Genomic DNA, 115,343 nt, shown 5'->3' on the forward strand with positions numbered 1-115,343 from the left:
TGGTGTTGCATCATAAGAATAGACAAGGCGTCCTGCATTTGAATCATCATAGTTTTCCTTACCGACAATATCGATAAGCCGAGCCTTTGTTTGAGCAGAAATCATCATTTGATCACATCCTTTACCATTTATTATACAAAAAATCGATACTCTTGAACGAATGTATGGGAAAACAATCTTTTCTCCATCTTTCATGAAAAAAGACCAAACATGGGGCGATTTATAGTTTTTCCATGCCTGAATGAACGGGTCAGATATTGAGATAAACAGACAAAAAAATCTGGTGAACCACACAAGGTAGTTCACCAAATCTTATGTTCTAAGAACTCTGTCTGTTGTTAAGAGAGTTCTGTTTTCCAAGATATTTTAGATTTTGAGAACCATAATTCCCAGAATTCCTTTTTAGATTTTACCTCATATTGATGGATGATAATGTAGTCTCTGATCGCTGGTGTCGCTAAGTAAAATTCGTGATTTGGTGCCTTAAAGTGTTCTCCTGTAATTGTCGCTCTGTTTTTTGTTAACTTAACACGATAACTGTAGTCCGTTTTTGGATAGTAGCTGCCAAATGGATTCTCAACCGAATGGTTTAATGTCCATTCAAGAACATGACGTTTTTTTTGATGAATGACTCGCTTGATACCTGCACCGTTGATTGATTTTTTCTCTTTCACACGACGGCACTTAGAATCATAGCATCTAATGGCTTTCCCCGTTTTTTTAAACAGGGCAATACTTGTTGGTGAGTGGAATTGTGTGTTTACCTGAGCATTAGTGATAAACTTGTTTGCATAAAAATCAAAACCTCTGTTATCGCCTTTAAAGTAATATTGACGTTTATGGGCTGGGTTAGGGTCTTTGACTGATTGGTATGGAATGAATGTTGTATAGTCCCAGCCATACATATTATCTCTAGGCAGCTTTCCTTGGGTAAATAGGTTTTCGTTTTTTATGAACCTATCTAATATTGATTTTTTTGAAGTTAAATAGGATTCATCATTAACTGGTATATCTACAATCGTTGACAATAAGCCTTCGACACTCATCAATTCCGCTTTTTCTTTAGCGGAGAGTTGTGAATTCAACTGTTTGAATGTTTTCTCCATGTCTTTTTGCTTTTCTTTAGCTGGATCAATACGAACATGAATCGAATAGTGAAATTGCTTACCGGGTTTCACGTTCTGATCTGTGAAATTTAAATTGGTTGTTTCCGCTATTTTTTTGTTGTCCTTATATATTTCATAGATTCCATCTTTATCAGGAAGTGGATCCCAGGACAGTTGCACAGAGTCAGCGGCTGCTATCACATCTATATGGCCGTTCTCAATTTTGCTGTTCATGAATATTTCTGGGGAAGATGCTTTATTTAGAGGTGTTGGAGGTTGATGTAAATCATTTGTTATACGAACAGAAACAACTCTTTTTAACTTCTTTTCTTGGTAAATGCCAATTTTATATTTGTCGCCAATTGTAGAGATACGTTTAGTCAGTTGATTGGAGGGCCCTTCATATAACAAAGTCCCATTTCTGAAAAACTTGTATTTATCACCTTTGTCATATACCTTTATTGTAGCTTTACCATTTTTCACTTTAGTTTCAATATTAGCAATCTCTTTTGCATAGCTATTGCCAGTTCCAAATAAACAAAATAACAGCACAACAAACAAGGGGAGAATCATAGTTTTTTTCATTAAAACGCCTCCGTTCCTCAATTAAATTTTTTAAAAAAACTTTAGGTATAAATTAACTATTTTGCATATTTTTTACTTTTTAGATTATATCATACCTAATCATAATGCGAAATACAATTTTCGATATTTTTAAATTAGAGGGGTGTTTGTAATGGTCAATAAACTGCAAACCGCACAGCAAATTGGCGGCATTTCTGCTCACTATAAGCTCGTAATTGAACACCAAGCGAAAGATCATGGCAACGCTTTATTTGTATGGGAGGATATTGAGGTTAAAAGAAAAAGCTCTTCAGTTTGTTGGATGTCATTATGCGAAAAGCTGCAGAAAAATTTGTTTTTTTGGAGAAAAAAATGACAGATCACACCATTCAATATACATATTCACAGACTGTTCTTGGGCTTCCGCTTCCACAAACTGGTTTGTCGTGACAATGATGAGAAGCGGAGTTATAAAATACTTCCATTATTATGGTATGACAGATTCTTACTCAATCCCAAAGCGAATAGTTGACAAACAACAGATGATATCTGATTATCTTCAAGATGTGAAGTTTAGGCTTTGTATTTCAGAGTGTAGCGATCTGTTGCGTCTTGTGTATGAACCGGTTACCAGCCTGCTGATTTGTCAAAGAAAAGGGCGAGAGTAGGTATGAAGGGAGAGGTCTATTTAAATAGCTTTCTGAGCCGGCTTTCTTGATTGGCGTTTTTGTACATTGGGGGCTGTCCTGAAAGTAGTGTGGAGGGGAATTTGCTCGTTTTCCGCGGGCGATCCGTGAGCCTCCTAGGAGCTCGTTCCTTGCTGCTGAGGGGTCTCGCCTAGTTCGTTGTTCCCGCAGCAGTCTCGCAATTCCCTCTTCATGTTGATAAAGGACTTTTTAGACAGCCCTGTATTTTTTGGTTATACAATTTCTTTAGAAGTTAAATTCATTTCATTCTATAATCACGATATCAAAAAAAACGATTTTTACAAACTTCAGCAATCAATTCAATCAATGTCGCAAAGTTACACGTTTATCCAAAAGTCTGTAAATGGAGATGCTCAGTCCACCATCCACATGAGTGGAAATTGTGCTCTTCCTTTAAGTTTGATTGTTTGTGGGTACGCAGCCGTCACAATTGAAGCCGGTAAGGTGATCGCAGTTGCCTGTTTAATTGAAACTTTCGCGGTGTTGTTCACACAGCTTGCCAAAGCTCAGAGATCGGATCTTATATATATCTTAGCATCCCTCCGATTGTAGCAAGTTGCTTTCAAGCATAGCTTTATTATATGAATGGTGTCAAAGGAGAAAAATCCAAAATCCGGTCACGAAAAAAGCGTTTCAATCTGATAACAAGTTATCCAACCGTCTCTTGATAGGTTGTTCGTTTTTTTCTGCCTAAAAGGACAGGGTATTTATTGAAAAATAAAATACAAGGTATCATGAAAACAATGGTAAATGCGCTGTAAAATATAGTCCAACTTAAATTGTATGTCTCTTCAATGTCAATCCCTAGAACAAAATAAACAAAAGCTTTGCTTAAGTGTATTCCTGTAAAATGTAAAACGAGGATTGTTAAAGAATGCTTACCTAAAAACCGTAGCATATTTGAATGCTTTAACTTAAAGCTTAAGTAGATTGTTCCGGCTATTCCGAGAATTGAAGTAAGATAAAAAATATCAATCTCGCCATATTGATTGGCTCTCATATCAATCCTTTCAGAATTAGCCGCCTGTAAAAAGCCGACAGACAAGAAAAACAATGAGCATAATATCATCGTTGGATCTGATTTAAGTTCATGCAAATGTGACTGACATAAGTATCCTAAAGCGTAAAACACTAACGCGGTACAAGCAACTCCAGCGTTCCACGGGAGACTTTCTTCAAGTTTTAAAGTACTCATATAACCGAGCAAGGCACTTCCTATCGTAAACAACAGAACAAATCGACCTTTCGCTAGTTTCATAAACAGAAAGAAGACGACTTCAACTAGAAATAAAACAGTTAAAAACCAAATAGCAGGATTAAAGGTTAGCTGAAAGTGATCCTCGTTAGAAATGAAAATCCCCGTAAATGGCACAAAAGGATCGACATGTTTACTATGACTAAATGGAAAGTACCGTTCAACAAAAAACCAGAACAAATAAGTAATGATTGAAAAACAAATGTAGGGAAACAGCAAGCGCTCTACTTTTTTTTGAAAGAACGTTCTAATGGGTAGATGCAATTGTTTGAACACTAGACCGGATAAAAAGAAGAATAAAGGCATATGAAATGAAAAAACGAATGACTTGACTTCAAGAGTTGTCGGCACATGACCGATGATTACCAAAATCATACCTACACCTTTTGCTACATCAATCCAGTTTAGTCTTTGCTCCATAAAGATCATCACTCCTCGTTTCAGATCATTGGTTTGGAAATGCTGTTTTCACTATATAATAGAAATCCTGTAAACGAGTTTACAGTTCGCTAACGAATCAATGACATATGATAACAGCGTAAATGTCGTTAACAAATATCGACACAGTTAGGAATTAATGAAATGAAGTTGATACGGTTTAAGTTCAAGAAACATTAAAATACCATACTTTAGAACTATTCAATTAAGTGATACCAATTTAATGAGGGACAAGAAAGGTCTTCACTTCGACCGATTTCAGCATATATTTGAACTGGTTCAAATATTTTGCAACTGACAAAAATGTACTTCACCCTTTTAAAACTATTGATTATTACCTCGGTACCTACTGTGTCCTCCCCTTCGAATAGTACTCACTATACGAATTCACCTCATCTTCCCACTCCACACTACTTTTAGGACAACCGTTGTTTTGAAGAAACCTTGATTTGAGAGGAAAAAGACAGAACATGACAGTGTTGAAACAAAAACGAAATATAAATGTAATATAAATTGAAACTTATTGTCGAAAATAGATGTTATAATAACCCATGTGAAAAAGTTCGTAAGATTTAATCATAGGTCGTAAGTTTAGGAGATCAGTTTTTTAACAACTTCATACTTTAGAAAAATTACATAATGAAAAATAAAAAATACATATGGAAAGAGGAGTAAAAAGTGAAAAGAAAAGTTTGTACTCTCGGTTTAGCGTCGGTTATCGGAACAGCTGGTATATTTACCCCTTTTATCAACAACACAGCATCAGCACAAACACAACAGGAGATTCAAAAGAAACGTTCGGATGTTAACTCCAGTATTGAAAGCAAACGAAAAGAAGTGGCAAAGCTTCAAAAGCAACAAGAACAGCTTGAAGAAAAAGCCAAAAAACTCGATGAAAAAGCACTTAACACAAGCAATGAAATCGATGACAAAAAAGCAGAACATAAAAAGGCGAAAAAAGAAGTAGCAAAACTGAAAAAGGAAATTAAAGAAACGGAAAAAAGAATTAAAGATCGTTCAAAAAAAATCAAACAACGTGTGCGCAGCTTGCAGGAAAACGGCGGCTCACAAAGCTACATCGATGTTCTCCTGGGTGCACAAAGCTTCGGAGATTTCATCTCGCGGGCCACAGCCGTTTCAACGATTATGGATGCAGATAAAGACTTGCTCGAAGAACAAGAAAAAGATAAAAACAAGCTTGAAAAAGCAATGACTGATTTGAATAAAAAACTGGATGAAATTCAGACAACATTAGCTGATTTGAAAAAGCTGAAAAAAGATCTTGATCAACAGCTGAAAAATCAGGGCAAACTTTCTAAACAGTTGAAAGAGAAGCAAAATAAAGCGGAATCAGAACTTAATAGTTTGAAAGATCAAGCAGGTTCTTTAACAAAAGAGGAAAAAGCTCTTCAACAAAAGATTAAAGCTGAAAAAGCAAACGATGCAGTAGCTAAGAAGGCACAACAAGAGTCAAAATCAGCGGTTGAGAAACATTCAGGATCTTCTTCTGACGAAAAATCAAGCGGATCTTCTCATAAAGGTTCATCAAGCAGCAAATCAAGTAAAGGTTCATCAAGGAATTACTCTTCAGGTGGTTCAGCTGTAAGCAGTAACAGCGGTGCAATTGAAGGTGCGATCAGTGCAGGATCAAGTCTTGTTGGTAAAACACGCTATGTATTTGGAGGCGGACGGACACAGTCTGATATTAAAAATGGTCGCTTTGACTGTTCATCATTTGTTCGTTGGGCTTATGCATCAGCAGGTGTTCAATTAGGATCTGGTCTCTCTGCTTCAACAAGCACACTTGTCACAAAAGGTCGTGCTGTGAGTCGTGATGAAATGAAACGCGGCGATTTGGTCTTCTTTGACACATACAAAACAAACGGACATGTCGGTATTTATTTAGGAAATGGTCAATTCCTTAATTGTAATACTTCTCATGGTGTATCAATCGATAGCATGAACAGTCAATATTGGGGAAATAAATTTAAAGGTGTTGTTAGACGGGTAGTCGAATAATTGAATGAACCACCGCCGTTCCAAAAGGAAACGGCGGTTTTTTAGTATTGTTACAGTGGTAAGTCACGTTTTTTAAAGATGACAATACCAATTGCAAAAGTGATTAAACCGATGGCTAACAAACTGAAGGACACTGCTGTTATCTCGGCATTGCCTGTGACAATCTCACTCGGTCTGAATAAAGAGAAAAGCGACAGATTTCGCAACCATTCAGTTTTATCACTCAGTTTTCCGATTAAATCTAAACTGAAAAATAAAAATGTGATCGTTCCTGAAAGACCAAGTGCTTTTTTCTCATCATTTGAAATGGCAGAGATGAGAAAAGAAATACCGCTCACTGCAAAGAAGAGTAAAAAACCTGCAAGATTTAACAACAAAAATGCGGAAACATCAAAATCAAATTGATCACCAATCAACCATTGATATCCAGCAAGTCCAGCGAGTGTTGTAAAAGCCATGATTAAAAATAACCCGGTTGTCAGTACACTAGCTTGGGTAAAAGCGACTTTTCCTCTTGTGGTCGGTGTAGCCAAGATATACGCCATCGCTCCTTGATCGACCATTTTTGCCAACAGCTTAGTTGACAGCATAACAGAAAAAATCGAAAGGATCACAATAAAGATTAACCCGTAATATTCTCCTGACATAAATTCTTCTAGACTGCCCAAACCGTTTTCAAACCCAAAAGCCTTCAAAAAACTTTTTGGCATCGCATTGATCATGTTTTCGATATCTTCTGTATTTTTGGCAATGCTCGGATAGATTCCTAAAATTAAAATGATATAGAAAGCAGAGCCGATTGCATAACTCATCATACCTTTAAAATTCGTTTTGATCATTTGTTTGTATAGGGGCAGGTTCATTTTACTGACTCCTTTCTGTCATAGAAGTTCATAAACACTTCTTCAAGGCTTTGCGTTGAAATGTCGATATGGCGAATCTCGTATTTAGCTACTTCTTTAATAAACGGGTCGTGGTTTCCTAAAACAGCAACTTTCACATGGTTGTCTTGATATGAATCAATTTCAAACCCTGATTTCATAAATACCTGAATGTCGGCCCGGTTTTCAAAAGTGATTTCAAACACTTTTCTTTGCATAGTTTGTAGTTCATGAATATCTTTGACGGCAATGATAATACCATCTTTGATTATCGCGGCTCTGTCACAGGTCTTTTCAATTTCCGGAAAACTGTGAGAAGACATTAAAAATGTTGTTCCTTTGTCTTTTTCCTCAAGGACAAGCTCAATAAACATTTGTTGCATCAGTGGATCAAGTCCAGATGTTGGTTCATCAAGAATGATGACTTCTGGAGAATGCATAAAGGCAGCGACAAGTCCGACCTTTTGTTTCATCCCTTTCGACATTTTTCTAATCGGTGTATCGACGTCAAATTGGAGCCGCTCAATCAATTGATCACGTCTGTCTGTGTTTTTCATACCTTGCATATCTGCCATAAAGTCAAGAAATGTTTTTCCGGTCATTCCTTCAATAAAAGCAATTTCCCCAGGGAGATAGCCAACAAAACGCTGGACTTCACCTTGTTTTTTCCATACATCCATACCGCCCACACGAATTTTGCCTTGATCAGGTTTCATAAATCCCATAATGTGCCGAATCGTTGTCGACTTTCCTGCTCCATTAGGTCCTAAAAAACCAAAGACTTCTCCTTTTTGAATAGTGAATGATACATCAAATATCCCTTTTCCATTTGAAAATGTTTTTGTCAAATTTTCGACTGTGAGCATAATAAAACCTCCAGAAATGAAAAATATGAAATATAATCATTTAAATATTACATAATTTATTTTACGTTCATAAGAACTTTTTTGTCAATGAAAATAATGAAATATTTTTATGTTATAATTTCATTAAGAAAAGTTTTTAGAACAGGATGGTAAGATGAACGGATTTGAAAAAAGAGCTTTGTTAATTAAAGAAAAAATTAAAAAGACTGCGTTGAACATGCTAAGTTATTGCGAACCGAAGCAAATTCGAATCATGGACATCGCGAAAAATGCAAATGTATCACAAGTGACGATTTATAATTATTTTGGCAGTAAAGAAGCATTATTAAATGAAGTTTTTAAAGACTATATTGATCAAGCCATTCAAGAATTTGAAGAATATATGACGAAAAATATTTCTGTAAAGGAAAAAATCGAATTAATCATCTTGCAAAAGAAAGAAGCCAACAGTCAGAAGTTCGCTCTGACAGTGGTGAAAGAGTTGATGATAGAGCAACATGAAATGATGGATTATATTAAAAAGCAATATGATGAAAGGGTGATTCCTCTCATGCTTCAACTCATCGAAGAGGGGCATCGCTCAGGAGAAATTTCTCCTAAAATTACCGCACAAGGGTTTCTCGTCTTTATTAACATGATCATTGATTATTCTAAAACATTGGGCGAAGCATTCGAGAAAAACAAGCAATTTGCAGAAGAAATGATGCAGATTTTTTTCTATGGTCTTTGTGGAAGACCATAATTCATACTCTGTACTGCTAAAGAATGCCTGGTATTGTTGTTAACAATGGACAGGTCATAATAAAAGATTCGCTATATAGGAGCTATCCAATCAATTCGTACAATACAATGGTTGACAGGTTCAAAAGATTTATAAAAAAATATGAAACTTTCATTTGAGTGTGTTCGTATATATGGTTAAGTCAATTAAATATTGATACATTAGTCACATATTTAATGAAAACAACTTAGAAATGTTGTATGATGAAGTGAATCACGCTGGCGTGATATGGCATGCTTTATTGAGAAGGTTATCATTCTAAGAAGGAGTGAATGGTTTGGCTATATCTTTAGAAAAAGGTCAACGAATTGATTTAACAAAAGGAAATGCTGGGCTTTCGAAAATTTTGGTTGGTCTCGGATGGGATCCTATATCTTCTGGGAGCGGCGGTTTTTTTGGAAAGCTATTCGGAGGAAGCGCTCCGAATATCGATTGTGATGCATCTGTACTGATGCTGGAAAATGGTAAAGTTACAGATAAGAAGAGTGTGATTTATTTTGGACACTTGAAAAGCAGTTGTGGGAGCATCCGGCATACAGGCGATAATTTAACTGGAGAAGGCAATGGTGATGATGAGCAAATTATTGTCGATCTTGATAAAGTCCCAGCACATATTAATAAACTAGTATTTGTCGTGAATATTTACGGATGTGTGAAGCGTAACCAGCACTTTGGAATGATTGAAAATGCCTTTATCCGAATTGAGAATATGTCCAACCATCAGGAGATGGTGAAATATAATCTAAAAGATGATTATTCTGGACGGACAAGCCTCATAGCTGGAGAAATTTACCGAGACGGTAAAGAGTGGAAGTTTACAGCTGTTGGTGAAGGAACGAATGACACAAGTCTTACGGAAATAGTCAAACGATTCGGTTGAATTTTGAAAGTTTAAAAAGGAGGAATTTAAAGTGGCAATTTCATTAGCGAAAGGGCAAAAAGTTGATTTGACGAAAACAAACCCAGGACTTTCTAAGGTGATTGTCGGGCTTGGCTGGGATGTAAATAAATATGATGGCGGGGCAGATTTCGACCTTGATGCCAGCGTATTTTTACTTGATGCAACAGGTAAGTGTACTTCAGAAAAGGATTTTATTTTTTATAACCAAACACAAGGTGGCAACGGTTCTGTCTTACATACAGGTGATAATCGGACAGGCTTGGGTGACGGTGATGATGAGCAGGTGAAAGTCGACTTGAATAGCGTGCCTGCGACTATTGAAAAGATCTCGTTTGTGATCACAATTCATGATGCAGAATCCCGCAGCCAAAACTTTGGTCAAGTATCAAATGCTTATGTTCGTGTTCTTAACGAAGACTCCAATGAAGAACTGGTTCGCTATGATTTAGCGGAGGACTTCTCAATTGAAACCGCACTGATCACAGGTGAACTCTACCGTCACGGAGCAGAGTGGAAGTTTTCAGCGATCGGTTCAGGTTATCAAGGTGGACTAGCTCGGATTGCTACTGATTTTGGCTTGCAAATCGGTTAATAAATCACTGGACGGCTGCTTTATGTGGCCCTGAAATGATTGGGGAGGTTTGATTAATGACGATTCAATTATCTAAAGGGCAAAGAATTGACTTAACGAAAACAAATCCAGGTTTAATCAAAGGGCTGATCGGATTAGGCTGGGATACAAATAAATACACTGGCGGAGCAGATTTTGACTTGGATGCTTCCGCTTTTCTTGTCGATGGAAACAATAAATGTGTAAATGATGAAGATTTTGTTTTTTACAATAATCTAGAGCATCCGAGTGGGTCTGTTATTCATACAGGCGACAATCGTACAGGTGAAGGGGAAGGCGATGATGAGCAGATCATTGTCGACTTTTCGAAAATTCCTGCTCAAGTTGAGAAAATTGGGATTACTGTCACCATTCATGATGCAGAAAGTCGCAGTCAAAACTTTGGACAAGTATCAAACGCTTTTGTCCGCTTGGTCAATGAATCGACAAATGAAGAGTTGCTGCGTTTTGATTTAGGCGAAGATTTTTCAATTGAAACGGCGGTTGTTGTGTGTGAATTATATCGTCAAGGATCAGATTGGAAATTCAACGCAATTGGGAGCGGGTTTTCTGGAGGATTGGCGTCACTTTGCCGTAATTACGGTCTGCAAGTCTAGTGTTTTGACTGAATCACAAGTGTGATTCAGTCTTGCTTTTCATTAATAGGAGGTAACAAAAAGTGGAATTATTTCATCATATGATGTCAATTTACGCCTCATTCTTTGATTTGGAGATGTGGGCAGAGGTTTTAACAGATCCCGTTTCCTGGGGTCTGATCGGTTCGCTTGTTGTGCTTGAAGGTCTTTTATCAGCGGACAATGCTCTGGTACTGGCTGTAATGGTTAAGCATCTTCCGGAAAAACAGCGTAAAAAGGCGCTGACTTACGGTTTGATTGGGGCCTATTTCTTTAGATTTCTCTTTATCGGGCTCGGTATGATCTTAATTAAATTTTGGTGGATCAAGCTGCTCGGTGCAGCGTATTTGGCATGGCTTGTCATTAAACACTTCTTCATCGGTGAGGGTGATGATGGAGCAAATGAAATAAAAAAAGACAGCTGGATGGTTCGCATTTTCGGTGTGTTCTGGGCAACTGTCATTTCTGTAGAATTAATGGACCTTGCTTTTTCAGTTGATAGTATCCTTGCAGCGTTTGCGGTGTCTGAAAAAGTCTGGGTGCTTTTGATTGGCGGAATGCTTGGTATCCTGATGATGAGGACGGTTGCCAAATTATTCTTGACGCTGATTGATAAGGTGCCTGAACTGGAAGCGACAGCATTTGTGTTAATCGGAATTATCGCGGTTAAGATGGCTGCAAGTGTCTGGGGTTTTGAGTTGCCGCACAGCGTATTTTTTGCCATTTTGCTCATTGCTTTTGCAGCTACATTTGTGATTCACTATTTCAACAAGCAAAAAGCGATCAAAGAACAAACGGCTGCTTCAAAAGAAGATTGAGTTTAAAAATGAAGGGGTGGTGCTGATCTGCTCCATCCCTTTTGAAATAAACAGAGGACAGCCAAAGTTTCCCTATTTAGAAGAAGGTGACCGAATTGCAATACTTTAATTTTTTATCCGACTCTCAAAAAGAAGATATCTTTTTCAAACAACCAGGTGCAATAACAAAGGATTCTCCGAAACACATACTTGAGTATGCATTGGGGGCCACGCTTTACATTCCGGGAAACCGTAAGGATATTGCCGATATGATGATAAAGCAGAAGTATCCTGAACTTTGCTCGGTTGTTTTCTGTCTAGAAGATTCGATTGGAGACTGTGAAGTTCTTCAAGCTGAAAACAATCTTGTTCAGCAAGCTGAAATCATCTACCAAGCCCATCAATTGCGAAACATTAGTGAAGATGATCTGCCACTGATGTTTATTAGGGTTCGGGAGCCTGAGCAAATGTTTGAATTAGGTAATAAATTAGGGCGGGCGCTTCACTTGTTTACCGGATTTGTGTTTCCGAAGTTTTCAACATTTAATGCCGAACGTTATTTGGACACGTTATCTGTATTGTCAAAAGAAGCAGGCATCACTTTATATGGAATGCCAATTTTTGAAACACCTGATTTACTGGCGATGGAAACCAGAACAAAGGCATTACAGGAATTAAAATCAACGCTTGTTTTTTACCAGGATGTCATTTTAAACATTAGAATTGGTGCTACAGATTTATGCGGTCTTTATGGATTAAGAAGAAAACCACAAACATCAATTTATGATATTATGGTAATCGCTGATTTTATGAAAGACATCATCAATTATTTTGGGTTGCAATTCGTGATCTCCGGACCTGTATGGGAATACTTTGATAACTCTGTGATCTCTTTACCGAGTCAAGCCCCATATTGGGAGACGGGAACCGAAGCATTCAACCAGTATACAAATGGGTTGGTTAAGGAAACACTTCTCGACCTTGCAAATGGTATTCATGGTAAGACTGTCATTCATCCGAGCCATTTAAAAACGGTTCAAAGTTTGCATGTCATTTCAATTGAAGACTATTTGGATGCTTTAAGTATTGTTGAAAGTGCTGATGGCACCCGGGGTGTCATGAAAAGTTCTTTTTCTAATAAAATGAATGAAGTCAAGCCGCACTTCAGTTGGGCAAATAAAATATTGTTTAAGTCAGAAATATTTGGGGTGTATCATGAAAACCGGAGCTACATTGACATACTCACAGCAAAAGAAAAACCACTTTCAAATCTTGGATCATATGGAAGTTGACTTATCGATTGATGACAATCCGCTTTCTATACCGCCGAAGAAGCTTTTTGAGATGGCAGCAAGAGTAAATAAAAAGCGGGGATTTTTGTTCGTCAGCAAGGTCCTTGGCAAACACATTCCCGTAAATCCGTTAAAACCGTTACTTGCATCAGGACTTTTAGCCATCGAATATGCCGAAAGAACGAACGGTATAGCAGGTGATGAAAAATCTAAAGTGGTAGCCGGTTTTTTAGCTGAGGATGTTGAAAGCATAGAAAATGCCTATACTCTTCTCAAGAAACAACGCTTCAATCTTCCTAAGCCTCCAATTGTGATCGGTTTTGCAGAAACAGCAACTGCTCTTGGTCATGGGGTGTTTGATATGTTGGAAGGTGCAACATATATTCATACAACAAGAGAATCACCGGAAAATGTGAATCCAGTTTTAACCTTTGAAGAAGAACATTCTCATGCCGTTGATCAGCGCTGTTACACAGATGAAGAGGTACTGACTGAAGATAGACCTATTATTCTTGTAGATGATGAAATCACAACTGGTAAAACAGTGTTGAACATCATTAGAGACATCCAACAAAAATATCCACGGAAAGAATATGCAGTTCTTTCTTTATTAGACTGGCGGTCTCTTGATCATAAAAAAGCTTTTCAGAAAGTGGAAGATGAGCTCGGTGTCACGATTTCGACAACCGCGTTGTTATCGGGAACTGTGACTTTTACAGGGCAAACACTTGACCATACATCATATCATTATGAGCCGGCGGAAACAGTATTGAACAGTTCCATTCGTCAAATCGACCTTAGTGAGTACTTCACAAAACTTTCTAATCAGAAGGAGTTTGTAAAAGAGACAGGCCGTTTTGGGATTGATGATCATGATAAAAAAACGATTGAACTTGCTTGTCAGAAGGCAGGGCGTCATTTGAATTCCTTGCGAAAAGGAAAGCGCATTTTATGTTTAGGGACAGGCGAATTTATGTATCTCCCTATGAAAATTGCGGCTTATATGGGCGGCAATGTTTTCTATCAATCAACGACAAGGAGTCCGATTCACCCGGTTGACAGAGCGCAATACGCTGTCAAGAATGGTTATTCTTTCCCTAATCCGGAAAATCAGAATGTTAAACATTTTATTTATAACCTGCCGGAACAAGGCTATGACGAAGTGTTTTTATTTGTGGAAAAATCCGTTACAGATAAATCTTTGCAGCCATTTTTAAAAATCTGCAGTGATAGAAAAATAGAACAAGTTACAATTGTGACATTTTCTTAGAGGAAGTGATGTTCATGGCTGGAATCGTTGTAAAAATGGGGAGTTACCCTGAATCTGATGTGACCTTTTTATTGAAAGACTTGTCAGGTTTTTCAATAGAAAAGAGTACACAGGAAAGAGAGAACTTGATTCAAAGTGGGACGCATTATTCCGAAATGCTGCCTGTAGAATATAAACCAACTGATGAATATATGAAGCTGTTTTATGCTTCATTGGAAGAGAGTAAACAAAAAGTAGCTGAAGCTGTCGGGATTGTTGCAGAACAAATCGTTCAAAAGCGGGGATTTCATACAGTGCTTTGTAGTTTAGCGCGGGCAGGGACACCGATTGGTGTTCTGATTAAACGTTATATTGAGTTTAAATATAACAAGACACTTCCTCATTACAGTATCTCGATTATTCGTGACAGAGGAATTGACGAAAACGCCATCCGCTATATCATTCAACAGCACCCAGATCATTCCGTTACATTTGTAGACGGGTGGACGGGGAAAGGCGCGATTACGAAGGAATTAACGTGTGCTGTAGACCGTTTTAACGATACATATGGGACAAAGTTGTCTGCTGAGCTGGCAGTACTTGCTGATCCTGGTTATTGTTCTGATTTATTTGGAACGAGAGAAGACTTTCTGATTCCGAGCGCATGTTTAAATTCTACCGTATCAGGTTTGGTCAGCCGAACGGTTTTAAATGAACAATGGATCGGTACAGACGATTTTCATGGTGCGAAGTTTTATAGAGACTTGTTAGCCGAAGATGTCTCAAATCTTTATGTCGATACGATTACTGCTGAATTTAATACCATTGAAAAAAAAGCGACAGAGATAGCGTCCGAATTTCTGGAAAGTAAGGAAGAGCCAGATTGGCGAGGTTTGAGTTCGGTTTCAAATATCCAAAAAGACTTTGACATTGACAACACGCATTTCATTAAGCCTGGAGTTGGCGAAACAACAAGGGTTCTTTTGCGTAGGGTTCCTTGGAAGATCTTAATCCAGCCTGGTTCAGAAGAAAAGCTGAAACATATTTTACTTCTTGCTGAAGACAGAGGTGTTCCGGTTGAGAAGTATACAAATATGTCTTATAGTTGCTGTGGACTGATACGGTCGGTCGGGAGGGACAAATGAAAGCATTCGCGAGTGACTTGGACAGAACGTTGATTTATTCCAAAAAAATGATTGAGGCTTACGGTGCTGATGATGGTTATCAGCTCATTGAAACCCTTGATGGCAAAGAGATTTCCTTCATTTCAGAGAAAACGAAGCAAAATCTCCGTAAGATTCATCAAGAGATGTATTTTATTCCCGTTACGACCCGAACGACAGAGCAATACAATAGAATTACTTTTTTTCAGGAAGAGGTCATTCCTGAATATGCGATTACAACAAATGGCGCTTGTATTTTGAAGAATGGTCAGCCGCTTGCTGACTGGTCAAATTTTATTGAAAAACAGCTTCAATCGTGTATGCCGATCCGAGATATGTTGGCGGAAATTGCAGAGCTTCCTGAATCGCGTTTAGCAGAACGAACACGAACAGCGCATGATTACTTTGTCTATTTAATTTTAAGAGATGAAGGTGTTCGCGAGGTCAGTCATTTTGATCTGCAAGCATGGGCTGCTGACAGAGGATGGCAAGCATCTTTACAAGGAAGGAAGCTCTATTTTATTCCGAAACCACTTCATAAATGGCAAGCAGTTGACTATTTGAAACAGGTGCTTAAACTTGATCAAATTTACACTGCAGGAGATTCATTGTTGGATTATTCTTTAATTACTCATGCAGATAAAGGGATCTCACCGCTGCATGGTGAAGTGCTGAAATATGATCAAAATCTCAATGCGACAACTCACTCAGGCATGAAAGCGGCGGACGATATAACAGATTATATTGTTAACCTCTGTGTTCCTAAAGTTAAAGAAAAATCAAACCATATTTTAGGATGATCAGTCATGGTGAAAGTAATTAATCTTAGCAGCCGGGAAATTCTTAGTTCCCAGCAAGCTTGTGAAGAATGGGGCATTGATTCATCAACGCTTCGCAAACGAGTTCACGATTTTCCTAAAGGAACGATTAGAAAGTTTGGTACAACTTATGCAGTAACTAGAGCAGGCATGTGTGCCGTATTCGGTCGCCGGAATCAGAAAGGGGGGACAAATGAGCGCTATGAGTGATCAATTAAACATTCAAACCATGCAAATTCAAGATGATGAATGGAAACAGATGATCTATAAATCGCTTCCAGAAAGAACCCCTCATGAAGGTGCTGAACGATTGACGATAAGTCGAGTCGTGGGGCGAATTCTCGGAACGCCGCATGATGAAACAGATTACTATATTTATTTGCATGAACTGTATGAGTCAAAGGGTTTTCACATATTAAGTGAAACACTTAACAAAACCATCGATCCGAAGAAATTTCAGGCTATACAGCAAATTCATATGATTAATCAAAAAGAAAAAGGACTGTCCGTTAATCGGTTTGTTGCTTTTCTTGATGGTGAACAACTCATCGCCAGGCATACCAATCCAGCGATGCATCGTCATTTAAGAAAAGCTTTTATGGAAGTGCTTCAAACATTTCAGTCTTTTCATCAAAATGGTTTTCAAGACCCTGACTTTCGCCGGGTTCTCTTAGATCTTGTGAAATGGATGGGAAATCACCTTGAACCATGGCTTTCAGTAACTGATATTGAACAACAAATGCCGCGTGTGATCTGGTATGGGGAAGCGACAAAAAGTCAGCTCTATTTTTTATATTATTTAATACTTGTCGGTTGTGATGTCCTGATTTTTCATCCGGAAGGAAACGATCAATTTCAAGAAATCGATCCAAATCAAAGCTTTACTTTTGTATACAATTATCCGGTAACATCGGCAATAGAGCCTTTTCCTACAGAAAAACCGCAACGCAAATCAACAGTTGCTTATCGCTCAACAAAGGAACTAGACACTGTGCTTCATAATGAAGACTCTCTCATGTTTAAACCATGGCAATTCAGAGAGCACACACCGGTGTCAGTCACACTGAAAACGACTTATGATGAACTGTTTTTAATTGCAAAAGAACGTGCCTTTATTCGACCAAGTTTTCAGGCAACCAAAACAACGGTGGAAATCCCAAATTTATTTGCAATGGTTATGGGGATCTCCTCCAATGAAAAAGAGTACTGGGATCGTTTGCAAACATTGACAGAGTATAAAGAGACTTATACAATACGCCAATTCCCGTTTACTAAGGAAGTCAAATCTAATTACCAATTTCATTACAGTCATGCTCTGGATCAGACAGGTGAGGTTAATCCCAGCCGCTTAATGGAAAGTAATATTTGGTGTTATAAACATTTGCCAGAAGGGGTTCAGTGTAGCATTGCCCAAGCGGTGTCACGAATGTGCAAACACCCAAAACTATTGGCATTAAAAAGCGAAACAGAGGCAGATGTAAAGCTGTATTTGTTTACACATGCTGTCAATATGCCATCAGAACTTTTAAACGTGATTCAAACCTTTGACTATTCCCAAACTGTGCCAAAACTCGTTCTTTATCACACTGAACAAACAGGTGCATTATCGCGCTCTGATGCGGTCGCTTTATTATTATTAAATGAGATTGGAATTGATATTATCATCTATAATCCTCCAGGACATAAGTGTATTGATCATTATATTGATGATCAGCAGTTTGATATACACTGGCTTGATGAGATGTCTTTCAATCAGGAATTTAAAGAGCCTTCCCTTGTCCGAAAGCTCATGAACAAAATTTTTTAATAAAGGGGGCCATCTAAATGGCAAATGAAACGGGTATCATCAATATCAATAAAGAGGAAGAAATCACGGTTGAAAAAGCGGAGGACATTCGTGCCCAACTCCGGCAGGAACCTGAGGTGCAAAATCTCGCTCGCCAGATTGATGTGAAAAACCAAGTGGCACTTTTAGAATTTGGAAAGGAGCCTGCACTTGAAATTTCCAAGTTCTCTGACCGTATTCTTTCCATGATGAGAACGAACAGTGTAACGGATTCTGGGGCGATGTTGACACAGCTTGGGAAAATCATGGATCGTTTTGATAAAAATGATTTTGAAGAACAAAAAGGTCTGTTGTCCAAAATTTTTAAACGCGGACATAATCTCGTTGAGAAAATTTTCAAAAAATATCAAACACTTGGCGGTGAAATTGAAAAAATTAATGTTGAAATCTCAAAGTATAAAGATGAAATGACGAGATCAACAGTCACCCTTGAGGAAATGTATGAAAATAATCTCAACTACTATGTTCAGCTGGAAAAATATATTGTTGCTGGACAAGTCAAAATAGATGAGTTACAGCGGCTTATACCAGAATATGAAGCGAAAGCAGCGAGCGGCAACCAAATGGCACAAATGGAGCTTGATACGCTTAGAAACGGCATTCAGGCATTGGAAGAACGTGTTTATGATTTGGATATGGCAAGAATGGTCGCGATTCAAACCGCACCACAAATTCGCTTGCTTCAACGAGGGAATACAAAACTAATCGGAAAAATCAACTCTGCTTTTATTATTACAATTCCGATTTTCAAAAACGGTATTATTCAAGCTGTTACAGCTAAACGTCAAAAACTTGTTGCTGATTCAATGAGTGAGCTTGATCGCCGTACAAACGAAATGTTAAAACGTAATGCGGAAAACATTTCTAATCAATCTGTTGAGATTGCCAGAATGGCAGGCAGACCAAGCATTGATATTGAAACAATTGAGCAGTCTTGGAACACGATTGTCAAAGGCATGCAGGAGACAAAACAGATTGAAGAAGAAAACAAACGCCTTCGTGAAGAGGGATCAAAACGAATTTTGGAATTACAAGACAATATGAAAAAAATCGCATTGAATGGTTAAACTGTTTGAATAGAAAAATAGTTAGAAAATGCTAAAGGAGATCAATGAACAACATGAGTAGAAATCTGAAGATGACTTTGTGGTCTATCCTGGGTATTATTTTTGGTGTTATCCTAGCTTGTGTGCTGATGATATCACTCTACAAAATAAACTAATTTATGACCAAAGCCGAATCATTGGTCTCATGAGATCGGATCCAATATGGATTCGGTCTTTTTATGTTTTAACTAGCAGGCTGGCCAACTCCTTTGTAGTCATTTGTGTTAAAAACAAAAATGACTCTTATGTTAGACGATGATCAGCTTAAAATGTAAATGTGCGTTCTCAGCAAATGGGGGGGTTATTATGGCTTCTTAACAATTTTTTCGGTTTTAGGTTTAATTTTAGGAGCTATCTTTCTCTCAATTAAAAAAGTCAGTCGTAAGGGAAAAATAATAACTCCTATTTCGTTTGTATTGGCTGTAATCTGTATATCATGAGCAAACAAGTACTAACCAATCAAGATACTTCATCATCTTTAACCAATACCACTTCATTAGATGAAAATAAAGACGAAAAAGAACTAAACTCTGATGACACCATAAACCAAGTTAGTTGGTAAATAACGCAAAAATTAGTATCGAATCGATTAGGTGAGTGTTGGATTGTCAGCACTAAACTAGACAGTTTTCTTAAGGTGTATAAGTTTGTATTCCACTGGACTTAAATGTTGAACCAGTGCACATAGTCGTGTAGTTCCTTTGTTACTTCCTCTAAACTATCAAAAAGCCTGCCTTTGACAAACTCTGTCTTGATGATTTTGAATGTTGCTTCCGCTACGGCATTGGCATAGGGGCATCCTTTTCATACTTAGGGATCGTTGAATCTTGAATGTCTTTAAAGCATCATCAATAATTTATTTTTAAATTCATTTCCACGATCCGTATGAAAGAGCTTGATTGAAGGAAGCTAAGTCCCGATAGACAAGCAATGCATCTTTGTTCGGTCCTGTACTAAAACCGACAATTTCCCCTCAGTAATGGAGTCTACACGACTTATAAACTACACTGATAAATTTTGCTCAATTGTAACTTCTTTTTGTTGCTTCGTTTCCATCCAAATACCCGCCACATAAAAAAACAATAAGCCAAAGCTAACGTGTATAATCGTGAACAAAAAACCTAGTGAAACCGATTCATAGATAACAATTGGAAGCTTTGCAACAGTCCAAACCCCTAAAAAGAATACAACATTTCGTAATAGAGCTCCGTTTTTCATTAAAATCGCTGCAATCGGAAAAGCCACATATAACGGTCCTGCTGCGACACCACCTAGTAATAAAGCGATCATTGGTCCACGAAATCCGGAGCCTTTACCAACATACTTCATCATTGTCTCTTTTGGAACCCACGTATCTAACAAACCTATTAAAATTAAAATAGGTGGTAGAAGTGAAAGCATATCGAGAATACTATTTCCAGTTATCGTTATGGCCTTTAATCCCTTACTATTATTTAAGAAAAATAACCCTAATGTTACAAAAACCATGATAAGAAACAATCGGTATTGTTCAATCCATTTCATATTAATACACCATCCATATAATTACAGTAAATAGAATACACATCACAAGTGCTGCGCCATTTCTCGCATAAGCAAACATAGGACCAAACATTTTACGCTCCATTGGTAATGACACAAGACCCACACTCATTAAAGCAGCCACAAACATGGCCACTTGTGTAAGACCAGCTCCATTGTTTAGCAATGTTTCACCTAATGGAAAGACAACAAAGCTTGGAATAAGGGCGAGAGAACCGATGATCATAGCAATAATGACACCTAAAAAGCCTGATTGTTGACCTAGAAGCTTTGATATGAGCTCTGGAGTTAAAACAGATAGGGAAACACCAACTAAAAGCATAATAAACAAAATCTCTGGTAAAAGCTTTTGAAAGGTGTTCCATGCTTTTTTCAAAGATACATAGGTATTTTCTTTACTCTTCTTAAACGACACAAGCAAGCCAATAAGAGAAATACTATATAAAACAATACCAATGATCACTGTTCATCCTCCATTAATTGTTTATAGTGAATTAAAAACAAATCAAAGTTCCTTTGCCTTTTAACAATATCGTCGTAAAACTCCGACAGCTGCGCTCGACCTAAAGCATTAAGCTTATACCATTTTCTTGGCTGTCCCTCTTCAACTGTCTCCCAATAAGAGCTGATTGCTCCTTCTTTTTCTAATTTGTTTAACATTCGATACAAGATTGCACTATCGATAGTGTTCGCATAAAGTCTTTCTTCACACATTTTGAGAAGTTGTCCTCCATAATTCGGTGATTCCGCTAAAAAAAGGAGTATAAACGCAGCAGTGTGACGTCCTGATTTAAATTTTTTCAATTTTATTCCCCTCTCGCTGTTAATAACAGCATACTGTCATTAACAGTATACAGTTTATATTTAATTTATTCAATTTTTTGTTTGAAATCATATGAAATAGTTTGTGCAACCAGATAAAAAAATTTGTATTTATAAATTACCATTCGCGTATTGCATTTGACCTTTGACTTCCAATTACCTACTTCATTTTTTATATTTAATTTTTAAAATTTTCAGGTTGGCCATTAGTACCGGCGGCTCTCCGATGGGTGTGATCATGGTGTTTTGGGGATTAAGCGGTCTGTTCCAATCTCCAGGAGGACCTGCATCTTATTCAACAATTACAAGATGGACACCTCGAAGTGGAACACTTCCCACAACGTGGGGGGAGCAATTGCTGGAATATTAGCTTTATGGGGGGCGAATGTATTTTTTAATGGACATGTTGCAGGCATGTTTATATTTCCGGCGGTTATCGCTTTAATCATCGGATGCACTGGTTTGTTCTTTGGTAAAGACGATCCCGAAGAATTGGGATGGAATCGCAGTGAAAACCGATTGAACAAGAAAATATTGAATCTGAATCAATGTCTAAGTGGCAAATATTTAAGCAATATGTCTTAAAAAACCCTTGGATCTGGACTTTATGTATCGCAAACGTGTTTGTTTATGTTGTACGTATAGGAATAGACAACTGGGCTCCATTGTACGTTACAGAACATTTGAATTTCAGTACCGAAAGTGCTGCCAATACAATCTTTTATTTTGAAATGGGGGCACTGGTCGCGAGCTTAACATGGGGGTATGTCTCTGACTTATTAAAAGGAAGAAGGGCAATTGTAGCAGCTTTTTGTTTAGTTTTAACTGCAGTAGCTGTACTAGGGTATCGTTACGGAACGAGTGAAATGATGATTAATAGTTCCTTATTTGCCTTAGGAGCTCTCATATTTGGTCCGCAATTACTCATTGTTGCTTTAGCAGAAGAAAAGAAAATCAGACAGCTTCAAACAAAAAAACTGGAGGTGTGAGTTATATAGAGGAAAGACACACAGCATAATTATGCAGTGTGTCTTTCACTTTGCCATTGTTTTTTCCAACCGGCTTGAGCGAGTAACAGCAGTCCAAACGCTAAAAAAGTGATAAAGGAAAAACTAAGAAAACCACTCGTATAATGACCTGTGATTTGCTTTAAGGTTCCAAGAATATTTGGCAAAAAGAACCCGCCAATTCCTCCAGCAGCACCGATAATGCCTGTAACCATTCCAATTTCTTTTTGAAAACGCTGAGGTACAAGTTGGAATATCGCGCCATTCCCCATGCCAAGACAGCCCATTCCGACAAATAAAGCCGCTATGACAATATTAAGAGATGGTAGTGTGCTGACAAGGAGCATACAAAGAGCGACACCGATGAAGAGAAATTGCAGGAGACGGACACCGCCGATTTTATCAGCAATCAATCCACCGACAGGACGAAGGCAACTTCCTGATGCAACGACAAGTGTTACAAACTCACCTGCTCTTATAGGCGGAACAGAATACTGTGAAGCAAAAAAATAATTTAAAAAGTTTGACAGACCGACAAAACCGCCGAAAGTTACACTATAAAGAAGACAAAAATACCAAGTATCTTTTTCTTTAAAGACGCTAAAATACGTTTTAATTGCCTTAGGTTTAGGCTGGTTTGGCGGTTCTTTTGCCATGAAGAAATAGCTGATCAACACAAGTATTAATGGAATAAGTGCTAACCCCATGACACCATTCCAACCTACATGTTCTGCAATCCGTGGTCCAAACAATGTCGCGAGCAATGTACCGCTATTCCCTGCACCGGCGATACCCATAACAAGACCTTGTAAATGAGGAGGATACCAACGGCTTGCCATTGGCAGAGATGCCGAAAAGCTCGCCCCTGCTACCCCTAGTAAAATACCGATATAATAAAGTTCAGAAGTGTAAGATCCAAACTGCCAACCCCAGATAAGGGGAATCATTGTGACCACCATTCCGCCAATAGCCGTCTTCTTTGGTCCGAAACGATCTGTTAAAATCCCTAAAACAATGCGGAAAATGGAACCTGCCAAAGGAGGAATCGCCACAATCAGACCAATCTGTGAAGCTGACAAATGAAAATCTGCTGTTAAATATACACTAAGTGCCCCTAATAAGACCCAAATCATAAAGCTGACATCAAAATATAAAAAAGATGCTAATAAAGAAGGTGCGTGTCCATTCTTCCTTAGTTCTGCTAACTTCAATTGCAACACTCCCATCGTTTTATTCTTAAAACGATCATGACAAAATTCAAGCAGATTGACAGTCAGTTTGTCAGGTTTACTAACGGAGAAAAAAACACCAAATTCATCAGAAGAAACTGATTCTTCTCATCTGACATTGGTTGGAGAGATCAAAAAAATCGGAAAACTACGGCTTTCTAAAATAAAGTCAATTGAACCAATTTGCAATCAAAGAACAAATTATTCTTAGGATGTGATTTAATTTAAATGAAGCGAACATGTAGAAGGGTTTGAAATTTTATGAAAGTACTTTTAAGTTTCATATTTGGAGCTTTAGGCGCAATCATGATGGTGAATGTTAAAGAAAACACTTCTCCTTTTGTGACAACAATCGTTTTGATTGTTGTTGCAATTGTTGTTTTCACACTTGAAGCGATGTGGAAAAGGTATCAAAAAAAGCAAGATCCGAAGTCGAAGTGATTCCTACTCCTGTTTTTGTTTTTATAGAAGTGTATGACATTTACCACTAAACAAACCTAACCAACTGACTGAAACATGTCATGATGTCATGTCTGCCAGCTAAGAAAAATCTGCAACTAGTTCACAAAAACGACAAAATAATGGACTTTTTTTAAAAATATGTTATGATACCAAAAAGAGGTAATTAAACTTGGGGTAAAATAAAAGAAAGCGTTTTCTTTATTTATCAAGGTTTGAAGCCATTTTTGGTGAACGGTGAATAAAAAGGAATAAACAAGGAGAACTTAAGTGAGAACGGAATCTTGACATAAAATAGACAAAACTAAACAGTATATGACCTTGAAAAAGAACGCAAAATACCAGACAATATATTGTGATTGAGTTCACAAACATCTAAGTTCAAACTAACAATTGGTAAAGGATGGATGAAATATGAGAAACCAGAAGGTTAATCGCACAGTATTAATTGGTGCGGGTTTTGTTGGAAGCAGTTACGCGTTTACGCTAATCAATCAAGGGATTACAGACGAACTTGTAATTATTGATTTAAATAAAGATAAAGCTATAGGCGACGTAATGGATTTAAACCATGGGAAAGCATTTGCTCCACACCCAGTAAAAACATTCTTTGGTACATATGAAGATTGTAAAGATGCAGATGTTGTTTGTGTTTGCGCAGGGGCTAACCAAAAACCGGGCGAAACTCGTCTTGACTTAGTAGAAAAAAACCTTAAGATTTTTAAAGGAATCATCGGCGAAGTTATGGCAAGCGGTTTTGATGGTATTTTCTTAGTTGCTACAAACCCAGTAGACATCTTAACTTATGCGACTTGGAAATTCAGTGGACTTCCAAAAGAACGTGTGATCGGAAGCGGTACAACTCTTGATACTGCACGTTTCCGCTACTTGCTTAGTGAGTACTTTGATTCTGCTGCTCATAATGTTCATGGCTACATTATTGGTGAACATGGAGATACAGAATTGCCAGTTTGGAGTCATGCAAACATCGGACAAGTTCCGATCAGCAAGCTTTTGAAAACCAATCCGAATTACAAAGTTGAAGATCTAGACAAATTATTTGATGATGTAAAAAATGCTGCTTACCATATCATTGAGAAAAAAGGCGCAACATACTATGGTGTAGCGATGAGTTTGGCTCGGATTACAAAAGCTATTTACCGCAATGAAAAAGCCATTTTAACTGTAAGTGCTTATCTTGATGGCGAGTTCGGTGAAGAAGATATTTACATCGGTGTTCCGGCATTTGTTGGTCGTAACGGTGTCAGCAAAGTCGTTGAGCTTGAACTGAATGATAAAGAAAAAGAACAGTTCAAACATAGTGCATCAGTATTAAAAGACATTTTAAGACCGCACTTTGGATAAGGTTATAAATAAAGGACATTACGTATTTATAATATGTAATGTCCTTTCTTATTTTAATTCGCCCATAGCCTTTGAACATTTACTAATTCATGTTCTTTGAATTCCATTTTGTAAATGTCAGGTTTAGATGTACGATGTAAAAATTTCAAGTCGTAATTTTTATCAAAATACCCCATTATCAAAGTCATAACAGCTCCGTGAGTACCTATTACTAATCTCTTTCCCCTAAAAGCAGTCATAAGCTCATTTAAAACTTTTATAGCTCTATTTTGGCAATCTGCATTTGATTCTCCACCCTCAAAAGCGTAATTTGGTTCTGAAAATGACTTTTCTAACAGTGGATTCAATTCAGTATCAGATAATCGATTGTGATGAGCGGAAAATACTCGCTCTTTTAAGTCTTCAAATACTAAAACTTTTTGTCCGATGTGTTCAGCTATTTTTTCAACAGTTAAAATCGAACGTATGTATGGGCTTGAAACAACAACATCAATTTCTTCATTTTTTAATATAGATGTTATGCGTTCAGCATCTAAAACACCTTTTTCAGTTAATCCTCTTGTTCTTTCATCACCTTTTTTTGGGGACTCTCCGTGTCTTACCATATAAATGAATGTGCTTGTCAAACTCGCTCCTCCTCAGTAAATTCTTTTTTTAATTTTCGAAATTATAACGCTTGGCGGGTTGATTGTCACGAAAAGTTTCCATGATCCCCGCTCCTCTATCAATTTGTACTATCCTGTTCTGTTGTTGAATACATTGTACAAGTTACGCACAAAGGGGGATGCGGATTTTGTTCCATATTTTTTTTAGTTATGTATTTTTAGGTTTGTCATTAGCCGCTCCCGTCGGTCCGGTAAATGCGGCTCAAATCGACAGAGGAATGAAGGGCGGTTTTTTTCATGCGTGGTTGTTTGGTTTAGGAGCTGTTGCAGCTGATGTTATTTATATGGTACTCATATATTTTGGAGTAGCTCAGTTTATAATGGCACCATTTCTAAAAACATTTTTGTGGTTGTTTGGCTTCTTTGTTTTAACATACACAGGAATTGAAAGTGTATGTAAGGCCAAAAAAATGTCGCTAATGAGAAAGGCGAAAGAGAAAGAAACTTACAGCAAATCTTTCTTTTCTGGACTGTTTATTTCTCTTTCAAACCCTCTTAGTATCATGTTCTGGCTCGGTATTTACGGAAGTATTTTAGCAAAAACGATTGAGTCATATGCTTCATATCAGTTGTTATTATGCAGTTCAGGAATCTTAATTGGGCTTTTTTTGTGGGATTTAGCCATGTCTGTAATTGCAGGGACATTCAGAACGTTTGTAAGTCCTCGAATCATTCAGGTGATCACATGGATTGCTGGTTTTTCATTAATTGTTTTTGGCTGTTATTTCGGTTATCAGGGAATCCAGGAACTGGCTCGATTACTCAATGATTAAGGCTGTTCTTTTCCTGTGTTTGTCCATTTTTTTCTCATCATCAATGTCACAACAGCGATGATCGCCAAGAAGAGAAGGCTAATAAAAAAACCCGGTCTGCTGTTTTTTTCAAATAATGTACCGGAAACGGCAAATAAAATCAGTGTAAGAGCCGTGAAAATTTGTACATTTCCTTTTAATTTTGGTTTAGTGAGTTTTTTACTTGATAACAAAATAAACACCCAATTGTATAGCAGCATAATGCTAGCTGCCGTTGTCATATGTTCATAAAGCTGTTTTGGAAGCAGGATTGACAAAATGATTGAGATGGAAAGAACGAGTACTGTTAACCCTAGTGCAGGCCAGGATACTTTTTTATGTTGTTTTTTTGCTAAACATGCTGGAGCATCACCGTTTTTTGCCATTGTACCCATCAGTGTTGTGACAGCAAATAAAGATGCGGTCAGCGTTGAAAATCCAGCAATAATAAATATTCCGTTAAAAATGTCCATCACAAGGTGGAGATTAAATTGTTTCAATGATGTGATAAATGGACTGTTTTGTTCTGTAAAGGAATCAATTGGTACAAGCAACAATGCAAGCCCGATTGAAATCATGTACAAAACAGCTAAAGTGATGAGCATTAGGCTTCCTGATTTTGGCGATTCTTTCGGATCTTTTAAATGAATGGCCATTAAACCCATGACTTCAATACCACCATAGGCAAAAAATGTATAAATTAAGCCAGTCCACAACCCCATGAATCCAAACGGAAACAGTTCATGCAGTTCGTCTGGAAACTGAACATCAGGTGTTTTTCCATGGAGAACACCTGATATAGCTAAAATAGCAATGATGATAAACATGAAAATAGCCGACGTTTTGAGGACGGCTAGAATGTTTTCTGTTTTTTCAAAGCTAGAGCGCCCGGTGAAAATAATGATCAAGCCAAGGATGGCATAAATAGAGGCAAATACCCAAAGCGGGATCTCTGTAAACCAATGGCGTGTAAAAAGCGAAATGGCTGTTAGTTGACTGCCGATAATGAGCATTTCTGATGCCCAGTAAACCCAGCCATTGCTAAAGCCCGCCCAGTTGCCAAATGCTTCTCTAGCATAGGAACAAAAAGAACCCTCAGCAGGGTGGTCAGCTGTCAGTTTTGCCAATTGCTGAAAAACAAGGTATGTCCCTAAAGCCGCCAATAGAAAAGCTGCTAATACAGAAAAACCGCTCTTCTTAATAGCAATGCTTGACCCAAGAAAAAAACCTGTACCGATTGTGCAGCCGATACCAATTAATGATAGCTGCCACCATTTTAAGTCTCCTTTTTCTGCTTGTTGTTTCATCGCTTCAACTCCTCTAACTTCATTGTTATTTTGTCTGGTTGATGTTTTTTTATGCTCGGTGACATTCGCAAAGATGGGATGACATGAAATATGAATATCACTTGTGCTATAGTTAAAAAAACAGGAAAATCGGGAGGAGTCATCAATGACTTTACAAGAAAAAATAGCAAATGAACTGAATGTACAACCTGTTATTAACCCAAAACAGGAAATTGAAAAACGCATTGACTTTTTAAAAAACTATTTACAAAAAACAGGAGCAAAGGGTTTTGTGTTGGGAATTAGCGGGGGACAAGATTCTTCGCTTGCCGGACGACTTGCCCAAATGGCTGTGGAACAGTTAAGGACTGAAGGTGTGCAAGCTGAATTTACCGCTGTTCGCCTGCCGCATGGTGTTCAGCAAGATGAAGATGATGCACAACTGGCACTGAAATTTATTAAACCAGACCATTCTCTTTCATTTGACATTGCCTCAACAGTAAGCTCTTTTGTTTCTCAATTTCAAACTGTAACTGGAGAAGCGCTTGCCGATTTTCATAAAGGCAATGTAAAAGCCAGAGTACGAATGATTACACAATATGCGATTGGCGGTCAAAAACAGCTATTGGTGATCGGTACTGATCATGCCGCTGAGGCTGTGACAGGCTTTTTTACTAAATATGGTGATGGCGGAGCGGATCTGTTGCCGCTTACAGGACTGACAAAGCGACAAGGACGTCGTTTGCTTGAAGAGTTGGGTGCACCTGCCAGACTTTATACGAAATCCCCAACAGCGGATTTACTTGACGAAAAACCTCAGCAGGCGGATGAAACAGAACTTGGAATAACATATGATGAGATTGATGATTATCTTGAAAGAAAAACAGTTTCTCCTGAAACAGCACAGGTGATTGAAAAACGTTATCTGGTGACAGAGCATAAACGTCAATTACCAGCTTCAAGCTTTGATGACTGGTGGAAGTAGGAGCTTTCTCATAAGTCTTTTACAACATGGACCAGGGGGAATTGCGAGACTCCTGCGGAAAACGAGCAAATTCCCCATTTTATTCATCCACACTGCTTTCAGAACACCCTCTATTTTTCATACAATCCATTAGTGAGGTGAATTGGTTACAGTGAGAGAAAAGAATATTGTACTCATCGGATTTATGGGGGTTGGGAAAACGACAATCGGTCAATTAGTCGCCCATAAGGTAAATCGAGCTTTTATTGATATTGACCAAGAAATTGAAAAAGATTTGCAAATGACGATTCCTGAAATCTTTACACAAAAAGGGGAAGCATGTTTTCGAAAAATAGAAAAAGATTATATCTTTAAAACGTGTGAACAGACAACAGGTAAAATTATTTCCCTTGGCGGAGGTGCTTTCCAGCAGGAAGAGATCAGAAAAAAATGTCTGGAAAACTGTATAGTCCTCTTCCTAGACTTGTCATGGGAACATTGGAAAAAGCGAATCGACCTTCTCATTGAAACTCGCCCGGTTTTACAACATCGCTCACTAGCAGAAATAAAACAGCTTTATAACGACAGAAAAACGATATATGCTTCCCATCACTTCAAGGTTAATACAGATCACCAAAACCCTGAAGCTGTTGTAGATCAAATTGTGGAAAAGCTTAACCTTTAAACAAACGTTTATTTAAAAAGGTCACAGGTTTCCGCTGAACAAAGTATACTAATAGAAATAGAGAACTGGCGGTGCAACGATCATGCAAAAACGTATCTTAAAAGAGCTAGAACTTATTGAAGCAACATATAACGTTAAAATCCTCTATGCAGTTGAGTCAGGGAGCAGAGCTTGGGGCTTCCCATCACAAGACAGTGATTATGATGTTCGCTTTATTTATGTTCATCAAAAAGACTGGTACCTTTCGATTGATTCAAAGCGAGATGTCATTGAGCTGCCCATTAATGATTTGCTGGATATTAGCGGTTGGGAATTGACAAAAGCTTTAAGGCTCTTCCGTAAATCTAATCCGCCGCTGCTTGAATGGCTTTCTTCAGGAATGGTCTATGATCAGGCATATTCATTAGTGGAAAAAATGAAAAACCTTCAGTTGCAGGCTTTTTCACCAGCTTCTTGTATGTACCATTATTTGAACATGGCAAAAGGCAATTTTAACAGCTACCTTCAAAAAGAAGAGGTCAAGATTAAAAAATACTTTTATGTTCTCCGGCCGATTTTAGCATGTCTGTGGATTGAGTCTCGACATACAGTGCCACCGATTGAATTTCAAGTACTGCTTCATGAACTTCTCGATGAGGGTGAGCTCAAAACAGAAATTCTAAACCTGCTTGAACGGAAAATAAACGGAGATGAATTTCATCTAGAACCGCAAAATCCTGTGCTTCACGAATTTATCGAGAATGAACTCAACCGACTTTTAACAGTAGCAAAGACATTTAAAAGAAATCAAGACAATTTGACACCTGAACTTGACCGATTATTTAGAGAAACGCTAGACGAAGTATGGGCATAAAATGGAATTCCCCTTAAGATTTTTTCTTAAAGGGGTTTTGCCAGTTCTAAAGCGGGGAAATGGTATAGTAAAAGAAAGCGATTCCAATCAAACGGGGGTTTTTATCAAAGTTTTTTCCTAATTCTATTGTCGTAGTTGTTTCTTTATTTAGGTAAAAAGTTTTTATTTTGTACATGTAAATCATTGTGGGAAAAACACAAAAAAAGCTTGTTTTTTTGTTTTTTCTAAATATTGTGAATTGGTGCCTCACTCTTATAGAATGAAAATATAAGACATATTTCATGAGATGGCGGGGTGTGATAATGGAAGCGATCACAAGAGACTTTTTTTTATTCTTATCTAAGAGCAACATCCTGAATCGTCTGGCCCAAAATTGGGGAAGTCAGATTGCTACCGGGAAAATTATCGGCGGGAAAAATTTCGAAGCTTCAATCCCCACGATTAGAAAGCTCAATGAACAAGGGCTGACGGTTACCGTTGATCATTTGGGTGAGTTTGTCGACAGCCGGGAAGTTGCGAGGGAACGGACTCAAGAATGTATAAGGGCTATTCAATGGATTGCTCAGGAAAAGCTTCATTCACATGTTTCCTTAAAAATGACTTCGCTAGGTCTTGATATCGATCTTGACCTCGTTAGGGATAACATGAGCAGTATTTTGGAGTGTGCGGAACAACATGAAGTCATGGTGACAATTGATATGGAAGATGAAGCGCGCTGTCAAAAAACACTAGACCTGTTTAAAGAGTTCAAACAGCGTTACCACTATGTCAGCACAGTTTTACAGGCCTATTTATACCGAACCGAGCAAGATTTGGAGGAATTGAACCAGTATGATCCGTTTCTCCGCCTTGTGAAGGGAGCTTACAAAGAATCGTCGAAAGTGGCGTTTCCTGAGAAGGATGATGTGGATGAGAATTATAAAAAGCTCATTAAGAAACAATTATTGAGCGGCCATTACACAGCCATCGCCACTCATGATGATAAGATGATTGATTTCACAAAAAAATTGGCGGAGGAGCACCAGATCGGCAAGGACCGCTTCGAGTTTCAAATGCTTTATGGGATGCGCAATAAGACTCAGCTTGAATTGGTTAAACAAGGCTATAACATGCGTGTTTATCTTCCGTACGGAAATGACTGGTATGGATACTTCATGAGAAGGCTTGCTGAACGGCCTGCCAATATTGCGTTTGCATTTAAGGGTATGTTGAAGAAATAATACGAGGAAAAGGGGAAATGAATCGTGACAACACCTTACAAACATGAACCATTTACAAATTTTGAAGTAGAAGAGAATCGAGCGGCGTTTCAAAAAGCAATGGACACAGTCAACAAATGGATGGGGCAATCCTATCCTCTTGTAATCAATGGAGAAAAAATTGAAACTGACAACAAGATCGTATCGGTTAACCCTGCAAACAAAGAAGAAATTGTCGGCACAGTATCCAAAGCAGATCAAGATCATGCAGAAAAAGCCATTCAGGCGGCAGCAACGGCATTTGAAACATGGAGATATTCCGATCCTGAAGAAAGAGCATCAGTTCTATTCCGTGCCGCTCAAAAGGTACGCCGGATGAAGCATGAGTTTTCTGCACTTTTAGTGAAAGAAGCAGGTAAACCGTGGAATGAAGCTGATGCCGATACAGCTGAAGCGATTGATTTTATGGAATATTATGCACGGCAAATGCTTGACCTTGCAAAAGGAAAGCCTGTCAACAGCCGTGAGGGAGAACGGAACCAATATATTTATACACCGACTGGTGTAACTGTTGTGATCCCGCCTTGGAACTTCCTTTTTGCGATAATGGCGGGTACAACGGTGGCACCGATTGTGACAGGTAATACAGTTGTTCTGAAACCAGCTAGCGCAACCCCTGTTATTGCTGCTAGATTTGTAGAAATACTTGAACAATCAGGGCTTCCAAAAGGGGTTGTCAACTTTGTTCCGGGAAGCGGTGCTGAAGTTGGGGATTATCTTGTTGACCATCCAAAAACAAGCATCATTACCTTTACTGGCTCAAGAGAAGTGGGAACGCGTATTTTTGAGCGAGCTGCCAAAGTTCAGCCTGGTCAGACACATCTTAAACAAGTCATTGCAGAAATGGGCGGAAAAGATACGGTTGTCGTTGATGAAGATGGAGATATTGAATTAGCAGCACAATCGATCGTCCAATCAGCCTTTGGTTTTGCAGGTCAAAAATGTTCAGCTGGCTCGCGGGCTGTTGTGCATGAGAAGATTTATGATCAAGTGTTGAAACGTGTGATTGAATTGACAGAGGCTAAAAAGGTTGGCGTACCTGACAGTGCTGATGTTTATATGGGACCGGTTATTGATCAGGCTTCATTTGATAAGATCATGGACTATATTGAAATTGGAAAAGAGGAAGGCCGCTTAGTGAGTGGGGGAAATGGTGTTGATTCAAAAGGCTATTTCATTGAGCCGACAATCTTTGCCGATTTAGATCCCAATGCTAGACTTATGCAGGAAGAAATTTTCGGACCAGTTGTTGGATTTACAAAAGTGAGCAACTTTGATGAAGCATTAAAAGTTGCTAACAACACAGAATATGGTTTGACAGGTGCGGTGATTACAAACAATCGCGACCATATAAAGCGGGCGAAACAGGAGTTCCATGTAGGAAATCTTTACTTTAACCGTAACTGTACCGGCGCAATTGTCGGCTACCATCCGTTTGGCGGTTTCAAAATGTCTGGAACAGACTCCAAAGCGGGCGGTCCAGACTACCTAGCTCTTCACATGCAGGCGAAGACGATCAGTGAAATGTTTTAGAGGATTCATTCCGCAGCTTCTTAGTGACGTTGTTAAAAAAAGACTAACATTCAGTATTTAAAAAAACGCTCAATCATCACTCTAACATTCTCGCATTTTCTCGTTGTTGAAGATAGCAAATTTTGAGTTTAGCCCCTGTCTTTTAGACAGGGGTCATCTGAATTTTCGGAAATTTCTCTATTGGTCTATACAATAATGAAAAGGAGAAGTATGATTAAGTTAAAAATGGGTAGGAGAAAAGATATGGAAGAGCTATTTGAACAAGTTGTTTCTCTTTCAGATATTCACAAAATCATTGATTTTATTAGTGATGAGTTGAAAAAACCGGTGATACTGGAAAGTGCAGATTTTTTCTTACTGGCATATAACTCTTATTATATCAACCAATTTGATGCAGCAAATCAACAAACTATTTTCTCGAAAAAATGCCCGCTGCCAATTTTTGAAAAATTTGTTGAGGAAGGTATCATTGATCAATTAAAAACGATTCCGACTCCATTTCGGGTCAAACAGATTGAAGAGATTGCCTTAAACCAACGTGTCGTTGTCAGTGCTAAGCATAAAGATGAGATCATGGGCTATATTTGGGTACAGGAGATTGAAAACAGTCTTTCAGAAGAAGAACTGAACTTTCTCTACAAGGCTTCTTTTCACGTTGGAAAGGTCATTTTCAAAAAGAAACGGCTGAAACAAGAGAAAGAAGAAGAGGCTGAAGAACTGTACAAAAGAGCGATCAATGATCAATTTCAATCAGAGCAAGAGCTGAAGGCAGCAGCGGAAAAAGCCAATGTTGTTTTACCTGCTGTGTTCACCGTAATGGTCCTCCAAGTGGTTAATGGTGCGGATGAAGTACTTGATGATTTAAAGGAAACGATCAGATCCTATTTAAACTTAAAGGATAATATCAGTCATGTCTTGGAGGATCATTCAAACATAGCCATTATTGTGGGAAGCATCTCGCGCAAACGCTCTGCACAGAGAGCTGCGTCAGATCTGATTAACCGGCTTTTGACACATTTACGTTCGCAAATATTGCCCTTAATCCTAATTGGAGTAGGCAATGAATACAGCAGTTTACTCTCACTTGGCAAGAGTTATAGAGAGGCTTTAGAAGTCACAAAAGCGGCAGAAATGACCGGAAGCCAAGAACACATTCCATTCGAATATCAAAAACTAGGTGTATTTAAATACCTTGACCAAATCGCTGCTAAAAATGATCAACTTCATTACACAAACCCTGATCTTTTGCTGCTCAAAGAAAAAGACAAAGAAAGTCAGACAGAGTTTTTAAGAACGCTTGAAATTTATCTTGCGAATAACTGCAAAATAAAACCATCTGCAGAAAAATTATTCATTCATCAAAATACTTTAAATTATCGTATTAAACAAATATTAGACATGACATCAATCGATTTGAATAATTTTAATACGAGATGCCAATTATTCATCGATCTGATGCTGATGAAAAAAACTGGCTATAAAACTTAAGATGGAACGTATTTATTGATTGTGAATGATGGTGAAAACGGCTAATATTCTATAAAACAACAATCATTTGATCGTATTGATAAGGGAAAACAAACGGCTAAGAGCCGTATAAATACAGGGTCCTTAGCCGTCTAAAACAGGTAGAAATGTTTATTATCTCCGGTATACATATGGGTCTTTCGGTTCTTTCATAGTCGACCATTCTTGGACTATTAAAACCGGAATGACAGATTGAAATGGTTGATAATATTCCGATGACAAAGTTCCTTTGACACGAAGCCACTGATCATCTTTTATGTTGACATCCTCAGGGAATTCGACAAGCATACCATAAACGCCTGAATCGGCAATACAATGGATAATACCGAAGCGGAGGACAAAAAGTTCCCGCTTATGAATCGCTTCACCTTTGAAAGCAAATCCGTTAAATTCGATTGTTTTGCCAAGGAACTCCCCTGGATAATTATAAATGGTTTCCATACCTTTTAGATAATCATGTTCATCTAACGATATTTGTTTTTTTTCTTTATATTTTGCCAACGCTTTTTCCATCAGCTCATCATAGCCTTCTTGTCCGTAGTAAATGCTTGTATCAGGGCGCAAATACTGGGTTTGGGCATAGTGTTCAGGCTGTTCTATCCCTTTAAAAGAAAAACCTTTTGATTTAACGATATTGGAATCAAGTGTGGCAACAGGGAGGAAAATCCCAGTGCATAACGGGAATAGGAAAACTAAATAGATGAAGATTTTTTTAACAAACGGCTTATTTTCTTCATGATCATGTCCACATCCGCATTCATCCCCACAATCAGTATGACTCGTTCCTTTAATGTAGCGATAAAATTGTACAGCTGTCAGCAGTGCAAGTAGAAAAATTGCAATATATGAAAGATAAGCATATTTCATATTAATATATTTTGTTAAATTGCCAGATGCATGAAGATGAAAAAAGAAAAATGTGAAAGACATTAATATAAATGTGCGAAACATGGTCTCACCCCTTTACCAAAAGTGATCCGACTAGAACAATAACCGCAATATAGGTAATCAAAAGCAACACAAAGCGTTTTTTAAAGATACCGATCATCATCAGCAAATTTTTAATATCAACCATTGCCCCGAAAACAAGGAAAGCAATTAGAGATCCGAGTGAAAATGTACTGCTGAACGAGGATGCGATAAAAGCATCAACTTCTGAACAAAGAGACAATACAAATGATAAGCCCATCATCACAAGTGATGAAGATACATCATTTTGACCGATTGAGAGTAGAGTAGATGTTTTAATATATGTTTGCATTGCTGCTGCCACAAAAGCACCAATAATAAGGTATTTTCCCACTGAGAAAAACTCATCAACCGCATGGTGAAGTGTTTCAGTCAGTTTTTTAAGAAACGACGGTTTCGTATGATTGTGGGAGTGATGATGATGCGAATGAGCTTCAATCAGCTGGTTTCCTTTAAATTGGAAAGAGATGATCAGACCTACAATAATCGAAACAGCCATCGCCAATCCACCACGGTAAAAAACGACATCCCATTTATTTCCGAAGGCGATAAATGTAGAAAATAATACAATTGGATTAACAATTGGAGCTGTTAGCATAAAGGCTATCGCTGCATGCAGCGGAACCCCTTTTAACAAAAGACGGCGGGTGATCGGAACAATACCGCATTCACAGGCCGGGAATAGCATACCAGCAAACGTTCCTGATAGTACTGCGAGAAATCGATTTTTCGGAATGATTTTTGCCATCATTTCTTCAGTCACAAACATTTGAATCAAACCTGATATGAAAACACCGATTAATACAAAAGGAATTGCTTCTATTAATATACTAATGAAAATTGAATTAAGCTGCAGAAATGATTGTGAAACCACAAAAAAACCCTCCGCAATGACATTTTTTAGTTCTAGCCTAACATTATACCACAAACTCGTTAAGCCGGTATGGTATCATAAAAACACTTAAATCATTAAAGGGGATGAAGGAGATGCAGCAACCCTATGATTTACCATTAGATCAACTATATACATACCAACCTGAACGAACAGCAACCGAAGATTTTGAAGATTTTTGGAAGGAGTCATTGGCAGAACTAACCAAAGTCAAAGCAGAGCCTGAGCTTAAACGATTTGATTATCCGGCTGACGGTATTCAAGTTTATTGGCTCACATACAAAAGCAGCGGCGGGGCGCTCATTAAAGGCTGGTATGCCGTTCCTAATCAGAAAGGCCCACATCCAGCCATTGTAAAATATCACGGCTATAATGCCAGCTATGACGGAGATATTCACGATATTGTCAATTGGGCTTTGCATGGCTATGCGACTTTCGGGATGCTTGTTCGTGGGCAAAACAGCAGTGAGGACACAAGCGGAGCCCCTGGTGGACATGTGCCGGGCTGGATGACAAAAGGAATTCTTGCACCGAAAACATATTATTACAAAGGTGTTTACCTTGATGCGGTAAGAGCAGTTGAAGTGGTCAGCGATTTTCCTGAAGTTGATGAAACACGTATCGGAGTGATTGGTGCAAGTCAAGGCGGCGGACTGGCCATTGCTGTTTCCGCATTGTCAAAGATCCCGAAAGTCACAGTTTCTGAATTTCCGTATTTAAGTAACTTCCAGAGAGCGATCGATATCGCGTTAGAACACCCTTATCTTGAAATTAACTCGTTTTTTAGAAAGAATAGCCATCCTGACATTGAAAAGACCGCTATGAATACCTTATCTTACTTTGATATGATGAACCTTGCAGGATCAGTAAAAACATCTGTTTTAATGTCAATCGGCCTTGTTGATACAATCACACCGCCGTCCACCGTCTTTGCGGCATACAATCATTTAAAGACGAACAAAGATATAAAAGTATACCGTTATTTTGGACACGAATATATTCCGGCTTTTCAAACAGAGAAATTAGCATTTTTAAAAAAACATTTAAAATAAATCATAACGAACACCTGGTGTGTATACTGCCGGGTGTTTTTTATATCTTGATTAAAGAATATATCGTACGATAAGATATAAGAGAGGGGGATTAAAATGAATTTAGACAAGTTAAGTGAATCAATGAATCAAAACTGGACAGATATATACTTTAACTTACACGAAAGACATGATGATCACTTAACACATCATGCTGTTCGATTGCTGCAATATCTTGAAAAAAATCAATCCGCCACCATTGGCACTTTAGCTCGTTTTTCCAATGTATCCCATAATACGGCATCAGAACATGTGAAACGATTGCTTCAAAAAAAGCTTGTACAAAAACAGAGGGATAGCCAAGATGAGCGAAAGGTTTATGTTACATTAACAGCTGAAGGTGTAGACATAGTAAAACAGCACACCCGGCTTGACCCGAAAAAACTGCAAAAGGTATTGCAACAATTAAATGAAGATCAACTTAAATTGTTAGAGGATGCATTTTCTATGTTAAGCCAGGCGGCAAAGTCATGTTTTTAATCGTTAAAATCATCGTTTCTGCCGTTTTGATTGGCATAGTTACCGAGATTGCTAGAAAATATCCAGAGGCTGGAGGTATCATTGCGGCGCTCCCGCTTGTCAGTCTATTAAGTTTATTTTGGTTAAGTGTCCAAGGGACCGCTCCAAAATATTTAAGTCAATTTGCGGTTGGTGTGTTGTGGGGTTTCCCGGCAACTGCAGTTCTTCTTGTCATCGTCGTTTTTAGTTTAAAAGCATCATTTTCTTTAATGTTATCTTTTATCTTTGGAGTCTGTGGATGGGGTGGATGTTTACTGTTGCAAAAAGCCGTATTCCGTATGATTTTTGGCGGTTAAGGTACAAATGGAGGATCTGGAACAGGTCCATATGTGCCTTTCACATGAATGTTTTGACATTCTCCTTCTGTATTTTCAAAATAGAGCCGATATGTGCGTTGCATAACTGGAGTAACGTCTTCAGCCGTACGATTTGGCATATTGCCGACGAACTCTTTTATACTTAGACTCATATATCTGCCAGAAAGATGCATCATTTGTATTTTAATTTTCGTTTTACAATTTTCAGCATTAAAAATTGTAAACCTATACCCTAATCTCCAGTGATCATATGATGGTGGATTAAAGTCAGTTTGGGGAATATCTTGGATGTGGGTCCCAGTAAAAGTCACATCTAATTTTTTTGGATACTTTACTATTTCAGCTTCGGTGTGATTCCCAAAACTAAACAGACTGCTAACCAGCATAAAAACAACTATTAACAAAAAACGTTTCAATAAACATCCCTCCTTTTTCCATATTATAACATGAATTTGTTTGCTGAGGTGATACATATGTTTTTAAAAAAGCTAACGATGCTTCAAGAAAAAGTGCCTTCTTATTCGGAATATCCGTTTTCAATTCCGGCGATTCATCATTTGAAAGAATTGACTTTCCAAAAAGAGGTGACTTTTTTTGTTGGAGAGAACGGCACTGGAAAATCAACCCTGCTTGAAGCTATTGCCGATAAGTGTGAATTCAATACGGCAGGCGGGGGAAGACAGAATACATATGAAGTGGATCAATCTGAATCTGTTTTAGGAGACTATATCAGACTTTCTTGGCTCCCTAAAGTCACCACTGGTTTTTTCCTGCGGGCTGAATCGTTTTATCATTTTGCATCACATATTGATGAAGTAGAGAAAGAGTTTATCAATTATGGTGGACGTTCCCTACATCAGCAATCACATGGAGAATCGTTTTTGTCGCTTTTTAAGTATCGATTCTCAGGAAAAGGAATCTATTTACTTGACGAACCTGAAGCTGCTTTATCCCCGACAAGACAATTGACTTTCTTAAAAATTATTCATGATCTAACCAAGACGAAGAAAGCTCAGTTCATCATCGCTTCTCACTCTCCGATTTTACTTGGATATCCTGATGCTGATATTTTCAGTTTTGACGGTGACCATATTGCCAAAGTAAACTATGTGGACACCGAACATTACCAGTTAACAAAATATTTTCTTCAGAACCGTGAAAAATTGTTGGCTGAATTGTTTAAATAGTGTAAGGAAGGAGCTGTCTAAAAAGTCCTTTATCAAGATGAATCAGGGGGGAATGGCGAGACTCCTGCGGGGTCTCGCCTGGCTCGCCCGCGGAAAGCGAGCAAATTCCCAATTTTCTACTTTCAGGACAGTCCCTTCTGTTGTTGTGTTTTCGTCGCTCCAATGATTCCGATCATAATCATTATGGTACCGATCAGATGAAACCATTCTAACCTTTCCCCTAAAGCGAAAACCCCTGCTAGAATCGTTACTAATGTTGCTAGATGATTGAACATGCTCATTTTTGCAGCTTCAATTTTTGATAGAGCATAATTAGATAAAAAGGCAGTTGCAAACGATGAAAATGCCCCTAAATAAAGAACTGTCAACATAAAGATTGGCTTTGTAAAGGGAATAAAGAATTCGCTGAGTGATCCATTTGAGATATGACTGAAAACAGCGATTCCGTTGAAAAAAACAAAGCCTACCGCTAAAATCACATATGTTAGTTCCAGTGAAGTGAATGTCCGGCTCAGTTTTCTTACCAGTATGCTATAACCCGCTGAAGAAAGAGCTGACAGCAGGATGAGCAAGATACCGATTAAATTGCTCATTTGTACATTGGTACTTTTCATCAAGAAAATATAAGTCACTCCTGCCGCTGATAAAACAGTGAAGAACAACTGCCGTTTGCTGAAACGCTCTTTTAAAAAATAGTGAGCCAACAGCATCGTTAAAATGGGAATGGCAGCTTGAATGATCCCTGCTTCAGAAGAAGAAGTATAGACAAGCCCAAAGACTTGAAAAGCAAAAAACATGACCGGGTAACATAAAGCGACCGGCAGCATGACGAAAACGTCTTTCAAACGAATTTTAATCTTAAGCGTACCAAATAGAACTGCAAGACAAAACGCAATTGTAAAGCGATGAGCAAGTATATCAAGCGGTTCAGCAACTGTAAGGGCTAGTTTGATAAATAAAAATGAAAAACCAATCATTAAAGCGTACAACAACGCTGCAACATAAGCAGATTTGTACATCATCAACCATCTCCGTCATGTATGCATGCAATACTTGATATTTGCCGGCTCATGTCATCATATCTTGAAGAACAGTTTGCTACAATATAAAAAAAGCCAATCTGTACCGGTACAGATTGAAGATCAAAGGAGATCACATGCAAAAATACGTTGAGTTGATGAATCAATTACAAAGTCTGATTGAGAGCCGTTTTTATAAAGAAGGAGACAAGCTTCCATCCATTCGCATCCTTGCTGAGCAGCACAGTTTGAGCAAGAGCACGGTGATTCGAGCCTTAAACGAACTTGAGAAACAGCACATGATCTATTCCGTTCCTAAAAGCGGCTATTATGTTGTGAAAACAACTCATCTATCAGACTCTCAAAAGCGTGTTATTGATTTTGCCGCCTCCAGCCCTGATCCTGACGTATTCCCATATCTGGATTTTCAACATTGCATCAATAAAGCGATTGATATTTATAAAAATGATTTGTTTATTTATGGAACCCCAAAAGGGCTGCCGTCTTTGATTGAAGTTATTCAAAAAGAGCTTGTGAATTCTCAAGTATTTACAAGATCGTCCAATATATTTATTACATCCGGTGTCCAACAGGGATTAGCTTTGCTCGCTTCACTGCCGTTTCCTAATCACAAACAGAAAATACTGATTGAACAGCCTAGTTACCACTTGTTTATTCAATATTTGGAAGTTCATCAACTTCCAGTGATCGGAATTGAACGGACAGCAAATGGAATAGATTTTGCTCATTTAGAACATCTTTTTCAAACAGAAGATATCAAATTTTTTTATACGATGCCGAGATTCCACAATCCGCTCGGAAGCTCCTATACAGAGAAAGAAAAAAAGCGGATTGTTGATCTTGCAGAAAAGTATGATGTTTTTATTATAGAGGATGATTATTTAGGAGATTTAGAAGAAAATCGGAAAGCAGATCCGTTATTTTCCTATGATACTTCAGAACATGTTATTTATTTAAAGAGTTTTTCGAAGATGATTTTTCCAGGACTGCGTGTCGGTGTTGCTGTACTACCTGATTCATTAACTGAGATGTTTAATCAATTTAAACGATTAATTGATATTGACAGTTCTATGCTGTCACAAGCTGCTTTAGAAATCTATTTGAAAAGCGGAATGTTTGAAAGACACAAGCAAAAAATCCGCTTTTCATATGGCGAAAGGTCATGCCAGCTTTACACATCTTTGCAGGAGGTCTCTAGATCACTTGAAGACCTCATCTGTTTTAACCCTGGCGATCAGCTGTGTGTCCATACACATCTTGAACTCAATCGAAAACTGTCGGTTTCCCGTATCATCAGGAACATGAAAAAACACAATGTTTTGCTTGAAACTGTTGATATGCATTATTTGTCTTTTTTCAAAAAAAGAAATCTGTTAAAAATCAACACATCTAATGTCAAGAAAGAAGATATTCACCATGGAATGAACCTGCTCAAGCGCGTCATTGAATCAGCCTATTATTAAAGTTCATCATACCGTTTTTTGATTACCTCATCAGGCAGATCATCAGCTGCTGAACAAGCTGCCATTTTATAATCTGGATCAAGTTCAAAAGTTTTGAGATAACATGGCAGATATGTCTGGGGTGCTTTCACGAAGACACGGCATTGTCCATCAAGTTTGACAGAAAATGAATCAAGCGGTAATGCCAAACCTTTCCCAGCTTGTTTGACAAAGCTTTCTTTGATTGTCCATAAATGATAGAAATAGGAGAGCCGCTCTGTTTCCTTTTTTGCCATTAAATCACGGTATTCTGCCGGGGAAAAGAATCGTTCTGCGATATCGAAGTTAATCGGTTTGATTTTTTCGACATCGACTCCTACCGCTGATCTGCCAGCTCCGCAAATGACCCAGCTGCCTGAATGAGAAATATTAAAATGGAAATCAGGCAAACCTTTGGCAAAAGGTTTGCCATGCGGTCCTGCCGTAAATGAAATAGCTTCATTTGGCAGTTGATATGTTTCTTTGATGATATTTCTGACAAGGACTTCACCGATCAATGTCCGATTAGCATCTTCAGGATACCTGTAGCGTTTTACTTTATGTCGTTTCTCTTCAGAAACGATAGCCATCATCCGCTCGAATTGGTCGGGACCTGGGAGTTGATCCAGATAAACAGCGTAAATTTTCATCATATGTGACCTCTTATCTGATTATTTTTCTTGTTTTATTCTAGCAAATGGGCGCTTGGAAGGGTAGTTAATGCATAAACGATCACTTCTTTTTAATCAGCTGATTCATCAGGAAAGATGTTTTTCAAATGTATGGTCAGACCTTTTAATATATGAACTAAAACAGAGTCTTCCCGACTATAAACATTATTTAATTCCAGTATGCCATTTTCTAAAAGATACACTTCAACTGATTGATTGGCTGGATCTACAATCCAATATTCCTTTACTCCAGATCGTTGATAAGCTAGCCGTTTATCCAGCCGGTCGATTTTTGCTGTTGCAGGAGAAATGATTTCAATGACTAAATCTGGAGCACCGATCACTTTATTTTTTTTAATCTTACTTAATTCGCAAACAATAATCAGATCAGGAATGACCCAATTACGTACCTGTTCATCTTTCCAACTTGTTTGAACATCTTCAAACAAGTAAACATCTATTGGCGCTGCAAATACATGACATTTTTTATCACGGAGATAGCTCCCAAACTCAATCGATAGCTGCATAGAAACAGCTTGATGTTCAGGTAAAGGCGAAGGAGCCATGCTGATGATTTTTCCATCTAACACTTCACATCGTTCTCCTTCTGCCCATGTAGCATACTCCTTATAGGTCATCAGCTCTTGACGCTCTTCGGGAGTTGCCATTTTATGCACCCTTTCTACATTCTTTTGTTATCTTTAGTATACTTCACGAGTTTTGCAAATACAGTAGTCCACTTTATTTATTCATTGAACCTCTTCATTTTGATAACATCTGAGAACAACGCAGGTAAAACGGAGAATAAACAGCCTATACCTGCCAAAATAACAGCAAATCGAACTTCAATAAGAGATGCAAGGATTCCTCCTAAAATGGCACCAACAGGTACTAAACCTCGACCAAACACTTTTGAAACGGATTGAACACGACCTAATAAATGATGAGGTGTAATCGCTTGGCGTAAACTAACGAGATTTACATTGTAGATCGGGACCCCCAAGCTTAAAATAAACTGACCAAACAGTAGTAAATAGATTTTATATGGAAGATCTGGTACACTGCCAATCACCAAAAAAGCGATCGAAAATAACCCGAGAGAACTGATGATGACACATCCAACTCCTAGCTTTTCCGCCAGCTTTCTACTGATGAAAGCACCGACGATAAAACCTGCATTTCCTAGACCTAAAACAATACCAATATCGCTTGCCGAGAGATGTAATGACCTTGTCATATAAATAACTGAAATAGACTGATAAAGCCCAATAAATAACACACTGAAACTATAGCTGATTAATATCGGCCGCAAAATCTGATGTTTCCATGTGTAGACAATACCTTCTCCAATGTCTTTCCAAATGCTTTGTTTTTTTGAGAGGTCTCGATCTTTCAAACGATTGTCTGGTAAAAAAAGTGTGAATATAAAAGAAATAAGGAAGCTTACGGCATCTAACAAAATGGCGATAGGAGCTGTCAACAATTGAATCAAATACCCGCCTAGTCCAGGTCCGGCAACTTGTGCAGCTCCATTGGTAACTTCTAATTTCGCATTTCCTTTTAATAAAGATTGAGAGGAGATGATTTCTGGTAAATAAGATGAGTAGGAAATATGTTGAAAAATAGAACAGCATCCACTTAGAAAAGCAACCGCTAAAATAATGTTTATTGATAAAAATCCAGTTATAAAGCTAAGAGGAATCATCAATAAGAGACATGCGCTAGTCAATTGACAAAATAGCATGACTCGTTTTTTATTCCATCTATCTACTAGTGCTCCAGCATGAAAACCGAGGAGAAGGTTGGGCAGAAAAGAAAGAAAGCTAATCAAACTGACAACAAAGTTGGTTGTGTTTAACTGATTGATAGCGATTAAAGGTAAAGCAATAATGGTCATTTGCCTTCCGAAAGCTTCGATCGTCTGACTTGACCATAATAAATAAAAATAAGGGTTCAACGAATGTTCTTGTTTGACAATAGGTTGTTGTGGTTCACTTTTCGCCTTAATAATAGATTTCCTCCTCATTGCGGTATTAACTCAATAAACGGAAGTGGACTAGAGTAGATTCTAGTTAACAATATTTGTTTGAATCATACATAATCTTCAAATTCAAGTCAACTTTTTTTAATTGATAGGGGCGATTTCCCTTAGGAATATGAAACAAATATATGAAAAATCGACTAAATACCTAAAATAATGGATTCTATTAAACGATATTTCAAAGGGAGACATTTTTTCATACATAAAAAAGACAAGTCAGGAGAGAGAAAATCATGCAGCAACAAAACACCTCAGATGTACAGAAGTGGTTTCCAAGTGAAGATGGAAATGAAGCGAAAAGAAGTGAATTGATGGATTTGATCGGCCAGCTTATTAAAGGTGTGGATGAGTTGAAAAATCCGGATCAGGTTAATCTTAAAGGACAGAAGAACCGGGAAGGGTTTTTTTATGAAAAATTGATTTCAGAAAGCGAGATTCCGTCCACGGGTATGCCAATGAAGAATGTCAATGATGAACTGCTCAAACTTTTACATGACCATCCCTATCACTCAAAATATTTTTTGACAAATATCCTTCCAATGGCTAGTATTCCGGGAATCTTAGGCATGATTGCTGCTTTTATGGTCAATGGTAATAACTTGTGGGATGTCTACGGTCCTGCTGGAGCTGAGGCTGAAGTCAAGGTAACTGCAATGATGTCAAAATTAGCTGGGTATGATGCAGAAAAAAGCGGAGGTTATACAACATGGGGTGGTCAGGGCGCTGTCTATAGTGGACTGCGGATTGCCATTGCCAAGATGGCACCTTCATCTCTTCAAGAAGGGGTTCCCGGGAATTTCTATGCTTTTTGTTCTGAAGCGGCGCATTACAGTTTGTATAAGTCGATGGAAGCGGCTGGACTTGGAAGTCATCATCTGATCAAAGTGAAAACACAGCTTGATCATTCCATGGATACAGAGGATTTAAGAAGAAAATTAAAAGAGGTTTGTGAAACAGGGGGAATTCCAGTTTACATTGTGGCAACGACAGGAACAACAGATGCGATCGGAATTGATGATGTCCATGCCGTGCGACTAGCTGCTGAGGAAACGGCGCGCGAGTTTGGACTACCTGTTCCTCATATTCATGCGGATTCCGCTTTAGGTGGTTTTTTGGCCTTTTTTAATGATTATGATCTGAAAGAAAATGCACAATCATTTAGTCCGGGTGTTGTCGGGATGATCAGCGGGATCAAAGAAAACATGAGACATTTGCATTTGGCAGATTCACTATGTTTTGACTTTCAAAAACTTGGTCAGACCCCTTATGTGACAAGTCTGTTTCTTGTAAAAGATGCCAATGATTTGAAACGGGTTGATCTTGATCCTGATGAGACACCTTATGTTGGGCATCGCGGTTATGGAGACTATCATACAGGCTATACGTTAGAATGTTCCCGCATGGCTAGTTCTATCAGTATGTACAGTGCGTTAATGGCATTTGGTCGTGAAGGTTACCAAAAGCTTTTCGGACAGTTTCTTGAAGTGAACTTTCATTTTCGTAAGCAGCTCAAGGAACGAATTCCACAGGCGGAGATTATGAATCCGGACAATTATGGAATGTCAACACTGTTTCGTATATATCCTCAAGGAGCACCGCGGTTTGCAGAGGAGATCTCAGGGACATGCAGCAGTGAGGATTTGAAGAGAAACAATCGCTTAAATGAAAAGTTATTCGAAAAACTGGGAGAGCAAAGAGACAAAATCTTTTTTGGTGACACGAAAAAGCATCTGTTGGTTGGAACCCGTGATGGAATTGAGGTTCCGTTATGTGTGAGCAAGTTTTTTGTCATTTCTCCTTATACAATGCCTGAACATGTTCCACATATTATCGATTATTTAAAAGAGCAAATTGATCATGTTTGCCAGCAATACGAAACATTCATGACGAATGAGAAGGGAATATAGAAGATGAGTAGATTGAAAAGTTTAACAGAACATATTTCTGTAAAGATCATGATTGGCGTTGCATTGGTGTTAATCATTACGATTGCAAGCTTCTCGGCCGTTTTTCATATTGTCAGTCATGATTTGTCAAATCAATTAAAAGAACAATTTAAAAATCGTCTACATACTGACATTAATCTTGCCGAAAATGAACTGAAACGGGTAGAGGGAAATAAACTGGAGATCCCCTCCGCTGACAGTCCTCTTTATCAGGAAACAAAAAAAGCTGTCAACGAAATTAAAAAGAAAAACCATCTGGAAAACCTTTATATTCTCTCCAATAAAGGAGGAAAAGAACAAATTCTCATTTTATCTGATACACCTGATGATTTCGGTACAGAGTATGCCTTTTCACCTGAAATGAAGGATGCTTTAGCAAAAAATGAAGTAACTGTCAGTGATATTTATGAGGATGAATACGGAATTCATCAGTCGATTTTTTTGCCGCTAACTGATGAGTCGGGAAAACAGACCGGTATTTTAGGAATTGATCTCGATGCTTCTGTCATTACCGAAACAGCGCAAAAAACAACTTGGTATACAATTGGAATCGCAGGATTTGTGATGATCATTGGAATGATGATCGCTTATATCCTCGGTGCTTATATTGCTAAACCGATTCGTAAATTAATGAAAGCTGCCGAAAAAATTGCAGATGGCGATATGACTGCAGAAATTTCCGTCAAAAGCCATGATGAAGTTGGTAAGTTGGGTGAAGCCTTTGTCAGGATGAGTGACAACTTAAAGCAGCTGATTAGACATATTTCTACCTCTTCTCAAGAGGTCTCAAAAACGAGTCAGCGTTTGAAGCATGTTTCGTTTGAATCAAGTGAGAGTGCGGCACAAGTGGCAGAATCGATGAACAGTATGAGTGAGGGAATTAATGAAGTGGTTTCATCTGTTACAGATTGCCAATCGTCAACGACTGAGATTGATAAACAAATTTCTCATGTCAGTGAAGAAGTAAACGAAATGAAGCATGTTGCTGAAGGTGTCAGCAATGATTCGAAGACAGGACAGGAACTTGTTGAAGAAACGTTACGGCAAACACATACGATTAAAAATGTGATGGAAGAGTCTCAACAAGCAGCTCAGGAAATGCACAATCATACAGAGGAAATCGAAAAAGTAATTGGCATGATCTCTTCAATCGCTGAACAGACAAATTTACTGGCACTCAACGCTTCGATTGAAGCGGCACGGGTTGGAGAGGAAGGTAAAGGTTTTGCGGTTGTTGCTGGCGAGGTCAGAAAACTCTCTGAACGTTCAGCAGAAGCTGCTTTAACAGTGTCACAGCTTGTAGAAGGTACACAGGAGAGCAGCCGTCTTGTGATGGAAAGAATTAATGCTGGAAATGAAGCAGTTGATAAAGGACAAGTATTAATCAATGGAACATATGAGAATTTTTCAGGAATTTTCCGCGGGATTTCTCAATTTGTCGAAAGAACAGATCAATTGCTCGAATCGCTCCTAAAAGTACAAGGATCTTATCAAAACATTGCGTCTGCAATTGAGCAGATTTCTGCTGTAACACAAGAACAGGCAGCAGGATCAGAAGAAGTGGCTGCCGCAGCTGAGGAACAAAGTGCTGGCATGCAGGAAATTGCCTCTGCCATTAGGCAGCTATCTGATTTATCAGAAGATTTAAATCAAGCAGCATCCAGCTTTAGGTTGTCCGAATAGAAAATGAAACAGCCTGATCATGACTGGTCAGGCTGTTTGCTTTACAATGGATTCAATATTCGCTTCAAAAATTGTTTTGTTCGCTCTTCTTTTGGGGCAGAAAGAATTTGTTCAGGCGGCCCCTGTTCTACGATGACACCGCCATCGATAAAGACGACTTCATCAGCGACATCTTGAGCAAATTTCACTTCATGGGTGACAACGACCATTGTCCAACCCTCTGTCGCAAGGTCTTTCATTACTTTCAGCACTTCACCGACTAACTCAGGATCAAGAGCTGAAGTCGGTTCATCAAACAGCAGCAATTCAGGTTTGATGGCAAGAGCACGAGCGATACCGACGCGCTGCTGTTGTCCCCCTGAAAGCTGGAATGGACAGAGATCCATTTTGTCTGCCAGACCAACTTTTTGGAGCAGTTGGATGGCTTCTTTTTTGACATCCTCTTTTTTGCGTTTTTGCACCTTTACAGGACCTTCCATGACATTTTCTAAAACCGTCCGGTGAGGAAATAGGTGATAGGCTTGAAAGACCATCCCCGATTTTCTTCTCAGTTGAACGAGATCAACTGGTCTATTTTTTTGAGAAAAATCGATCGTTAAATCATGGAATGATAGGACACCGCGGTTAGGTGTTTCAAGTGCGTTTAGACAGCGGAGCAGTGTTGTTTTTCCAGAACCAGAAGGTCCTAAGATGGCCATCACCTTTCCTTTTTGAATCTGCAAATCGATTTGTTTTAAAACTTCGTTTTCTCCAAAAGATTTCTTAAGCCCTGTGATCGTAAGCACTGTTCTCCCTCCTTATTTGGCCACATACCGGTCTAAGCGCCGTTCAATCAGTTGCTGGACAATTGAAAGTACAAAACAAATGATCCAATAGATGAATGCTGCTTCTATATAAATGAATAAAATTTGATCAAGGTTACTCGCCCCAATTTCTTGGGCTTTCCGAAATAATTCAGCGACCAATATTTGCGATGCGAGGGACGTGTCTTTGATTAAGCTAATAAATGTATTTGATAATGGCGGAATCGAGACACGTACAGCCTGTGGTAAGATCACTCGTAAAAGCGCCATTTTCGGAGTCATTCCAATCGAGTAAGCCGCTTCCCATTGGCCTTTTGGAACGGACAAAATAGAAGCGCGAATAATCTCTGATGCATAGGCACCGACATTTAATGAAAATGCAATGATAGCACTAGGAAAAGGATCAATTGTTACTTGAAACGCTGGAAATAAATAAAAGATAATAAATAGCTGAACAAACAATGGCGTTCCCCTGATGGCGGAGACATAAATGCCAAAAACGGTTTTTAAGATTCGTGATTTAGACATTCTCGATAGCGCTGTCATGAGGGCAAGCAACATCCCAAATATGAAAGAAATAATGGCAAGGGGAATCGAATAATAGATTCCCCTTAAAAAGATCGGCCAAAATGATTCTCTTACTAAATCCCACGGAATATCATTGAGAAACATCTTCACCAAACCATTTCTTTGCTATTTTTGAAAGTGTGCCATCCTTTTTCATATCTTTCAGCGCTGCATTCACTTTGTCAACTAGTTGACCGCTTCCTTTGCGGAAGGCGAAATGTGTTGTTTGTGGTTTTCCTGTTTCAAAAGCAATTTTTAGATTTTTATTTCCTGAAGACTTCAAATAGTTTAAGACAGCGAGTTTATCATTATAAGTTAGATCAACACGACCTTGTTGGATAAGCTGAAACGATTGTGCCATTCCTTCAACACCCTCGATGTTCGCTCCAGCTTTTTTGGCAAGATCGGTGTAGTTGCTTGTTAATGATTGTGCCGCTGTTTTTCCTTTCACATTGTCAGCAGATTTCAAATTGTTGTTGTCCGCTTTTGTTACAACAACAGCTTGAGACGTTGTATATGGATCAGAGAAATCGAATTTTTTTTCACGGTCTGTTTTGCCTACTTGATTGGCAATCACATCAAAACGCTTAGAATTAAGACCAGCAAACATGCTGTCCCACTGCGTTTCTTTAAAATCAACTTTCAGGTTGAGGCGTTTGCCGACTTCTTTCATGACTTCGACATCATAGCCGGTTAATTGATTGTTTTTTTTGTCATGGAATGTAAAAGGTTCATATGTTCCTTCTGTTCCGACAGTTAATACACCTTTTTCTTTGATTGATGACCAAAGGTTTTTGTCTTTATTTTTGTTCGCTGCATTGTCACCTGTGGCACCGCAAGCAGCTGTTACAGTGATCAGTAGTGTCATTAGTACAGCAAATATGGCTTTTTTCAATTTTATTCCCCACTTTTCTGATTGGATTTAATTTATTTTACTGAAGGACCTTTTAAAAGTAAAGCAGAAAGTATTATTATTATAGGTCAAGAAGTCTGATTTTAGTGATTAGCGGGTCGCCATTTTTTTAAACGGTACTGAAGACTTTGTCTGCTGATCCCAAGTTGTTTTGCTGCTTGTGAAATATTGTCATTGCATGTTTTCATGACTTTTTCTATATAGTATTTTTCAGCATATTTAATTTGTTCTTTTAAAGGTAGAACGGAATCTGTTGATTGATACGGTTTTTCGTTTGTCATCGTTTTGTTCCGATATTGTAATGGAAGATGGGTAGATTCGATTGTTGTTTCAACTGACATCAAGTTCATTGCGCCTTCAATTAAGTGTTCAAGCTCCCTAATGTTTCCTGGCCAATCGTAAGCCAGCAGAAATTCATGGACTTCATCTTCCAATCCTTTTACTTCCATTTGAAAGAGTGCATTGTATTTTTCAATGAAATGCTGGGCTAGTTCTAAAATATCCTCTTTTCGATCTTTTAAAGGTGGTATGAAAAGCGTGACAACGCTCAGCCGATAATACAAGTCTTTGCGAAGATGTTGACCACTTATTGCATCAATCGGATCTTCATTTATTGTTGCGATAATTCTTACATCGATTGGTATATCTTTTGAACCGCCAATTCTTCTCACTGTTTTCTCTTGAATCACACGGAGAAGCTTCGCTTGTAAATTCAGATCCAAAGAATTGATTTCATCTAAGAGGAGTGTCCCGCCACTCGCTTGTTCAAACAGTCCTTGGCGATCAACAGCTCCTGTAAAAGCACCTTTCGTTGTTCCGAATAAAAGACCTTCAATCAGATTTTCCGGTAGTGCGGCACAATTTTGTGATATAAATGGTCCTGTTGAGCGCTGACTGCCGTTATGTATACTTTGTGCAAAAACCTCTTTTCCAGTTCCAGTATCTCCCGAGATGAGAACTGATGAGGAGGTTCGAGTTGCCCGCATCGCATGTTCACAAACCTCTCTGATCACTGGACTATTGCCAATCAAGCTATCGAACGTATACTTTGTATTTTCGGTTTTATTCATATTTTCTCTAATGAGTCGTTCAAGTTTAGTGACATCTTTAGCCATCTCGACAGCACCTTTAATATTCCCATTTTTTGTAATAGGAAAGGTGTGATTGACTGTCGTTATTTCTTGACCTTTGTTATTAAAGTATGTCTGCTTGACGTTTTTGCTTGTTTTACCATAGCGTAGTGCTTCAACAAGTGTACTATCTTGCTGATTTGCAAATGTAAAAACGTCGAGCAGGTTTTTACCAAGGACGTCTTCGCCATCCATTTCTTCAATTTGCATCATTTTTTTGTTATAGAGGACAGAAGTGCCGTTTTCATCAACAACATGTAAACCAATATCAATTTCATCCATAATGGTTTGAAAGATCAATGGCAGCCATTCATAATCCATTTCCAAGTGAACATCCCCTTTTGCATAGCAGGTGCAAAATTTTTATGCATATAGCATATCAAAAGTGCAAAAAAAATTACATAGAACAATGAAAGAATGTTGATTTTCCAAGATTCATTTTTGGCACGAAACTTGCAACTAAAAAGATTGCATGTTGTCCGAAAACAATAAGGGGGAATGAGTATGACAGTATTATCGAAATCAGCAGAAATTATCAATCAAACAGCACACTATGGTGCCAATAATTATCATCCTTTGCCAATTGTCATTTCTGAAGCAGAAGGAGCATGGGTGAAAGACCCTGAAGGAAATAAATATATGGATATGCTCAGCGCGTATTCCGCTGTCAACCAAGGACACAGACATCCAAAAATTATTCAGGCACTGAAAGACCAGGCTGATAAAATTACGTTAACCTCAAGAGCATTTCATAATGACCAGCTAGGTCCTTTTTATGAAAAGGTTGCAAGGTTAACTGGAAAAGACATGGTACTGCCGATGAACACTGGAGCTGAAGCGGTTGAATCAGCAATTAAAGCAGCACGGCGTTGGGCTTATGATGTCAAAGGTGTTCATGACAATCAGGCAGAAATCATCGCTTGCGAAGGAAACTTTCATGGCCGGACAATGCTGGCGGTATCCCTGTCTTCTGAAAAAGAGTATAAACGCGGATTCGGGCCAATGCTTCCGGGTATCAAGCTAATTCCATATGGTGATGTAGAAGCCTTGAAAAAAGCGATCACACCTAATACCGCAGCATTTTTATTTGAACCGATTCAAGGTGAAGCAGGAATTGTGATTCCACCGGAAGGCTTTTTAAAACAGGCACTTGAGGTTTGTCGAGAAAACAATGTCTTGTTCATTGCTGACGAAATTCAGTCCGGGTTGGCTCGTACAGGCAAGATGTTTGCCTGTGATTGGGAAGATGTTGTACCTGATATGTACATCTTAGGAAAAGCACTTGGCGGCGGTGTGTTCCCAATCTCATGTATTGCGGCGAACCGTGATGTCCTAGGCGTTTTTAATCCAGGATCTCATGGCTCAACCTTTGGTGGGAACCCACTCGCATGCGCCGTTTCGATTGCTGCACTCGACGTATTAGAAGATGAACATCTTGTCGAACGGTCTTTAGAACTTGGGGCATATTTTAAGGAGAAACTATCACTCATTGATAACCCTAAAATCAAAGAAGTGCGCGGAAAAGGTTTGTTCATTGGTGTAGAGCTGACAGAACCTGCACGCCCTTATTGCGAGCGTCTAAAAGAAGAAGGGCTGTTATGTAAAGAAACGCACGAAAATGTGATTCGCTTTGCGCCTCCTCTAGTCATTTCAAAAGAGGATCTTGATTGGGCGATTGAAAGAATATCGCGCGTGTTAGCGAAGTAAAAAAATATGGCTGTCCGAAAAAGCAAAATTGATTTAAAGATACTGATGTATGTTTAGTATGAAAAGGCTGTCTGAAAGTCAAAATCGACTTATTGGACAGCCTTTTGTCATAAGTAAAAAGCGTTACGATCATCCATATTTGGTAGGCGGTGAACTTTTCTTGAGTAAAATGGCTGTCTGTCTCTATTCAATCTAATCATAGGATAGTAACCAAAACAGCATTAATTTTAAACTTTAAAAATATAATGCAAAATATCAGATACAATAAGAATAATAAAAACACTTAAAATTCCACTGACTACAAGAAAAAGTAAAAAATAGAGTTTTCTCAGAAACCAATTATATTTGTATAATCGTTTGTAAACAAAGTAACCTAAACCAAAAAAGAGCGCAGTCCCAAAATTCACGGATTTTTGGAATCGATTCGTAGGGTTTTTAAAAGTCCCCCATTCATAATACTCCATCATGACACTGCTAAGTAGAAAAATAGTCAAACCATAAGCAAATTGAGCACCTAAAATGGCACATATTGCGTATTCTGTATATTCTACAAAAATTTCGGTAGTCATGTTTCCTCCAAACTAATAAATCCTTGATAGAGAATTGATAATTGTATTTCTCCAATGTTTGCTTTCTTTAAACCCTAAATATGAAATATAGAATATAAGATAAAATATAAAAGATCATAATACTTATAATTCCACTTATAAGAAGATAAAGTACATAATATAGTTTTCTCAGAAACCAATTATATTTGTATAATCGTTTGTAAACAAAGTAACCTAAACCAAAAAAGAGCGCAGTCCCAAAATTCACGGATTTTTGGAATCGATTCGTAGGGTTTTTAAAAGTACCCCATTCATAATACTCCATCATGACACTGCTAAGTAGAAAAATAGTCAAACCATAAGCAAATTGAGCACCTAAAATGGCACATATTGCGTACTGTATATATTCCACAAAAATTTCGGTAGACATGGCTCCTCCAAACTAATAAATCTTCAATAGAGAATTGATGATGTGATATCTCTAATGTTTACTTTCTTAAACCCTAAATATTGATTAATGTGCCTTCAGGATATGGGACTGAGACATAATCAAATTTTTTTGGTTTTTTCCATAATGGGCTTCCGAACCATTTTAATTTTCACAATGGTGCGAATAAGTAATCATTATTTCATCCGTCTTTTTTGAAGTTCAGGATGTTTTTTCAACCAAATTTTCGTTTGATAAAAGTGTAATATTAATGGGAGAATGAAGAAAATATACTAAACATTGATATAACAAAGGGGATTTTAGACAGATATTGATCCTTCATAGCCCAGATTGTCGTTATTATAAGAATTATACCGGATATCGGAAATAAAATAGTGAAGATGATCATTGCCTCATTTATTCTTTTGTTTAGAAAATCTTTTGCATCAATCATAAAAAGTCTCTCATTCTTCTTGTTCTAATTAGTAAAAATCCCCAAGAGAATGTAAGGACATTGAAATTACGAATCAGCTTTTAGTTGTTCACTCAATTTGAAAGCTCGCATGGAGGTCCTAAAAGCAGTGTGGATGAATAAATATTGGGAAATTTGCTCGCTTTCTGCGAGTCTCCTCGGAGCTCGTTCCTTGCACCTGCGGGGTCTCGCCTGGCTCGCTGTTTCCGCAGGAGTCTCGCAATTTCCCCTGATTCATGTTGAAAAAGGACTTTTTAGACAGCTTTATCTAGGAAGGGGAATTTTTACATAATGGCAAAACTTTCAATGCTCTTCGTTAAATCATACCATTGTTCAAGATTATATAATGAAATATGGACAGGTTTTTCATGGTGTTCATCATATTTAACAACCCAAACCCCATGTGCAGATGGAATAAAGAAAGTAATATTAGTTAACTTTGAACCGACATCTAAATCTGGAATATGAAAAATTGAAATACTATTTATTGACCACTCATTTTCTTCTAGATCTTCTATCAACTGATTGAAACAATGCTCCTCCGTAGTAGAAAAAAAACTTTCTTTGCGAATTGTTTGTACCTTTTCTTTTATTCTAAGCCAGTCAAAACACTGATCTGAAAGACGCAATTCCAAAGGGAAAAAGTCTTTTTTAGGTGAAAAATGATAATAATCAATAATTAGATTTGAAATCTCCTGTTGTTCTACATAGGCAAATTCATGGATGATGTCACGATCAATAATGTGGAGAAGCCATAATTCTTTTTCAATGTGATGCAGCATTAAAATATTTTTATCTTTCAAGTAACAGTGAATTAACTGCCTTGAATTCAAATAGGAAGTAATGAATTGCTGCATGTCTTCGGTAAAGGGGTTTTCGTTTTTTGCGCTTTTTTCTTCATCCCAATACCCTTTTAATATTAATTGATTAATCGTTGAGGCAGCAATTGCATCCCATTGTTCATCTGATCTTTTTCCTAATGAGGCTTCCATAATTTCTTTTGCAGCACCGTGAAAACCGCATATACTTGCTATCATTCCTAGTTCTTCGGATGTACATGTTAAGATGTGTTCCAATGGTTTCACTTCCTTTTTTCATTAAATTCTGAATATAATAATACTTATAAAACTAGTTTTATCAGAACAAAGTAACCTGAACCAAAAAAAGTGCAGTTTCAAAATTCACGGATTTTTAAAACTACCCCATTCATAATACTCCATCATGATACTGATAAGTAGAAAAATAGTCAAACCATAAGCAAATTGAGCAATATAATGGCGCATATTGCGTACTGTATATATTCCACAAAAATTTCAGTAGACAAGGCTCCTCCAAACTAATAAATCCTCAATAGAGAATTGATAATTGTATATCTCCATGTTCATTTCTTTAAACCTAAATATTGATTAATGTTGCCTTCAGGATATGGGACTGAGACATAATCAAATTGCTTTTGACTTGAAGATTGAATTTGATTCCTTCCATAAATCAAAATAGGCCTCCGAACCTTTTTAATTTTCACAATGGTCCCAATAGGTAACCATTATTTCATCCGTCTTTTTTGAAGTTCAGGATGTTTTTTCAACCAAATTTTCGTTCGATAAAAGTGTAATATTAATGGGAGAATGAAGAAAAATATACTAATAACGGATACTGCCACGGGAATTTCTGAAGGTGCTTGCTCTCCTAAAACCCATATTGTCATAATGACAACCAAGATACCCATTGTTGGGAACAAAATAGTGAAGATGATCATTGCCTCATTTATTCTTTTGTTTAGAAAATCTTTTGCATCATTCATAAAAAGCCTCCTATTCTTCTTGTTCTAATCAGTAAAAATCCCCAAGAGAACCTAAGTACATTGAAATTACGAATCAGCTTTTAGTTGTACATTCAATTTGAAAGCTCGCATGGGGGGGGTGTCCTGAAAGCAGTGTGGATAAATACATATTGGGAAATTTGCTCGCTTTCCGCGAGCCTCCTCGGAGCTCGTTCCTTGCTCCTGTGGGGTCTCGCCTGGCTCGCTGTTCCCGTAGGAGTCTCGCAATTTCCCCTAATTCATGTTGAAAAAGGACTTTTTAGACAGCTTTATCTATGAAGGATAATTTTTACAATAGCAAAACTTTCAATACTTTTCGTTAAATCGTGCCATTGTTCAAGATTATATAATGAAATATGGACAGGTTTTTCATGGTGTTCATCATACTTAGCAACCCAAATGCCATGTACAGATGGAATAAAGAAAGAAATATTAATTAACATTGGATCGTCATCTAAATTTGGAATATGAAAAATTGAAATATTATTTAGTGACCACTCATTTTCTTCTAGATCTTTTATCAACTGATTGAAACATTGTTCTTCCTTAGTAGAAAAAGAACTTTTTTTGCGAACTTTTTGTATCTTTTCTTTTTTACTAAGCCAGTCAAAACACTGATCTGAAAGACGCAATTCTAAAGGGGAAAAGTCTTTTTCAGGTGAAAAATGATAATAATCATTAATGAGCTTGGGAATCTCCTGTTGCTCTACATAGGCAAATTCATGGATGATGTCACGATCAATGATGTGGAAAAGCCATGTTTCTTTTTCAATTTGATGAAGCATTAAAATATTTTTATTTTTCAAGTTTGAACAGCGAATCATCTGTTTTGAATTGACATAGGAAATAATAAATTGCTGCATGTCTTCGGTAAAGGGGTTATCGTCTTTTGTGCCTTTTTCTTCATCCCAATACCCTTTTAATATCAATTGCTAAACGTTGAGGCGGCAATGGCATCCCATTCTTTACTTGATTTCTTTCCTAATGAAGCTTCCATAATTCCTTTTGCAACACCAGGATAATCGCATAAACCCACTAAAATTCCCAGTTCTTCAGATGTACATGTTAAAATATGTTTCAATGGTTTCACTTCCTTTAATATTAAACTTTAAAAATATAATGCAAAATATCAGATACAATAAGAATAATAAAAACACTTAAAATTCCACTGACTACAAGAAAAAGTAAAAAATAGAGCTTTCTGAGAAACCAATTATATTTGTATAATCGTTTGTAAACAAAGTAACCCGAACCAAAAAAGAGTGCAAATCCAAAATTAACGGATTTTTTGAATCGATTCGTAGGATTTTTAAAAGTCCCCCATTCATAATACTCCATCATGACACTGCTAAGTAGAAAAATAGTCAAACCAAAAGCAAGTTGAGCAGCTATAACGGCACATATTGCGTATTCTGTATATTCCACAAAAATTTCGGTAGTCATAGTTCCTCCAAACTAATAAATCCTTGATAGAGAATTGATAATTGTATATCTCAAATGTTTACTTCCTTATTTCGTCCGTCTTATTTGAAGTTCAGGATGTTTTTTCAACCAAATTTTCGTTCGATAAAAGTGTAATATTAATGGCAGAATGAAAAAAAATATACTTACAAGTGAAACAAAAAAGGGAATTTGAGACGGATATTGATCTACTAAAGCCCATATTATCATAATGACAACCAAGATACCCATTGTTGGGAACAAAATAGTGAAGATGATCATTGCCTCATTTATTCTTTTGTTTAGAAAATCTTTTCCTTGATTCATAAAATGCCTCCTAATCTAATAAACCACACTTGAATCCAATAGAATGGGCAACAACTCTACTGTCTATACCTATTTCAATAACATTTTACTAGTCACTTTATCGCCAACAAAACAGCCGATACTTACTCCAAAAAATAAGAGAATAGACATTATAATCTTCCGTAATCTAGAATTTGGGTGAACATAATAGAAAGCATCCCGATACAAGATGCTTGGTGGTTTAGTTGCTAATGTTAATCAAAAAATTTTGTCTTCTGTTTATTTGAAACGGCCAAGGAAAATTTTATTACAAATCTTATACCCAATAAAAATAACAATACTCAGCATAACAAATTCAGACAAGATTATACCTAATCGTTCACCCCATGTTAAATCGGGAATAACTAGCGCGGCAAAACTGAATCCAATTGAAAAAAAGCAGTATAAGAATATCACAATTTTTTTTCTATACATCTTCCAAAATTCCATTATTCAACATCCTTATTGACCATTTTAGGTCTAAGTTTTTTTGAAGGTTGTGTTCTTCGTTTGTCATATAACCCATATGTAATATCTCTTCTATCATATAATGATTGTTGACTTCAGGATACGGGACTGAGAACATAATCAAATTGTGTTTGACTTGAAGATTGAATTTGATTCCTTCCATAAATCAAAATAGGCTTCCGAACCTTTTTAATTTTCACAATGGTCCCAATAGGTAACCATTATTTCATCCGTCTTTTTTGAAGTTCAGGATGTTTTTTCAACCAAATTTTCGTTCGATAAAAGTGTAATATTAATGGGAGAATGAAGAAAAATATACTAAACACTGATACAACAAAGGGGATTTTAGACAGATATTGATCTTTCATAGCCCATATTGTCGCTATTATAAGAATATACCGACTACAGGAAATAAAATAGTGAAGATGATCATTGCCTCATTTATTCTTTTGTTTAAAAAATCTTGTCCTTGATTCATAAAATGCCTCCTAATCTAATAAACCACACTTGAATCCAATAGAATGGGCAACAAATCTACTGCCTATACCTATTTCAATAACATTTTACTAGTCACTTTATCGCCAACAAAACAGCCGATACTTACTCCAAAAAATAAGAGAATAGACATTATAATCTTCCACAATAATGAAAAGCTAGGGAGAGAAAAGACGACCATAAAGACGACAATGAGGCCGTAGACATAGAAAGAAATCATAATTGGTTTTCTGTATTTTCTCCAAAACTGTTTTGCGAAGGAATTACTTTTTGTCTCATCCTTTAAGTCTGTTGCTTTACCAATGAAAAAAACAGCTAAAGCCAGTAAAAGCAAGTGAGTTATAATAACGCCGGTTCTTTCCACCCAATCGTCTGAAGGAATCAATAGGGAAGTAAACATAATACCTATTGCATAGAAAAGATAAATGTACAGAATCATTTTATTTCTTCGTTTCATCAAAGAAAACCTCCTAAAATTTGATAAGATTCGCTTCTATACCTCTAACAGAGATCTAGCTATCATTTTAGTATTGTTTGTCATAATGCATTCTGGAATTTGGGTGAACATAATAGAAAGCATCCCGATACGAGATGCTTGTTGGTTTAGTTGCTAATGTTAATCAAAAAATATTGTCTTCTGTTTATTTGAAACGGCCAAGGAAAATTTTATTACAAATTTTATAACCAATAAAAATAACAATACTCAGCATAACAAATTCAGACAAGATTATACCTAATCGTTCACCCCATGTTAAATCGGGAATAACTAGTGCGGCAAAACTGAATCCAATTGAAAAAAAGCAGTATAAGAATATCACAATTTTTTTTCTATACATCTTCCAAAATTCCATTATTCAACATCCTTATTGTTCATTTTAGGTCCTAAGTTTTTTTGAAGGTTGTGTTCTTCGTTTGTCATATAACCCATATGTAATATCTCTTCTATCATATAATGATTAAAAAATAGGTTATAATCTTCATTAATATTGCCTTCAGGATACGGGACTGAGACATAATCAAATTGTGTTTGACTTGAAGATTGAATTTGGTTTCTTCCGTAAATCATAATCGGCTTCCGAACCTTTTTAATTTTCACAACGGTGCCAATAGGTAACCAATCCTCAGATAGATTTCCCTCGTCATTATGAAGCATATTATTTCGTCCTCCTTTGAAGTTCAGGATGTTTTTTCAACCAGATTTTCGTTCGATAAAAGTGTAATATTAATGGGAAAATGAAAAAAATTATACTAAACACTGATACAATAAAGGGGATTTTAGACAGATATTGATCTTTCATAGCCCATATTGTCGCTATTATAAAAATAATACCGAATATAGGAAATAAAATAGTGAAGATGATCATTACCTCATTCATTTTTTTATTTAAGAAATCTTTTCCTTGATTCATAAAAAGCCTCCTATTCTTCTTCTTCTCGTTCAATACCGAATTTAAAACCGATACCCACACCAAATGCGGCTTTAATTTCATTTTCTAAACCAACTTTAGCCTCAGCACCTACTCCTCCAATACTAGCACTAGTACCTATATATGGCTCCCATTCGCAGCCAAACCAATCTTCAAGAGGTTTATAACCACCCCAGTTAAACGGAGAAACAACAACCTCTGCGTCTGCAACACTGGCTGAAGCACCTACACTTGCTGAATAATTTTCTATACTTGCACCAGCCTCAGCGTGACCGACATCAACACCAACACTTACAGGTGATTTTTTGTGATCAAATTCTGCCTTTAATCCATTAGCTTCACCTTTAAACCCTATTAATTTGTTCGTTATAAGACTAGTTGCAAGACCCTTTGGATGATACGGAACAGATCCTTCAAGACCAACACTTCCCATCTGAAAAGAAATTGGTTTTTCACCTTCACCTTTGTCTTTAAAAGCGCTATTCGTATCAAGGATACTCCCATTAAATTGAGCTTTTGCTTCATAATCTTTATTTGAAAAACTTAAACTAGCATTACCAGCACCGTGAGCTCCAAATCCCCCAGTTATTTCTTTTTTCATCTCAAAATCAGACGATTGTTCTGCTTCTGAAAATACACCCTTTGAAGAATCACTATTTATAACATTATTAATATTACCATCTTTGTTTTTTTCACTCAAGCGCTTCAGCATTCTCTCCATTGGTGTTCCTTGAGCTTTTTGTATTTGAGCCTCTAAGCTGAACGGAAGTTGATTGGGATCATTTGCATTTTCAGGATTCAACATCGACCCGCTTTTATACTTATCAATCTCCACCTTAGGGGTCGTATACATCTTCTTCAATTGGTCGATGTACTGCTTCATCATATCTAAATCTTGCCTTGCTGTTTTGAGGGCGTCAGTTTGTTCACGATCGAAAGTGTGAAGTTTTTCAAGGGTTTGGTCAATTTCTGTTGTTGTTTTTTGGGCATTTTCGATGACACCACTGTCATCAAGGTCAGGCAGATTGATAATATGGTTGACCTTTTTGATAATTTCATTGGTTTCATCGGTCATATTCATTGTTGTTTTTTTGGCTTTGTTGACACCTGATTCAAGTTCATCTTTGAGAAATTTCTCTGAAATATAGCCGTTTTCGGTCGGTTCGAGGGAGCTTAGGGCTTTTTTCGTCTTTTCTAAAATTCCTTTGTAGTCTGAGATAAAAGATTCATAGAAAAGCAGAAATGTTGTGTGGCATTCTTCATAGAAGGAACGGATCGCTTCTCCGCCTGCTCCTTTTAAGGCATCATCAAGAGAAGTGATGCCTTTAACGGCTTGCTTTACTTTTGTGATGTCTTTTTCTTGCTTTTTTAATTCGGTCAATGTTTGGTCAAGACCATTATGAAATTCTTGAACATCTAATGTTTTCAATTTAAACGTCCCTGCCTTCCTACTTGCCTTTTATCGATGAAGCAGCCTTTTTGTCCGCATCTTCCATCATTTCTATGGCTGCTTCGGTTTGGGCGATTTGCAATGAGAATGCTTGATCATACTCATCTGTTAAATTTTTTAAATCTTTGTTCATACCCTCAATTTTTTTGACGACATCAAGGTTGTTTTTGCCTTTAATGTCTGTCGGTACAGTTGTCTTTGTCGTCTTTGTGGCATTTTTGAGGGTCGAGAGCGCGTGTTTGACTTCACCGGATTTGATTTTGATTTCTTTGCCCATCTTTCTGTCTCCTTTAGTGGTGTGCTTTGTTTTTTTCTTTTTCCTTTTGAAGCTTTTCTTGCCTTTCTTGCTTTTCTTGCTTTTCAATTTTCTTCTCTTGTGAATGGATATCTTCTTTGAGTGATTTGATATCTGATTCTATAGAGGAAATCTCTTTGTTTATTTTTTTGAATAGATCATCAAATTGCTTGCCTTCAATATCATTGTAGTCTGTTTTCATTTTGTTTCGGGCGGTTTTAAATGAATCAGCAAGACTTCCCTGCCATGTTGTTGATGAGAGCCCAGGTTTTTTAATGTTTTTTTTCCAATCGGTAAATTCTTGGTGCTTTGTTTTTAGATCTTTTTTGCATTTTTTCAGTTCTTTAAGATCTTCTTTTTTGCCTGTTAATGCACCTTTCATTAAATTTAAATAAATTGTATCTATCATGAACCGATCCTCCTTTAAGAATAGACTTGTTATTGGACGACTTTATTATTTTACCTTATGCAATATAACGGATGAATAGGATTAAAGGACTAGTAATTTTTGTCTTTGTCTTCATAAAAGAGTGGATAAGGTTGATATAACAGAAAAGACAAAAAGGATTAGGTATTAAGGGCTAGGTCTTAATACCTTCTTCACTATGCTTAAACTCCCGCAATTTAAGGTAATTTTAAGGAAACAAAAGACTCTTTTTAAATCAAAACAGGGATTTTCGGGCACCATGTCAAATAGATTAGTTGTTTCAGATGATGAAAGCGTTGTCTTCTACTATAACCGACAGGAGGGTCAAAATGAAAAAGCTGTTAGTTGTTTATGGAGTTGTACTTGGGTTGTTTTCTCTTTATATTTTCAATTATGCTCGCAGTGAAAAAACCAGTTCATTGAAAGATGAAGCTCCTTTAACCGGGAAACTGTCGGAAAAGTTTGTGATGGTGACGTTTCAGTCAGGGATTGAGTATTGGAAAAGCGGTTTGAAAGGTTTTGAAGATGGAGCACAGTTGTTTCATGTGTCTGTTGAATATCGCGGAGCGGCTCATTATGACGTTCATGAACAAATCACTGTGCTTGAACAAGTCATTGCGAAAAAACCAGCAGGAATTGCGCTCTCGGTAATTGATCCAGAGGCGTTGACTCCAGCTATTAATAAGGCGCATGAGCAAGGAATTCCGATTGTTTTATTTGACTCAGATGCGCCTTCAAGTAAAGCTTTGACATATATCGGAACAAATAACGGCGAAGCGGGTTCTGTTGCTGCTCAGCAAATGGCCGAACTACTCGATCAAAACGGGGAGACTGCGGTTATCACCCAGCCGCGTCAGTACAATCAGCAAGAGAGGACGAAAGGTTTTCAAAAAACGATCCTCCAAAAATACCCGAATATGAAGGTGTCAGCGGTGCTGGACGGCAAAGGGGATGAACTCACATCAAAAAAACAAGCGCTGGCTATTTTGAAAAAAAATCCGAATATGAAAGGGATTTTTGCGACTGAAGCGAATGGCGCACGGGGAGTGGCCCAAGCTGTAAAAGCAGCAGGATTGCAAGGGAAGGTCAGTGTAATTGGTTTTGACAAAGACAAAAAAACACTTGATGGCATAAAAGATGGATCGATAGCGGCTACCCTCGGACAAGATACTTGGCAGATGGGGTACTGGTCGCTGCACATGTTGTTTCTCGCCAATCATCATTCCCGTTCACTGCCAGCCTCGATAGATACAGGGGTGACGATAATCACGAAAAACAATGTGGATCATTATTATGCAAACGATTAGACGGAGAAAAAAACTGACGATCAACAATGTGCAGATCCGTTACAAATTGGTCAGTCTACTTCTTTTAATTAGCATGCTGCCGTCCATTGGTCTAGGTATTTTCTCAGGATGGGCAGTCGAAAATATCATTGAGCAACAGGTGATCAATCAAACATTACAGTTGATAGGTGAAGTGAACAAAACGACTGAAGTGTATGTCAGTCATATGCAAAACCTTTCGTATTTGATTTCGATGAATGAAGAGATGGATGCGTTTTTTCAACATGAAAAAGGTGATAGTGAAGCAGATTACAAACGGAGAAAATTTTTGCAAGGGTTAACTTCTCTTTATTCAGAAACGGCAGGGATACTGGTTGTCAATAATAAAGGAGAGATGATCAGCAATGAGATGTATGCACGGACACCGACCAATTTGGCAAAGGAACCTTGGTATAAGGAAGCAGTTAAAAATGAAGGGATTTTTAAAATGATTGGAAAGCCGGTCAATCGCAATGTAAGAAATCATGTTCACTATCGCGAAGATGAAGTTGTCTCAGCTGTTAGAGCAGTGATTGATCCAGGTTCACAGCGTGTCAAAGGTGTCATTTTAATTGACTTGAAGCTAAGGGTGTTAGCAGAGGCAGCGGAAAATATCCGCTTAGGAAAAACCGGTTATCTATTGATTATGGATGAAAATGGCGGTGATATTTATTCACCAACTGCTCCAAAGTTCGTTTTGCCAAGACAGTGGTTTCAAAATAAATCATCAGGCGATTTCTCTCGATCGCTCAAAGGAGAAGACTATCAGTTCATTTATGAAACTTCTGCTTTTACAAACTGGACGATAGTCGGTGTCTTTAAAGCGGGTGAACCGGTATTAGAAGTGAAAAATATTCATCTATATGTACTGCTTTTTTTATTAGTGGTGGCGTTTTTAGGGATGACAGCTTCGTATTATTTATCATACTCAATGTCAAAACCGATTTTAAGGCTGAATTCTTTTATGAAGCAAGCGGAAAGCGGCAACTTTTCCATTCTTTATCAAGAGGACAGACAAGATGAGATCGGTCTTTTAGGAAAAAGCTTTAACAGTTTGATGCTCAAAATTAAAGAGTTAATGGTTTTGACAGAAAAACAAGAGCGGCAAAAAAGGGAAGCTGAATTAAGAGTGCTGCAGGCACAAATCAATCCGCACTTTCTCTATAATACGCTTGATACGATCAACTGGATGGCGAGAAAAAAAGGGGCGGATGACATTATAGATTTGGTTCAGGCACTATCAAAGCTGTTCCGTATATCATTGAGCAAAGGTCATGACATCATCCCTTTATCAGCCGAATTCGAGCATGTTGAAAACTATTTGAAAATCCAAAAAGCACGTTATCAAAATAAGCTGAACTATTCGATTGAAGCACCTGCATGTTCTGAGAATCGTCTCGTTCTCAAACTTGTGCTTCAGCCGATTGTCGAGAATGCGATATATCATGGCATTAAAGAGAAAAAAGGACCTGGACACATAAAAATCAAGGGGGAACAACAAGAAAATGTCCTGATCATCAAAGTCGAGGATGATGGAGCTGGAATGGATGAGCAGCAGTTAAAAGAGATAGCTAAACATTTAACAGAGCAAAAAAGTGAAAAAGGGTATGGAATGGTCAATGTCCATGAAAGGATCATCTTGAATTTTGGGGAGCCGTACGGATTAAAGGTTGAGAGTGAAAAAGGAGCTGGAACCATCGTCACCATTCATCTTCCGATTTTAAAAAAGGAGTGAACACATGTGAATGAGTATTGGCGGGTAGTGATTGCTGATGATGAACCATGGATTCGGGAAGGAATACGAGATGCTGTTTTATGGAAAAAGTTTCAGATGGAAGTTTCAGCAGAAGCGGAAGATGGTGAAGAAGCATTTGGACTTGCGATTAAACATTCAATTCATATTATGATTGTTGACTTGAATATGCCCATAATGAACGGTTTAGAATTAATGAAAAAAGTCCGGAAAAAGTTACCTGAATGCCGTTTTATCGTTGTGACTGGATATGACTGGTTTTCCTATGCTCAAGAAGCGATTCGTCTTCATGTTGATGACTATTTGTTAAAGCCTATCGAGCCTCAACAACTTGAAGCAGTGTTGGAAAAGATCCGTCAATCGCTTTTGTCTGAACAGCAGAAAGAACGTCATCTTCAAAAAAACCTCGGTCTTCTGAAGGAACACTTTTTTCTTAAATGGATTAATGGACAGGTGTCTGAGAATGATGTCGAACAACAGCTCAAATTTCTTCACTTGCCGACGAGTCATCCCGGGATGCTCTGTGTGATTCGCTCGTTAAAACTGGATGAAGTGGATCGTGTCAAGGAAGTAACAGAACAATTTTTTGTAGAGGAAACTAAAAAAGCTGTTTTTTTGAATGATGAACGGCTAGTCATCATCTGTTTGTGGCGCATATTCACAAATCATGAACAGCAGATGTTTGTAGACAGGCTGAATGTTGAAATAAAAGCAGGAACTTCTGTTGTCTTTATGAATCTGACAGAAGCGCGGCAACCCATTGCACAAGCCTATCAAACTTGTAAACAAAAACTTTCGCAAACCTTCAATATTTCCCCAATTGTTGTACGAGCCAAAGCATATATGCATAAGCATTTTGATTCAAGGGAGATTTCCTTAAAGCAGGTGGCTGATACACTGCAAGTCTCGTCTGTTTATTTAAGTCGGATGATGAAGCAGGAACTTGGTATGACATTTGTCCAGCTGTTAACCGAGATGCGCATGCAAAAAGCGGTTTACCTTTTGAAAACAACGACATTACCGATTCATGTGATTGCCGAACAGACAGGTTATGAGACACAGCACTATTTCAGCACGGTGTTTAAGAAAACGATAGGTGCATCGCCAAACCAATATCGCCACAAGATGTAAGCGCTTTAAAAAAAGGTTGTTTTTTTATAAAAATAGTTAATTTATTCAAAAGACGATGATCTTGAAGAAATGATACAGTGGCTTTGAACAAAAATAAAAGGGGGTTTATCGGTTTGAAAAAAAGCTGTCTGTTCATCATTTCATTGTTGCTATGTTTCACGGTTTCAGCCTGTTCGGGAAATCAGGCAGGCGGAGATAAAGACAAAGGCTATGTCGGAATTTCAATGCCGACAAAATCATCAGAACGCTGGGTTTATGATGGAAAGTATATGGTGAAAGAGTTTGAAAAACTAGGGTTTAAGACAGACTTACAATATGCGGAAGATGTTGTCGAAAACCAAGTAGCACAAATTGAAAATATGATTACAAAAGGTGTAAATGTCCTTGTGATTGCTTCCATTGATGGAAAAGCATTAACAGATGTTCTAAAAAAAGCACATAAACAAGATATTAAAGTCATTTCTTATGACAGACTGCTGATGAATAGCGAGTATGTAGACTATTATGCGACATTTGATAATTATAAAGTTGGTAAACTGCAAGGGTCATATATTGAAGAAAAGCTAGGTTTAAAGAATAAAAAAGGTCCTTTTAACATTGAATTATTTGCCGGATCACCTGATGATAATAATGCTCATTATTTCTTTGATGGTGCGATGTCGGTATTAAAACCTTATATTGATTCGGGCAAATTGAAGGTGTTAAGCAAGCAAACTTCGTTTGAACAAGGAGCGACTTTAAGATGGGACGGAGCAACAGCTCAAGCACGTATGGATAATTTGTTAAGTGCTCATTATACAAAGGCAAAGCTTGATGCGGTCCTTTCTCCATTTGACGGAATAAGTATTGGAGTCATTTCGTCATTAAAAGGAGCTGGTTATGGAACGGATAAGAAACCGTTGCCGATCATTACCGGACAGGATGCTGAGCTCGCTTCTGTGAAATCGATTATCAAGGGTGAACAAACAGCAACGATTTTTAAAGATACGAGAAAACTAGCGAAAAAAGCGGTTGAAATGACGAGATCTATTCTTAAAGGTGAGAAAGCTGAAGTCAATGACACAAAAACATATGATAATGGAAAAAAAGTTGTTCCATCTTATTTGCTTGAACCTGTCATTGTCGATAAAAAGAATTATGAAAAGCTTTTAGTAGAAAGCGGCTACTATAAAAAATCGGAGTTAGGGAAGTGACGTCATGTCAGATGTCATCTTAGAAATGAAAGGGATTACAAAAGAGTTTCCTGGTGTTAAAGCACTTGACAATGTTCATCTATGTGTCAAAGAAGGCGAAATTCATGCACTCTGTGGAGAAAATGGAGCCGGTAAATCAACACTAATGAAAGTGTTAAGCGGTGTGTATCCGCATGGGGCATATACAGGCGATATTTTGTATAAAGGAACGGTTTGCCGTTTTAAAAATATAAGACAGAGCGAGGAAGCGGGAATTGTTATCATTCATCAAGAGCTGGCCTTGGTCCCTCAACTTTCAATTGCAGAAAACCTCTTTCTCGGAAATGAACAGGCGAAAAACGGTGTCATTGATTGGAGAAAAACAAAGCAAGAAACGGTTGAACTCATGAAAATGGTGGGGCTTCGTGAAGCCCCTGACACACTAATTTCAGAGATAGGAGTGGGAAAACAGCAGTTAACCGAAATTGCCAAAGCACTTGCCAAAAAAGTCCAGCTGTTAATTTTGGATGAGCCGACCGCTGCATTAAATGAGGCTGATTCAGAAAACTTATTGCAACTGTTGCTGGAACTGAAAAAGCAGGGAATTACTTCAATTATGATTTCTCATAAATTAAATGAGATTACGAAAATAGCAGATTCGATTACGGTACTCCGTGACGGACAGACGATTGAAACGCTTTATGTACAAAGCGAACAGCTCACAGAAAACCGGATTATCAAAGGGATGGTTGGCAGGGAACTGCAAAATCGTTATCCTCACAGAAACGCTAACATTGAGGAGACAGTCTTTGAAGTTCATGATTGGTCAGTTGATCATCCTTTTAGGGAAGGGCAAAAAGCAGTCAAAAATGTTAATTTATCAGTCCGAAAAGGTGAAATTGTCGGAATTGCTGGCTTGATGGGGTCAGGAAGAACAGAGTTGGCTATGAGTATTTTCGGTCAATCATATGGGAGAAATATGACTGGGACGCTGAAAAAAAATGGACAAGAGATACGGTTGCGCCATACTGGGGAAGCGATCAAAAAAGGGATTGTGTATGTGACAGAAGACCGAAAAGGTGACGGTCTCATTTTAATGAATAACATTAAAGAAAACATGACACTTGCTAAATTGGAAAAAGTATCGCGCCGGATGGTATTGAATGAGCGGAAAGAAACAATTGAAGCGGAAACATTCCGACAAAAATTAAATATTAAAACACCTCATATTGATCAGCAAACAGGGAACTTAAGCGGCGGAAATCAGCAAAAGGTAATGTTGAGTAAATGGATTTTTGCAGAGCCGGACGTTTTGATCTTGGATGAACCGACCCGAGGCATTGATGTTGGCGCAAAATACGAAATTTATACGATTATGAATCAGCTAGCTTTAGACGGAAAAGCGGTCATCATGATTTCATCTGAACTTCCTGAATTGCTGGGAATGTGTGACAGGGTTTATACGATGTGTGAAGGAACAATTACAGCAGAATTTACGAAAGATGAAGCGAATCAGGAGTTATTGATGAAATATATGACAATGCACACGAAGAAAGGAGAAGAGGGCTATGCAGACACCGGTGCAAACTGATAAAGACCGGGCGCAGCCAGGGTATCGTCAGCTATTTCGTGAAATGTATAAACAAAATATTCGTAAATATAGTATGATGATTGCGCTCGTATTGATTATGCTGCTTTTTCAAGTGCTAACAGACGGTATTTTGCTCAGACCATTAAATATAACCAATTTGATTTTGCAAAATAGTTACATTCTTATTTTGGCTATTGGGATGATGCTCGTCATTATTATGGGGCATATTGATTTATCAGTTGGCTCAGTTGCCGCTTTTGTCGGTGCAGTATCAGCAATGATGATGGTTGAACATGACATGCCACTATTCGCCGCTGTTATTTTGTCATTATTATTGGGAGCGCTTATTGGGGCTTGGCAAGGGTTTTGGATTGCCTATGTGAAAATACCTGCTTTTATTGTCACATTGGCAGGGATGTTGCTGTTTAGAGGATTGACGATGATTGTTCTAGAAGGAAAATCAATTGCTCCCTTCCCTGTGTCATTTCAAAGAATGGCTTCAGGTTTTATTCCTGACTGGTTCAACGGTGACATGTTACACTTCACAACAATTGTGATTGGAATTGGACTTTCTATTCTCTATCTGTTGTTTTGCCTTCAGCAAAGAGCTCTGCAGAAAAAATACAAATTTGATCTGCAGGGTAAAGGTTTATTCACAGTTAAAGTATGTTTTGTAATGGCGATCATCAATCTCTTTACTTATATTCTTGCGACCTATGAAGGGATTCCGGTTATTCTGATTACCTTGTTTATTTTGATAGCCGGCTACTCCTTTGTTATGAAGAAAACCGTTATCGGCCGTAGAATCTATGCCATTGGCGGAAATGAAAAAGCGGCTGCACTTTCGGGAATTAAAACAAAGCGGATGACCTTCATGGTTTTTGTTAATATGGGTGTACTAGCCGCACTTTCAGGTCTCGTCTTTGCAGCTCGTTTAAATGCAGCCACTCCAAAAGCCGGAAACCTGTTTGAACTCGATGCAATTGCAGCTTGTTTTATTGGTGGTGCATCTGCGTATGGAGGAATTGGCACAATCGGCGGTGCAATTATCGGTGGTCTTGTCATGGGTGTAATGAATAACGGAATGTCTTTGCTTGGACTTGGCATTGATTGGCAGCAGGCTATTAAAGGATTGGTCCTTCTGATGGCGGTTGCGTTTGATATTTATAATAAAAATAAAGCATCCTAAATTCTTTCGCAACATGCAATAAAACAAAATTTCTCCTAGATCGTGCTGGAAAACCTGTTTTTGAACCACTCAAAAACAGGTTTTTCGTTAGCATGGAGTCTCATTTTCTAGCTTTCTAGTGCTCGTGTTTGGCTCAGGTAGCAAGATATTTAACAGGCTGGCACCTATTAATAAAATAATGGATATGGTGAAAGATAGGTTGTAATTGCCTGATTGGCTGTACAAGACTCCTGGTAAATAGGCACCTAGAGCCGAGCCGATTTGGTGACTGAAAAACAGCCAGCCGAGAATAAACCCGACGGAATATTGTCTAAAATATTGAGCAGCCAGCATTTGTGTCGGAGTGACGGTCGCAAAATCGACAAGACCAAATAAAATAGCAAACCCGAGTAAAAGCAACGGCTCATGGCTTGATAACAAAATGATAAGCGAGACAGCCCGCATTGCATACAGAAAACATAATAGTTTTCTGTTGCTGAAGCGATCTGCAACCAGTCCTGATATTAAAATGCCAATGATATTAAAACCGGCGAGCAGACTAACCGCAATGCTGGTCGTGCTTGTTGAAAAACCGTGGTCATGTGAAAAAGGAATAAGATGAGTATCCATTAATCCTGTTGTCGTAAATCCGCAAATAAAAAACGGGATAATAAGCAACCAAAACTTTTTGTTTATGAAAGCGGATTTATACGACATGTTTTTCGATTGATCAGTTGTCTTGTGTGTTGGTCCAGACTGATGGAAGCCGCCGACAGGTTGCATATTTTTTTCTGTTGGGCTATTTCTTAAAAACAAACAGGCAATCGGAAATATGATGAGTGTTAAAAAGATTCCTAAGACACAGACGGTTACTTTCCAATTAAACCAATCAATAAGTAACAGCGATCCTGGGACAAGCAGCATTTGGCCAGCTCCGAATCCTGCTTCCATTATGCCTAAAGCAAGTCCGCGTTTTTCACTAAACCAGTTCGTTACAATAACGGTTGATGCTATATTTGATGCTCCGCCGACACCAAGTGAGACAATAATGCCGTATAAAATAAAGAGCTGCCAAGAAGAAGTGACGAAATTTGTAAAAAAGATACTTAGCCCAACTAACAGTGTACTCAATGATAAAACAATTCTTGGTCCAACCCGATCAACGAGCCTGCCAATGACAGGCTGTGATACACCGTAAACGATGAAGCTCAGCATGGAGATCAGTGAAATTGTTCCTCTATCAAGTGAAAAATCTTCTTCCCAAGGCTTGATAAAGGCTCCAAATGAAAGACGGACACCTTGGACAGCTAATAAAGTTAAAAATGTCACAAAAACGATTAGCCAAGCATAGTGTAATTTTTGTTTCATGAATCCTCCCAGTTATCATGCTAATGTTAAGTCCCAACGTTCTTCTTGGAGTACTTGCCCCCATAATAAGGTTGCTTCTTTGATTTCAGTTTGTTTGAAACCAAATTTTTCATATAATGGCCGTGCTTCTTTCATTGTTTTGACAGTCCAAAGAATAATCTGTTTAAAGTTCATACTTTGACAATAATTGACGAGCTGCTGAATAAGGCGAGTTCCAATCCCTTTACGATGAAAAGCGGGGTCAACAAGGAACCATCTGAGCTGTGCTGTATGATCATCGAGCTTGACAAGCCCAATACATCCCGCAAACCTTCCTGCACTTTCGGCAATCCAAATTTTTTCGATCTTTGCATGAAATGTTTCATGAAGGTAGTCTGTAAATGTATGATCCCAGCCGTGTGTTTCGGCATAAAAGGTTCGCTGTTTTTCTATCATCAGTTTAATATCATCAGAAATATAGTAATCTCTTATTGAAATCTCTGCGTTTTTAGGTGAGAGGTGTTCAGACAAAATACATTCAACTGTATTCATTGCTTCGACAAGTTTTTTTTGGGTCTGGTCGTCAATTTGTTTGAGAATATAATCAATCTGCTGATTTGCTTTTGCTTCTAGTTTTTTATAAATCGTTTGGCCAAATTCAGTTAAATAAATATAATGATGGCGGCTGTCTTCTTCACTTTTTTTTCTGTAGATGATCTTTTCTTTCTCAAAATGCTTGATCAGTCTACTTACATAACCGCGATCTAAACCGAGTTTATCCTGAATCATCTTTGCTGTGCACTCACCTGTATGATGAATTTCAAATAAGATCCGTGTTTCCGTTAAAGAAAACGGACTGTCATAAATATGTTCATTGAGAAACCCTAAAACATTTGTGTAAAATCGATTGAACTTTCTGAATTTTAAAAGTGTAGATTGATTTGGTTCCATGACGCTACATTCACTCCTTCAATAGTTGATGATGTCAATTATAACAAAAAGGTTGACTAAGTCAAGTATATGTTGAGCTATCATTCCATAAATGGGTATGTGAGGAAGTCAAGCATGCTAAAAAAATCCGGAATTACCCGGATTTTTAAAAACTTGCATTAGTTTTTATTACGATTTTTAAGTTTACGCGGATTTACTTGATCATCAAAATCTGGTTTATCATCTAATTTTTTAGCAATTTTTTCCCAAGAGGTAATTTTGAAATTTTGGTTAGCCACTGTTCCATCTTCAATATTTTCATCATCCTGTGCGACAAAGATTCCGTATGGATATTTCTTACCTAACCCAAAACCGAGGACATCGATGCCATCAGTGTGACTTGTTCCATCTGCATGATGTCCGTCTTTAACCGAGAATGATCCAACATATTGGTGATCACCTTTACGATCATACATGACATATTTGCTGTCTCCCTGGCTGGAAGCGATCAAATAACCTTTACCATCTTCCCCATAATAAAGTGTCAACCCTTCAATGTCAGCCGTTAAATGCTGTCCGCCGGCACGATCGATGATTTCACCTTTTGAGTCTCCATCTGGTTCAGCACTGAATTTCCATATCGCAACGTCTTCTTCAGAAATAAACATTGTGCCATATTCATCATCTGTGACAAGCCCTTCTGTTTGTGAGTCCATTTTAAAGGCACGGACTTTTTTGCCCTCGACTTGGCCTTGTCCATTATCAAATAATTCGTACTGTTCAAATTCACCGGTTTTTCCTGTCACCATCGCATAGAATTTTCCGGTTTTCTGACTGTGATATAAGCTAAACCCATAGACTTCATCAATGTCTGTCTTAATTGGTTTGTTTGGATTGACAATACTTTTTAATTCATTTGAATGACCATCAAAAGCATATAGCTCAACCGTGTTTTTTCCATCTGAGCGGTTTGAAGCCCCAACGATGTCGACTTTTTTATCACCGAGAGGAAAATTGTAGCGAAGGTCAACATTGTTTAACTTCCCAAAGTCATAAGAATTCAGCTGTTTTCCTTTTAAATCATAAACAACCAGACCTGATTTTTTATTTGTAGTGATGAGTTTACTTTTATCTGGATGCTTAGGATCAACCCAGATTGAAGGATCATCTGCTGCATCATCACCATTTCCTACCGGTTCTGTCTCTGCATGTGGTGAAACATCAAAATGTTTAGGTGAATGATGTTCCTTTGCCTGTGTTTGGCTAATAAGAGCCGGTGTTAGAATGCTCGCTGTGAGAGCCGAGATTGCAAGTGTTTTGTAAATCTTCATAGATGTTACCTCCTTTTTTGTTGGATTTCATCATAACAAAAAAATAGGTATTTTATTTTAAGGTGATATTAAGGATAAATTAAATGTGATGTCAAAATGATGTCAGTGGGTATAAAGAAATGAGTCTTTATGTAGAATTTCGCCTAAAAAAAGATAAATTTAAAAAATCTAGACATATTTTGGGTAATAATAGATAGCGAATAAAGATGGTGGAAAAAAACAAATAAAAAAGAGGCTGTCCTGAAAGTCGTGTGGATGAATAAAAATTGGGGAATTTGCTCGCTTTCCGCGGGCGATCCGCGAGCCTCCTCGGAGCTCGTTCCTTGCTCCTCTTGGGTCTCGCCTGGCTCGCTGTTTCCGCAGGAGTCTCGCAATTCCCCCTGATTTATGTTGAAAAAGGACTTTTTAGACAGCTCTCATATCCAGTTCATAGTGATTAGTCATCATGACGATTTTCTAGTTCACGCGGATTCACCTGATCGTCTAAGTCAGGTAATTCATCCATTTTTTCAGCAATTTCTTCCCAAGAGGTGATTTTAAAATTTTGGTTTACTACTTTTCCATCATCAACGTTTTCATCATCTTGTGCGACAAAGATTCCGTATGGATATTTTTTTCCTAATCCAAAACCGATGACATCAATACCATCGGAATGGCTTGTCCCATCAATATGTTTTCCGTCTTCAATTGTGAATGATCCAACATATTCATGGTCATCCTCACGATCATACATTACAAATCTGCTGTCACCTTGACTTGAGGCGATCAAATAGCCTTCACCATCTTCACCGTAATACATTGTTAATCCTTCAATATCTGCTGTTAAATGCCCTCCGCCGGCACGATCGATGATTTTACCTTTCGATCCGCCGTCAGGTTCAGCGCTGAATTTCCAAATTCCAACTTCTTCTTCGGCAATGAACATTGTTCCATATTCGTCATCTGCAACAGTTCCTTCTGTTTGAGAGCCCATTTTAAAAGAGCGAACTCTTTTGCCTTCGACTTGGCCTTGTCCATTATCAAATAACTCGTACTGTTCAAATTCGCCATTTTTCCCCGTTACCATGGCGTAGAACTTTCCGGTTTTTTGACTGTGATAAAGGCTAAACCCATACACTTCTTGAATGTTTGTTTTAATTGGTCTGTTAGGATTCACGATATCTTTTAATTTGTTTGAATAGCCATCAAATGCATATAGTTCAACTGTGTTTTTTCCGTCTGAGCGGTTTGAAGCGCCAACAATGTCGACTTTTTTGCCGTCAAGTGGAAAATTGTAACGAAGGTCGACATTATTCAGTTTTCCAAATGGATATGAGTTGAGCTGCTTTCCATTTAAATCATAAACGATCAAACCAGATTTTTTATTTGTCGTAATCAGTTTGCTTTCTTCAGGATTTTTAGGGTTAACCCAGATGGCTGGATCATCGGCTGCATCATCAGCCGTTCCGACAGGTTCTGTTTCCGCATGAGCGGTCACTTTAAATTGTTCGGTCGATTGTGCTTTTGTAGCTGGACCGATAAAAGCGGGAGTCAAAATACCAACTGTGAGAGCCGTGATTGCAAGTGTTTTATAGATTTTCATATGATTACCTCCTTTTTTATTGGGTTTATCGTAACAAACGAATTCATTGTTTATTTTAAGGAGAGGTAAAGTTTGCGTTAAAAGAGATTTCAAAAAGATTTTTTTAGGTAGAAGGAAATGGTAGGGAAGAATCTCTTGAAGAAATGAGAAACAACCTGCCCAAAGAGACAGGTTGTTTTTGTTTTCAGCTATTTGACACCCTTCATAAATTTTTGAATTTTCGGAGAAAGCATAAACAGAAGGATCCCTAGTAAAATTGATATGCCGCCAATAATTCCAAAATAGGAGATCTCGTTATTTTCATTATAAAATCTGACAATTTGCGCATTAATTGCTTGCGCAGAAGCATTTGATAAAAACCATAAGCTCATGGTTTGTGCTGAGAAAGCAGCTGGTGCTAACTTTGTTGTTGCTGATAGCCCTACAGGTGAGAGACACAATTCACCGAGTACAACGATGAAAAAGCTGAGGACAAGCCACATTGGGTTAGCCAGTGAGTCAGTACCGTTAATATATGCTGGGAAGATCATGACGATAAATGATAAACCAGCAAGCATCAAACCGAGTGAAAATTTCGTCGGAGTCGAAGGCTGCCGTTTCCCGAGCCGCATCCAAAGCCAGGCAAAGACCGGTGCAAACATAACGATGAATAATGGATTTAATGATTGGAACCATGATGATTGCAATTCAAACCCTAAAAAATTCAAATTGGTTCGTTTATCCGCATAAGTAGCTAAAATATTAGCCCCCTGTTCTTGAATTGCCCAGAACATCATCGATGCGATAAATAGAGGGATATAAGCAATCAGACGAGAACGTTCATCACTTGTTGTTTTAGAACTTATGAACATGACAATAAAATAAATGCAGGGGATAATGATCCCTAAACAGCTGACAATCATGGTAAATAAATTAATGGTCATTTTTCCTGTTACAATTGAAACTGCACCAATAGCAGCTATAACTAGAGTGCTAATTCCGAAAATGAAAAATATTCGTTTTCTTTCAGTGGCTGACAACGGATTCGGCACTTTTTGTCCGGCAGACCCGAGACTCTTCTTTTTCGTTAAGACATATGTAACAAGTCCGAAGAACATACCGATAGCAGCAAGACTGAAACCGAGATGGTAATTATAAGTTTGTCCAACTGTACCGACAATAATCGGTGCGACAAATCCGCCTAAGTTAATTCCCATGTAGAAAATACTAAAACCAGAATCGCGGCGATTATCTTCAGGGCTATAAAGATCCCCGACAACACTTGAAACATTAGGTTTCAAAAGACCAGTTCCGATAATGATGAGAAACATGCTGATAAAGAAAGCGGGAACGCTTCCAGGAAATGATAACATAATATGACCTAACATGATGAAAATCCCGCCGTAAAACACGGTTCTAGCAGTACCGAGCAGTCTGTCTGCGATCCAACCGCCAATTATTCCAGACATATAGACGAGAGAGCCGTATACGGCCATAATTGAATTGGCTGTAGTCTCCTCAAAACCAAGACCGCCATTTTTTACTTGAGTGTACAAATAATAGATCAGGATTGCTCTCATACCATAGTATGAAAATCGCTCCCAAAATTCAGTGAAGAACAGAGTGAAGAGTCCGCGGGGATGTCCAAAAAACCCCTTTTGCGGAATGTTTTGAAAAGTTTCATTTTGATGATTTGCCATTCGCAGTACTCCTTCTTTTTTGAACTTATAAAAATCATATTCTTATATAATGATCATGTCAATATTGATTCATTTCACTTAACAGTTTGCTAGGTCATGAAACCTAGTAAATAAGCGCATTTTATTAAAATAAAAAAATTACTTTTTCTCTACTATATTAAAAAGATTTTTCAATAAAATTTTATCTAATTGTACAAGCAAATGTTAAACGATTTCCATATAGATAATCGTGAACACAACATTTTAAAAGGAGGCTGACATTTTGCTTCAACAGCAACCCGAAGAGATGACAATGGTGATTGTCGATGTGAGGATATTTGGCGCTGTTGGTGATGGTAAGACAGACAGTACACAACAGATTAATGAATGTCTGAGATGGACAAAGTCTATGGGTTACAATACAGTTTGGATTCCCAATGGAACGTACTTGATTGATGGAACGTTCAATGGTGATCCAAACTTTCCATACAAAAATGCGGGGATCAATGTTCCAAGTAACATAACGATTTTGATGGATGCGGAAACGATGATCAAAATCAAGCCAAATAGCTCATGGGGGTATTCTGCATTTTATATTGGAACAGAGTCAAATATCAAAATATCCGGTGGCACACTTATCGGTGATCGGGATGAACACATATACACACCATCTCCAAGACCGACGCATGAGTGGGGGTTTGGATTTTGCCTTGAAGGCGCTTCACATGTACGAATCGAAAATGTTAAAATGACTGATTTTACTGGTGATGGCATCATTATTAGCTCCTCTGGTGGTGATGATTTTATACCTTCAGAACATATTGTTGTAAGAAATTGTGAAATCAGACGTTCTCGAAGAAATAATATCTCGATCACAGGTGTTGACGATGTTTTAGTGGAAGACTGTAACATTGAGAATGCAAATGGGACACAACCGGAGCTTGGAATTGATATTGAAGGATATAGTGAAGGTAATAACATATATGAGAAACCTGTCCATGTGATTATTCGAAATAATCTCTTAAAAGAGAATTCAAACGGGGCGGTCACCAATTTTAATGGGAAAGCAGTTTTAATAGAAGGAAACCATGTTGATGGTACGATTTCTTATGGATATGGGACAGAGACGGTGATTGCCAACAATACGATTATCAAAAATCAAAAGAATGAGCAGACAACAGGAATTACTGGATTGGGAACAAGCAACTTAGAAGATAACAATGATGTCGTTATCCAAGGAAATATCATTATCGATTTTGCAAAAGGGATTGATATTCGTGGAAACAGTGTGCTTGTCTCAGGAAATAAGATTCGAAATTTTGAACGGATTGGTATTTTAGCATATCAGGCATCACAAGTGAATATCGAGGGCAATGATATTGAAAACGGACGTCCAGAAAAAAAGAAAAGTATCGGTTTCAGTATCAAACAATCAGACCATATCACTTTTTCAAATAATAAAATCACAAATGTCATCCTTGCGTTTAGGAGTAGAGGTCAAGAGATTTATATGAAGGGAAATGTCATCACCCAGTTTTCTCGGGGCATCTGGGTTTCCGAAGGTCATGCTGTTGTTGAGGGAAATCATATTTCTCCAGCCGCTTTTCACATGGTTCCCGAATCTTATTCGATATCGGTGACAAACTCAGCTTCCGCTGTCATTCAAAATAATAACATTAGCGACTTTAAAAATTTCCCGATTTACTGTACAACAGACAGGCAAACGAAAGTAATCAATAATGTCATTGAAGATTCCCCATTGATCGTCACAATCTTTTTGTCATACGGAACATACGAGGTCATCGGAAACACCATTTCTGCAGTTAGAGAAAAACCGTCAGCCGCTATGATTCATCTCAGCCAATCAACAAATTCATTGATCATCAATAACACGCTCCTTAATCAATTTAATAAGATCACAGCGATTCACACGAAAACAGCTACGCAAACGATAATTGTTGGCAATACAATGATCAACGGAACCATTCAACATCATCAGACAGATGTTGTGAAAGGAAATATTGAAACATGAGGCTTACTTTATGACTGTTGTTTTTTCTTTTTCAAAATCATGATGACTTCAACAAAAATAATGACGAAAAAGAATATAACGATCAGCCAGTCACCTAATGTTAATACTCCAAACGCTGCTACATTATTTTGCGTGGCTTCGGTAAAAGTCATCCCCTGCAAAACATCCAGCATCACAGAAACAGTCATCATGCAAATGAATAGAAAGAATGAAATTCCGGTTATTCTCATGATATCACTCTCCAATACCGTTATTTTTTCAGAATTCTATTGACACTATGCCAAGAAATAAAAACAGGTTTGAATAAATAGTAGTGCATGAGGAAAAATATGAAAAAATGAAGAAAGGGATTCTGATATATGCCACTATTTTTTAAACGACAAAAGAACAAAAATCGGAAATCTCTTCAAAACGATTCGGAGAAAGATGCATCTGACATTAATCATTCACTGGCTGAAAATCTGACATTTATAAAAGAAAAAATGGGCCACAGTTCTGATATTGTAGTTCGCAATATCAAGACAGGAAAGCAGTCACAATTAGAAATAGCTGTTGTATATATTGAGGGCATTGTCGACACAAAAGCGATTCATGAATTTATTCTTGAATCGCTAATCAATGATGCTTCATTAGCGAAAAAAGAAGATGATGATCATCTTCTTCAAATGATAAGTGAAAAAGCTGTTGCCCTTGGCAGTATAAAAAAAGAAGACAAGTTAGATGCACTGATTGCGGCATTAATATCTGGGGATACCGTTATTTTGCCAGATGGTAGTAATAGCGCGGTCATTGCAAGTACAAAAGGAGGGGAGAAGCGTTCCATTAAGGAACCAGATAGCCAACAATCGTTCAGGGGACCGCGCGAAGGATTTATTGAATCGTTGGGGACAAATATTTCGATGGTGAGGCGGTATGTTAAAAGCCCAAACCTATGGGTGGAAACGATGACGATTGGAAGTGTTACAAATACAAATATTGCATTAATGTATATTAACGGTATTTGTGATCAAAAAACGGTTACTGAAGTCAGAAAAAGGTTGAAAGGTATTGAAATTGACAGTATTTTGGAATCAGGCTATATCGAACAGCTGATCGAAGATAATTCATTTACGCCATTTCCTTCCATTTATCATACAGAAAGACCTGATATGGTAGCTGGGAATCTCCTTGAAGGAAGAATTGCCATTATGGTTGATGGAACACCATTTGTTCTGATTGTTCCAGCTGTTTTTATTCAATTTTTTCAATCGGTTGAGGATTATTATTCGCGGTTTGATATTTCTACATCGATCCGATTGTTACGTATTTTAATTTTTTTTATATCATTGATTGCACCCGCTGTTTATGTAGCGGCAACGACCTTTCATCAAGAAATGATTCCGACACAGCTCTTAATTGTCATTGCAGCCCAGCGAGAAGTCGTCCCTTTTCCTGCGGTGATGGAAGCATTGATAATGGAAATTGCTTTTGAAATTTTGCGGGAAGCAGGGATTCGCTTGCCAAAAGCGATTGGATCGGCTGTTTCGATTGTTGGCGCAATCGTGATCGGACAGGCGGCTGTCCAAGCTGGAATCGTGTCTCCGGCAATGGTCATTATTGTCGCCATCACAGCAATTTCCAGTTTTGCGACACCATCTTTTTCAATGGCCATCTCTGCAAGACTTGTTCGGTTCCTTTATATTATAGCTGCGGCAACGATAGGATTTTATGGCGTTATTCTAGGGTTAATGATCATGTTTGTTCATTTATGCAGTCTTCGTTCATTTGGTGTTCCATATATGACTCCTATTGCACCTTTTATTCCCAAAAACGCAGGAGATACAATATTTCGGTCACCATTGTGGGCAAATAAAAAAAGACCTGAGTTAATTGGTAATGACAATAAAAATAGACAAGGAGATGCCCAGAAGCCTCAGCCGCCAAATCCAAGAGAGATGGTGACAGATCAAGAGGAAGGTGATCAGAATGAGACATAAATATTTGCTCGTCCTTTTCATGCTGACCAGTGTGTTGCTTCAAGGTTGCTGGGATAAAAAAGAAATGACAGATTTAGCGCTTATTTCAGCGGTTGGAATTGATAAGGGTAAGAATAAAAGATATGAGATCACCTTTCAAATTATCAATCCAAGTATGACGGCTGGAGGCCTTCAAGGAGGTCAAGGCGGAGAGCGTCCACCGGTGACAAGCTTCTCAGTTGCTGGAGACAACTTTACTTCTGTTAGCCGTAAGGCATCAACTGAAGTTTCCCGAAGACTATATTATGCTCATACAAATGTGGTTATTATAGGTGAAGATGTAGCGAAAGATGAAGGAATTGTGAAATTACTTGATGTCATTGACCGTGATACAGAGTTCCGTTCGACATCAACACTTGTGATTGCCAACGGAACGAAAGCAAAGGACATTGTCAGAACGGTGACAACGATAGAAAAAATACCGGCGAATAAAATTAATAAAGTGTTGCAGTTCACAGAGGAACAACAAGGTGAACATATCAAAGTGGGTGTTCAAGATGTTTTGCAGTCTTTGGCAGCCAAGACGAAATCTCCTTTGGTTCCCCTTATAAAACTGACTGGTGATAAGGAGAAGGGTGAATCAATGGAAAATGTTCAAACAACATCTCCTTCTGCGGTGGTAAAGGCTGGAGGTATGGCGGTAATAAAAGATGGGAAATTTGTTGATCGTTTGACAGGGAAGATAGCAAGAGGGGTTTTGTGGATTCGGGGCCGTGTGAAAAAGACGCACGTCAATATAAGGTGGAATCATAAAGAAGATGCTGTCACATATGACCTAACAAGACAAAAAACAAAGGTTACCCCACAGCTCAAAAATGGAAAATTAAAAATGACCGTTCATATTGATACAGAGGGAGATGTTGGAGAAGTCAATACATCAATTCGGTTAGAGGATCCAAAGGTACTTCATCAAATTGAGAAAAAAATTGAGAAGAAACTCAAAAAACAGCTGGAAGAGACGGTCCGTTTTGCTCAAGAAAACAAAATTGATGTCCTGCAATTTGGAGATATTGTGTATCAGTCCCAACCTGACATGTGGAAAAAAATCGAAAAACAATGGAATGATAAGTACTTTCCACAATTAGATGTTGATATTACGGTTAACAGTTTTGTCCATAGAACAGGATTAAAAGCCAATCCAAAAATGTAGGATCGACACTGGAGAGAAAGGAGCGCTTTTCAATGGAAAAGGCAAAAATTAGTGCCAAGCAGTTATTTGTCTTAATGGTTCTGTTTGAACTTGGCAGTGCTTTGCTGATTTTCCCAGGGCTCTCAGCAGAACAAGACAGCTGGCTCGCGATTTTGTTTGGCGGGCTGGGTGGTATTGTTCTATTTTTGATGTACCATTATCTCTATCAACTCGATCCCAATGCTTCACCATATGAAACGGTCAGCAATCTTCTCGGACAACGGATTGGCTGGATTGTTTCCTTTCTCTATATTATGTATGCTACATATATTGCAGCAAGGGTGTTGCGCGATTTCGGAGAGATGTTGTTAATATCTGCTTATCCCGGGACACCGCTTCTTTTTGTAAATGGATTGTTGATCATCGTTTGTATATTTAGTGTACGTAAAGGGATTGAAGTATTAGCACGGACAGGTGAGATTCTGTTTACAATTATGACTTTACTTGCTCTCATAGGCTGCTGTCTGATCATTGCCTCGGGATTGATTCATATAGATAATTTAAAGCCCGTTTTGGCAAATGGAATTAAACCGGTTATAAATTCCACTTTGACACAAACGCTTTATTTTCCGTTTGGGGAACTGATTGTATTTATCGTCATCCTTCCATATCTTAACCGACCGAAAGAAGTCAAAAAAACAGGAATATGGGCCATCATTATCAGCGCTCTGATCTTGGCTGTCAATACTGCGATCAATATTAGTGTGCTTGGTGTTGATCTCACTTTGCGTTCACGATTCCCTCTTCTAAGCACTATTCAAACGATTCAAGTGGCCGAATTTTTGGACAGGCTTGATGTATTTTTTATGCTGGTGTTGATCATCGGTGGTTTTTTCAAAGTTAGTCTATTTGTGTATGCTGTCAATATAGGAACATCTATGTTGTTCAAAGTAGAACATCCGACAAGGCTTGTCGTTCCGAGTGGTTTGATCATCTTAATTTTATCAGTCTCAATCGCAAGTAATATTTCTGAACATGTCGTTGAGGGACTGGATGTTGCACCTATGTTTGTTCACTTGCCCATTCAGATTATCTTTCCAGCGGTTCTTTGCTTCATAGCTTTCTTCAAAAAACGGCGAAAAGGCAAATGAACGGCGGTCAATCAACAGAAATTCTTTGCTGTCCTATACACCGCCGCATTCTCGTCTAATGTTTATGAAGGAATTCGGCTCCCGTTTAATGATTAACTCGGAAACATCAATGAGGCTGTCGACCAAAAATCGACAGCCTCATTTCATCATGTTTAGATTTTAAATTTCCGAATTAAATGTTGCAGTTCTTCCGCATTTTGTGCAAGGATTTGCGAAGAAGCTGCGATTTCTTCCATTGAAGCCAGCTGTTCTTGTGTTGCAGCACTTACTGTTTGTGTACTTTCTGCTGCTGTTTCGGCAATTTCTTTAACATCGAAAACGGCTGTTTCAATTTCATTTGCTCCAGCATTCAAATTTTTGACTAATGATGCAACACCATTAATTTGTGTCACAACATCTTTAATCGAACTTTCGATTTTTTGGAAAGCGCCACCGGCTTCGCTTACAACGACAAGCCCTTCTTTTACTTCACCAGTTGCTGAGACAACGGTATTCATCGTTTGTTTCGTATCATTTTGAATAATAGTAATTAGTTTTGTAATCTGTTCAGCAGATTGTGCGGATTGTTCAGCTAACTTCCTGACTTCATCTGCGACAACGGCAAAGCCTTTGCCTTGTTCACCGGCTCTGGCGGCTTCAATTGCTGCATTTAATGCCAACAAGTTCGTTTGTTCTGCAATGCTTGTAATCACTTCTGTAATATTGCCAATCTGATTAGAGCGTTCTGTTAATTGCTTAAATGCCTCGGCTAGTGAGACAACTGTTTCATTAATAGACTGCATTTGAGCGTTGACCTTGTCAATCGCTTTTGTCCCTGTAAGTGACATTTGTGCTGTTTGATCGACGGTTGAAGCTGCTTTTTCAGCATTAGATGCAATTCTTCCTGCAAATTCTGTCATTCCTTTAATGACGGTTCTGCTTTGTTCAACACTTTCCACTTGTTTATCCGAACCTGAGGCAAGTTCTTGAACCGTTGTGGAAATGTATTCACTCGCTTTTGTACTTTCATCTGCACTTGCACTTAACTGTTGGGATGAAGATGCCACTTGATGAGATGTTTCACCGACAGTTTCAATAATTGAACGAACACCTGAGACCATTTTGTTGAAAGAAGCTGTTAACAAACCTAGTTCATCTTTTGACTGATAGGTTCCTTCGACTGTAAAATCACCTTGCTCCGTTTTTGCAAATAATGACTGAATGTTTCTGATTGGTCCTGCAATCATTCTTGCCATAATAAGGCTGATTGCGATGGTCAAAAGGAGACTGACAGCAATCACAATGATTAACATTGTTGTTGTTGAACTTGCCTCTTCTGAGTCTCGCTCATAAATCGTTTTCGCATTTTCCCCATTTAATGTTTGAATATCTTCAATTAACTTGGTCACATCATCTCTATGAGATTTCATGTCTGTCAAATAAAGACGATATGCTTTATCATTTTTATTTTCTAAAGCCAAGTCAAGCATCTTTTTGCTCATGTCTTGTAGTTCTGTATATTCGGTTTTAAACGTTTGATATTTTTCTTTCACGTTATTCGCTAAAGTAATTTGATCAATTTGTTCCATGATTTTAGCATTGTCTTCAAGTTTTTTCTCAATATTTTGTTTGCGTTGTTCATTTATACTGTTGTCTTCCGTTGCCATTAATTCAAATTTGTTTGCATCCATTTCAAGGTTATTTGCTCTTAGTTTTGCAAATAACTGATTGGGGATCAATTGATTTTGATAAATAATTTCTGACCCCTTCGAAAATTTATTTAGCCCCATCATCCCTTCGATTCCAACAATAGATAATGATAGAGCTGATATGACAATAATTATAAAAAATTTATTTCGAATTTTAAGGTTTTTTAGCAGTTTCATACTTTTTCCCCCGTGGTTTATTTACTATCCATATCGGCAATCTGGCGAGAGAAGTAAAGTATTAAAAAGAGGAAAATCAGCTGGGAATATACTCTCTGAAGACTTATTAAATTCAAAGTAAACTTTGTACAGATCCATTTATTATAAAGGGTTCAGAAGATACCCAGTATTTAAAGAGAGTAGCTCAATGTTCTCACTGGTAAATATAAGTAAGCAAGTTAGCCCTAACAGAGAGAAGTTACCACTTTTTCTTATTTTATTGGAAAACATGGTAAAATGTATAAAAAGGAGATGGCTACAATGATCATTAGACCGGTTTCAGGAAATGATGCACAACAATTTTTAGAATTAAATAAAAAACTTGATGAGTCTGGTTTTATGTTGTATGAACCTGGGGAACGAAAAACGACTGTTGAAGAGCAAAGAAAATCATTAGAAAGAATTCAATTTGAAAAGAAATCAATCTTTTTTGTAGCAGAAGTAGATAACAAAATTGTTGGGTTTATTGCAGCGATAGGCGGAAAAGTAAAACGAAACCAACATTCTGCTTACCTTGTTTTAGGTGTCCTTGAAGAATATCAAGGTCTCTCAATCATATCTTCCAAATACAAATCTTTGTTGAGCATGTCTCCGAGATAAAGTGCCATCTGTGTTGAAACATTATTCATAATGACAACTGGTCCATTGATATGCAGTTTGAATTGTGAGTAAATATCTTTTAATGACCCCATATCGACCAAGATCACAAGACCTTCAGAGACATCATTGTGTTCAATATAATTCAACACTTGTGCTGCAATGTCTTCGACGGAAACATCGATTGGCATATCGAATGCTTCAAACATATTTTTGCGGAGTAAACGGTTGGCAACATTGGCAATACTTGAGGCGGTTGCATAGCCGTGAGCGAGAATGATGGCTTTTACTTTGTTATTTGTTTGTTCCATTGCGATACTCCGCAAGTAAAAGGTAAGAAAGATTTTATCCATTTTATATAATTTTACGTCAAGCTTACTTTCGATAAAATGAACAAGCTGTTTAGCCAGTTGTTGCTCTGTTTTATAATTTAAATCTACGAACTTGGACAAATTTTCAATTAATGTTTTTTGTTTGTTTAACAACTGCAATTCCGCATTGCCTTTGTAATAAAGAAAGTATGCCATTGTATACACACTGTTGCCATTGAATCTAACATTAAACATGTTTTCGAGATGGTGAAAGATGTCTTGGACATTTACTGTCGTTAATTCCATCATGACTCCCGCGTGTTTTTTTGACGCATGAAAGATGAGGTTGTCAAACAGGAGGTTTGTTTCATTAAATATATATTTTTCAAAAATTGAACGATCAAAGTTTGTAGATTGATGTTCTTCGTAAAATTTCAAAATGTGAGAATAGGTTGTTTTGATTAGACTTAAATATGAAGTACTTGATTGAAATAATTGATCCAATGTTGTATTTGGTGAGATGATGATCTCATGATTTTGCTTATATTTGTTGTCAGTATAACGAATCGTGTCTTCCAAAATGCTTTCCGGTAAGTCAAGCAGTGTAATTGACACTTCTTTCTGTGCTTCCTTTTTTACAAATACGGAAGCAGCGATATATTTGATGAGGTTTTTTAACTCCCCCATGTTTCCGTCATAATGGTGTTTCATCAAGGCATCAAGTGCTCTTGTAGATATTCGCAGTGGTAGCTGAAGCTTCTGTGCTTCCTTTATCAAAAATAGATAAACAAATTGTTTTTTTTCTTTTTCTCCTCGTTCATCAAGACCTGGAATCCAGACTTTGATGGGAATTCGTCGCAGGAATGTACGGAGAAAACTTCTTTCCAACTCCTCGGTTGTAGCAAAAATAAGACGCACATTCGCTTGATGTTCACCTTCGCTTTCTCCCATTCGCCGAAAGATTCCTTGATCAAGAAATGTGAATAATTTTTCTTGTCCTTCTTCATTCAGCCGATGAACTTCATCTAAAAATAAGATGCCGCCATCTGCTGCATCAAGCAATCCCCGTTTTGTCGCATCAGCACCGGTAAAAGCGCCTTTTACATAACCAAATAAGTTGCTTGACAATAGTTCGGCATTATTCGCATATTGTGCACAATTAAAACGAATAAACGGGGCATTTTTCGGAAGAATACCTTTTTCTAAACTGTATTGGTAAATCAAATTCGCCAGATAACTTTTTCCTACACCTGTTGGTCCGTGTAAAATAATCGGCAACCCGTCCGGATAACAAACCGATGTCTTAATTTGTTCAATTGCTCTCTTTAAACTTCCATCTGCACCGATTAATTGGTCAAACAGATCTAAGCCGATTACAATCGGCTCCAATTCTTTTAATTCTTGAAAACTATCAAATATACAAGTCGAAAGTTGAAACTTCTTCTCCTCAAAAATTTTCCGACTCAAAAAATAAACGGGTCTTGTATTAATCTTGACAACGAGCCCCTTATGAACAAGTTGATTTAAATAATGGCTGACCGTATTCCGTTTGACATGAAAGAGTTTCGATATTTCCGATGCCGTAAACGAAGCAGCTGACTTGTCCCAGTCAAAATGACACGTTTCTTCATCAAGATATGAAAGCAAATCTTTTTTTAACATGTATGACCCACCTTATTTGTAAGCGTTTACATTTATTGTTTTACAGCTTTTCCGAACGTGGAAGCCCACTTCTTTAGATGCGGGGGATGAGAGTGAGTCCTCTCACAAGTGAACCTACTGCAAATTCTATTGTACAGCATTGAAAACAAAAATCGTACATGGAGTGAAGGTGGAACCTCTTTAATCAAATCGAATGAGGTTCCCTTTTTTATTCAGTTTTCTGTTTATCAATTTTTTGCATTTCTAGCTTTGCTCATACTCGAATAGAACTGTCTTCTTCAGTTTCGCCGCAGCTTAAGCTTATGTAACACAGCTTTTATCCCAAATCCTTTGTTTTGCCTGGCGATAAAAGGGAAATCAGCGGATTTACGAGCAAAATCCAACTCCGCGATGGTTGATCAAAAGATGAAAGTGGATTGAAATTTCTAGACCATTATCAATGCGGAATTTCATTAGATAAGTGATGTAGTTTTTTAAAAAAAGTTCGATGAGTGCTTAAAGATCTTATCTGACTGACGAGGGCTGGCTGCCTTTCATTTTGTGTTTGTGCTTATTCTGTATATGTTTTTTTTTAGATCAGCGCTTTTTCGAAAAACGCCTTGTATAAAGCGTGAACCGCCTGTTTTTCTTGAGCTTCTTTAACACCAAACATGATGCTGACCTCAGATGAGCCTTGATTAATCATTTCAATGTTGACCTGTGCGTCTGAGAGTGCTTTGGCTGCTCTTGCTGTTGTCCCAACATTATGGCGCATCGCTTGACCAACCACCATCACTAAGGCAATGTGGTGTTCAATTGTCACTTCATCTGCATCAAGTTCATCTTTGATGCGCTTCATGATCCTGTTTTCAATTGTTTTATCCATCTGATCCTGTCTTAGGATAATGGTGGTGTCGTCAATACCTGAAGGGATATGCTCATATGTTAGTCGATCATCTTCAAGGATTTGCAGGACACGGCGTCCAAATCCAATTTCGCGGTTCATCAAATACTTGCTAATGTAAATGCTGCAAAAACCGCTGTCACTTGCGATGCCGACCACTGGTCCATTCGTACTGTCGCGTTTTGGAACAACTGTGGTTCCTTCTGCATCGGGGTTATTCGTATTTTTGATTTGAACTGGAATATTGGCACGATAAGCTGGAATAAGAGCCTCATCGTGGAAGACAGAGAAACCGGCATATGATAGCTCACGCATTTCTCGATATGTGAGTTCACGGATTTCTTTTGGGTTTGAAACAATTGAGGGATTGACGCAATAGACAGCATCAACGTCTGTAAAATTCTCATATAAATCAGCTTTTAAGGCATTTGCTAAAATTGAGCCTGTAATATCTGAACCACTGCGCGAGAATGTGATCATGTCTCCATGGTCATTAAATCCGAAAAATCCAGGAAAAATGATAATCCCTTGCTGTTTTTTTAGTTTAGATAAATTTTGATATGATTCCGGTTGGACTTGGGCATTTCCGGGTTCACTCGTAACAAACAGCCCAGCATCTTTCGGGCTGACATAATGGGCGTCAGCTCCTTGATGCCGAAAATAAGCTGCTACTAACTTGGCATGATGATCTTCTCCACTAGCTTTGATCGAATCGATGTAACGATCAGGGTCTTGTTGATCACCTTCAAGAAGCTGGCTTAAATCTGAGCGAATCAGATCGATTACATCATTTGAAAGTCCCAGTTCATCAGCAATATTAGAATAGCGGCTAACAATGGATTCTTCCAGTTCGGGCGCTTCACCAAATAATAAATACTGCTTAGCACAGTTAATGAGCAAATCTGTTACTTTCGTATCTTCCGCATTTCGTTTCCCGGGTGCAGAAACAACGACAACTGTTCGCTCAGGATCTGACGTCACGATTTTAAAAACCTTTTCCAGCTGAGCTCCTGTTGCCAATGAACTGCCACCAAACTTTACGACTTTCATAGCTACATCCCCTAATTTTAAATTTTCTAAATAAATTTAATCTTTATTATTGCGTTTTTCGAAAGAAGAATCAAGCTTTTTCTTTCTGTAGAGCACAAATGCTTTTCTCTAATGGACTTTGATTAGTTCTTTTATAATACTTTTAATTTTTATATCAATCATCTTGACTATGTTAAAAAAGATGATAATATGATGAAAGACCCTTATTGATAATGATAATCATTTACACTGGGCGATGGGATAGGTTGGTATGCAAGGAGGCGATAGCAGATGAAATTACGGTATTTACTGCTTTTGCTAATGATTTTTTCGTTTAGTTCCATTTTCATTGGTGTTAAGCAGTTGTCACCGCTCGATCTATTCCACCTTAATAAGAATGAGATGCAAATCTTATACATAAGTCGGATTCCACGGATGGTCAGCATTGTGCTTGCCGGAATGAGTCTCAGCATTTGCGGTCTTATCATGCAGCAGTTGACGCGCAATAAGTTCGTGTCTCCGACAACAGCTGGAACGATGGAATGGGCAAGGCTTGGTGTGATTATTGCTATATTGCTGTTCTCGTCTGCCAGCATTGTTGTAAAAATGCTATTTGCCTTTGCTTTTGCACTATTTGGAAGTTTTTTGTTTGTGAAAATATTGGAAAGAATCAAGTTTAAAGATACCGTGTTTATCCCTCTCGTCGGTTTAATGCTAGGGAGCGTTGTCAGTGCTATATCTACTTTTATTGCTTATCAGTATAACCTCATTCAAAATGTCAATGCATGGTTTGAAGGGAATTTCTCATTGATGATGCAAGGGAGATATGAGCTTTTATATCTGAGTATTCCGCTCGTTATCATTGCCTATCTATTTGCCAATCGATTTACTGTGGCTGGAATGGGAGAAAGCTTTTCTGTCAATTTGGGTTTACATTATCGGCGCGTGATAAATATTGGGCTAATCATTGTTGCTGTTATTTCATCAGTTGTCATTTTGACGGTTGGTATGCTTCCCTTTTTGGGTCTGATTATTCCCAACATTGTCTCCCTTTATCGAGGAGATCATTTGAAAAACAGCCTTCCCCATACAGCAATTCTTGGTGCAGTCTTTGTTCTGTTCTGTGATATGTTGGGGAGATTGGTCATTTATCCATATGAAATCTCGGTCGGTTTAATGGTCGGTATCATTGGAAGTGTCATTTTTCTTTACTTGCTTTTAAGGAGAAAAGCTTATGCAGCATAAACGGAAAATGCTCGTACTTTTCATCATAGCAGTCTTTGCGATCGGGTTGTTCCTGTTTTACGGTTTGCCTTCTGTTTGGGAATATGCATTGCCGCGGAGAATAACCAAGGTGTTAGCGATTATTGCGATTGGTACAGCCATTACGTATTCAACAATGATTTTCCAAACCATTACAAACAATAGAATTTTGACTCCAAGTATTCTTGGTTTGGATTCCCTTTATGTTCTTTTGCAGACTGCAGTAATTTATTTTTTCGGTGCTGCCAGTTTAGCTGATTTGGGAAAGAATGGAAATTTTCTATTGTCAACAGGATTAATGGTTTGCTTTTCATTTCTGTTATTTGTCTTGATGTTTCGCCGTGGAGGAAGGCATGTCTTCCTGCTTCTGCTTGTTGGCATCGTGTTTGGTACATTGTTCAGAAGTTTGTCTTCTTTTATGCAAATGCTGATTGATCCGAATGAATTTCAGGTAGTGCAAAGTAAAATGTTCGCTAGCTTCAACAATTTAAATACGGACATTTTAGGGCTTGCTTCCATTATGATACTAGTGATCCTTGCCTATGCATGGCGGTTTAACAGTTATTTTGATGTGATATCACTAGGCAGAGATCAAGCGATTAATCTTGGAATTGATTATGATCGTATCGTCAAGAAAATGCTGATTGTTGTCGCTCTACTTGTTTCTGTCTCAACCGCACTAGTTGGACCGATCACATTTCTAGGTTTGCTTGTTGTCAATGTGGTGCGGGAAGTGTTTAAGACATATAAGCACAGCATTCTCATTCCCGGAGCGGTTCTGTTTAGTATCATCACACTTGCCGGCGGTCAGTTTATTGTTGAAAGGCTGTTTGGCCTAACAGTGACTTTAGTTGTGATCATTGATTTTATTGGTGGGATTTATTTTATTTACCTGCTGTTAAAGGAGCGTAAATGATGATAGAAGTACAGCATGTTCATAAACAATATGGAGATCAAGTGGTTGCTTGTGATACATCATTAACAATACCAAAAGGCAAAATTACCTCTTTTATCGGACCGAATGGAGCAGGGAAAAGCACATTGCTTTCTATCATGAGCAGGCTGATAAAAATGGATTCGGGGAAAGTGTTAATTGATGGCAAGGAAATCGATGCGTATAAAAGCAATGATTTAGCAAAAAAAATTAGCATTTTGAAGCAGTCCAATCAAATCAACATTAGACTGACCGTCAGAGAGCTCGTCAGTTTTGGCCGGTTTCCTTATTCACAAGGGAGACTAACGAAAGCTGATTGGACATATGTTGATGAAGCGATCGATTATATGAAACTGAAAGACATTCAACATAAACATCTTGATCAATTGAGTGGAGGTCAATGCCAAAGGGCCTTTATTGCAATGGTCATTGCACAGGATACCGATTATATTTTGCTTGATGAACCATTAAACAACCTTGATATGAAGCATTCCGTAGATATTATGAAACTACTGAAAAACATAGTCGAAAAGCTGGATAAAACGATTGTGATTGTCATTCATGATATAAACTTTGCTTCCGTTTATTCTGATCGAATTGTCGCCTTTAAAAACGGTCAGATTGTCAAAGAAGGGGCGACAGAAGAAATCATTCAAACATCGGTGTTGAAAGAAGTTTTCGATATGAATATTCCGATTCAACAAATCGATGATCAAAAAATTTGTGTTTATTTTAAAGGATGAGGTGATTATTTTGAAAAAATTATCATTACTAATTATGACATTAATCGCAGTTCTCGTAATTGCTGCTTGTGGTAACAAAACATCGGATTCAAATGGAACTAAAAAAGGAGAAACGGTCACGATTAAACATGCCAGTGAGACAACAGATGTTCCAAAAAACCCGAAAAAAGTTGTCGTCTTGAACTATGGAATACTTGATACACTTGACAAATTAGGACTCAGTGACCGTGTCGTCGGGCTTCCAAAACAACCTCTACCAAATTATCTTAAAAAATATAATGATAAAAAATATGAAAGTATTGGCAGCCTGAAAGAAGTTGATTTTGAAAAAATTAAAGAACTTGATCCTGACTTGATTATTATTGAACCGAGACAGTCTGAGCAGTTTGAAGAATTTAAAGAAATTGCACCAACAATTAACATTCAAGTTGATCAGAAAAACTACATGGAAAGCTTTAAAGAGAACACCAAAAAAATCGGCAAAATTTTTGACAAAGAAGATGCAGTCAAAGACGCACTCGCAAAAATTGATGCTCAAGTCAAAAATGTAAATCAATTAGCGAAACAAAAAGGCGGAAAAGGACTTGTTGTTTTAACGAGCGATAAACAAATTAGCGCGTTTGGAAGTGGGTCAAGATTTGGTTTAGTTCATGATGTACTAGGTGTTGCACCAGCTGACAAAAATATCGAAGCTTCCCTTCATGGAAAAAGCGTAACTTCCGAGTATATTTCAGAAAAAAATCCGGATTACCTGTTTGTTATTGACCGGAGCGCAGCCATCGGTGAAAAAGGATCAGCTAAAGAAGTGATTGAAAATCAAATCGTCAAATCAACTAATGCTTATAAAAACGGGCATATCACATACCTTGACGCAGGTTACTGGTACTTATCAGGTGGCGGTCTTGAGTCTGTAGCAGAAATGACAAACGAAATTGAAAAGGGCTTGAAATAAGGAAAAACTCCCCTTAAGCTACATTAGCTTAAAGGGAGTTTTATTTGTTATGCAAGCTGTTTTTGTTTTTGCGGCTTCTTTTTCAGTGTGAATGAAAGGATAAAGCCAATCAGTGCCAAAATTGCCGCAACGATAAATGCGGAGTCTATTCCATGTGTCAATGCACTGAGCGGGTTTGTGGTACTGGCATTTTTTGCTGAACTGCTCATGACAGAGATTAAGACAGCAGTACCGATCGAGCCACCGACTTGGCGCATCGTATTGTTCATTGCAGTTCCATGTGGAATAAGGTGCGGTGGCAACGCATTAATACCAGCTGTTGTCAGCGGCATCATGATCATTGAAGTCCCGATCATTCGCACAGTGTATATCACGACGATAAATGGAAGTGGTGTATCCATATTCAAATCTGCAAACGGAATCGTTGTCAACAACAAGATCGCGAAACCGATAATGGCTAACCCTTTCCCGCCGATTTTATCAAAAACTCTGCCAATGATCGGCGACATAATTCCCATGGCAACTGCTCCTGGCAACAGCATCAGACCGGAGTCAAAAGCCGTAACATCTCTCACATTTTGTGTATACAACGGCAAAATTGTTTCCGTCCCGATCATTAAAGCAAAGACAATCATTCCAAGGAACGTGGTGATGCTGAATGTCCATGATTGAAAAACACGGAATTCGAGCATAGGTCTTTTAAGCGACATCTGTCTCATAATAAAGAAGAATAAAGAGATCGCTCCAATTAAAAAGGAAATCATGACGGTGTTACTTAGCCACCCGTCTGAACCAGCGCTGCTGAAGCCATATAATAATCCCCCAAAACCTAAGCTTGACAGGATGACTGAGAACACATCAAGCGATGTTTCTCTCAATTTCGTTACGTTTTTCATCAGTATTGTGACTAATAGTAAGTCGATAAGAGCAATTGGCAAAATAATATAAAATAACCATCTCCATGTGTAGCTATCAACAATCCAACCGGATAATGTCGGTCCAATTGCTGGTGCGAAAGCGATCACCAAACCAACCATTCCCATTGCTGACCCGCGTTTTTCAATTGGGAAAATCGTTAAAAAGATCGTTTGCATCAATGGCATCATAATTCCTGCACCTGCCGCCTGAATAATTCGTGCGGTTAAAAGAATTGGAAAATTAGGGGCTAATGCACCGACAATTGTTCCTGCTGTAAAGATCCCCATTGCTGTAATCACTAGTGTGCGGCTTGAAAATTTTTCGATTAAAAAAGCGCTTATCGGTATCAGGATACCGTTCGTCAGCATGAAGGCGGTTGTTAGCCATTGTCCCTTTGTTTCATCTATGTTTAAATCTGCCATGATGTGCGGCAGTGCAGTCACGAGAAGTGTCTGGTTCAAAATTGCAATAAAAGCTCCTAGTATGAGTAAACCGACAATCACTTTTCGATTATATGTGTCATGTTCAGTTTGTGGGTTCATTGTACATCCCCTCTTAATATGGTTTTCATTTGTGAAATCTCTTGTTGTAATTCTTTCATTTTCTCTAAATAATCAAGGAGAGCCTCAATTAAGAACATCCGAGGCTCTTCAGCAAACAATTCTTCTTCAAGTAAGGCAACTGTAGATAATAAATCTTTGTGATTTACATGTGAAGTGATCAAGCCTTTTATTTGCTGTAAATGACTAGCTAGCAGTTCTTCTTTTTGAGGATAGTGGGGTGTTATCGAACTGTTGTAGCTGGCAATCATCTCTTCATTTAATAAAGAATTATGACCGCTTGATTTCTCCACATACAAATCTAATACAGTTAAAATGAAGTGGGGAATGGCATCAATATCCGGTTTTGTTTTTTTGCCGGTCACTAAGAAATAAAATTCCCTCATCAGCCCATGGAAGATCATCACTAGGTCCCATATAAACGGCTTCACTTTATCTCCATACGCTTGAATGATCGAATCTTTGTGCCAACAGATGATCATTGACTTTGTCTGGCGAAGATGTTTTTTGAAGACTTTTGTGTTTGGAAATGAACCATCATCTGACATGAGATGAACCCATTGCCGGTTTTCTTTAAACTCCATGATTTCCAAAGCGATTTTTTTCGTTAGTTTTTCCCGCGGAGATAAGCTTGAATCAGCATTTATTTTTGCCCCCTTTTTTAACATTTCCTCTTTTCTGAAGTTGGTCAATGCTAGTAAAAGGTCCTCTTTTGATTGAAATAATTTATAAATGGAGGCTTTTGATATTTTGCACGCTTCAGCGATCGCCTGCATTGAAACGTTGTGATAACCTTTTTCGGTAAACAACTTTTTAGCAGCCTTGATAATAGCTAATTTTTTCTCGTTCATGCTAGTGTCCTTCTCTCAAAAAAGATAAAACTCATGAGTCACTAAAAAACCCAAGAGTTTTGATACGAGAATATTAGCAGATTGATTTGGTGTTAGTCAATGATTTTAGCTTATGATGACAAAAGAACGGGGCTGTCCTGAAAGTCGTGTGGCTGAATAAAAATGGGGGAATTTGCTCGCTTTCCGCGGGCGATCCGCGAGCCTCCTCGGAGCTCGTTCCTTGCTCCTCTTGGGTCTCGCCTGGCTCGCTGTTTCCGCAGGAGTCTCGCAATTCCCCCTGATTTATGTTGAAAAAGGACTTTTTAGACAGCTCCGAGAGATGAAGGTTATTTCAATTTAAATCCCTGTTTTTCAAGCATCATCCGAATGTCGGGATAGTAGACGCGGTTGTAATAAGAGGTAATCCCTTGTGACCAGTTTCTTAATTCCTGCCCATTTGTACGTTCTTTCATATATTCAGCTATTTCATCATCATATTCATCGATCTGTGCTTTTAAATCGCGTTGATATGTTTCATGATGGATGACCGCTTCTTGAGGCAAGCGTGGTTTTTTAGCAGAACGGTTTGCCGGATGTCCAATGACAAGTCCTGATACTGGAAATACATATTTCGGAATATCGAGCAGTTCGATGAGTTCCACAGCTTGACCGCGTACAGCCCCAATCGGTACGATGCCAAGTCCCATAGATTCAGCGGCTGTCATCGCATTTGCCAGGGCAATTCCGACGTCACAGGCTCCAACGAGGATGGATTCAATCCCATCTGTAATAGCGAGCTCTTCACCATTTTTCTCTAAAGCAATCTTTGCTCGATTGAAATCTGCGCAAAATAGAAGAAAGACAGGAGCCTCTTCAATCCAAGGTTGACCGCCGGCAAGTTCGGCGATTTTCTTTTTCCGTTCCTTCTCCTGAACAGTAATAACGGTAACTTGTTGACCATTAATCGAAGTCGGAGCAGCCTGTACAGATTGGATGATACTGTCAAGCTGTGTTTTACTTACCGGTTCATCCGTATAGCTGCGAATGGATCTGTGATCTGTTAATGTTTTTAAAACGTCATTCATATGTATGGATTCCTTTCTCAGTACGTATAATTTGAAGCGGTTCTGCCAAAGTGTCAGTTGATGAGCCAATAAAGGATTGAAAATGTTCTGTTTGTTGATGAGCTAAAAGTGCTTTTTCGTCTTCCCATTGTTCAAGCATGACAAAGTGATTTGGGTTTTCTGTATTTTCAAATAGCTGGTATTGCGTATTTCCCGTCTCTTTTCGTGAACTCTCGAGAAGGGTTTGAATTCCATTCAAAAAAGATTGACGTTTTTCCGGTTTGACATTCATATAAGCCTGCAAGATAATCATAAGTTTCTTCCTCCATTATGACCAATTGTTCGATGTTCATCGAACTGATTGAATCGTATCATTCACTAGAGTGATTTGGCAACCATTTTGCTTGCTAGAGAACAATTGTTTTCAAGTTAGGGTTATGATACATTTAACCCATGAAAACATATAAAATGACGTTAACTTCTATTTTACATGCTTTGAACGATCCGATCAGATTGGAAATTGTCAAATGTTTGTCAAAAACAACCGAAAAAACGTGCGGCGCATATTCCAATATTCATGTTGCAAAATCGACGTTGTCCCACCACTTCAAAGTACTAAGGGAAGCGGGCATTATTAAGGTGCGAATTGAAGGAAAGCATCACTATTATTCACTTTGTAAAGATGAGATCGAACGTCAATTTCCAGGGTTGCTGAAAGCCATTCTTCAGGTTGAAAAAGAGCGATGGTAACGAAATTTTTATTGAAATTCACGGATTTCTCACTTAAACATATAATTGGAAAACAGCAGGTTGATTTGCTATCCTCTTAAGACTACCTTTTATATCCGGGCACTTGCTCGGTGTAATTGAGTATTTGAGAAACAGGGGAGAGGATTTGAATTGACTAGTAGATTAGAAGTATTTAACCCAGCGACAGGAGAAAAAATTCGGTCTGTTCCCGAGCAATCCGCTCAGCAAGTCAAAGAATCCATCGAACGATCACATCGAGCGTTTCAACAATGGTCGAAAACCTCGGCAACACATCGAGCTTCATTGTTAAAAAAATGGTTCGATCTCATTGGCGAACATCAAAAGGAATTGGCGAAAATCATTACGCTTGAGAATGGAAAACCATATCAAGAAGCGCTTGGTGAAGTCACGTATGCGGCGGGGTATATCGAATGGTATGCAGAGGAAGCTAAGCGTGTTTATGGAAGGACAGTTCCTGCATCTGTTACAAATAAACGGATTATCGTCACACGTCAGGCTGTCGGTCCGGTTGCGGCAATTACGCCATGGAACTTTCCTGCGGCAATGATTACGAGGAAAGCGGCACCAGCTTTGGCAGCAGGCTGCACCTTTATCATAAAGCCTGCTCCTGATACACCACTGACCGCGCTTGAACTGGTACGCCTTGGACATGTTGCTGGTATTCCAGCAGATGTTTTACAGTGTGTCATTGGTGATGGAGAAGAGATAGGCTCTATTTTTACAAACCATCCTTTCATTCGCAAAATCACATTCACAGGATCTACACCAGTCGGTAAGCAATTGATGAAAAACAGTGCCTCTACGGTAAAGCATCTATCTATGGAGCTTGGCGGTCATGCGCCATTGATCGTTGATCAGGATGCTAATATTGATCTGGCAGTCAAACAGACAATGCTTTCTAAATTTAGAAATGCTGGACAAACTTGTGTATGTGCAAACCGGCTGATCGTCCATGAATCAATTAAAGATCGGTTTGCTGATCGACTCAATCAGGAAGTTGCTAAGTTAAAAGTAGGGAACGGTCTTGAAGAAGGTATTTCAGTCGGTCCCATTATTAATCAAAAGGGTTTCCAAAAAATCGTTGAGCAAATCAATGATGCGGTTGATAAGGGTGCAAATGTGTTGATCGGTGCGAAATATGATGTTGATGATGAAAAATCGTGTTATTTTGTTCATCCGACTGTCTTAACGAATGTCGATCTTTCAATGAAAATCATGCATGAGGAAACATTTGGTCCAGTTGCACCAATTATTACTTTTCAAACATTGGAAGAAGCCATTAAACTGGCTAATGATACTCCATACGGTTTAGCTGCTTATTTCTTTACGGAAAATTACCGCCGTGGCATTTATTTGTCAGAACAGCTTGATTATGGGATTGTCGGCTGGAATGATGGTGGACCGTCAACCGTACAGGCGCCATTTGGCGGGATGAAAGAAAGCGGAATTGGACGTGAAGGTGGACAGGAAGGAATAGAACCTTACTTAGAAACAAAATATTTGTCGATCGGATTGGATCAATAAGTGTGGAAAACACCTTCTGAATCACATAGATTCGGAAGGTGTTTTGATATTCTCGGGTAACCTTGGCTAGAGGTCAACCGCTTAATTATTTAATAGACGAGAAAGAATTCTTAGTATTCTTAGGACTTCTACATAGACCCAGACAATAGATATCATAAGTCCCAATGCAAAGTACCACTCCATATATTGAGGGAGTCCTTCATTTGCTCCATCATCGATCATCCGGAAATCAACGAGCAGATTACTTGCGGCAACAAATAGACAGAAAACACCAATTCCTAAGGTGATCCAGCTGCCTCCAAAGATCAAGCTTCCAGATGCAACATGTAACGACATTAACAGTAATTCAATGCAATAAAATAATGCAATTCCGATCGTTAGTCCAGTAATCAATTTCACAAAACCATTTGAAACTCGGAGGACTTTTGCTCTGTATAGAATGAACAAAGTGAAAAAAATTACAGCTGTAATGATGAATGCTTCAAGCATAAATTCGTTGAATAGTGTAAAGGAGCCTAGTACAATTCCTTCGGCGATGGCATAAATCGGTGCCAAAACAGGACTCCACTGCGGTTTAAAGCATGAAATGATAACGATTAAAAAGGCAATAAAGGCCATAATGCCAATCATAGGACCAAAAGTTAAATGATAAGTCGTCATATACCATGCAGTCCCTATGAAACTTAAAAACATAATAATGAATAATAAACCGGTCTTTTGCAAGGCCCCGCTTTGAGTCATTAGACCGTCATTTTCGACACCTATTTGATTTTCCCATCTATTTAGAGATAATGCTGGATTACTAGTCGTTCTATTTCTAATCAAAATACGTTTCCTACCTTTCACAATATGTAAATAGCTAATTTTAATTTCTGTCTATTTAAAACGATCCTCCTTCTAAATTTCCTGTCTAGACCATAGTCATTTTATAACAATAACTCATGTTATGCACCTGAAATCCGTTGAAATATCAAGAATAAGTAAAAGAGACTATGTCCTATTACCTATAAAAATTCAGACGATATGGATAAACATATCGTCTGAATCAAATATTATGATTTTTTTCTGCGAATCGTCACGATTAAGGCAATGCCTCCAAGCAGCACGGCAAGGATCGAAAGAATAAGAGAAGCGGTTTGAATCCCTTGATTTCCTGCGGATTCCTCTACTGGGCTTTCTTTTGTTGCTGCACCATGTTCATTTACCGTTTCCTGACCGAGTTTAGAAGCATTGACAATGTTTGTTAAAGCGTGCGGAGTATCGGCATTTTCGTCACCGGTCCATTCGACGATACTTCCGTCTTTGTAATATTGATAGGCATCCCAAGCCGCTTTTTGTTCTTTGTCAGGGTTTTTGGCAGTGAAAGTAAACTGTTGAAACTCGCCAGGTTTTATACCGCCGTTCTTTGCTTCCCAAGTCACTCTTATCACTTTTCCGTTTTTTCCTGTTTCTGAAATGACTTTCCAACCTTGAACTGGTTCATACTGCTGAAATTCAACACCTTTTGGCATACTGAGAACCACTTTTGTTGTTGCAATGTTTTTTTCAACAGGAACTTTCATTGTATACGTCTCCCATGAACCTGTCGCAGATTCTTTTGGTTTTATCGTAACATGGGCGCTGGCTGGTACGGTAAAAAGCAGAAATACAGCAATGATTGCACTTAAACAGATCGTTTTTTTCATTATGATCAATACTCCTTTTTGTTTGTTTTGACATTAAAAACAGTTTTGATTTCAGTAAATGATGCAGTTAAACCATGAACACGAATTTTCCAGAGACCTTCTTCATTCATGTTTAAATATTTTGAACGGAAGATTCCTTGTTTATTTTTGGCCAAGTTGAAGGTGCTTTCTTGTTTATCTCCGAAAAGGCTAGTTTTGCTGATTGTCAATTCGATTTTTTGAATATCTTTGCTGATTTCTCCATTACGGTTTCTGACCCTGACTTCAAACGTATTTGAGCCTGGTATGTTCGGGCTGATTCCAAGAGATAGTGTTTCCCCGTTTTCTAGCTGTTTCGTCTCGTTAAACGGCAGTGGAAGGGGCGCATGTGGACTAGGAATATTGGTAAAAACAGCTGTTGTCATTAGAATAAGGAGCCCAATCAACCATTCTGCTTTGATCGTTTCTGCTCGTACGTGTTTCGGTTTTTTTCTGAAACGGACATAGTGAAATGTCCCAAGCCCAATCATTAAACAGAAGAGTGCCAATTTGATCAGCAGAGCTTTTCCATAATAGGTCGTAAAAAGATTGTTTAATGTGTGAACGATAAAAAAGCTGTTAATGAAACCTGAGAATACAAGTAGTCCTGCTGAACACAATGCCCAAGGTGAAAAGCGACGAATCGCTTCCCAAATGTGGGACCTGTCTGATTTTACCCAGTCCTTTCCAAACAATAAAGCGATGACCGCCAATCCTCCCACCCAAACAGAGGCTGATCCTAAGTGAACAAAGTCCAGGATGATTGTCATCATCCTCGAACTTGTTGAAGCTGCATGACCAGAAAGCGATTTGACAAATAAGAGGCCAATAAGCGGGATGATGTTCAGCACATAACTTGTTTTCCATGTAAAAACAAAAAGGACAATGAGCAAGCCAATATTGATCATCCATAATGTTCCGCCTGTTGTGTACAGTAATGTTTCTTTTAGCAGATTCGGTTGAAAAGCTTCATTCCAAGCAACACCGGCATTTGCTTTTGTTTGAAGTGGAAGCTGAATGAGCAGACCTGCTCCAATCAGGACTAGAGCCATCTTCATCAGCCGTTGAATACGCCGCTTCATCTGTTGAGACAAGCCCATGATGGGGCGATACCAAACAAGCTGAAAGAGAATCAAACCCATCAAAAAAGAAAATCCTGTGTAAAGAAGTACACGTTCGATGATGGTGTCTGCTTTCGGAAGCTGATTTGCAGCCGTACTTTGCTCACCTTTTGGCAGACTGCCTTGAATTTTTCCAACACTAAAAGGGATTGTCCCTGAGACCGGATGTCCGTCAGCAGAAACAGCTCTCCATTCAGCCGAATAAATATCATCTTTTAAGTGTTGCTGGAGTTTTGTTTTCAACACTTTTGCGTTTTTCGGGTCAATTATGGTTTGTCCTTGATCAACGCGTTCACCTGAAGAATCTCTGACAATAATGGAATGAAATCCCTCCTGAATCACTTCGTTAAACTCAAGTTTGATCTCGGAAGGTGCTTTATTCAGTTCTTGATTTTCTAGAGGTGTTGAATTGACGATGTAAGCGTGTGCGAAAGCGGTTTTGGGAATAATAAAAAAACAAACAATCATCATGATCCAGAGCGTTGCTTTTTTTCTAACCATGTTATTCATTGTGACAGCAGCAGCTTTCTTTCATTTCCTTTTGAATCATCTGTGCAGCTTCGTCAAATGAGCAAATCATTCCGCCAAACCCTTTTTGAAACTTCTCAGCATCAGTAACTGAGGCGAAACAGAGTGCCTGCGGTTGGCAACAATTTAAGTGAAGCTCAGCATGAAGTAGAAAAACGGCCATTTTGGCGCTGATCGTTATGTCTAATAAAAAATCACGGCAAATGATTTGTGACACATTTTCTTTTAATTTTTCATAGCCAAGCATTGCACAGTGAGCACAGCAAAACTGTTCAATCTGGCTGTCCGTTTTGACGATTTGTACAGATAGCCTTTGACTGAGCGGTTTCCCGCAAATGAAACAGATCTGTCCTGACGTCTGTTTGGCGCGGTTAATCGTAATTCCGCCCGCTGTTTTGATCAGCTGTCCCTTTTCGATGAGCGGCTTAATATCGCGATACACCGTCATTTCTGATACATTTAGCCTTTTAGAAATAACGGAAATTTTGAGTGTTTCCTCTTCCTGAACCCATGTTAAAATTTGTTGCCTGCGTTTGATCGGTAACATTCTCCTCCCCCTTCATTCTGCATGTCCCTATATAAGATTAGTAGATAAATGGTAAAGATACAAGTGAAAAATGATAAAAAGTGTTAAAAAGTGTGATTTTTAACACCATCATAAAGCGGTAATTTGTTTGTAAGAAAATGTAACAAGTTTAAATCACTGTACGACTCAATATGAAATAATAAGGTTTAAGAGGGGATGGGAATATGGAGAAACAAAAGCTAATTTTAATAGGGAACGGTATGGCAGGAATTCGAGTGGTTGAAGAGATCTTAATGCATAATAAAGATCTATTTGATATCACTATAATTGGTCGTGAACCGCATCTTCACTACAATCGGATCTTATTGTCTTCTGTTTTACAAGGTGAAATGGAGTTGAACGATATTTTCGTGAACAGTCATAGCTGGTATATGGAGAACGGTATTCATCTTTATACAGGGGAAACGGCTGTTCAAATTGATATTGGGAGACAGACTATAACGACAGATGTAAATCGTGAGCTAACCTATGACAAATTAGTGATTGCTACAGGATCTTCCCCATTTGTTCCCCCAATTGTCGGCGTAGAAAAACAGGGGGTATATGGATTTCGGACGATTGAAGACTGTCAGATGTTGATCAATGCTGCTAGGCGTCGTGTTCGAAAAGCAACAGTTATTGGCGGCGGGGTTTTGGGACTTGAGGCAGCGGGAGGATTGGTGAACCTTGGGGTGAAGGTTGATGTCATTCACCAAGCCCCATATATCATGCAGAACCAACTGGATCACCAATCAGCAGCCATGCTTCAAGATGAGCTAGAACAACAGGGGATTCGTTTTCTGCTAGAAAAAGAGACGGAAGCTATATTGGGGGAATCCCGTGTCAAAGGTGTACGATTCAAAGATGGTACAGAGATTGACACTGATCTTGTTGTGCTAGCTGCCGGTGTGAGACCGAATATAGAACTAGCAAAAATGAGTGCCATCTCCGTAAACCGTGCGATTATTGTCGATGATAAGATGCAGACAAATGTTAACGGGATTTATGCAGTTGGAGAATGTGCAGAACATCGCGGAGTCGTCTATGGGCTTATCAACCCCATATATGAGCAAGCAGAAGTGTTGGCAAAACAAATTTGCGGATTGCCATCTGATGATTACAAAGGTTCTCTTCAATCGACTGTGCTGAAAATTGCCGGAATTGATGTTTTTTCAGCAGGTAAGGTGATGGAGGATGACACGACAATGGCAATCAAACTTGTTGATGAGTCAGCTAAAATATATAAAAAAGCCATTTTTCAAGCTGATCGATTAGTTGGTGTGATCTTATATGGGGAGACAAACAGCAAACAAAAACTGTTAGAAAGTATGGTCAAACAAAGGGATATTTCAATAGTGAAAAAAGAACTTTTGCAATTAGATGAAGAAAGTCCAGTCGCTTCAATGGCGGTTGAAGCGACGGTTTGTCAATGCAATGGGGTATCAAAAGGCATGATAATTGAAGCGGTGCAAACGTATCGTTTAGAAACAGTTGAAGATGTAAAGCATTGTACAAAGGCATCTGGCTCATGCGGTGGCTGCAAATTGTTGATTGAGGAGTTGTTGGTCGATATAGCGGATCAAGAATATCAAACATCATCTAAATCATTCTGTTCCTGCACGACATTACAGGAAGACGAAGTTGTCAACGAAATACAGATGAAAAATCTGACTTCTGTTGAGGATGTCATCACAGCATTGCACTGGAAAAATCGCGATGGATGCTCTATTTGTCGACCTGCGATTGATTATTATGTGACGATGATTCACGCTGGTTTTAGTAGGAAAATGGGAGAAGTCGATGAGGAACATCGTTTATGTACAATTGTTCCGCAAATGTACGGGGGAATAACAAATGCTTCCGAACTAAAACGAATGAGCACAGTCATTGAAAAATATCAAATTCCTCAAGTGTTTATTACAAATGATCAAAGAATCATGTTGGCGGGGATAGACAAAGAAAATCTCACAAATATAAAAGAAGAATTAGAAATACCGATTTGTTTATTACAAAAACAGGTGATCGGCTCAATCAAAACGTGTTCATGCAGGCAACCAGATGTGATGCTCGAATTTGCCGCTGAGCTTGAGAAGGTGATCGAGAGGCTTTTACTGCCGGCACAAGTATCGATCGGAATTTCCAGTTGTTTGAATGATTGTATTCATGCTTCTTTACAGGACATTGGTGTGATCCAGTCAATCAGCGGTTTTGACATATTTGTTGGCGGAAAAGGCGGACCGAACCCTTGTGCCGGAGAGCTGCTCGTTGTAGCACATACATTAGCGGAGGCAGGAGAGTTTCTGAAAGGTTTTCTCCAGTACTATCGCGAATCGGCAAATTATCGCGAACAAATCAGACAATGGATTAGACGCATTGGTCTCATTCATATTCGAGAAATATTATTTGATCATGGGCTACGCAGTCAACTGCAAAAACAACTTGAAAACGCGAAACATCTGGAAAGGGTTGAGTTGATGTGACCAAACCATTATCAAAATATTTCCAACAACAAACACAAGTACAGTCAGAAAAAATATATGATACACAGTGCCCGTTTTGCAGTATGCAATGTCAAATGCAGTTGATTGAACAAACAATGCACACAAACAAACAATATACAGCTAGAGGAATTGATCATGTAACAACAAAAGGTCGTTTATGTCTAAAAGGAATGAATGCCCACCAACATGTCTTTCATTCGGAACGTCTGACCCATCCGCTGATGAAAAGAAACGGCACATTTGTCCGCGTATCTTGGGAAGAAGCACTTCAATATATAGGAGAGCAAGTAACAAGCATTCAACATCAAAGCGGGCATGATGCCTTAGGTGTTTATGGAAGTGCATCATTAACAAATGAAGAAGCTTATCTGCTTGGAAAATTCGCCCGTGTTGCCTTAAAGACGAAGCACATTGACTATAATGGCCGGTATTGTATGTCAGCGGCAGCGACCGCTGCAACTCAAACTTTTGGTATGGACCGTGGTTTTACAAACACACTTTCAGAGATTCCGCATACAAGGGTCATGATTCTTGCGGGAACGAATATTGCTGAATGTCAGCCGACGATGATGCCGTACTTTAAAGAAGCAAAAGAAAACGGTGCATTTATTATTGTCATTGACCCTAGGCAAACATTGACTGCTCAGATGGCTGACCTGCATCTTCAGGTGAAGCCGGGAACAGATGCTATGCTAGCAAACGGTATACTGAAGATCATCATTGAAGAACGGCTGACAAATGATTCATTTATCGAGAGGCGGGTGTCTGGATTTGAAGCTGTTAAACACTACGTGACTTCTTTAGATCTTAGAGAAATATCAAAAAAGACAGGTGTGCCGATCGAACAAATCCGAAAAACAGCTATAAAATTTGCACAGGAAGAAACAGGCATGATATTTACAGCAAGAGGGGTCGAACAACAAACAGATGGGGTGGCAACCGTCAAAAATTTACTGAATATTCTAATATCAGTAGGGAAAGTTGGAAAGTATGGTTGTGGATATGCTGCGATCACTGGTCAAGGGAATGGGCAAGGGGCAAGAGAACACGGGCAAAAAGCAGACCAGTTACCAGGATATCGTTCAATTGAAAATGAAGCAGACCGTTCCTTTATAGCAAATGTCTGGAATATTAAAAAAGAAGAATTACCGAGAAAGGGTGTTTCTGCTTATGAAATGATTAAGAAAATTGACAAACAACAGATCACAGGCATGTTGACATTTTGTTCAAATCCTGTTGTCTCAAGTCCAAATGCCAACTTTGTCAAGAACGCTTTAAGGAAATTAAAGTTTTTCGCTGTTGTAGATTTGTTTGTTTCGGAGACTGCAAAACTGGCCGATGTGATTTTACCAGCATCATCTTTTCTTGAAGATGAAGGAACAATGACAAATGTAGAAGGCAGAGTGACTTTAAGGGAGGCAGCAAAACCTTGTCCAGGTGAGGTGAAGCATGACTGGCAAATTATTTGTGACATTGCAGCTGTACTTGGAAAAAGCCAGTTTTTCTCCTATCAATCAGCAGAAGACATTTTTAATGAACTTAGAAGAGCGAGTCAAGGGGGAACGGCCGATTATTTTGGCATCACTTATGAGCGCCTTCGACAGGGAGATGGCATTTTATGGCCTTGCCCGAAACCTGGTCATTCTGGAACAAAGCGTTTGTTTGAAACAGAGTTTGCTCATCCAGACAAAAAAGCGAAAATGTTTGTCATTCCTAATGAACCGATTGTTCAAAAAGAGCAACCAACAGAACAATACCCGTTGTTTTTAACAACAGGGAGGGTGATGTCACACTATTTAACAGGTGTGCAGACAAGGAAGAGTCCTGCGCTTTTAGCCAGACATGTTGAATCATTTATGGAGATCCACCCAAAAACAGCTGAGAAGTATAAAATTGAAGATCGTGTTTTGGTGAAAATCGAATCAAAAAGAGGCAGCATCATCGTCAGAAGTGTGCTGTCTGAAGCGATTAGACCAGATACCGTTTTTGTACCTATGCATTGGTCAGGTATACAAAATGTGAATCATTTGGTTGCTGATGATTTAGATCCGTCTTCTAAGATGCCCAGTTTTAAAGTTTGTGCTGTCCGTATCCAGCCTATTCTTGACAATCATGTGAATGAATTGTCATAAAAAGTCACAGAAAGTTTACAAAATTAAATTTAATTTGTGATAATTTTAAACATGTATAGGAAATACATCTTTTAAGTATAGTGTTGTTTTTTGAGAAGGGGAGGATGATCGTGGAAAAAAAACAGTTAGTCCTTGTTGGGAATGGGATGGCTGGGGTTAGGGCCATCGAAGAAATTCTTAAAGTGTCAAACGATCAATTTCAAATTACAATTTTCGGAAATGAACCATATCCGAATTATAATCGAATTATGCTTTCTAAAGTATTGCAAGGAGATACAAAAATTCATGACATTACATTAAATGATTGGGATTGGTATGAAGAAAACGGTATTCAACTGTATACAGGTGAAGCCGTTATCAAAGTTGATCCTACACAAAAGACTGTTGTGACTGATTCAGGAAGGGTTCAGCCATATGATGAACTGATTTTGGCGACAGGTTCTCTTCCATTCATCTTGCCACTGCCAGGAGCGGATAAACAAGGTGTCACAGGTTTTCGAGATATAAAAGATACAGATGTGATGTTAGAAGCTTCGAAAACGTATCAAAAAGCAGCTGTCATTGGCGGCGGATTGCTAGGGCTTGAAGCTGCACGGGGGCTACTTAATCTCGGTATGGATGTCACCGTTATTCATCTTGAACCATACTTAATGGAGCGGCAACTTGATCCAACAGCAGGTCGCCTATTGCAAAACGAATTAGAAAAACAAGGGATGAAGTTTTTACTTGAAAAACAAACCGAAGAAATTTACGGTGATCAGCGGGTAGAAGGATTAAAATTTAAAGATGGTTCAACACTTCAAACCGATTTAGTTGTCATGGCGGTCGGTATAAAACCGAACGTTCAGCTTGGGAAAGACTGCGGGATCCCTGTTGGCAGAGGGCTTATTGTTGATGATTATATGCAAACAGAAATCCCTAACATTTATGCTGTCGGTGAGTGTGCAGAACATCGAGGTATTGCTTACGGGCTTGTTGCACCACTTTATGAACAGGCAAAAGTGCTTGCCAAGAAAATTTGCGGTGTTGATACAGTGCCATATGAAGGTTCTATTACAGCTACACAATTAAAGGTTTCCGGAGTCGAGGTTTTTTCTGCCGGCGACTTTATAGAAGCAGATGCTGAAGACAAAAAAGCGATTAAAGTGTTTGATGAACAAGAAGGTATCTATAAAAAGATTGTTTTGTGCGGCAATCAAGTGGTCGGAGCCGTTTTATTCGGTGATACCAGCGAAGGTAACCGGCTGTTTTCGATGATCCAAAAAGGATCTGATATTTCCGAAACTTCCAAAGTTTCTATTTTGCAACCGTTGAATCAGGAACATGGAACAAGTGTTACTGCAGCCATGAGTGATGAAGAAATTGTTTGTGGTTGTAATGGTGTTTCCAAAGGAATGATCATCGAGGCGATCAAAAATCAAGGCTGTTCATCAGTTGATGACATTAAAGCTTGTACAGGGGCATCTCGTTCTTGCGGAGGCTGTAAACCACTCGTGGCAGAGATTCTTCAACACACACTCGGTTCTGGGTTTGATGCATCTGTGCAAAAAGAAGCAATTTGCAGCTGTACCGATCTTTCGCGAGAAGAAGTCATCGCAGAAATAAAGGCAAAAGGGCTGACCCATACGAGAGAAGTCATGAATGTCCTCGGCTGGAAAACGGCAGAAGGGTGTTCCAAATGTCGTCCAGCACTGAACTATTATCTGGGAATGATTAATCCGACTGAATATGAGGATGAACGAGCATCGCGATTTGTCAATGAAAGGATGCATGCCAACATTCAAAAAGACGGTACATACTCTGTCGTTCCACGGATGTATGGTGGTGTTACGAATGCCAAAGATTTGCGCCGAATTGCTGATGTCGTCGATAAATATGAGATTCCTTTGGTGAAAATGACGGGGGGACAGAGAATTGATCTGATCGGTGTCAAAAAAGAAGACCTGCCAAAAGTTTGGGAAGATCTTGATATGCCGTCCGGCTTTGCATATGGAAAAACGGTCAGAACCGTAAAAACCTGTGTAGGTGAGCAATTCTGCCGCTTTGGCACCCAAGATTCAATGGCTCTTGGCATTGCATTGGAGAAAAAATTTGAAGGGCTTTCTGCACCTCATAAAATTAAAATGGCGGTGTCGGCATGTCCTAGAAACTGTGCTGAGTCTGGTATAAAAGATGTCGGAGTTGTTGGTATTGATGGAGGCTGGGAAATTTATGTCGGTGGAAATGGCGGAACCCATTTGCGGGCTGGAGATTTGTTAATGAAAGTCAAAACAGCCGAAGAAGTCATCGAGATTACAGGTGCTTATCTTCAGTATTATAGAGAAACAGCCAATTATTTAGAACGGACATCGGCATGGATCGAACGGGTTGGTCTGTCCCATGTTCAATCAGTATTAAGTGATGAAACAAACCGGAAAGAGCTGAATGACCGTATGAATGAAGCATTGTCTGTCTATCAAGACCCATGGAAGAACTTTTTGGAGGACAAAAAAACAGCAAAACAATTGTTTCATCATGTTGTCACAGCTTCATCACGTTGAAAAGGAGGCATTCGGATGGTGAATAAAAACATAACAAAAGTATTTATTGCAAAACTGAGTGAACTACCGGAACAGTTGGGGAAAACGGTTTTTATCGATGACAAAGAGATCGCCGTTTTTAAACTATCAAATGGCAGTGTCCGTGCCGTCGAAAATCGTTGTCCTCATAAAGGAGGCGTTCTTGCTGAAGGAATGGTCAGCGGTGAATTTGTATTTTGCCCAATGCATGATTGGAAGATCAGTCTGAAAGATGGTAGAGTTCAAGAACCAGACACAGGCTGTATTCAAACCTTTGAAACTGTAATCGAAGGAGAAGACTTGTTTATTATATATGAAAGAGATTAATCGGTAGATGGAAGGATGACCGTTGATGGGGAATGGGAAAGTATATTTTGTCGGAGCAGGACCGGGAGATATGAGGCTTATGACATTAAAGGGAAAAGCGTTGCTTGAAAAAGCAGATGTCATCATGTATGACAGACTTGTTAACCCCCGTCTGTTAGAATATGCAAAAGCAACATGTGAATTCATCTACTGCGGAAAACTTCCGACCCGACATTATATGAAACAGACTGAAATCCATGCATTGCTGATTGAGAAGGCTGGAAAAGGTCTTCAGGTTGTACGGCTCAAAGGGGGAGATCCCAGTGTATTCGGCAGAGTTGGAGAAGAAGCGGATGCCATCAGTGAACATGGTATCCCATATGAAATGGTACCCGGCATTACGTCTGGAATCGCAGCACCACTGTATGCCGGTTTACCTGTAACCCATCGAGATTTTGCGTCATCTTTTGCTGTTATGACCGCACATGATCAAGCAGGTAAACCTGCTTTGGATTGGGAAGGTCTTGGTAGAAGTGTGCAAACCCTTGTTTTTTATATGGGCATCAAAAATGTGGCTTATATATGTGAGAACTTGATCAAACACGGAAAATCTCCTTCTCTTCCCGTTATGGTGATCCAATGGGGGACTTGGGGACGGCAGCGAAGCATTAAGGGGACACTTGAAAATATTCAGCGAAAACTAAATGAGCACGAAATCAAAAACCCCGCCATTATTGTTGTCGGTGATATTGTTTCATTTCAGCGCAACAGCTGGTTTGAAAAAAAACCTTTAATTGGACGGAATATCATGGCGATCCAAAGTGGGGAAGAGGACTTACCGATAGATGTTTTGCGTGAACAAGGTGCAGAAGTGATTGAATGGCCAAAATGGAAAATGACTGAAGCGACCATGGATCATTTGGATGTAGATGAACTTGCTGTTTTTGACAGTTTGTTGTTCACCTCAAAAACAGCAGTGCAACAGTTTTTTAGCAATCTTGCAGTCTTGAAAATCGATGTTAGACAAATAAGAGGACAGTTTTATGCTTCAACTCCATCGATTAAAGTAGCTTTAGAAGAGCGCGGATTTGCAGCATTTTTACACCAAGGTCAATTAAATCTAGAAACATGTTTAACTGTCGGTAGTCGAGATGCAGTTCAATCCTATTCAATGTGTCAAGCGTTGATCACACACGAGCAAATGATAGATGATCGCTTTACAGAGATTGTTAAACGAGAGGTTGCAGAGTTTCCCGTTGATATCCTTCTTTTTTCAAATCGAACATGTGTCGAACTTTTCATACAAGAAGCGGAAAGCATCGGTATGACTATTGATAAAACAACAGCAAATACCCATGCGATTTGTCTTAGTGAAGACGCAAAAGAAGCAGCAATTGAATTTGGGTTTAAGCTCATTCATGTGTCAAGCGGGGATATGCAACTTGCGGATGATATAAAGAAGCTTTAAGATGGAGGGTGTCCAAAAAGTCTAAACTTTGCGGAGGCCCTTTTCGTATGTTTACAATGGGATTATATGATAGACCAGCTAAAAGAAAGAGTTTCAAATCGATGTTGACGACTCGAAAGTGTTTGAGTAGACGAGATATAATGGAATCAATTTTAAGGAGATTATATGGAACAAAATAAATTAGTGATCATGAATGAAAAGTTTAAAAAAGAGGGATCAGAAGAGGAAATTGAAGGGTTAACAATTATGGTTGACGGGATCATGAAACAAGTTTTTGATATCATCAAATTTAATAAAAATTATGATACATATACTGAAGTATTACGTGATGTAATATTTGCAGGAGTAAAGACAATTGTACATGATGATCGAAAATAACATGATGTTAGACAAGATCGAAAAAACTTTGGGAAGAGGCAATGAACCCAGAGTTTTTTTTGTGGCTATTGCAAATATTGAACGACCATGAAAACTAAGCAGGTGAAGAGATGAACAATTACAATTTTCTATTAAAGTATATTGTGAATGAAGACAATACTAAAAATATGAAACATCAGTTTTATCCTTTGAAGAAAGAGGAAATAAAAAATGCTGAGGAGCGAATGGGATTAAGGTTTCCAAATGAATTAAGAAACTTTTACATAACAATTGGTTATGGATTTATGCATAGGGATCTTGAATATCAATTTAACAGACTTATCGATCCACATAGTGTAGTTGATATCAGATTAAGAGATGATTTCTATGAATATGATCCTGATTTAGAATTGTATGAAGATGACGCGAAATTAGTCTTTTTCGAAATAGTAGAAGGGTTCTATTTATCGATTGATTTTAAAGAACAATCCGGAAAAAATGCAGTTTATTTTGTTGATACACTTATCTGTGATTCGTTTGCCGAGTTTTTAATGAGGTATGACCAAAATGCCGAATTTTACCACGATTTGTTAGAGTCATAACGTCAGAAGGGAGAAACTCAAGCAGTGATGAATGATTGAAATTTCAATAATGAAACCAACTAAAAAGGAGAATTGCATGATCAACATAGCAAAATTGATGAATCCTCAAGCCATTATGAATTTATTTGGTCATATGCCACATTTTATTGATTCACATTTAATGGATGTAGAACTTAAGAGAGATGGTCCTTGTATATTTATTCGATTAATGACAAGAGAAACTGTTGAAAATAAACCTAAACGTTGGGATGAATGGGATGTTGTTTATATCGACATATCCTTTATCGGAGTGCGTGATTTAGTTATAAAAGGTCTGGGTATAAATAATATGATCAGCCAGTTTGAAATAACTGAAAGATTAAAGATGACATGCAGTAACCAAATGCAAATTGAATGCCAGTTTGATTGGGCAAGAATTGAAAAAATTACCCCTGGTTTAATAGGGTCTGTATAATATTAATTTTGTGCAGATTCAATAGCCATTTTTCTATGCAAGAAAAGCCAAATATTGTTTTTTATAATAACATATGGAGGACATCTCATGGATTTGAGACAATACTTTTCGTGTAAAAAAGTTAAGTTTTCATAGTTGTTGTGCCTGTTATGACATGAAGTTTCATCCTTCAACAGCTGCTTCCTCTATAAAATAAG

Annotated in this window: 108 protein-coding genes and 3 pseudogenes (1 of these 111 only partly in view); 57 read left to right on the top strand and 54 right to left on the bottom strand. The window is 38.2% G+C overall.

What is annotated here, in order from left to right; translation table 11 throughout:
• A protein-coding gene (gene glcD / locus HOO54_RS04055) for a glycolate oxidase subunit GlcD (RefSeq protein WP_172299322.1) crosses the window boundary here: on the bottom strand, positions 1-105 show its 5' portion. The gene continues 1,308 nt to the left of window position 1, outside the view; the window shows 105 of its 1,413 coding nt (coding positions 1-105); it begins with the start codon at positions 103-105; its stop codon lies off the left edge, out of view.
• 233 nt (positions 106-338) lie between these two features.
• Positions 339-1,691, bottom strand: a complete 1,353-nt coding sequence (locus tag HOO54_RS04060) for a hypothetical protein (protein WP_172292808.1) — start codon at positions 1,689-1,691, stop codon at positions 339-341.
• A 151-nt stretch (positions 1,692-1,842) separates the two neighbouring features.
• On the opposite strand from HOO54_RS04060, the gene HOO54_RS04065 reads away from it, so the two are divergent.
• A complete protein-coding gene (locus HOO54_RS04065) occupies positions 1,843-2,046 on the top strand; it encodes a YcdB/YcdC domain-containing protein (protein WP_172292810.1) in 204 nt (67 codons plus the stop codon).
• A 980-nt stretch (positions 2,047-3,026) separates the two neighbouring features.
• Here HOO54_RS04065 and HOO54_RS04070 read toward each other — a convergent pair.
• Positions 3,027-4,052, bottom strand: a complete 1,026-nt coding sequence (locus HOO54_RS04070; protein WP_172292812.1) for an acyltransferase family protein — start codon at positions 4,050-4,052, stop codon at positions 3,027-3,029.
• 696 nt (positions 4,053-4,748) lie between these two features.
• On the opposite strand from HOO54_RS04070, the gene HOO54_RS04075 reads away from it, so the two are divergent.
• The gene (locus tag HOO54_RS04075; protein WP_172292814.1) at positions 4,749-6,089 is read left to right on the top strand and encodes a C40 family peptidase; all 1,341 of its coding nucleotides are present in this window, start codon (positions 4,749-4,751) and stop codon (positions 6,087-6,089) included.
• Positions 6,090-6,139: 50 nt separating this feature from the next.
• Here the strand turns inward: HOO54_RS04075 and HOO54_RS04080 are convergent, their stop codons facing one another.
• Together HOO54_RS04080 and HOO54_RS04085 are read right to left on the bottom strand one after the other, a co-directional pair.
• Positions 6,140-6,952 (bottom strand): ABC transporter permease subunit, encoded by an 813-nt coding sequence (locus HOO54_RS04080; protein WP_172292816.1) that lies wholly within the window; start codon positions 6,950-6,952, stop codon positions 6,140-6,142.
• Positions 6,949-7,836 (bottom strand): ABC transporter ATP-binding protein, encoded by an 888-nt coding sequence (locus HOO54_RS04085; RefSeq protein ID WP_172292818.1) that lies wholly within the window; start codon positions 7,834-7,836, stop codon positions 6,949-6,951. The genes HOO54_RS04080 and HOO54_RS04085 overlap by 4 nt, the downstream gene beginning before the upstream one ends.
• 154 nt (positions 7,837-7,990) lie before the next feature.
• On the opposite strand from HOO54_RS04085, the gene HOO54_RS04090 reads away from it, so the two are divergent.
• The 12 genes and pseudogenes from HOO54_RS04090 (at position 7,991) to HOO54_RS04145 (ending at position 18,995) form a co-directional block, all read left to right on the top strand.
• Positions 7,991-8,578, top strand: coding sequence for a TetR/AcrR family transcriptional regulator (locus HOO54_RS04090; RefSeq protein ID WP_172292820.1), 588 nt, complete (start codon positions 7,991-7,993; stop codon positions 8,576-8,578).
• A gap of 316 nt (positions 8,579-8,894) precedes the next feature.
• Positions 8,895-9,497 carry a TerD family protein gene (locus HOO54_RS04095; RefSeq protein WP_172292822.1) on the top strand — a complete coding sequence of 201 codons (603 nt, stop codon included), beginning with the start codon at positions 8,895-8,897 and terminating at the stop codon, positions 9,495-9,497.
• 31 nt (positions 9,498-9,528) lie between these two features.
• Complete coding sequence (locus tag HOO54_RS04100; RefSeq protein ID WP_172292824.1) at positions 9,529-10,110, top strand: TerD family protein; 582 nt, start codon at positions 9,529-9,531, stop codon at positions 10,108-10,110.
• A 56-nt stretch (positions 10,111-10,166) separates the two neighbouring features.
• Complete coding sequence (locus HOO54_RS04105) at positions 10,167-10,745, top strand: TerD family protein (protein ID WP_172292826.1); 579 nt, start codon at positions 10,167-10,169, stop codon at positions 10,743-10,745.
• Between the two features lie 80 nt (positions 10,746-10,825).
• The gene (locus HOO54_RS04110) at positions 10,826-11,581 is read left to right on the top strand and encodes a TerC family protein (protein WP_216664826.1); all 756 of its coding nucleotides are present in this window, start codon (positions 10,826-10,828) and stop codon (positions 11,579-11,581) included.
• A gap of 95 nt (positions 11,582-11,676) precedes the next feature.
• The gene (locus tag HOO54_RS04115) at positions 11,677-12,852 is read left to right on the top strand and encodes an HpcH/HpaI aldolase/citrate lyase family protein (protein WP_172292830.1); all 1,176 of its coding nucleotides are present in this window, start codon (positions 11,677-11,679) and stop codon (positions 12,850-12,852) included.
• Positions 12,842-14,122 (top strand): phosphoribosyltransferase family protein, encoded by a 1,281-nt coding sequence (locus tag HOO54_RS04120; RefSeq protein ID WP_172299324.1) that lies wholly within the window; start codon positions 12,842-12,844, stop codon positions 14,120-14,122. The genes HOO54_RS04115 and HOO54_RS04120 overlap by 11 nt, the downstream gene beginning before the upstream one ends.
• Before the next feature lie 14 nt (positions 14,123-14,136).
• A complete protein-coding gene (locus HOO54_RS04125; RefSeq protein WP_172292832.1) occupies positions 14,137-15,246 on the top strand; it encodes a cysteine protease StiP family protein in 1,110 nt (369 codons plus the stop codon).
• Positions 15,243-16,064 carry an HAD family hydrolase gene (locus HOO54_RS04130; RefSeq protein WP_172292834.1) on the top strand — a complete coding sequence of 274 codons (822 nt, stop codon included), beginning with the start codon at positions 15,243-15,245 and terminating at the stop codon, positions 16,062-16,064. The genes HOO54_RS04125 and HOO54_RS04130 overlap by 4 nt, the downstream gene beginning before the upstream one ends.
• Positions 16,065-16,082: 18 nt before the next feature.
• A pseudogene (locus HOO54_RS04135) lies at positions 16,083-16,292 on the top strand (helix-turn-helix domain-containing protein); the annotation flags it as partial.
• Complete coding sequence (locus HOO54_RS04140; protein WP_172299326.1) at positions 16,285-17,889, top strand: YceG family protein; 1,605 nt, start codon at positions 16,285-16,287, stop codon at positions 17,887-17,889. The pseudogene HOO54_RS04135 and the gene HOO54_RS04140, both read left to right, overlap by 8 nt.
• A 17-nt stretch (positions 17,890-17,906) precedes the next feature.
• Positions 17,907-18,995, top strand: coding sequence for a toxic anion resistance protein (locus HOO54_RS04145; protein ID WP_172292838.1), 1,089 nt, complete (start codon positions 17,907-17,909; stop codon positions 18,993-18,995).
• A gap of 658 nt (positions 18,996-19,653) precedes the next feature.
• Here the strand turns inward: HOO54_RS04145 and HOO54_RS24065 are convergent.
• The 4 genes and pseudogenes from HOO54_RS24065 to HOO54_RS04165 form a co-directional block, all read right to left on the bottom strand.
• A pseudogene (locus HOO54_RS24065) lies at positions 19,654-20,004 on the bottom strand (IS3 family transposase); the annotation flags it as partial.
• Between the two features lie 32 nt (positions 20,005-20,036).
• Entirely contained in the window at positions 20,037-20,558 is a 522-nt protein-coding gene (locus HOO54_RS04155; RefSeq protein ID WP_172292840.1) for a permease, read from the bottom strand.
• Position 20,559: 1 nt separating this feature from the next.
• A complete protein-coding gene (locus HOO54_RS04160; protein ID WP_172292842.1) occupies positions 20,560-21,039 on the bottom strand; it encodes a hypothetical protein in 480 nt (159 codons plus the stop codon).
• Positions 21,036-21,380, bottom strand: a complete 345-nt coding sequence (locus HOO54_RS04165; RefSeq protein ID WP_172292844.1) for a PadR family transcriptional regulator — start codon at positions 21,378-21,380, stop codon at positions 21,036-21,038. The genes HOO54_RS04160 and HOO54_RS04165 overlap by 4 nt, the downstream gene beginning before the upstream one ends.
• Positions 21,381-21,606: 226 nt before the next feature.
• Between HOO54_RS04165 and HOO54_RS04170 the strand changes: the two are divergent.
• A pseudogene (locus HOO54_RS04170) lies at positions 21,607-22,327 on the top strand (MFS transporter); the annotation flags it as partial.
• A gap of 89 nt (positions 22,328-22,416) precedes the next feature.
• On the opposite strand, the gene HOO54_RS04175 reads toward HOO54_RS04170, so the two are convergent.
• Entirely contained in the window at positions 22,417-23,616 is a 1,200-nt protein-coding gene (locus HOO54_RS04175) for a nitrate/nitrite transporter (RefSeq protein ID WP_172292846.1), read from the bottom strand.
• Positions 23,617-23,895: 279 nt separating this feature from the next.
• On the opposite strand from HOO54_RS04175, the gene HOO54_RS04180 reads away from it, so the two are divergent.
• Together HOO54_RS04180 and HOO54_RS04185 are read left to right on the top strand one after the other, a co-directional pair.
• Positions 23,896-24,075, top strand: a complete 180-nt coding sequence (locus HOO54_RS04180) for a hypothetical protein (RefSeq protein ID WP_172292291.1) — start codon at positions 23,896-23,898, stop codon at positions 24,073-24,075.
• Between the two features lie 432 nt (positions 24,076-24,507).
• Positions 24,508-25,458 carry an L-lactate dehydrogenase gene (locus HOO54_RS04185; protein ID WP_172292848.1) on the top strand — a complete coding sequence of 317 codons (951 nt, stop codon included), beginning with the start codon at positions 24,508-24,510 and terminating at the stop codon, positions 25,456-25,458.
• 53 nt (positions 25,459-25,511) lie between these two features.
• Here the strand turns inward: HOO54_RS04185 and HOO54_RS04190 are convergent, their stop codons facing one another.
• On the bottom strand, positions 25,512-26,063 hold the full coding sequence (locus tag HOO54_RS04190) for a histidine phosphatase family protein (RefSeq protein ID WP_172299330.1): 552 nt from the start codon (positions 26,061-26,063) through the stop codon (positions 25,512-25,514).
• A gap of 188 nt (positions 26,064-26,251) precedes the next feature.
• On the opposite strand from HOO54_RS04190, the gene HOO54_RS04195 reads away from it, so the two are divergent.
• On the top strand, positions 26,252-26,896 hold the full coding sequence (locus tag HOO54_RS04195) for a LysE family translocator (RefSeq protein ID WP_253907610.1): 645 nt from the start codon (positions 26,252-26,254) through the stop codon (positions 26,894-26,896).
• On the opposite strand, the gene HOO54_RS04200 is transcribed toward HOO54_RS04195, so the two are convergent.
• Entirely contained in the window at positions 26,893-28,221 is a 1,329-nt protein-coding gene (locus HOO54_RS04200; protein WP_172292852.1) for an amino acid permease, read from the bottom strand. The genes HOO54_RS04195 and HOO54_RS04200 overlap by 4 nt on opposite strands.
• Before the next feature lie 145 nt (positions 28,222-28,366).
• On the opposite strand from HOO54_RS04200, the gene nadE reads away from it, so the two are divergent.
• The 6 genes from nadE to HOO54_RS04230 all read left to right on the top strand — a co-directional run bounded on the left by nadE (position 28,367) and on the right by HOO54_RS04230 (position 34,982).
• Positions 28,367-29,185 carry an ammonia-dependent NAD(+) synthetase gene (nadE, locus tag HOO54_RS04205; protein WP_172292854.1) on the top strand — a complete coding sequence of 273 codons (819 nt, stop codon included), beginning with the start codon at positions 28,367-28,369 and terminating at the stop codon, positions 29,183-29,185.
• Between the two features lie 184 nt (positions 29,186-29,369).
• Positions 29,370-29,849 carry a shikimate kinase gene (locus tag HOO54_RS04210; protein WP_172299332.1) on the top strand — a complete coding sequence of 160 codons (480 nt, stop codon included), beginning with the start codon at positions 29,370-29,372 and terminating at the stop codon, positions 29,847-29,849.
• 82 nt (positions 29,850-29,931) lie between these two features.
• Positions 29,932-30,702 carry a nucleotidyltransferase domain-containing protein gene (locus tag HOO54_RS04215; RefSeq protein WP_172292856.1) on the top strand — a complete coding sequence of 257 codons (771 nt, stop codon included), beginning with the start codon at positions 29,932-29,934 and terminating at the stop codon, positions 30,700-30,702.
• A gap of 302 nt (positions 30,703-31,004) precedes the next feature.
• Positions 31,005-31,922, top strand: a complete 918-nt coding sequence (locus HOO54_RS04220; protein ID WP_172292858.1) for a proline dehydrogenase family protein — start codon at positions 31,005-31,007, stop codon at positions 31,920-31,922.
• A gap of 24 nt (positions 31,923-31,946) precedes the next feature.
• Positions 31,947-33,494, top strand: a complete 1,548-nt coding sequence (gene pruA / locus HOO54_RS04225; protein ID WP_172292860.1) for an L-glutamate gamma-semialdehyde dehydrogenase — start codon at positions 31,947-31,949, stop codon at positions 33,492-33,494.
• A 243-nt stretch (positions 33,495-33,737) separates the two neighbouring features.
• Entirely contained in the window at positions 33,738-34,982 is a 1,245-nt protein-coding gene (locus tag HOO54_RS04230; protein WP_172292862.1) for a PucR family transcriptional regulator, read from the top strand.
• A 153-nt stretch (positions 34,983-35,135) separates the two neighbouring features.
• Here HOO54_RS04230 and HOO54_RS04235 read toward each other — a convergent pair whose 3' ends face one another.
• Together HOO54_RS04235 and HOO54_RS04240 are read right to left on the bottom strand one after the other, a co-directional pair.
• Positions 35,136-35,972 (bottom strand): TIGR03943 family putative permease subunit, encoded by an 837-nt coding sequence (locus HOO54_RS04235; protein WP_172292864.1) that lies wholly within the window; start codon positions 35,970-35,972, stop codon positions 35,136-35,138.
• 4 nt (positions 35,973-35,976) lie between these two features.
• The gene (locus HOO54_RS04240) at positions 35,977-36,882 is read right to left on the bottom strand and encodes a permease (RefSeq protein ID WP_172299334.1); all 906 of its coding nucleotides are present in this window, start codon (positions 36,880-36,882) and stop codon (positions 35,977-35,979) included.
• Positions 36,883-36,977: 95 nt separating this feature from the next.
• Here HOO54_RS04240 and HOO54_RS04245 point away from each other — a divergent pair, with 95 nt between their 5' ends.
• The 3 genes from HOO54_RS04245 to HOO54_RS04255 all read left to right on the top strand — a co-directional run bounded on the left by HOO54_RS04245 (position 36,978) and on the right by HOO54_RS04255 (position 38,788).
• On the top strand, positions 36,978-37,934 hold the full coding sequence (locus HOO54_RS04245; protein ID WP_172292866.1) for an acetylxylan esterase: 957 nt from the start codon (positions 36,978-36,980) through the stop codon (positions 37,932-37,934).
• Between the two features lie 96 nt (positions 37,935-38,030).
• Positions 38,031-38,453: a MarR family winged helix-turn-helix transcriptional regulator gene (locus HOO54_RS04250; protein ID WP_172292868.1), complete on the top strand. Its 423-nt coding sequence runs from the start codon at positions 38,031-38,033 to the stop codon at positions 38,451-38,453.
• The gene (locus HOO54_RS04255; protein WP_172292870.1) at positions 38,444-38,788 is read left to right on the top strand and encodes a DUF3147 family protein; all 345 of its coding nucleotides are present in this window, start codon (positions 38,444-38,446) and stop codon (positions 38,786-38,788) included. The genes HOO54_RS04250 and HOO54_RS04255 overlap by 10 nt, the downstream gene beginning before the upstream one ends.
• On the opposite strand, the gene HOO54_RS04260 is transcribed toward HOO54_RS04255, so the two are convergent.
• Complete coding sequence (locus HOO54_RS04260; RefSeq protein WP_172292872.1) at positions 38,785-39,225, bottom strand: hypothetical protein; 441 nt, start codon at positions 39,223-39,225, stop codon at positions 38,785-38,787. The genes HOO54_RS04255 and HOO54_RS04260 overlap by 4 nt on opposite strands.
• Positions 39,226-39,282: 57 nt before the next feature.
• Between HOO54_RS04260 and HOO54_RS04265 the strand changes: the two genes are divergently transcribed.
• A complete protein-coding gene (locus HOO54_RS04265) occupies positions 39,283-39,996 on the top strand; it encodes an AAA family ATPase (protein WP_172292874.1) in 714 nt (237 codons plus the stop codon).
• 122 nt (positions 39,997-40,118) lie between these two features.
• On the opposite strand, the gene HOO54_RS04270 is transcribed toward HOO54_RS04265, so the two are convergent.
• Entirely contained in the window at positions 40,119-41,015 is an 897-nt protein-coding gene (locus tag HOO54_RS04270; RefSeq protein WP_172299336.1) for a DMT family transporter, read from the bottom strand.
• A 137-nt stretch (positions 41,016-41,152) separates the two neighbouring features.
• On the opposite strand from HOO54_RS04270, the gene HOO54_RS04275 reads away from it, so the two are divergent.
• Positions 41,153-42,499: an aminotransferase-like domain-containing protein gene (locus HOO54_RS04275; RefSeq protein WP_172292876.1), complete on the top strand. Its 1,347-nt coding sequence runs from the start codon at positions 41,153-41,155 to the stop codon at positions 42,497-42,499.
• Here HOO54_RS04275 and HOO54_RS04280 read toward each other — a convergent pair.
• From HOO54_RS04280 to HOO54_RS04290, 3 genes are all read right to left on the bottom strand, one after another.
• Positions 42,496-43,167, bottom strand: a complete 672-nt coding sequence (locus tag HOO54_RS04280; protein WP_172299338.1) for a 4'-phosphopantetheinyl transferase family protein — start codon at positions 43,165-43,167, stop codon at positions 42,496-42,498. The genes HOO54_RS04275 and HOO54_RS04280 overlap by 4 nt on opposite strands.
• Positions 43,168-43,259: 92 nt before the next feature.
• Complete coding sequence (locus tag HOO54_RS04285) at positions 43,260-43,856, bottom strand: Uma2 family endonuclease (protein ID WP_172292878.1); 597 nt, start codon at positions 43,854-43,856, stop codon at positions 43,260-43,262.
• A gap of 77 nt (positions 43,857-43,933) precedes the next feature.
• Positions 43,934-45,214, bottom strand: a complete 1,281-nt coding sequence (locus HOO54_RS04290; RefSeq protein WP_172292880.1) for an MFS transporter — start codon at positions 45,212-45,214, stop codon at positions 43,934-43,936.
• A 248-nt stretch (positions 45,215-45,462) separates the two neighbouring features.
• On the opposite strand from HOO54_RS04290, the gene HOO54_RS04295 reads away from it, so the two are divergent.
• Both HOO54_RS04295 and HOO54_RS04300 read left to right on the top strand, forming a co-directional pair.
• Positions 45,463-47,136, top strand: coding sequence for a pyridoxal phosphate-dependent decarboxylase family protein (locus HOO54_RS04295; protein WP_172292882.1), 1,674 nt, complete (start codon positions 45,463-45,465; stop codon positions 47,134-47,136).
• A 3-nt stretch (positions 47,137-47,139) separates the two neighbouring features.
• Complete coding sequence (locus tag HOO54_RS04300) at positions 47,140-48,858, top strand: methyl-accepting chemotaxis protein (protein WP_172292884.1); 1,719 nt, start codon at positions 47,140-47,142, stop codon at positions 48,856-48,858.
• Between the two features lie 41 nt (positions 48,859-48,899).
• Here HOO54_RS04300 and HOO54_RS04305 read toward each other — a convergent pair whose 3' ends face one another.
• The 4 genes from HOO54_RS04305 to HOO54_RS04320 form a co-directional block, all read right to left on the bottom strand.
• On the bottom strand, positions 48,900-49,643 hold the full coding sequence (locus HOO54_RS04305; protein ID WP_172292886.1) for an amino acid ABC transporter ATP-binding protein: 744 nt from the start codon (positions 49,641-49,643) through the stop codon (positions 48,900-48,902).
• Between the two features lie 12 nt (positions 49,644-49,655).
• On the bottom strand, positions 49,656-50,333 hold the full coding sequence (locus tag HOO54_RS04310; RefSeq protein ID WP_172299340.1) for an amino acid ABC transporter permease: 678 nt from the start codon (positions 50,331-50,333) through the stop codon (positions 49,656-49,658).
• Positions 50,320-51,123, bottom strand: coding sequence for a cystine ABC transporter substrate-binding lipoprotein TcyA (gene tcyA / locus HOO54_RS04315; protein ID WP_172292888.1), 804 nt, complete (start codon positions 51,121-51,123; stop codon positions 50,320-50,322). The genes HOO54_RS04310 and tcyA overlap by 14 nt, the downstream gene beginning before the upstream one ends.
• Positions 51,124-51,224: 101 nt before the next feature.
• Positions 51,225-52,592, bottom strand: coding sequence for a sigma-54 interaction domain-containing protein (locus tag HOO54_RS04320; protein ID WP_375335820.1), 1,368 nt, complete (start codon positions 52,590-52,592; stop codon positions 51,225-51,227).
• 183 nt (positions 52,593-52,775) lie between these two features.
• On the opposite strand from HOO54_RS04320, the gene HOO54_RS04325 reads away from it, so the two are divergent.
• Positions 52,776-53,978 carry an ornithine--oxo-acid transaminase gene (locus tag HOO54_RS04325; protein WP_172292892.1) on the top strand — a complete coding sequence of 401 codons (1,203 nt, stop codon included), beginning with the start codon at positions 52,776-52,778 and terminating at the stop codon, positions 53,976-53,978.
• A 227-nt stretch (positions 53,979-54,205) separates the two neighbouring features.
• Here HOO54_RS04325 and HOO54_RS04330 read toward each other — a convergent pair whose 3' ends face one another.
• The 14 genes from HOO54_RS04330 to HOO54_RS04395 form a co-directional block, all read right to left on the bottom strand.
• On the bottom strand, positions 54,206-54,547 hold the full coding sequence (locus tag HOO54_RS04330) for a hypothetical protein (protein WP_172292894.1): 342 nt from the start codon (positions 54,545-54,547) through the stop codon (positions 54,206-54,208).
• A gap of 1,162 nt (positions 54,548-55,709) precedes the next feature.
• Positions 55,710-56,501, bottom strand: coding sequence for a hypothetical protein (locus tag HOO54_RS04335; protein ID WP_172292896.1), 792 nt, complete (start codon positions 56,499-56,501; stop codon positions 55,710-55,712).
• 305 nt (positions 56,502-56,806) lie between these two features.
• Complete coding sequence (locus tag HOO54_RS04340; RefSeq protein ID WP_172299342.1) at positions 56,807-56,959, bottom strand: DUF4176 domain-containing protein; 153 nt, start codon at positions 56,957-56,959, stop codon at positions 56,807-56,809.
• Positions 56,960-56,968: 9 nt separating this feature from the next.
• Positions 56,969-57,226, bottom strand: a complete 258-nt coding sequence (locus tag HOO54_RS04345) for a hypothetical protein (protein WP_172292898.1) — start codon at positions 57,224-57,226, stop codon at positions 56,969-56,971.
• A gap of 287 nt (positions 57,227-57,513) precedes the next feature.
• The gene (locus HOO54_RS04350; RefSeq protein ID WP_253907612.1) at positions 57,514-58,173 is read right to left on the bottom strand and encodes a hypothetical protein; all 660 of its coding nucleotides are present in this window, start codon (positions 58,171-58,173) and stop codon (positions 57,514-57,516) included.
• The gene (locus HOO54_RS24070) at positions 58,170-58,325 is read right to left on the bottom strand and encodes a hypothetical protein (RefSeq protein WP_253907613.1); all 156 of its coding nucleotides are present in this window, start codon (positions 58,323-58,325) and stop codon (positions 58,170-58,172) included. The genes HOO54_RS04350 and HOO54_RS24070 overlap by 4 nt, the downstream gene beginning before the upstream one ends.
• Positions 58,326-58,345: 20 nt before the next feature.
• Entirely contained in the window at positions 58,346-58,687 is a 342-nt protein-coding gene (locus HOO54_RS04355; RefSeq protein ID WP_172292900.1) for a hypothetical protein, read from the bottom strand.
• Between the two features lie 66 nt (positions 58,688-58,753).
• A complete protein-coding gene (locus HOO54_RS04360) occupies positions 58,754-59,011 on the bottom strand; it encodes a hypothetical protein (protein ID WP_172292902.1) in 258 nt (85 codons plus the stop codon).
• A 445-nt stretch (positions 59,012-59,456) separates the two neighbouring features.
• Complete coding sequence (locus HOO54_RS04365; protein WP_253907614.1) at positions 59,457-59,660, bottom strand: hypothetical protein; 204 nt, start codon at positions 59,658-59,660, stop codon at positions 59,457-59,459.
• A 384-nt stretch (positions 59,661-60,044) separates the two neighbouring features.
• Positions 60,045-60,449: a hypothetical protein gene (locus HOO54_RS04375; protein ID WP_172292904.1), complete on the bottom strand. Its 405-nt coding sequence runs from the start codon at positions 60,447-60,449 to the stop codon at positions 60,045-60,047.
• Between the two features lie 393 nt (positions 60,450-60,842).
• On the bottom strand, positions 60,843-61,145 hold the full coding sequence (locus tag HOO54_RS04380) for a DUF4176 domain-containing protein (RefSeq protein ID WP_172292906.1): 303 nt from the start codon (positions 61,143-61,145) through the stop codon (positions 60,843-60,845).
• Between the two features lie 266 nt (positions 61,146-61,411).
• On the bottom strand, positions 61,412-62,848 hold the full coding sequence (locus HOO54_RS04385; RefSeq protein WP_172292908.1) for a ribonuclease YeeF family protein: 1,437 nt from the start codon (positions 62,846-62,848) through the stop codon (positions 61,412-61,414).
• Positions 62,849-62,867: 19 nt separating this feature from the next.
• Positions 62,868-63,146, bottom strand: a complete 279-nt coding sequence (locus HOO54_RS04390; RefSeq protein ID WP_172292910.1) for a DUF5344 family protein — start codon at positions 63,144-63,146, stop codon at positions 62,868-62,870.
• Between the two features lie 13 nt (positions 63,147-63,159).
• The gene (locus HOO54_RS04395; RefSeq protein ID WP_172292912.1) at positions 63,160-63,573 is read right to left on the bottom strand and encodes a YwqH-like family protein; all 414 of its coding nucleotides are present in this window, start codon (positions 63,571-63,573) and stop codon (positions 63,160-63,162) included.
• Between the two features lie 347 nt (positions 63,574-63,920).
• Here HOO54_RS04395 and HOO54_RS04400 point away from each other — a divergent pair, with 347 nt between their 5' ends.
• The 6 genes from HOO54_RS04400 (at position 63,921) to mmsB (ending at position 71,752) form a co-directional block, all read left to right on the top strand.
• Positions 63,921-64,898 (top strand): substrate-binding domain-containing protein, encoded by a 978-nt coding sequence (locus tag HOO54_RS04400; protein WP_172292914.1) that lies wholly within the window; start codon positions 63,921-63,923, stop codon positions 64,896-64,898.
• Positions 64,885-66,651 (top strand): cache domain-containing sensor histidine kinase, encoded by a 1,767-nt coding sequence (locus HOO54_RS04405; protein ID WP_301539271.1) that lies wholly within the window; start codon positions 64,885-64,887, stop codon positions 66,649-66,651. The genes HOO54_RS04400 and HOO54_RS04405 overlap by 14 nt, the downstream gene beginning before the upstream one ends.
• Positions 66,652-66,657: 6 nt before the next feature.
• Positions 66,658-67,800 (top strand): response regulator transcription factor, encoded by a 1,143-nt coding sequence (locus tag HOO54_RS24875; RefSeq protein ID WP_172292918.1) that lies wholly within the window; start codon positions 66,658-66,660, stop codon positions 67,798-67,800.
• A 113-nt stretch (positions 67,801-67,913) separates the two neighbouring features.
• Entirely contained in the window at positions 67,914-68,993 is a 1,080-nt protein-coding gene (gene chvE, locus HOO54_RS04415; protein ID WP_172292920.1) for a multiple monosaccharide ABC transporter substrate-binding protein, read from the top strand.
• Positions 68,994-68,997: 4 nt separating this feature from the next.
• On the top strand, positions 68,998-70,563 hold the full coding sequence (gene mmsA / locus HOO54_RS04420; protein WP_172292922.1) for a multiple monosaccharide ABC transporter ATP-binding protein: 1,566 nt from the start codon (positions 68,998-69,000) through the stop codon (positions 70,561-70,563).
• On the top strand, positions 70,541-71,752 hold the full coding sequence (gene mmsB / locus HOO54_RS04425) for a multiple monosaccharide ABC transporter permease (protein ID WP_172292924.1): 1,212 nt from the start codon (positions 70,541-70,543) through the stop codon (positions 71,750-71,752). The genes mmsA and mmsB overlap by 23 nt, the downstream gene beginning before the upstream one ends.
• Positions 71,753-71,839: 87 nt before the next feature.
• Here the strand turns inward: mmsB and HOO54_RS04430 are convergent, their stop codons facing one another.
• From HOO54_RS04430 to HOO54_RS04450, 5 genes are all read right to left on the bottom strand, one after another.
• Entirely contained in the window at positions 71,840-73,099 is a 1,260-nt protein-coding gene (locus HOO54_RS04430) for an MFS transporter (RefSeq protein WP_172292926.1), read from the bottom strand.
• Positions 73,100-73,114: 15 nt separating this feature from the next.
• Positions 73,115-74,029, bottom strand: a complete 915-nt coding sequence (locus HOO54_RS04435; protein ID WP_172292928.1) for a bifunctional helix-turn-helix transcriptional regulator/GNAT family N-acetyltransferase — start codon at positions 74,027-74,029, stop codon at positions 73,115-73,117.
• Positions 74,030-74,187: 158 nt separating this feature from the next.
• Positions 74,188-75,339, bottom strand: coding sequence for a phytase (locus tag HOO54_RS04440; protein ID WP_172292930.1), 1,152 nt, complete (start codon positions 75,337-75,339; stop codon positions 74,188-74,190).
• A 436-nt stretch (positions 75,340-75,775) separates the two neighbouring features.
• Positions 75,776-76,921 (bottom strand): phytase, encoded by a 1,146-nt coding sequence (locus HOO54_RS04445; protein WP_172292932.1) that lies wholly within the window; start codon positions 76,919-76,921, stop codon positions 75,776-75,778.
• 188 nt (positions 76,922-77,109) lie between these two features.
• Positions 77,110-78,600, bottom strand: coding sequence for a peptide MFS transporter (locus HOO54_RS04450; protein ID WP_172292934.1), 1,491 nt, complete (start codon positions 78,598-78,600; stop codon positions 77,110-77,112).
• A gap of 286 nt (positions 78,601-78,886) precedes the next feature.
• On the opposite strand from HOO54_RS04450, the gene HOO54_RS04455 reads away from it, so the two are divergent.
• Positions 78,887-80,611, top strand: a complete 1,725-nt coding sequence (locus HOO54_RS04455) for a right-handed parallel beta-helix repeat-containing protein (RefSeq protein ID WP_172299344.1) — start codon at positions 78,887-78,889, stop codon at positions 80,609-80,611.
• A gap of 8 nt (positions 80,612-80,619) precedes the next feature.
• Here the strand turns inward: HOO54_RS04455 and HOO54_RS04460 are convergent, their stop codons facing one another.
• Positions 80,620-80,841: a YczF family membrane protein gene (locus HOO54_RS04460; protein ID WP_172292936.1), complete on the bottom strand. Its 222-nt coding sequence runs from the start codon at positions 80,839-80,841 to the stop codon at positions 80,620-80,622.
• Between the two features lie 129 nt (positions 80,842-80,970).
• On the opposite strand from HOO54_RS04460, the gene HOO54_RS04465 reads away from it, so the two are divergent.
• Genes HOO54_RS04465 through HOO54_RS04475 form a run of 3 tightly spaced genes read left to right on the top strand, consistent with a single transcriptional unit; the run spans position 80,971 to position 84,906 of the window.
• Positions 80,971-82,587: a spore germination protein gene (locus HOO54_RS04465; protein WP_172292938.1), complete on the top strand. Its 1,617-nt coding sequence runs from the start codon at positions 80,971-80,973 to the stop codon at positions 82,585-82,587.
• Positions 82,577-83,776, top strand: a complete 1,200-nt coding sequence (locus HOO54_RS04470) for a Ger(x)C family spore germination protein (RefSeq protein ID WP_172292940.1) — start codon at positions 82,577-82,579, stop codon at positions 83,774-83,776. Before HOO54_RS04465 ends, HOO54_RS04470 begins: the two co-directional genes overlap by 11 nt.
• A 32-nt stretch (positions 83,777-83,808) precedes the next feature.
• The gene (locus tag HOO54_RS04475) at positions 83,809-84,906 is read left to right on the top strand and encodes a GerAB/ArcD/ProY family transporter (RefSeq protein ID WP_172292942.1); all 1,098 of its coding nucleotides are present in this window, start codon (positions 83,809-83,811) and stop codon (positions 84,904-84,906) included.
• Between the two features lie 152 nt (positions 84,907-85,058).
• On the opposite strand, the gene HOO54_RS25340 is transcribed toward HOO54_RS04475, so the two are convergent.
• Positions 85,059-86,771 (bottom strand): methyl-accepting chemotaxis protein, encoded by a 1,713-nt coding sequence (locus tag HOO54_RS25340; protein ID WP_172292944.1) that lies wholly within the window; start codon positions 86,769-86,771, stop codon positions 85,059-85,061.
• A gap of 300 nt (positions 86,772-87,071) precedes the next feature.
• Here HOO54_RS25340 and HOO54_RS04485 point away from each other — a divergent pair, with 300 nt between their 5' ends.
• On the top strand, positions 87,072-87,410 hold the full coding sequence (locus HOO54_RS04485) for a GNAT family N-acetyltransferase (protein ID WP_172292946.1): 339 nt from the start codon (positions 87,072-87,074) through the stop codon (positions 87,408-87,410).
• On the opposite strand, the gene HOO54_RS04490 is transcribed toward HOO54_RS04485, so the two are convergent.
• Positions 87,350-89,380, bottom strand: a complete 2,031-nt coding sequence (locus HOO54_RS04490) for a sigma-54-dependent transcriptional regulator (protein ID WP_172292948.1) — start codon at positions 89,378-89,380, stop codon at positions 87,350-87,352. The two genes, HOO54_RS04485 and HOO54_RS04490, sit on opposite strands and share 61 nt — an antisense overlap.
• A 571-nt stretch (positions 89,381-89,951) precedes the next feature.
• Positions 89,952-91,313, bottom strand: a complete 1,362-nt coding sequence (locus tag HOO54_RS04495; protein ID WP_172292950.1) for an aspartate kinase — start codon at positions 91,311-91,313, stop codon at positions 89,952-89,954.
• A gap of 270 nt (positions 91,314-91,583) precedes the next feature.
• Here HOO54_RS04495 and HOO54_RS04500 point away from each other — a divergent pair, with 270 nt between their 5' ends.
• Genes HOO54_RS04500 through HOO54_RS04515 form a run of 4 tightly spaced genes read left to right on the top strand, consistent with a single transcriptional unit; the run spans position 91,584 to position 95,184 of the window.
• Positions 91,584-92,537: an ABC transporter permease gene (locus HOO54_RS04500; RefSeq protein WP_172292952.1), complete on the top strand. Its 954-nt coding sequence runs from the start codon at positions 91,584-91,586 to the stop codon at positions 92,535-92,537.
• Positions 92,527-93,471: an iron chelate uptake ABC transporter family permease subunit gene (locus tag HOO54_RS04505; protein ID WP_172292954.1), complete on the top strand. Its 945-nt coding sequence runs from the start codon at positions 92,527-92,529 to the stop codon at positions 93,469-93,471. Before HOO54_RS04500 ends, HOO54_RS04505 begins: the two co-directional genes overlap by 11 nt.
• Positions 93,471-94,232: an iron ABC transporter ATP-binding protein gene (locus HOO54_RS04510; RefSeq protein ID WP_172292956.1), complete on the top strand. Its 762-nt coding sequence runs from the start codon at positions 93,471-93,473 to the stop codon at positions 94,230-94,232. Before HOO54_RS04505 ends, HOO54_RS04510 begins: the two co-directional genes overlap by 1 nt.
• A 10-nt stretch (positions 94,233-94,242) precedes the next feature.
• Positions 94,243-95,184 (top strand): siderophore ABC transporter substrate-binding protein, encoded by a 942-nt coding sequence (locus tag HOO54_RS04515; protein WP_172292958.1) that lies wholly within the window; start codon positions 94,243-94,245, stop codon positions 95,182-95,184.
• Positions 95,185-95,231: 47 nt separating this feature from the next.
• On the opposite strand, the gene HOO54_RS04520 is transcribed toward HOO54_RS04515, so the two are convergent.
• The 4 genes from HOO54_RS04520 to HOO54_RS04535 all read right to left on the bottom strand — a co-directional run bounded on the left by HOO54_RS04520 (position 95,232) and on the right by HOO54_RS04535 (position 98,869).
• Positions 95,232-96,644, bottom strand: a complete 1,413-nt coding sequence (locus HOO54_RS04520; RefSeq protein ID WP_172292960.1) for an MDR family MFS transporter — start codon at positions 96,642-96,644, stop codon at positions 95,232-95,234.
• Complete coding sequence (locus HOO54_RS04525; RefSeq protein WP_172292962.1) at positions 96,641-97,513, bottom strand: TetR/AcrR family transcriptional regulator; 873 nt, start codon at positions 97,511-97,513, stop codon at positions 96,641-96,643. Before HOO54_RS04525 ends, HOO54_RS04520 begins: the two co-directional genes overlap by 4 nt.
• A 326-nt stretch (positions 97,514-97,839) precedes the next feature.
• On the bottom strand, positions 97,840-98,577 hold the full coding sequence (locus tag HOO54_RS04530) for an NADPH-dependent oxidoreductase (protein WP_172292964.1): 738 nt from the start codon (positions 98,575-98,577) through the stop codon (positions 97,840-97,842).
• Positions 98,570-98,869, bottom strand: coding sequence for a putative quinol monooxygenase (locus tag HOO54_RS04535; RefSeq protein ID WP_172292966.1), 300 nt, complete (start codon positions 98,867-98,869; stop codon positions 98,570-98,572). Before HOO54_RS04535 ends, HOO54_RS04530 begins: the two co-directional genes overlap by 8 nt.
• 140 nt (positions 98,870-99,009) lie before the next feature.
• Between HOO54_RS04535 and HOO54_RS04540 the strand changes: the two genes are divergently transcribed.
• Positions 99,010-99,306: an ArsR/SmtB family transcription factor gene (locus HOO54_RS04540; RefSeq protein WP_253907615.1), complete on the top strand. Its 297-nt coding sequence runs from the start codon at positions 99,010-99,012 to the stop codon at positions 99,304-99,306.
• 150 nt (positions 99,307-99,456) lie between these two features.
• Entirely contained in the window at positions 99,457-100,851 is a 1,395-nt protein-coding gene (locus HOO54_RS04545) for an NAD-dependent succinate-semialdehyde dehydrogenase (RefSeq protein ID WP_172292968.1), read from the top strand.
• A gap of 81 nt (positions 100,852-100,932) precedes the next feature.
• Here the strand turns inward: HOO54_RS04545 and HOO54_RS04550 are convergent, their stop codons facing one another.
• From HOO54_RS04550 to HOO54_RS04565, 4 genes are all read right to left on the bottom strand, one after another.
• Positions 100,933-101,676 (bottom strand): Bax inhibitor-1/YccA family protein, encoded by a 744-nt coding sequence (locus HOO54_RS04550; protein WP_172292970.1) that lies wholly within the window; start codon positions 101,674-101,676, stop codon positions 100,933-100,935.
• Between the two features lie 227 nt (positions 101,677-101,903).
• A complete protein-coding gene (locus tag HOO54_RS04555; RefSeq protein ID WP_172299348.1) occupies positions 101,904-102,539 on the bottom strand; it encodes a YcnI family copper-binding membrane protein in 636 nt (211 codons plus the stop codon).
• A gap of 2 nt (positions 102,540-102,541) precedes the next feature.
• Complete coding sequence (locus tag HOO54_RS04560; protein WP_172292972.1) at positions 102,542-104,185, bottom strand: copper resistance CopC/CopD family protein; 1,644 nt, start codon at positions 104,183-104,185, stop codon at positions 102,542-102,544.
• Positions 104,178-104,750 (bottom strand): DeoR family transcriptional regulator, encoded by a 573-nt coding sequence (locus HOO54_RS04565; protein WP_172292974.1) that lies wholly within the window; start codon positions 104,748-104,750, stop codon positions 104,178-104,180. The genes HOO54_RS04560 and HOO54_RS04565 overlap by 8 nt, the downstream gene beginning before the upstream one ends.
• Before the next feature lie 203 nt (positions 104,751-104,953).
• Here HOO54_RS04565 and nirB (HOO54_RS04570) point away from each other — a divergent pair, with 203 nt between their 5' ends.
• The 8 genes from nirB (HOO54_RS04570) to HOO54_RS04605 all read left to right on the top strand — a co-directional run bounded on the left by nirB (HOO54_RS04570) (position 104,954) and on the right by HOO54_RS04605 (position 115,146).
• Positions 104,954-107,248 (top strand): nitrite reductase large subunit NirB, encoded by a 2,295-nt coding sequence (gene nirB, locus HOO54_RS04570; protein ID WP_172292976.1) that lies wholly within the window; start codon positions 104,954-104,956, stop codon positions 107,246-107,248.
• Positions 107,245-109,401 (top strand): assimilatory nitrate reductase catalytic subunit NasC, encoded by a 2,157-nt coding sequence (gene nasC, locus HOO54_RS04575; RefSeq protein ID WP_172292978.1) that lies wholly within the window; start codon positions 107,245-107,247, stop codon positions 109,399-109,401. Before nirB (HOO54_RS04570) ends, nasC begins: the two co-directional genes overlap by 4 nt.
• 110 nt (positions 109,402-109,511) lie before the next feature.
• Positions 109,512-111,941, top strand: coding sequence for a nitrite reductase large subunit NirB (gene nirB, locus HOO54_RS04580; protein ID WP_172292980.1), 2,430 nt, complete (start codon positions 109,512-109,514; stop codon positions 111,939-111,941).
• A 15-nt stretch (positions 111,942-111,956) separates the two neighbouring features.
• Positions 111,957-112,286 (top strand): nitrite reductase small subunit NirD, encoded by a 330-nt coding sequence (gene nirD, locus HOO54_RS04585; protein ID WP_172292982.1) that lies wholly within the window; start codon positions 111,957-111,959, stop codon positions 112,284-112,286.
• A gap of 25 nt (positions 112,287-112,311) precedes the next feature.
• A complete protein-coding gene (gene cobA, locus HOO54_RS04590) occupies positions 112,312-113,733 on the top strand; it encodes a uroporphyrinogen-III C-methyltransferase (RefSeq protein ID WP_172292984.1) in 1,422 nt (473 codons plus the stop codon).
• A 165-nt stretch (positions 113,734-113,898) separates the two neighbouring features.
• Positions 113,899-114,111, top strand: coding sequence for a hypothetical protein (locus tag HOO54_RS04595; protein WP_172292986.1), 213 nt, complete (start codon positions 113,899-113,901; stop codon positions 114,109-114,111).
• A gap of 110 nt (positions 114,112-114,221) precedes the next feature.
• Positions 114,222-114,692 carry an SMI1/KNR4 family protein gene (locus tag HOO54_RS04600; RefSeq protein ID WP_172292988.1) on the top strand — a complete coding sequence of 157 codons (471 nt, stop codon included), beginning with the start codon at positions 114,222-114,224 and terminating at the stop codon, positions 114,690-114,692.
• A 76-nt stretch (positions 114,693-114,768) separates the two neighbouring features.
• Positions 114,769-115,146, top strand: a complete 378-nt coding sequence (locus HOO54_RS04605) for an Imm50 family immunity protein (protein WP_172292990.1) — start codon at positions 114,769-114,771, stop codon at positions 115,144-115,146.
• Positions 115,147-115,343 lie beyond the last annotated feature (197 nt).

Origin of the sequence: Bacillus sp. WMMC1349 (assembly GCF_013155385.1) — a bacterium.
Lineage (GTDB): Bacteria > Bacillota > Bacilli > Bacillales > Bacillaceae > Bacillus.

What these genes read in the sequence shown, in the direction of transcription:
- HOO54_RS04060 (WP_172292808.1), bottom strand. Translation starts at nt 1,691, where the DNA reads ATGAAAAAAACTATGATTCTCCCCTTGTTTGTTGTGCTGTTATTTTGT.
- HOO54_RS04065 (WP_172292810.1), top strand. Translation starts at nt 1,843, where the DNA reads ATGGTCAATAAACTGCAAACCGCACAGCAAATTGGCGGCATTTCTGCT.
- HOO54_RS04070 (WP_172292812.1), bottom strand. Translation starts at nt 4,052, where the DNA reads ATGGAGCAAAGACTAAACTGGATTGATGTAGCAAAAGGTGTAGGTATG.
- HOO54_RS04080 (WP_172292816.1), bottom strand. Translation starts at nt 6,952, where the DNA reads ATGAACCTGCCCCTATACAAACAAATGATCAAAACGAATTTTAAAGGT.
- HOO54_RS04085 (WP_172292818.1), bottom strand. Translation starts at nt 7,836, where the DNA reads ATGCTCACAGTCGAAAATTTGACAAAAACATTTTCAAATGGAAAAGGG.
- HOO54_RS04090 (WP_172292820.1), top strand. Translation starts at nt 7,991, where the DNA reads ATGAACGGATTTGAAAAAAGAGCTTTGTTAATTAAAGAAAAAATTAAA.
- HOO54_RS04105 (WP_172292826.1), top strand. Translation starts at nt 10,167, where the DNA reads ATGACGATTCAATTATCTAAAGGGCAAAGAATTGACTTAACGAAAACA.
- HOO54_RS04110 (WP_216664826.1), top strand. Translation starts at nt 10,826, where the DNA reads ATGATGTCAATTTACGCCTCATTCTTTGATTTGGAGATGTGGGCAGAG.
- HOO54_RS04120 (WP_172299324.1), top strand. Translation starts at nt 12,842, where the DNA reads ATGGAAGTTGACTTATCGATTGATGACAATCCGCTTTCTATACCGCCG.
- HOO54_RS04125 (WP_172292832.1), top strand. Translation starts at nt 14,137, where the DNA reads ATGGCTGGAATCGTTGTAAAAATGGGGAGTTACCCTGAATCTGATGTG.
- HOO54_RS04130 (WP_172292834.1), top strand. Translation starts at nt 15,243, where the DNA reads ATGAAAGCATTCGCGAGTGACTTGGACAGAACGTTGATTTATTCCAAA.
- HOO54_RS04140 (WP_172299326.1), top strand. Translation starts at nt 16,285, where the DNA reads ATGAGTGATCAATTAAACATTCAAACCATGCAAATTCAAGATGATGAA.
- HOO54_RS04145 (WP_172292838.1), top strand. Translation starts at nt 17,907, where the DNA reads ATGGCAAATGAAACGGGTATCATCAATATCAATAAAGAGGAAGAAATC.
- HOO54_RS04155 (WP_172292840.1), bottom strand. Translation starts at nt 20,558, where the DNA reads ATGAAATGGATTGAACAATACCGATTGTTTCTTATCATGGTTTTTGTA.
- HOO54_RS04180 (WP_172292291.1), top strand. Translation starts at nt 23,896, where the DNA reads ATGAAAGTACTTTTAAGTTTCATATTTGGAGCTTTAGGCGCAATCATG.
- HOO54_RS04185 (WP_172292848.1), top strand. Translation starts at nt 24,508, where the DNA reads ATGAGAAACCAGAAGGTTAATCGCACAGTATTAATTGGTGCGGGTTTT.
- HOO54_RS04190 (WP_172299330.1), bottom strand. Translation starts at nt 26,063, where the DNA reads ATGGTAAGACACGGAGAGTCCCCAAAAAAAGGTGATGAAAGAACAAGA.
- HOO54_RS04200 (WP_172292852.1), bottom strand. Translation starts at nt 28,221, where the DNA reads ATGAAACAACAAGCAGAAAAAGGAGACTTAAAATGGTGGCAGCTATCA.
- nadE (WP_172292854.1), top strand. Translation starts at nt 28,367, where the DNA reads ATGACTTTACAAGAAAAAATAGCAAATGAACTGAATGTACAACCTGTT.
- HOO54_RS04210 (WP_172299332.1), top strand. Translation starts at nt 29,370, where the DNA reads ATGGGGGTTGGGAAAACGACAATCGGTCAATTAGTCGCCCATAAGGTA.
- HOO54_RS04215 (WP_172292856.1), top strand. Translation starts at nt 29,932, where the DNA reads ATGCAAAAACGTATCTTAAAAGAGCTAGAACTTATTGAAGCAACATAT.
- HOO54_RS04220 (WP_172292858.1), top strand. Translation starts at nt 31,005, where the DNA reads ATGGAAGCGATCACAAGAGACTTTTTTTTATTCTTATCTAAGAGCAAC.
- HOO54_RS04230 (WP_172292862.1), top strand. Translation starts at nt 33,738, where the DNA reads ATGGAAGAGCTATTTGAACAAGTTGTTTCTCTTTCAGATATTCACAAA.
- HOO54_RS04235 (WP_172292864.1), bottom strand. Translation starts at nt 35,972, where the DNA reads ATGTTTCGCACATTTATATTAATGTCTTTCACATTTTTCTTTTTTCAT.
- HOO54_RS04245 (WP_172292866.1), top strand. Translation starts at nt 36,978, where the DNA reads ATGCAGCAACCCTATGATTTACCATTAGATCAACTATATACATACCAA.
- HOO54_RS04250 (WP_172292868.1), top strand. Translation starts at nt 38,031, where the DNA reads ATGAATTTAGACAAGTTAAGTGAATCAATGAATCAAAACTGGACAGAT.
- HOO54_RS04255 (WP_172292870.1), top strand. Translation starts at nt 38,444, where the DNA reads ATGTTTTTAATCGTTAAAATCATCGTTTCTGCCGTTTTGATTGGCATA.
- HOO54_RS04265 (WP_172292874.1), top strand. Translation starts at nt 39,283, where the DNA reads ATGTTTTTAAAAAAGCTAACGATGCTTCAAGAAAAAGTGCCTTCTTAT.
- HOO54_RS04270 (WP_172299336.1), bottom strand. Translation starts at nt 41,015, where the DNA reads ATGTACAAATCTGCTTATGTTGCAGCGTTGTTGTACGCTTTAATGATT.
- HOO54_RS04275 (WP_172292876.1), top strand. Translation starts at nt 41,153, where the DNA reads ATGCAAAAATACGTTGAGTTGATGAATCAATTACAAAGTCTGATTGAG.
- HOO54_RS04280 (WP_172299338.1), bottom strand. Translation starts at nt 43,167, where the DNA reads ATGAAAATTTACGCTGTTTATCTGGATCAACTCCCAGGTCCCGACCAA.
- HOO54_RS04285 (WP_172292878.1), bottom strand. Translation starts at nt 43,856, where the DNA reads ATGGCAACTCCCGAAGAGCGTCAAGAGCTGATGACCTATAAGGAGTAT.
- HOO54_RS04290 (WP_172292880.1), bottom strand. Translation starts at nt 45,214, where the DNA reads ATGAGGAGGAAATCTATTATTAAGGCGAAAAGTGAACCACAACAACCT.
- HOO54_RS04295 (WP_172292882.1), top strand. Translation starts at nt 45,463, where the DNA reads ATGCAGCAACAAAACACCTCAGATGTACAGAAGTGGTTTCCAAGTGAA.
- HOO54_RS04300 (WP_172292884.1), top strand. Translation starts at nt 47,140, where the DNA reads ATGAGTAGATTGAAAAGTTTAACAGAACATATTTCTGTAAAGATCATG.
- HOO54_RS04310 (WP_172299340.1), bottom strand. Translation starts at nt 50,333, where the DNA reads ATGTTTCTCAATGATATTCCGTGGGATTTAGTAAGAGAATCATTTTGG.
- HOO54_RS04320 (WP_375335820.1), bottom strand. Translation starts at nt 52,592, where the DNA reads ATGGATTATGAATGGCTGCCATTGATCTTTCAAACCATTATGGATGAA.
- HOO54_RS04325 (WP_172292892.1), top strand. Translation starts at nt 52,776, where the DNA reads ATGACAGTATTATCGAAATCAGCAGAAATTATCAATCAAACAGCACAC.
- HOO54_RS04330 (WP_172292894.1), bottom strand. Translation starts at nt 54,547, where the DNA reads ATGACTACCGAAATTTTTGTAGAATATACAGAATACGCAATATGTGCC.
- HOO54_RS04345 (WP_172292898.1), bottom strand. Translation starts at nt 57,226, where the DNA reads ATGAATGATGCAAAAGATTTTCTAAACAAAAGAATAAATGAGGCAATG.
- HOO54_RS04355 (WP_172292900.1), bottom strand. Translation starts at nt 58,687, where the DNA reads ATGACTACCGAAATTTTTGTGGAATATACAGAATACGCAATATGTGCC.
- HOO54_RS04360 (WP_172292902.1), bottom strand. Translation starts at nt 59,011, where the DNA reads ATGAATCAAGGAAAAGATTTTCTAAACAAAAGAATAAATGAGGCAATG.
- HOO54_RS04365 (WP_253907614.1), bottom strand. Translation starts at nt 59,660, where the DNA reads ATGGAAGGAATCAAATTCAATCTTCAAGTCAAACACAATTTGATTATG.
- HOO54_RS04375 (WP_172292904.1), bottom strand. Translation starts at nt 60,449, where the DNA reads ATGAAACGAAGAAATAAAATGATTCTGTACATTTATCTTTTCTATGCA.
- HOO54_RS04380 (WP_172292906.1), bottom strand. Translation starts at nt 61,145, where the DNA reads ATGCTTCATAATGACGAGGGAAATCTATCTGAGGATTGGTTACCTATT.
- HOO54_RS04390 (WP_172292910.1), bottom strand. Translation starts at nt 63,146, where the DNA reads ATGGGCAAAGAAATCAAAATCAAATCCGGTGAAGTCAAACACGCGCTC.
- HOO54_RS04395 (WP_172292912.1), bottom strand. Translation starts at nt 63,573, where the DNA reads ATGATAGATACAATTTATTTAAATTTAATGAAAGGTGCATTAACAGGC.
- HOO54_RS04400 (WP_172292914.1), top strand. Translation starts at nt 63,921, where the DNA reads ATGAAAAAGCTGTTAGTTGTTTATGGAGTTGTACTTGGGTTGTTTTCT.
- HOO54_RS04405 (WP_301539271.1), top strand. Translation starts at nt 64,885, where the DNA reads ATGCAAACGATTAGACGGAGAAAAAAACTGACGATCAACAATGTGCAG.
- mmsA (WP_172292922.1), top strand. Translation starts at nt 68,998, where the DNA reads ATGTCAGATGTCATCTTAGAAATGAAAGGGATTACAAAAGAGTTTCCT.
- mmsB (WP_172292924.1), top strand. Translation starts at nt 70,541, where the DNA reads ATGCAGACACCGGTGCAAACTGATAAAGACCGGGCGCAGCCAGGGTAT.
- HOO54_RS04430 (WP_172292926.1), bottom strand. Translation starts at nt 73,099, where the DNA reads ATGAAACAAAAATTACACTATGCTTGGCTAATCGTTTTTGTGACATTT.
- HOO54_RS04435 (WP_172292928.1), bottom strand. Translation starts at nt 74,029, where the DNA reads ATGGAACCAAATCAATCTACACTTTTAAAATTCAGAAAGTTCAATCGA.
- HOO54_RS04440 (WP_172292930.1), bottom strand. Translation starts at nt 75,339, where the DNA reads ATGAAGATTTACAAAACACTTGCAATCTCGGCTCTCACAGCGAGCATT.
- HOO54_RS04445 (WP_172292932.1), bottom strand. Translation starts at nt 76,921, where the DNA reads ATGAAAATCTATAAAACACTTGCAATCACGGCTCTCACAGTTGGTATT.
- HOO54_RS04450 (WP_172292934.1), bottom strand. Translation starts at nt 78,600, where the DNA reads ATGGCAAATCATCAAAATGAAACTTTTCAAAACATTCCGCAAAAGGGG.
- HOO54_RS04455 (WP_172299344.1), top strand. Translation starts at nt 78,887, where the DNA reads ATGACAATGGTGATTGTCGATGTGAGGATATTTGGCGCTGTTGGTGAT.
- HOO54_RS04460 (WP_172292936.1), bottom strand. Translation starts at nt 80,841, where the DNA reads ATGAGAATAACCGGAATTTCATTCTTTCTATTCATTTGCATGATGACT.
- HOO54_RS04465 (WP_172292938.1), top strand. Translation starts at nt 80,971, where the DNA reads ATGCCACTATTTTTTAAACGACAAAAGAACAAAAATCGGAAATCTCTT.
- HOO54_RS04470 (WP_172292940.1), top strand. Translation starts at nt 82,577, where the DNA reads ATGAGACATAAATATTTGCTCGTCCTTTTCATGCTGACCAGTGTGTTG.
- HOO54_RS04475 (WP_172292942.1), top strand. Translation starts at nt 83,809, where the DNA reads ATGGAAAAGGCAAAAATTAGTGCCAAGCAGTTATTTGTCTTAATGGTT.
- HOO54_RS25340 (WP_172292944.1), bottom strand. Translation starts at nt 86,771, where the DNA reads ATGAAACTGCTAAAAAACCTTAAAATTCGAAATAAATTTTTTATAATT.
- HOO54_RS04485 (WP_172292946.1), top strand. Translation starts at nt 87,072, where the DNA reads ATGATCATTAGACCGGTTTCAGGAAATGATGCACAACAATTTTTAGAA.
- HOO54_RS04490 (WP_172292948.1), bottom strand. Translation starts at nt 89,380, where the DNA reads ATGTTAAAAAAAGATTTGCTTTCATATCTTGATGAAGAAACGTGTCAT.
- HOO54_RS04495 (WP_172292950.1), bottom strand. Translation starts at nt 91,313, where the DNA reads ATGAAAGTCGTAAAGTTTGGTGGCAGTTCATTGGCAACAGGAGCTCAG.
- HOO54_RS04500 (WP_172292952.1), top strand. Translation starts at nt 91,584, where the DNA reads ATGAAATTACGGTATTTACTGCTTTTGCTAATGATTTTTTCGTTTAGT.
- HOO54_RS04505 (WP_172292954.1), top strand. Translation starts at nt 92,527, where the DNA reads ATGCAGCATAAACGGAAAATGCTCGTACTTTTCATCATAGCAGTCTTT.
- HOO54_RS04510 (WP_172292956.1), top strand. Translation starts at nt 93,471, where the DNA reads ATGATAGAAGTACAGCATGTTCATAAACAATATGGAGATCAAGTGGTT.
- HOO54_RS04520 (WP_172292960.1), bottom strand. Translation starts at nt 96,644, where the DNA reads ATGAACCCACAAACTGAACATGACACATATAATCGAAAAGTGATTGTC.
- HOO54_RS04525 (WP_172292962.1), bottom strand. Translation starts at nt 97,513, where the DNA reads ATGAACGAGAAAAAATTAGCTATTATCAAGGCTGCTAAAAAGTTGTTT.
- HOO54_RS04530 (WP_172292964.1), bottom strand. Translation starts at nt 98,577, where the DNA reads ATGAATGACGTTTTAAAAACATTAACAGATCACAGATCCATTCGCAGC.
- HOO54_RS04535 (WP_172292966.1), bottom strand. Translation starts at nt 98,869, where the DNA reads ATGATTATCTTGCAGGCTTATATGAATGTCAAACCGGAAAAACGTCAA.
- HOO54_RS04540 (WP_253907615.1), top strand. Translation starts at nt 99,010, where the DNA reads ATGAAAACATATAAAATGACGTTAACTTCTATTTTACATGCTTTGAAC.
- HOO54_RS04560 (WP_172292972.1), bottom strand. Translation starts at nt 104,185, where the DNA reads ATGAATAACATGGTTAGAAAAAAAGCAACGCTCTGGATCATGATGATT.
- HOO54_RS04565 (WP_172292974.1), bottom strand. Translation starts at nt 104,750, where the DNA reads ATGTTACCGATCAAACGCAGGCAACAAATTTTAACATGGGTTCAGGAA.
- nirB (WP_172292976.1), top strand. Translation starts at nt 104,954, where the DNA reads ATGGAGAAACAAAAGCTAATTTTAATAGGGAACGGTATGGCAGGAATT.
- nirD (WP_172292982.1), top strand. Translation starts at nt 111,957, where the DNA reads ATGGTGAATAAAAACATAACAAAAGTATTTATTGCAAAACTGAGTGAA.
- cobA (WP_172292984.1), top strand. Translation starts at nt 112,312, where the DNA reads ATGGGGAATGGGAAAGTATATTTTGTCGGAGCAGGACCGGGAGATATG.
- HOO54_RS04595 (WP_172292986.1), top strand. Translation starts at nt 113,899, where the DNA reads ATGGAACAAAATAAATTAGTGATCATGAATGAAAAGTTTAAAAAAGAG.
- HOO54_RS04600 (WP_172292988.1), top strand. Translation starts at nt 114,222, where the DNA reads ATGAACAATTACAATTTTCTATTAAAGTATATTGTGAATGAAGACAAT.
- HOO54_RS04605 (WP_172292990.1), top strand. Translation starts at nt 114,769, where the DNA reads ATGATCAACATAGCAAAATTGATGAATCCTCAAGCCATTATGAATTTA.